The sequence below is a fragment of the Vibrio neptunius genome (genome assembly GCF_000967495.1).
In the GTDB taxonomy this organism is placed as follows: Bacteria; Pseudomonadota; Gammaproteobacteria; order Enterobacterales; family Vibrionaceae; genus Vibrio; species Vibrio neptunius.
This window is the reverse complement of sequence record NZ_JXXU01000027.1, coordinates 1-106,682: the sequence shown is the minus strand read 5'-3', so window position 1 is coordinate 106,682 and position 106,682 is coordinate 1. Positions and strand designations below refer to the sequence as shown.

The 106,682-nt window shown below is 45.3% G+C and carries 89 protein-coding genes and 3 pseudogenes; 37 read left to right on the top strand and 55 right to left on the bottom strand.

Annotated elements, in window-relative coordinates; translation table 11 throughout:
* Positions 1 to 91: 91 nt before the first annotated feature.
* From TW84_RS10410 to htpX, 9 genes are all read right to left on the bottom strand, one after another.
* Positions 92 to 625 (bottom strand): DUF3833 domain-containing protein, encoded by a 534-nt coding sequence (locus TW84_RS10410; RefSeq protein ID WP_045975572.1) that lies wholly within the window; start codon positions 623 to 625, stop codon positions 92 to 94.
* Between the two features lies 1 nt (position 626).
* Positions 627 to 1,175 (bottom strand): chalcone isomerase family protein, encoded by a 549-nt coding sequence (locus TW84_RS10405; protein WP_045975593.1) that lies wholly within the window; start codon positions 1,173 to 1,175, stop codon positions 627 to 629.
* The gene (locus TW84_RS10400) at positions 1,132 to 1,656 is read right to left on the bottom strand and encodes a DUF2878 domain-containing protein (protein WP_045975571.1); all 525 of its coding nucleotides are present in this window, start codon (positions 1,654 to 1,656) and stop codon (positions 1,132 to 1,134) included. The genes TW84_RS10405 and TW84_RS10400 overlap by 44 nt, the downstream gene beginning before the upstream one ends.
* 2 nt (positions 1,657 to 1,658) lie before the next feature.
* Positions 1,659 to 2,897 (bottom strand): SAM-dependent methyltransferase, encoded by a 1,239-nt coding sequence (locus TW84_RS10395; protein WP_045975570.1) that lies wholly within the window; start codon positions 2,895 to 2,897, stop codon positions 1,659 to 1,661.
* The gene (locus tag TW84_RS10390) at positions 2,894 to 3,691 is read right to left on the bottom strand and encodes a DUF1365 domain-containing protein (protein ID WP_045975569.1); all 798 of its coding nucleotides are present in this window, start codon (positions 3,689 to 3,691) and stop codon (positions 2,894 to 2,896) included. Before TW84_RS10390 ends, TW84_RS10395 begins: the two co-directional genes overlap by 4 nt.
* Positions 3,691 to 4,971, bottom strand: a complete 1,281-nt coding sequence (locus TW84_RS10385; RefSeq protein WP_045975568.1) for an NAD(P)/FAD-dependent oxidoreductase — start codon at positions 4,969 to 4,971, stop codon at positions 3,691 to 3,693. The genes TW84_RS10390 and TW84_RS10385 overlap by 1 nt, the downstream gene beginning before the upstream one ends.
* Positions 4,972 to 4,983: 12 nt before the next feature.
* Positions 4,984 to 5,709 (bottom strand): SDR family NAD(P)-dependent oxidoreductase, encoded by a 726-nt coding sequence (locus TW84_RS10380; protein ID WP_045975567.1) that lies wholly within the window; start codon positions 5,707 to 5,709, stop codon positions 4,984 to 4,986.
* Entirely contained in the window at positions 5,706 to 6,125 is a 420-nt protein-coding gene (locus TW84_RS10375) for a nuclear transport factor 2 family protein (protein WP_045975566.1), read from the bottom strand. The genes TW84_RS10380 and TW84_RS10375 overlap by 4 nt, the downstream gene beginning before the upstream one ends.
* Positions 6,126 to 6,311: 186 nt before the next feature.
* Positions 6,312 to 7,172: a protease HtpX gene (gene htpX / locus TW84_RS10370; protein WP_045975565.1), complete on the bottom strand. Its 861-nt coding sequence runs from the start codon at positions 7,170 to 7,172 to the stop codon at positions 6,312 to 6,314.
* A 308-nt stretch (positions 7,173 to 7,480) separates the two neighbouring features.
* On the opposite strand from htpX, the gene TW84_RS24860 reads away from it, so the two are divergent.
* Positions 7,481 to 7,648 carry a hypothetical protein gene (locus TW84_RS24860; protein WP_167336328.1) on the top strand — a complete coding sequence of 56 codons (168 nt, stop codon included), beginning with the start codon at positions 7,481 to 7,483 and terminating at the stop codon, positions 7,646 to 7,648.
* Positions 7,649 to 7,712: 64 nt separating this feature from the next.
* Here the strand turns inward: TW84_RS24860 and bioD are convergent, their stop codons facing one another.
* From bioD to bioB, 4 genes are read right to left on the bottom strand one after another with little or no spacing between them, the layout of a single operon-like run.
* Entirely contained in the window at positions 7,713 to 8,399 is a 687-nt protein-coding gene (bioD, locus tag TW84_RS10365) for a dethiobiotin synthase (protein ID WP_045975564.1), read from the bottom strand.
* Positions 8,396 to 9,199, bottom strand: coding sequence for a malonyl-ACP O-methyltransferase BioC (gene bioC / locus TW84_RS10360; RefSeq protein WP_045975563.1), 804 nt, complete (start codon positions 9,197 to 9,199; stop codon positions 8,396 to 8,398). Before bioC ends, bioD begins: the two co-directional genes overlap by 4 nt.
* The gene (gene bioF, locus TW84_RS10355) at positions 9,199 to 10,344 is read right to left on the bottom strand and encodes an 8-amino-7-oxononanoate synthase (RefSeq protein ID WP_045975562.1); all 1,146 of its coding nucleotides are present in this window, start codon (positions 10,342 to 10,344) and stop codon (positions 9,199 to 9,201) included. Before bioF ends, bioC begins: the two co-directional genes overlap by 1 nt.
* Positions 10,331 to 11,383 carry a biotin synthase BioB gene (gene bioB / locus TW84_RS10350; protein ID WP_045975561.1) on the bottom strand — a complete coding sequence of 351 codons (1,053 nt, stop codon included), beginning with the start codon at positions 11,381 to 11,383 and terminating at the stop codon, positions 10,331 to 10,333. Before bioB ends, bioF begins: the two co-directional genes overlap by 14 nt.
* A gap of 134 nt (positions 11,384 to 11,517) precedes the next feature.
* On the opposite strand from bioB, the gene bioA reads away from it, so the two are divergent.
* Positions 11,518 to 12,795, top strand: a complete 1,278-nt coding sequence (gene bioA, locus TW84_RS10345; protein ID WP_045975592.1) for an adenosylmethionine--8-amino-7-oxononanoate transaminase — start codon at positions 11,518 to 11,520, stop codon at positions 12,793 to 12,795.
* Positions 12,796 to 12,843: 48 nt separating this feature from the next.
* Here bioA and TW84_RS10340 read toward each other — a convergent pair whose 3' ends face one another.
* A complete protein-coding gene (locus TW84_RS10340) occupies positions 12,844 to 13,509 on the bottom strand; it encodes a DUF2057 family protein (RefSeq protein WP_052707913.1) in 666 nt (221 codons plus the stop codon).
* Between the two features lie 74 nt (positions 13,510 to 13,583).
* Positions 13,584 to 14,621, bottom strand: coding sequence for a porin (locus TW84_RS10335; protein ID WP_045975560.1), 1,038 nt, complete (start codon positions 14,619 to 14,621; stop codon positions 13,584 to 13,586).
* A gap of 518 nt (positions 14,622 to 15,139) precedes the next feature.
* On the opposite strand from TW84_RS10335, the gene dinG reads away from it, so the two are divergent.
* The 5 genes from dinG to TW84_RS10310 are packed head-to-tail and all read left to right on the top strand — an operon-like array spanning position 15,140 to position 19,854.
* On the top strand, positions 15,140 to 17,212 hold the full coding sequence (gene dinG, locus TW84_RS10330) for an ATP-dependent DNA helicase DinG (RefSeq protein WP_045975559.1): 2,073 nt from the start codon (positions 15,140 to 15,142) through the stop codon (positions 17,210 to 17,212).
* A gap of 18 nt (positions 17,213 to 17,230) precedes the next feature.
* Entirely contained in the window at positions 17,231 to 18,010 is a 780-nt protein-coding gene (locus tag TW84_RS10325) for a sulfite exporter TauE/SafE family protein (RefSeq protein ID WP_045975558.1), read from the top strand.
* On the top strand, positions 18,007 to 18,555 hold the full coding sequence (locus tag TW84_RS10320; RefSeq protein ID WP_045975557.1) for a primosomal replication protein: 549 nt from the start codon (positions 18,007 to 18,009) through the stop codon (positions 18,553 to 18,555). Before TW84_RS10325 ends, TW84_RS10320 begins: the two co-directional genes overlap by 4 nt.
* A gap of 1 nt (position 18,556) precedes the next feature.
* Positions 18,557 to 18,721, top strand: a complete 165-nt coding sequence (gene rsmS, locus TW84_RS10315) for a pleiotropic regulatory protein RsmS (RefSeq protein ID WP_045975556.1) — start codon at positions 18,557 to 18,559, stop codon at positions 18,719 to 18,721.
* 20 nt (positions 18,722 to 18,741) lie between these two features.
* Positions 18,742 to 19,854, top strand: coding sequence for a ribosomal protein uL16 3-hydroxylase (locus tag TW84_RS10310; protein ID WP_045975590.1), 1,113 nt, complete (start codon positions 18,742 to 18,744; stop codon positions 19,852 to 19,854).
* A gap of 34 nt (positions 19,855 to 19,888) precedes the next feature.
* Here TW84_RS10310 and TW84_RS10305 read toward each other — a convergent pair whose 3' ends face one another.
* Positions 19,889 to 22,006 (bottom strand): methyl-accepting chemotaxis protein, encoded by a 2,118-nt coding sequence (locus TW84_RS10305; protein ID WP_045975555.1) that lies wholly within the window; start codon positions 22,004 to 22,006, stop codon positions 19,889 to 19,891.
* A gap of 223 nt (positions 22,007 to 22,229) precedes the next feature.
* Here TW84_RS10305 and xthA point away from each other — a divergent pair, with 223 nt between their 5' ends.
* The gene (gene xthA / locus TW84_RS10300) at positions 22,230 to 23,036 is read left to right on the top strand and encodes an exodeoxyribonuclease III (RefSeq protein ID WP_045975554.1); all 807 of its coding nucleotides are present in this window, start codon (positions 22,230 to 22,232) and stop codon (positions 23,034 to 23,036) included.
* A 94-nt stretch (positions 23,037 to 23,130) separates the two neighbouring features.
* Here the strand turns inward: xthA and TW84_RS10295 are convergent, their stop codons facing one another.
* The gene (locus TW84_RS10295) at positions 23,131 to 24,648 is read right to left on the bottom strand and encodes a hypothetical protein (RefSeq protein WP_157634030.1); all 1,518 of its coding nucleotides are present in this window, start codon (positions 24,646 to 24,648) and stop codon (positions 23,131 to 23,133) included.
* A gap of 616 nt (positions 24,649 to 25,264) precedes the next feature.
* A complete protein-coding gene (locus TW84_RS10290) occupies positions 25,265 to 25,624 on the bottom strand; it encodes a hypothetical protein (protein ID WP_052707912.1) in 360 nt (119 codons plus the stop codon).
* A gap of 380 nt (positions 25,625 to 26,004) precedes the next feature.
* Between TW84_RS10290 and TW84_RS10285 the strand changes: the two genes are divergently transcribed.
* Together TW84_RS10285 and TW84_RS10280 are read left to right on the top strand one after the other, a co-directional pair.
* Entirely contained in the window at positions 26,005 to 27,075 is a 1,071-nt protein-coding gene (locus TW84_RS10285) for a formylglycine-generating enzyme family protein (protein ID WP_045975552.1), read from the top strand.
* Positions 27,076 to 27,230: 155 nt separating this feature from the next.
* Positions 27,231 to 28,286, top strand: coding sequence for a formylglycine-generating enzyme family protein (locus tag TW84_RS10280; protein WP_045975551.1), 1,056 nt, complete (start codon positions 27,231 to 27,233; stop codon positions 28,284 to 28,286).
* Between the two features lie 42 nt (positions 28,287 to 28,328).
* Here the strand turns inward: TW84_RS10280 and TW84_RS10275 are convergent, their stop codons facing one another.
* Together TW84_RS10275 and TW84_RS10270 are read right to left on the bottom strand one after the other, a co-directional pair.
* Positions 28,329 to 29,621, bottom strand: a complete 1,293-nt coding sequence (locus tag TW84_RS10275; RefSeq protein WP_052707911.1) for a hypothetical protein — start codon at positions 29,619 to 29,621, stop codon at positions 28,329 to 28,331.
* Positions 29,622 to 29,701: 80 nt separating this feature from the next.
* Positions 29,702 to 30,061: a hypothetical protein gene (locus TW84_RS10270; protein ID WP_052707910.1), complete on the bottom strand. Its 360-nt coding sequence runs from the start codon at positions 30,059 to 30,061 to the stop codon at positions 29,702 to 29,704.
* A 380-nt stretch (positions 30,062 to 30,441) separates the two neighbouring features.
* On the opposite strand from TW84_RS10270, the gene TW84_RS10265 reads away from it, so the two are divergent.
* A complete protein-coding gene (locus TW84_RS10265; RefSeq protein WP_045975550.1) occupies positions 30,442 to 31,512 on the top strand; it encodes a formylglycine-generating enzyme family protein in 1,071 nt (356 codons plus the stop codon).
* 24 nt (positions 31,513 to 31,536) lie between these two features.
* Here the strand turns inward: TW84_RS10265 and TW84_RS10260 are convergent, their stop codons facing one another.
* The 6 genes from TW84_RS10260 to psrA form a co-directional block, all read right to left on the bottom strand.
* Positions 31,537 to 34,098, bottom strand: coding sequence for a LysM peptidoglycan-binding domain-containing protein (locus tag TW84_RS10260; RefSeq protein WP_045975549.1), 2,562 nt, complete (start codon positions 34,096 to 34,098; stop codon positions 31,537 to 31,539).
* Complete coding sequence (locus TW84_RS10255) at positions 34,095 to 34,694, bottom strand: DUF4123 domain-containing protein (protein ID WP_045975548.1); 600 nt, start codon at positions 34,692 to 34,694, stop codon at positions 34,095 to 34,097. Before TW84_RS10255 ends, TW84_RS10260 begins: the two co-directional genes overlap by 4 nt.
* Positions 34,676 to 36,934, bottom strand: coding sequence for a type VI secretion system tip protein TssI/VgrG (tssI, locus tag TW84_RS10250; RefSeq protein WP_045975547.1), 2,259 nt, complete (start codon positions 36,932 to 36,934; stop codon positions 34,676 to 34,678). The genes TW84_RS10255 and tssI overlap by 19 nt, the downstream gene beginning before the upstream one ends.
* Positions 36,935 to 37,529: 595 nt before the next feature.
* Positions 37,530 to 38,732, bottom strand: a complete 1,203-nt coding sequence (gene fabV, locus TW84_RS10245) for an enoyl-ACP reductase FabV (RefSeq protein ID WP_045975546.1) — start codon at positions 38,730 to 38,732, stop codon at positions 37,530 to 37,532.
* A 178-nt stretch (positions 38,733 to 38,910) separates the two neighbouring features.
* On the bottom strand, positions 38,911 to 41,196 hold the full coding sequence (locus TW84_RS10240) for an acyl-CoA dehydrogenase (RefSeq protein WP_045975545.1): 2,286 nt from the start codon (positions 41,194 to 41,196) through the stop codon (positions 38,911 to 38,913).
* Between the two features lie 65 nt (positions 41,197 to 41,261).
* The gene (gene psrA, locus TW84_RS10235) at positions 41,262 to 41,888 is read right to left on the bottom strand and encodes a TetR family transcriptional repressor PsrA (RefSeq protein WP_045975544.1); all 627 of its coding nucleotides are present in this window, start codon (positions 41,886 to 41,888) and stop codon (positions 41,262 to 41,264) included.
* A gap of 506 nt (positions 41,889 to 42,394) precedes the next feature.
* On the opposite strand from psrA, the gene TW84_RS10230 reads away from it, so the two are divergent.
* Both TW84_RS10230 and TW84_RS10225 read left to right on the top strand, forming a co-directional pair.
* Positions 42,395 to 43,288: a 1-aminocyclopropane-1-carboxylate deaminase/D-cysteine desulfhydrase gene (locus TW84_RS10230; protein WP_045975543.1), complete on the top strand. Its 894-nt coding sequence runs from the start codon at positions 42,395 to 42,397 to the stop codon at positions 43,286 to 43,288.
* Positions 43,289 to 43,385: 97 nt separating this feature from the next.
* Entirely contained in the window at positions 43,386 to 43,691 is a 306-nt protein-coding gene (locus TW84_RS10225; protein ID WP_045975542.1) for a DUF1496 domain-containing protein, read from the top strand.
* A gap of 1 nt (position 43,692) precedes the next feature.
* Here TW84_RS10225 and TW84_RS10220 read toward each other — a convergent pair whose 3' ends face one another.
* Entirely contained in the window at positions 43,693 to 44,595 is a 903-nt protein-coding gene (locus TW84_RS10220) for an ROK family protein (protein WP_045975541.1), read from the bottom strand.
* 158 nt (positions 44,596 to 44,753) lie between these two features.
* Here TW84_RS10220 and manA point away from each other — a divergent pair, with 158 nt between their 5' ends.
* Both manA and TW84_RS10210 read left to right on the top strand, forming a co-directional pair.
* Complete coding sequence (gene manA / locus TW84_RS10215) at positions 44,754 to 45,938, top strand: mannose-6-phosphate isomerase, class I (RefSeq protein ID WP_045975540.1); 1,185 nt, start codon at positions 44,754 to 44,756, stop codon at positions 45,936 to 45,938.
* Positions 45,939 to 46,025: 87 nt separating this feature from the next.
* On the top strand, positions 46,026 to 46,424 hold the full coding sequence (locus TW84_RS10210) for a PPC domain-containing DNA-binding protein (protein ID WP_045975539.1): 399 nt from the start codon (positions 46,026 to 46,028) through the stop codon (positions 46,422 to 46,424).
* A gap of 87 nt (positions 46,425 to 46,511) precedes the next feature.
* On the opposite strand, the gene TW84_RS24380 is transcribed toward TW84_RS10210, so the two are convergent.
* The 10 genes from TW84_RS24380 to TW84_RS10165 form a co-directional block, all read right to left on the bottom strand.
* On the bottom strand, positions 46,512 to 46,682 hold the full coding sequence (locus tag TW84_RS24380) for a hypothetical protein (protein WP_157634029.1): 171 nt from the start codon (positions 46,680 to 46,682) through the stop codon (positions 46,512 to 46,514).
* 31 nt (positions 46,683 to 46,713) lie between these two features.
* On the bottom strand, positions 46,714 to 47,322 hold the full coding sequence (locus tag TW84_RS10205) for an imm11 family protein (protein WP_045975538.1): 609 nt from the start codon (positions 47,320 to 47,322) through the stop codon (positions 46,714 to 46,716).
* A gap of 79 nt (positions 47,323 to 47,401) precedes the next feature.
* Positions 47,402 to 48,013: an imm11 family protein gene (locus TW84_RS10200; RefSeq protein ID WP_045975537.1), complete on the bottom strand. Its 612-nt coding sequence runs from the start codon at positions 48,011 to 48,013 to the stop codon at positions 47,402 to 47,404.
* A complete protein-coding gene (locus TW84_RS10195; RefSeq protein ID WP_045975536.1) occupies positions 48,006 to 48,611 on the bottom strand; it encodes an imm11 family protein in 606 nt (201 codons plus the stop codon). Before TW84_RS10195 ends, TW84_RS10200 begins: the two co-directional genes overlap by 8 nt.
* Positions 48,612 to 48,790: 179 nt before the next feature.
* Positions 48,791 to 49,411, bottom strand: a complete 621-nt coding sequence (locus TW84_RS10190; RefSeq protein ID WP_045975535.1) for an imm11 family protein — start codon at positions 49,409 to 49,411, stop codon at positions 48,791 to 48,793.
* A gap of 185 nt (positions 49,412 to 49,596) precedes the next feature.
* Positions 49,597 to 50,232 (bottom strand): imm11 family protein, encoded by a 636-nt coding sequence (locus TW84_RS10185; RefSeq protein WP_240478161.1) that lies wholly within the window; start codon positions 50,230 to 50,232, stop codon positions 49,597 to 49,599.
* Between the two features lie 303 nt (positions 50,233 to 50,535).
* A complete protein-coding gene (locus TW84_RS10180; RefSeq protein WP_240478160.1) occupies positions 50,536 to 51,180 on the bottom strand; it encodes an imm11 family protein in 645 nt (214 codons plus the stop codon).
* Positions 51,181 to 51,182: 2 nt separating this feature from the next.
* Positions 51,183 to 51,797: an AHH domain-containing protein gene (locus TW84_RS10175; RefSeq protein WP_045975534.1), complete on the bottom strand. Its 615-nt coding sequence runs from the start codon at positions 51,795 to 51,797 to the stop codon at positions 51,183 to 51,185.
* 8 nt (positions 51,798 to 51,805) lie between these two features.
* A complete protein-coding gene (locus TW84_RS10170) occupies positions 51,806 to 54,580 on the bottom strand; it encodes a DUF4150 domain-containing protein (protein WP_045975533.1) in 2,775 nt (924 codons plus the stop codon).
* A 27-nt stretch (positions 54,581 to 54,607) separates the two neighbouring features.
* Positions 54,608 to 55,063 (bottom strand): hypothetical protein, encoded by a 456-nt coding sequence (locus tag TW84_RS10165; RefSeq protein ID WP_045975532.1) that lies wholly within the window; start codon positions 55,061 to 55,063, stop codon positions 54,608 to 54,610.
* Positions 55,064 to 55,430: 367 nt separating this feature from the next.
* Here TW84_RS10165 and TW84_RS10160 point away from each other — a divergent pair, with 367 nt between their 5' ends.
* Entirely contained in the window at positions 55,431 to 55,811 is a 381-nt protein-coding gene (locus tag TW84_RS10160) for a hypothetical protein (RefSeq protein ID WP_045975531.1), read from the top strand.
* 205 nt (positions 55,812 to 56,016) lie between these two features.
* Here TW84_RS10160 and TW84_RS10155 read toward each other — a convergent pair whose 3' ends face one another.
* The 5 genes from TW84_RS10155 to TW84_RS10135 form a co-directional block, all read right to left on the bottom strand.
* A complete protein-coding gene (locus tag TW84_RS10155; protein WP_045975530.1) occupies positions 56,017 to 59,376 on the bottom strand; it encodes a DEAD/DEAH box helicase in 3,360 nt (1,119 codons plus the stop codon).
* 187 nt (positions 59,377 to 59,563) lie between these two features.
* Complete coding sequence (locus TW84_RS10150) at positions 59,564 to 60,436, bottom strand: DUF7281 domain-containing protein (protein WP_052707909.1); 873 nt, start codon at positions 60,434 to 60,436, stop codon at positions 59,564 to 59,566.
* Complete coding sequence (locus TW84_RS10145) at positions 60,433 to 63,225, bottom strand: coiled-coil domain-containing protein (protein ID WP_045975529.1); 2,793 nt, start codon at positions 63,223 to 63,225, stop codon at positions 60,433 to 60,435. Before TW84_RS10145 ends, TW84_RS10150 begins: the two co-directional genes overlap by 4 nt.
* A complete protein-coding gene (locus TW84_RS10140) occupies positions 63,225 to 63,788 on the bottom strand; it encodes a condensin complex protein MksE (protein WP_045975528.1) in 564 nt (187 codons plus the stop codon). Before TW84_RS10140 ends, TW84_RS10145 begins: the two co-directional genes overlap by 1 nt.
* On the bottom strand, positions 63,778 to 65,055 hold the full coding sequence (locus TW84_RS10135; protein ID WP_045975527.1) for a hypothetical protein: 1,278 nt from the start codon (positions 65,053 to 65,055) through the stop codon (positions 63,778 to 63,780). Before TW84_RS10135 ends, TW84_RS10140 begins: the two co-directional genes overlap by 11 nt.
* 146 nt (positions 65,056 to 65,201) lie before the next feature.
* On the opposite strand from TW84_RS10135, the gene TW84_RS10130 reads away from it, so the two are divergent.
* Positions 65,202 to 66,062 (top strand): helix-turn-helix transcriptional regulator, encoded by an 861-nt coding sequence (locus TW84_RS10130; RefSeq protein ID WP_045975526.1) that lies wholly within the window; start codon positions 65,202 to 65,204, stop codon positions 66,060 to 66,062.
* Between the two features lie 62 nt (positions 66,063 to 66,124).
* Here TW84_RS10130 and TW84_RS10125 read toward each other — a convergent pair whose 3' ends face one another.
* Genes TW84_RS10125 through TW84_RS10115 form a run of 3 tightly spaced genes read right to left on the bottom strand, consistent with a single transcriptional unit; the run spans position 66,125 to position 69,111 of the window.
* Complete coding sequence (locus TW84_RS10125) at positions 66,125 to 66,526, bottom strand: (deoxy)nucleoside triphosphate pyrophosphohydrolase (RefSeq protein ID WP_045975525.1); 402 nt, start codon at positions 66,524 to 66,526, stop codon at positions 66,125 to 66,127.
* On the bottom strand, positions 66,523 to 67,359 hold the full coding sequence (locus TW84_RS10120) for an HNH endonuclease (RefSeq protein ID WP_045975524.1): 837 nt from the start codon (positions 67,357 to 67,359) through the stop codon (positions 66,523 to 66,525). Before TW84_RS10120 ends, TW84_RS10125 begins: the two co-directional genes overlap by 4 nt.
* A gap of 42 nt (positions 67,360 to 67,401) precedes the next feature.
* Positions 67,402 to 69,111 carry a class I SAM-dependent methyltransferase gene (locus tag TW84_RS10115; protein ID WP_045975523.1) on the bottom strand — a complete coding sequence of 570 codons (1,710 nt, stop codon included), beginning with the start codon at positions 69,109 to 69,111 and terminating at the stop codon, positions 67,402 to 67,404.
* A gap of 220 nt (positions 69,112 to 69,331) precedes the next feature.
* Here TW84_RS10115 and TW84_RS10110 point away from each other — a divergent pair, with 220 nt between their 5' ends.
* The 3 genes from TW84_RS10110 to TW84_RS10095 all read left to right on the top strand — a co-directional run bounded on the left by TW84_RS10110 (position 69,332) and on the right by TW84_RS10095 (position 75,752).
* A complete protein-coding gene (locus TW84_RS10110; RefSeq protein WP_045975522.1) occupies positions 69,332 to 70,276 on the top strand; it encodes a nuclease-related domain-containing protein in 945 nt (314 codons plus the stop codon).
* A 272-nt stretch (positions 70,277 to 70,548) separates the two neighbouring features.
* Positions 70,549 to 71,880, top strand: a complete 1,332-nt coding sequence (locus TW84_RS10105) for an MBL fold metallo-hydrolase RNA specificity domain-containing protein (RefSeq protein ID WP_045975521.1) — start codon at positions 70,549 to 70,551, stop codon at positions 71,878 to 71,880.
* Between the two features lie 311 nt (positions 71,881 to 72,191).
* The gene (locus TW84_RS10095) at positions 72,192 to 75,752 is read left to right on the top strand and encodes an Ig-like domain-containing protein (RefSeq protein WP_052707908.1); all 3,561 of its coding nucleotides are present in this window, start codon (positions 72,192 to 72,194) and stop codon (positions 75,750 to 75,752) included.
* Positions 75,753 to 75,933: 181 nt separating this feature from the next.
* Here TW84_RS10095 and TW84_RS10090 read toward each other — a convergent pair whose 3' ends face one another.
* A complete protein-coding gene (locus TW84_RS10090) occupies positions 75,934 to 79,458 on the bottom strand; it encodes an AAA domain-containing protein (RefSeq protein WP_045975520.1) in 3,525 nt (1,174 codons plus the stop codon).
* 233 nt (positions 79,459 to 79,691) lie between these two features.
* On the opposite strand from TW84_RS10090, the gene TW84_RS10085 reads away from it, so the two are divergent.
* From TW84_RS10085 to TW84_RS24065, 4 genes and pseudogenes are all read left to right on the top strand, one after another.
* Positions 79,692 to 79,961, top strand: a complete 270-nt coding sequence (locus tag TW84_RS10085) for a hypothetical protein (protein ID WP_045975519.1) — start codon at positions 79,692 to 79,694, stop codon at positions 79,959 to 79,961.
* Positions 79,962 to 79,998: 37 nt separating this feature from the next.
* Positions 79,999 to 80,112: pseudogene (locus TW84_RS25265) on the top strand (MBL fold metallo-hydrolase RNA specificity domain-containing protein); the annotation flags it as partial.
* 310 nt (positions 80,113 to 80,422) lie between these two features.
* Positions 80,423 to 84,712: an Ig-like domain-containing protein gene (locus tag TW84_RS25045; RefSeq protein WP_052707907.1), complete on the top strand. Its 4,290-nt coding sequence runs from the start codon at positions 80,423 to 80,425 to the stop codon at positions 84,710 to 84,712.
* 221 nt (positions 84,713 to 84,933) lie between these two features.
* Positions 84,934 to 85,128 carry an ogr/Delta-like zinc finger family protein gene (locus TW84_RS24065; RefSeq protein ID WP_084720211.1) on the top strand — a complete coding sequence of 65 codons (195 nt, stop codon included), beginning with the start codon at positions 84,934 to 84,936 and terminating at the stop codon, positions 85,126 to 85,128.
* On the opposite strand, the gene TW84_RS10075 is transcribed toward TW84_RS24065, so the two are convergent.
* Both TW84_RS10075 and TW84_RS10070 read right to left on the bottom strand, forming a co-directional pair.
* Complete coding sequence (locus tag TW84_RS10075) at positions 85,061 to 85,792, bottom strand: hypothetical protein (protein WP_045975518.1); 732 nt, start codon at positions 85,790 to 85,792, stop codon at positions 85,061 to 85,063. The genes TW84_RS24065 and TW84_RS10075 overlap by 68 nt on opposite strands.
* Positions 85,793 to 85,794: 2 nt before the next feature.
* Complete coding sequence (locus TW84_RS10070) at positions 85,795 to 86,097, bottom strand: hypothetical protein (protein WP_045975517.1); 303 nt, start codon at positions 86,095 to 86,097, stop codon at positions 85,795 to 85,797.
* A 319-nt stretch (positions 86,098 to 86,416) separates the two neighbouring features.
* Here TW84_RS10070 and TW84_RS10065 point away from each other — a divergent pair, with 319 nt between their 5' ends.
* The 9 genes from TW84_RS10065 (at position 86,417) to TW84_RS10025 (ending at position 95,224) form a co-directional block, all read left to right on the top strand.
* The gene (locus TW84_RS10065) at positions 86,417 to 86,617 is read left to right on the top strand and encodes a hypothetical protein (RefSeq protein WP_045975516.1); all 201 of its coding nucleotides are present in this window, start codon (positions 86,417 to 86,419) and stop codon (positions 86,615 to 86,617) included.
* Position 86,618: 1 nt separating this feature from the next.
* Complete coding sequence (locus tag TW84_RS23740; protein WP_052707906.1) at positions 86,619 to 87,428, top strand: hypothetical protein; 810 nt, start codon at positions 86,619 to 86,621, stop codon at positions 87,426 to 87,428.
* A gap of 470 nt (positions 87,429 to 87,898) precedes the next feature.
* Positions 87,899 to 89,671 (top strand): PI-PLC domain-containing protein, encoded by a 1,773-nt coding sequence (locus tag TW84_RS10055; protein WP_045975515.1) that lies wholly within the window; start codon positions 87,899 to 87,901, stop codon positions 89,669 to 89,671.
* 332 nt (positions 89,672 to 90,003) lie between these two features.
* A complete protein-coding gene (locus tag TW84_RS23855; RefSeq protein ID WP_071209557.1) occupies positions 90,004 to 92,292 on the top strand; it encodes a PAAR-like domain-containing protein in 2,289 nt (762 codons plus the stop codon).
* Positions 92,289 to 92,843, top strand: a complete 555-nt coding sequence (locus tag TW84_RS23735) for a hypothetical protein (RefSeq protein ID WP_052707905.1) — start codon at positions 92,289 to 92,291, stop codon at positions 92,841 to 92,843. The genes TW84_RS23855 and TW84_RS23735 overlap by 4 nt, the downstream gene beginning before the upstream one ends.
* A 9-nt stretch (positions 92,844 to 92,852) precedes the next feature.
* The gene (locus TW84_RS10040) at positions 92,853 to 93,266 is read left to right on the top strand and encodes a hypothetical protein (RefSeq protein WP_045975514.1); all 414 of its coding nucleotides are present in this window, start codon (positions 92,853 to 92,855) and stop codon (positions 93,264 to 93,266) included.
* Positions 93,267 to 93,425: 159 nt separating this feature from the next.
* Positions 93,426 to 93,977 carry a hypothetical protein gene (locus TW84_RS10035; RefSeq protein ID WP_045975513.1) on the top strand — a complete coding sequence of 184 codons (552 nt, stop codon included), beginning with the start codon at positions 93,426 to 93,428 and terminating at the stop codon, positions 93,975 to 93,977.
* A gap of 106 nt (positions 93,978 to 94,083) precedes the next feature.
* Positions 94,084 to 94,674, top strand: a complete 591-nt coding sequence (locus TW84_RS10030; RefSeq protein ID WP_045975512.1) for a hypothetical protein — start codon at positions 94,084 to 94,086, stop codon at positions 94,672 to 94,674.
* A 13-nt stretch (positions 94,675 to 94,687) separates the two neighbouring features.
* A complete protein-coding gene (locus TW84_RS10025; protein WP_045975511.1) occupies positions 94,688 to 95,224 on the top strand; it encodes a hypothetical protein in 537 nt (178 codons plus the stop codon).
* Positions 95,225 to 95,476: 252 nt separating this feature from the next.
* On the opposite strand, the gene TW84_RS10020 is transcribed toward TW84_RS10025, so the two are convergent.
* The 3 genes from TW84_RS10020 to TW84_RS25185 all read right to left on the bottom strand — a co-directional run bounded on the left by TW84_RS10020 (position 95,477) and on the right by TW84_RS25185 (position 96,489).
* Positions 95,477 to 95,899: a type II toxin-antitoxin system VapC family toxin gene (locus tag TW84_RS10020; RefSeq protein WP_240478159.1), complete on the bottom strand. Its 423-nt coding sequence runs from the start codon at positions 95,897 to 95,899 to the stop codon at positions 95,477 to 95,479.
* Positions 95,892 to 96,194: a type II toxin-antitoxin system VapB family antitoxin gene (vapB, locus tag TW84_RS10015; RefSeq protein ID WP_420806541.1), complete on the bottom strand. Its 303-nt coding sequence runs from the start codon at positions 96,192 to 96,194 to the stop codon at positions 95,892 to 95,894. Before vapB ends, TW84_RS10020 begins: the two co-directional genes overlap by 8 nt.
* 169 nt (positions 96,195 to 96,363) lie before the next feature.
* The gene (locus tag TW84_RS25185) at positions 96,364 to 96,489 is read right to left on the bottom strand and encodes a hypothetical protein (RefSeq protein ID WP_275041664.1); all 126 of its coding nucleotides are present in this window, start codon (positions 96,487 to 96,489) and stop codon (positions 96,364 to 96,366) included.
* A 207-nt stretch (positions 96,490 to 96,696) separates the two neighbouring features.
* Between TW84_RS25185 and TW84_RS10010 the strand changes: the two genes are divergently transcribed.
* From TW84_RS10010 to TW84_RS09995, 4 genes are all read left to right on the top strand, one after another.
* Positions 96,697 to 98,784, top strand: coding sequence for a ferritin-like domain-containing protein (locus TW84_RS10010; protein WP_052707904.1), 2,088 nt, complete (start codon positions 96,697 to 96,699; stop codon positions 98,782 to 98,784).
* Between the two features lie 65 nt (positions 98,785 to 98,849).
* Positions 98,850 to 99,878, top strand: a complete 1,029-nt coding sequence (gene bufB / locus TW84_RS10005) for an MNIO family bufferin maturase (protein ID WP_205622480.1) — start codon at positions 98,850 to 98,852, stop codon at positions 99,876 to 99,878.
* Entirely contained in the window at positions 99,875 to 100,762 is an 888-nt protein-coding gene (locus tag TW84_RS10000) for an HvfC/BufC N-terminal domain-containing protein (RefSeq protein WP_045975510.1), read from the top strand. Before bufB ends, TW84_RS10000 begins: the two co-directional genes overlap by 4 nt.
* A gap of 280 nt (positions 100,763 to 101,042) precedes the next feature.
* Entirely contained in the window at positions 101,043 to 101,366 is a 324-nt protein-coding gene (locus TW84_RS09995) for a hypothetical protein (RefSeq protein WP_045975509.1), read from the top strand.
* A 116-nt stretch (positions 101,367 to 101,482) separates the two neighbouring features.
* On the opposite strand, the gene TW84_RS09990 is transcribed toward TW84_RS09995, so the two are convergent.
* From TW84_RS09990 to TW84_RS09975, 4 genes and pseudogenes are all read right to left on the bottom strand, one after another.
* Positions 101,483 to 102,121 carry a DUF2628 domain-containing protein gene (locus tag TW84_RS09990; protein ID WP_045975508.1) on the bottom strand — a complete coding sequence of 213 codons (639 nt, stop codon included), beginning with the start codon at positions 102,119 to 102,121 and terminating at the stop codon, positions 101,483 to 101,485.
* A gap of 523 nt (positions 102,122 to 102,644) precedes the next feature.
* Positions 102,645 to 102,971 (bottom strand): hypothetical protein, encoded by a 327-nt coding sequence (locus TW84_RS09985; RefSeq protein WP_045975507.1) that lies wholly within the window; start codon positions 102,969 to 102,971, stop codon positions 102,645 to 102,647.
* Positions 102,972 to 103,305: 334 nt separating this feature from the next.
* Positions 103,306 to 104,547: pseudogene (locus TW84_RS09980) on the bottom strand (S8 family peptidase); the annotation flags it as partial.
* Positions 104,548 to 105,083: 536 nt separating this feature from the next.
* A pseudogene (locus tag TW84_RS09975) lies at positions 105,084 to 106,325 on the bottom strand (S8 family peptidase); the annotation flags it as partial.
* Positions 106,326 to 106,682 lie beyond the last annotated feature (357 nt).

The following is a 106,682-nucleotide window of genomic DNA, read 5'->3' as shown; positions in this document are numbered from 1 at the left end:
CACATTTCAGGACGAGACAATGTAAACATTTAGGGTTGACGTCAATGCGTCAACCCTTTTTTACATCGATTGGACACCACTATCGAATCGACTAAATGTCTACTTTTTGAAAGAATAGCGTAATTTTGCCTACCTCAATGCCGAACTTTCGTATGCTCGTGATATTGAATACATGCTTCTCGTCTTGTCTGAACAACCAATCATCAAACGCGACCGTTATTGTAGAACCGTCGACGACAAGCTCAAAGTCATAGACCCAGTGCAATGCGTTACCCTCTTCTTTGCCTCGTGCGACACCTAAGATGTCTCCAGCTTCTCCCGCGTAGGTATTATCGCTGAGTCTTTTGATCTTCCAAATCCTTTGGTCGAGCTCGCCATCATCGAACTCAAAGTCTTCGACAAGAGTTAGGGTATCACCATCGATACTGCCGACAATATCAACTTTAAAACGACGTTGCTGCTTGTTGGTATAATCCTGAACCATTCCCCAAGCTGTCACCTCTCCTTCAAAATACTCAAACAGATTGAAGGCAGGTGTACTGCCTTTGTATTCCGATATATCCGTAGAGCACCCGGTTAATAGCGTTAATAAGCCAACAACAATCAGCGTTTTAATCTTTCGCATTTTATCTCGCTCCAATGAGGTCTTGTCTTAACTTGGGGTACTGTGTTTGTGGGGATAGCCATATCGCTAGAAATGCGTCGTTCAGAAGTGGATCATTGATTGAACCAATCAACCGGTTTTGGTCATTTTGTGACGAAAAAAAGAATCGCCCAGTGTCACCATCAGAGACATAAGTCAGCTGTTGACCATCTTTAACGTCGGGGAATATCCTCTCGATCTGAGTCACCCAAGGGCCCGTATCAGAGTACCCTAACTTGTCCCATTGCTCTCTCGTCGCATCAACCAACTGTTTCTGGCTGATGTCTCGTTGATATTTAATAGATAAAGCAAGTGGGTGTGGTGAGATATCTTTGCCGAGAATATACTCACCAGACGGTGTGAAGAGCTGAGATTGGTAAACGTCGAAAAAGAGAAAAGTGAGCTGTGCGCTCCCGACTTTACGCCATTCCTGCCATTTATCGTCGCTAGCCATGGTGGCTTTTGCGCCTGTGCTGAACAACAAGACGCTAACGATCACCCCTACCAGCGTAGTCCATTTGATCCGATGCATTTCCATAAACCTTTATAATGGCTGCCACAATGAGCAGCCACTCCACCATTAATACAATCAACGTGGTTGTCGTTGGTAAAGGGAAATAGACCGCGCCAAGTTTTTCTCCCGCCAAATAGCTCAACGCCCCACCAACGCCTCCTACTATAGATACGAGTATTGTGGGAAATCGGCTCACTATCGGAGCGAGAAAATAGGCGTACCAAACAAATATAAACCAAAGTGCCATCAGCCAAATTGGGAAATCACTATCGGTGAAACGAAATACACCCAGCGTCATGTTGGCATAATCGACCATGACACCCAATACAGCCAATAAAAACACTCGTTCAAGCTTTATTGGTGCAACCAACTGGCTGTATACATAGGTACCGACGACCAGACCGACAGCGACCCACTGCAACTTCTCTTGGCCTAGTACAGCAACTACCCAAACAACTTGGAACCAGAGGGAATAACAAATCAGCTTTTTTGTCGTCATCATCACGCCTTTTGAAAGGTCATATGAACAGTGCTTATGCTCTTGGCACGAAATCCACCTTCACAGTAACAGAAATAATATTTCCACATACGCATAAAGGTGTCATCAAAACCTAGCTTCCTGACATTGCTTTCTGATGACACAAATCGTGTGTGCCACTCTTTCAATGTCTGCGCATAGTCCAAGCCAATATCGTATAGGTTGCGCAAAACTAAATCGCTATGCGATGTTGTTGCTTGGGTCAAAGCCGTAATCGAAGGTAGGAAACCACCTGGAAAAATATACTTCTGTATGAAGTCGACATTGTTACTGTAATAGTCGTATCTCTGATCGGCGATAGTAATGGCTTGTATGGCCATCAAGCCTTTTGGCCTTAAAAGAGACTGACACTTTTTAATGTACGAGCCTAAGTATTCTTTACCAACCGCTTCGATCATTTCAATGGACACCAACTTGTCGTAGTGCCCTTTTAATTTTCTGTAATCCTGCTTTAGCAAAGTTATTTTGTGATCAAGTCCCTTATCGGTTATCTTCTGCTTAGCGTACTGATACTGCTGTTCTGAGATCGTCGTGGTGGTTACGTGGCACCCATACTTTTCTGCCATATATATGGCCATGCCACCCCAACCTGTCCCTATCTCAATCACTTGGTCGTCAGAGGACAATTCAAGCTGCTGGCACAATCTTTCCATTTTGTTGCGCTGAGCCTGCTCCAAACTGTCTGATTCCGCATTAAAGATTGCAGCGGAGTACAACATCTCTTTATCAAGAAAAGTTTCGTAGAGTTCATTGCTCAAGTCATAGTGGGCACTAATATTCTTAGCGGCATTCTTCTCAGTGTTGCGGTTGAACCAGTGCCCAAGCTGGTATGATATTCGAGAGATAATACTACTTTGGCCTTCAATAGAATCGAGGGTTGCTAAATTCACGGCCATCAGTTCCATCAGCACCGTCAAATCTGGGCTGTCCCACCAGCCGTCCATGTAGGCTTCGCCTGCTGCAATACTCCCGCCTTTGAGCAGCCTAGCGTAAAAGTCTGGATTTTTGACCTCAATTGCCGCCTGCAAGCGTGATGCTCCTGTGTCACCAAACGTCACCCTATTTTCTGAAATGGGGAAAGATTCAATGACCGTTAGTGAACCCGATTTGATTTTCTTGAGGAGTGACATTGCCACGCTACGCGCTGTTTTTTGTGTCGTGCTTAGTGACGTTGAGTAATCTATCGTTTGGGAGTTAATCATGACTTATGCTCCTTGCCCTGCTCTCTCGATTTATAGTTTTTAGAAGGTATTTCTGGTTGTTTTTTATTATTAGGATGGGAGTAAAATGGAGCACCCTTACACCAGAGCTTAAAAGCCTGCCAGTAAATTCCAATCAACATTTTTACTGCCATTAGCGGCGTTTTAATCAAGTGTTTGAGAAGCACTCTCGACGTCAAAGCCTGCTTACCCATGCTAAGCGTGGCATCAAATTCCTTTTGATCCCGATGGCACTCTAGGTGAATCGAAAGCTTTCTCCCTAATGGCTTCAATCGCCAAACATAGTCTTGGTCTATAGGGTTAAACGGTGACACATGAAACGCTTTGCCGTGTCGCCACAATGTTTGGTCAAAAGCAGGAATCGCATAGTAGTGTCTTTGATTCCAAGGGGTATTACTCACTTCAGCCAACAAGTAACGCCATTCTCCTTCCTTGTTATAAACATAGTAGAAGTTTACCGGACTGAAATAGATACCAAGATAACGGAGATGGATGACGGCTTTGACGCTCCCCTCGACAGTCTCTCCCGTTAGCTCTTTAATCTTGTCAAATACCGCGTGTTTTAAATCTCCTTCCCCTAAATAATCAGAGCGTTTAAACCTCGCCCAATGCCACCACTTTCGTCCAAAGCCCCAAACAGATTTCTCCACAGCATGGACCTTATCCAAGTCGATACATGGCATAAAGATAGGGTAGCTTAACTGATGCTCTACTGGGCTAAAGCGCCGATGTCTTACATCACCCACAAATAAAGAGCCGCCATGCTCTGCGCTCATTATGCTGCTCCTCGTTGGCGATCAACGTTTTTCAGAAGTTTCAACTCACTGACGATATCTAGAGCGCTTCGAACTCCGTCTTCATGAAAACCGTTGTACCAGTAGGCACCGCAGAACCACACCTTGTCCTGCCCATTGATTTCCTTACGTCTATGCTGGGCCAGCATAGATTGCTCGCTAAACACAGGATGGTGATAGGTGAATGTTTTGAGCACTTTACTTGAGTCAATAAGATGACCGCTATTTAAAGAAACACAGAATGTCACAGGCGCTTGTATATGTTGTAGAATATTCATGTTGTAAGTCAGGGTTGGTGGGCGTTCACTTTCACCATGCTTGCCATCTAACCAATAATTCCAAGACGCCCAAGCCGACTTTCTTTTAGGCAGTAAACTTTCATCAGTATGCAGTGTCACTTCATTCGCTTGATATTCCAGCTGACCTAAAATTTCACTCTCAAGGTCACTGGCATCACTAAGCAGGGCAAGCGCTTGGTCGCTATGACAAGCAAAAATCACTTGGTCAAAGCGCTCAGTCCGATCGCCAAGATCAATTCGCACGCCCATTTGCTCCCTGCAAACCGATTTTACAGGTGTAGAAAGGTGAATGCGGTCAGCATACTCCTGAGTGAGTGGCTCGACATAGGCATTTGAACCGCCTTTTATCACGTACCACTGAGGCCTGTTCAACACATCGAGTAGTCCATGATTCAGAAAGAAACGTGCAAAGAATTGCAGCGGAAAAGCGCGCATATCGGCAAGTGTGGAAGACCAGATTGCAGCACCCATTGGTAAGATATAGTTGTTGCAAAAATAGTCGCTGAATTTCTCTTCCGATAAAAAGTCGCCGAGCGTTTTCTCACACTCACTGGATTGTTCGACTAAACCTTTAACCTGTTTATTGAAACGCAGTATCTCGAAAATAAAGGCATAAAACTTGGGATTGAACCAATTTCTTTTTTGTGCGAAAAGCGTCGACACTGTGTGTCCATTGTACTCCAATCTACACCCATCGTTTCGTACACTGAAGCTCATCTGTGTAGGTAAGCCCTCCACACCCACCTCATCCATCATGGCAATAAAGTTGGGATACGTTCTATCGTTGTACACAATAAAACCGGTGTCGACCGCATAGTTCTCGCCTTCAACTTCCACATTGACCGTCGCAGTGTGTCCACCGATGTAATCATTGGTTTCGAATAGAGTGACATCATGTTGTTTATTCAGATGATAGGCACATGTCAACCCAGAGATACCTGTCCCGATTATGGCTATTTTCATTTTGGAATCCTCTTACTCTGAGATCAATTTCGCGGTTAAATACTTTTGCCAGCGGTAAGGCAAAGCACCAATCAGGCGCAGTAGCGTTGTGAACCTTCGTGGGAAATATATGTACGGTTTACGTTTAGCAAGCCCTTTACGTATCGCTTGTGACGCCTGTTGTGTCGTCACAAGCATTGGCATTGGAAACGTGTTTTTATCGGTCAAAGGCGTTTTGACGAAGCCAGGGTATATCACTGACACACAAATCTCTTTTTTAACTAAATCAAGCTGGAGCGCTCTACCTAAATAGCTGACAGCGGCTTTAGATGCGCCATAAGCTTCAGCCCTTGGTAGGGCCAATTCGCTCGCAATAGAACCGACCAGAGCCACAATATGTCCAGGCTGAAAATGGTGCTGGCTTGCTTCTATCGCGTTAGCAAGCCCAACTACATTGATGTCGAATACACGCTTTATCAATTGTGCGTCAATGACACCATCATCAATGTACTCACAATCTCCAGCATTAAAAATCCAAACATCAGGGGTAATGACTAGGTTTTCTAACGCCTTTTTCGTGGCCGATAAATCGGTTAGATCAAATTGAAGCGAGGTAATATTAGTAGAGGTGGAAACAAGCGCTTCTAACGCTTGTGGGTTCCTTCCGCAAGCAACGACTTCATGTCCCGCATTTGCATAATCTTCTGCCAGTTGCTTACCGATGCCGGACGTGGCTCCGGTGATTAACACACAAGTCATTGCCCTAGCCTCTGTTTGATGGTCTTGATCACTGAACCTAGCAGTGGAAGGTTTTCATAAAGCATTTCACCGAGGTCGAAGTAATCTCTGTGATAGATAACCCTTCCATCTTTGAATTTGAGGTGGCTGACACCGTTGACGACCACGGTTTTACCTTTTTGCAGTTTGGGATGCTCCAGCGACATAGACCACGTTAGAAATCCACTGTCACCAGACTGCTGTTGCTCTTTTATGTCAAAGTCGCAGCGCCTGACGTTAGTGTAAAGACTGTCAAAATAGCTTTGTAACGCTTGCCAGCCTTGGAGACGATGCGCTGAATCTTCGAAGACAACATCTTTATGGTATACACCATTTAATAAGTGCAAATTGTCTTTGCTAAGTTGCTGATATATTTGACCAACTGATTCGACGTTCATATCCTCTCCAGATAATTATACAAAATAAAATAATGTACAACTCTAACGCAAGCTTAGGGTAATTTGTTGGGGTTGTACAAACATTAATTTTGTAAAAGTTTAGTTTGCAGCTTTGTACGGCGGTTAAATAATAAGGGATCAAAAAAGGCTTGATATAAAATCAAGCCTTTTCGTTAAATCATAAACTTATGAGTTTCGCAGCGCTGCGATGCGCTTATCTAATGGAGGGTGACTCATCAATAATTCTGTTACTGAACGCTTACCATTGATACCAAATGCCATCATTGAACCTTCTAGCTGAGATTCATGACTCACTTTTAAACGCTCCAAAGCAGCAATCATTTTGTGCTTACCGACCAACTGCGCTGCACCTGCATCAGCATGAAACTCACGATGGCGGCTATACCACATAGTAAGGAAGCTCGCTAGGAAGCCAAACACGAGTTCAAGAACAATGGATACACCAAAGTAAACCATCATGTTGCTGCCACCTTCTTCATCATCGTTAGATGAAACAATATTTGCAATAAAGCGTGATAGGAAAATCACAAAGGTATTCACCACACCTTGCATTAGCGTCATGGTGACCATGTCACCATTGGCAATATGACTTACTTCGTGAGCAAGTACAGCTTCAGCTTCATCACGAGTCATATTTTGCAAAAGACCAGTTGAAACTGCCACCAAAGAATCATTACGCTTAGCTCCTGTTGCAAACGCGTTGATATCAGGGGAATCATAGATGGCGACGGTTGGCATACCGATGCCCACTTGCTCAGACTGTCGGCGAACCGTTTCAAGTAACCAATGCTCTGTTTCATTACGCGGGCTTTCAATCACCATCCCCCCGACAGAGCGCAGCGCCATACCTTTTGACATCATTAATGAGATGAATGAACCACCAAAACCAAATACAGCGGCCATAATAAGTAGCCCAGACAAGCTACCAGGTTGCATGCCTGTGACCGCATATACAATATTTAAAACAACACTCAGAACCAGAATAACGGCCAAGTTAGTGGCCAAAAATAACATCACTCGCTTCATTACTTTTCTCCGAAACAGGAAGCTTAATTATCTGCCGTTGTAATACGAATATCACACTGAGGCTTTATGTCTAACTTATAGATATAGTCTATTCCTTTTAAACACAAGGGATAGACGTAAATTGAAACATTTGTTGTCTCAACGGAAAAAATTGTTAAAACACTCGACAATCATTCACATAAAAAATGATTCAATTTCAATATATTAATCAATAGCACCAGTATTAGACTTTAGTCTTATTGTACCTAGACGACAGCGTGCTAGATTGTACTCAGAATACAATACCCATGTGTGAAAAGGACAAAATCATGGTTGAAACTAACAACTATCAAATGGCTATTGACCTACTATGCTGCCACCTTGGTATTTCAGAGGAAGAAGCAAAGCAGCAACTTGGTATATCTTCAGAGCAACAAGCGCAACAACGCATCTCGGATACCCAGCAAGCATTGATGGGCTTGCACCAAGACAAGTAATCGTCAAAATTTAGATAAAGTAAAGGCTGCCATTGGCAGCCTTTCTATTTTGGTCAGATAAACACTACTCTTCGCCAACAAGAGTAGAAACATCAATATATCTGGCTAAGTCTTTTTGTTTGACACCTGGCACGTAAGGGATTTCCCCCAATTTGGGAGCGCCAATCTTCTGTTCCAACATTTGTATAATGTCAGCATAGTGTTCAGTACCAGGGTTAATTCGATTCGCAACCCAGCCTACCAAGGATAAACCGTCTGCTTTAATCGCATCCACTGTTAGCATCGCATGGCTAAGACATCCTAACTTGATGCCTACCACTAGTATGACAGGCAAACTTTCTTGCTGCACCCAGCTTGAAAGACAATCAGATTCTGACACTGGTACGCGCCATCCTCCTGCTCCTTCAACCAAAACCACATCCGCTTTCTGTTTATGACCTGCTAATTTTTCACTCAACACTGAATATTGAATGTCAATGCCGTCATGCTGAGCAGCAATATGCGGTGAAGCGGGCAAAGCCAAAGCGTATGGATTGACCTCATCATAAGCGACGTCAACGGTCGATGCTTTTTGCAAATACAAAGCATCCGAGTTGCGATAGCCTTGTTGCGTTTTTTCGCAACCGGCCGCAACAGGCTTATAGCCAATCGTTTTTAAGTCCTTTTGCGCTAAAGCGTTAAGAATTGCCTTTGAAGCGACTGTTTTACCAACATCGGTATCCGTACCAGCAATAAAAAATGCATCAATCATAGATGTATAACCCCTAAACAAACCTGATAAGTGGCAGGCAGAAGACCTTGATGGTTTTTGAACTGTCGATACGCTCGCTCGACTTTAAGTAGTGCACTACGGTGGGTTAGACCATCAGAACGACCATTAACATGGTTAGCGCCAATGCCCTTTAAGTCACGCATTAAGGCGAACGCAGTATCATACCAAACTATCATGGTAGGCAAGTCTAGATGATTGCGGTGATTGCCAGATTGCGCTAACGCAATTTTTACCTGATTGCTGCTGATAAAATCGTTGACGTGTTGATATGCATCCACTTCACCCCAAGCACTCTTTAACTCTTTCAGCGATCCGTCTAATAGGGTGGAAAAGTACGCTTTGCCGTGAGGCTTTAATACCCTACGTATTTCGCGTAAAGGGCGTGACAAATCATCACACCACTGCAATGCCAAGCTAGAAAACACATAATCGATTGAGCGGTCATCGAATGGTAAGAACTCAGCATCACCTTGGCGGTAAGCCATTCTCTCAAAGCCACACCGTTGTTGCGCTTTGTCCAACATTGACGGTGACAAATCACAACAAATGACCATAGCTCCTCGATTGCGGAGTTTCTCTGAAAAATACCCAGTGCCACAACCCAGATCGAGCACGGTTTTACCCCCCAGATCTTGGGGGAGTTTTGCTAATAAACGTTCTCCAACTTCTCTTTGAAAAGCAGCGTGATTATCGTAGGTGCATGCCGCTTTACCAAACGCTTCAGCGATGGCGGATTTGTCTTGCTGCCAACTATCATGCATCAAGGTCGCTTGTTCCATTAACATTCCTTTTCTATTGCACTCTCTAGGATGTTCGCCAATTTTCGTACGTGTTGCACAGAGTGATTTACAGAGAGCGTCACTCTTAGCCTTGCTGAGTTTTTGGCGACCGTTGGTGGCCTGATCGCAGTCAGCCAACAACCCGATTGCCTTACTGATTCGGCAACGTTAAGCGCAGGCTGACTGTCACCGATTAGCAGGGGTTTTATTGGTGTGGGTGTCTCTACGTAACCTTTAAACGAAGAAAAACACCGCTGGTACTCTTGTTGCAGTTCTTGAAGCTTCTCTCGTCGCCAATCTTGCTTTCGTGTCATATCAATCGCGTGTATTAATGCAAACGCTTGGGAAGGAGGAATTGCCGTCGAATAAACATGGTGACGAGCAAACTGGGTTAAATAGTCCCCGATTTCTTTGCTGCACATAATCGCGGCCCCTGAAACTCCTAACGCTTTACCAAAAGTCACAACAAGCAGATCTGAGCGGATTCCCGCCTTTTCACAGCTGCCTCTGCCTTGATCGCCCAACACACCGATACCATGGGCGTCATCAACCACTAACCATGACAAGCCTTGTGTCACTTTGTGTATGTCCTTTAGAGGCGCCAGATCACCATCCATACTGAATACGCCTTCGGTAACGACTAAAGCACTTCGCTGCATAAGCTCTTGCAAATGCGCAGAATCATTGTGTCGAAAACGTTTCATTGTCGCACAAGAGAGCATACCGGCTTCCATCAGCGAGGCATGATTCAGCTTGTCTTGAATCAGAAGGTCATCTTTGTCTAGCAGGCTAAAGAGCAATGCCTGGTTCGCTGAGAACCCCGAACTGAACAATATTGCACGTTCATAACCTAACCAGTCACAGAGAGAAGCTTCTAATTCTAGATGGGCTTTTGAGTATCCTGTAACAAGTGGAGAGGCACCGCTTCCACTGCCATATAAATCCAAACCACGCTGCCAAGCTGCCACTAGGCTTTTCTCGGCAGCTAAGCCCAAGTAGTCGTTGTTGGAAAAGTTCACATAGGGTTTGCCTTCAAACAGTAACTCAGCACTATTACCCGATTCAATAATACGAAGGCGGCGTTCCAATCCCTGCTGCTTCCTGAGATTCAGGGATTGGCGAACACGGTCGTTAAACACTGGCATCGTAGAAAAGATCATCCTTCTCTGGACGAGCAGCGATACGCTCAACGACACGATCAAGCAGATCATTTTCTTCAATCTCATCTGGCCGCTGAGAGACTTCTTGGCTGTTGATACCCAGCTTGGTAAATAACTGCATATCTTTGTCTTCCGAAGGGTTGGGCGTTGTCAACAGTTTACATCCATAGAACACCGAGTTGGCTCCAGCCATAAAGCACAGAGCCTGCATCTGTTCATTCATATTTTCGCGCCCCGCTGACAAGCGCACTGCTGATTTTGGCATCAAAATACGCGCAACAGCGATAAGACGAATAAAATCAAATGGCTCAACATCTTCAACCTCTTCAAGTGGTGTTCCTTTAACTTTGACCAACATGTTGATAGGGACGCTTTCGGGATGAGTAGGTAAGTTGGCTAACTCTACCAACAGTCCAGCACGATCGTTGGCACTTTCTCCCATACCTATGATCCCACCAGAGCAGATTTTCATACCGGCGTCACGCACGTGAGACAAGGTATCTAAACGATCTTGGTAGGTACGTGTCGTGATAATACTGCCGTAAAACTCAGGAGAGGTATCAAGATTATGGTTGTAATAATCCAAACCCGCATCTGCTAATTCCGTCGCTTGCTCCGGCGTGAGCATACCGAGAGTCATACAGGTCTCAAGACCCATACCTTTTACCCCCTGGATCATTTCGGTCAAATACGGCATGTCACGAGCCTTAGGGTTTTTCCAAGCCGCCCCCATACAAAAACGGGTCGAACCCGCATTTTTGGCTTTTTGTGCAGCATCTAGCACTCGCTCCACTTCCATCAAGCGTTCTTTTTCGATATCGGTTTGATAGCGAGCACTCTGCGGACAGTACTTACAATCTTCAGGACATGCACCTGTTTTAATGGAAAGTAACGTACTGACCTGTACGTAGTTGTGTTGTTGATGCTGGCGATGGACTAGCTGCGCTTCAAAAAGAAGATCCATAAACGGCTTTGCCATTAGCTCGCGTACTTCAGACACGGTCCAGTTATGACGTACTTCCACTTGTATTCCTTACTATTATTGTTAGTTTCTAGACTTGGCTAGTCTACCGACGCGAGGTAAACTGTCAACACAATTAAAATTCAAATGTTTACATGTGATTAATAATGAATCAACTCAATGTTAAACAAACATCGATGGATCTCGAGTTTGACCGTCGCCATATATGGCACCCCTATACTTCGACACTAACACCTCTGACCTGCTACCCCGTGGCCTCAGCCAATGGGGTCTATTTACAGCTCGAAGATGGTAGAGCACTCGTTGATGGCATGTCTTCTTGGTGGTCAGCTATTCACGGCTACAATCATCCTGCTCTCAACGAAGCGGCTCACCAACAAATAGGAAAAATGTCACACGTGATGTTTGGCGGCATCACTCACGAGCCTGCGATTAACCTGTGCAAAAAACTCCTATCACTGACTCCCAGTAGTCTTGAACATGTATTTTTGGCCGATTCAGGCTCCGTGGCCGTCGAAGTGAGCCTCAAAATGGCCCTTCAGTATTGGCATGCAAAAGGAAAAACACGTCCTAAGTTTTTGACCCTTAGAGACGGCTATCATGGTGATACCTTCGCCGCAATGTCAGTGACAGACCCAGATAACTCAATGCATTCGATTTATAAGGGCTTCCTTCCGGAGCACATCTTTGCCGACTCGCCGCGAACTGGCTTTCATCAGGAGTGGGATGAATCCGATCTGGATGATTTCACCGCTAAACTGGAAGCTCATCACAACGAAATCGCCGCCGTGATCCTTGAGCCCATTGTTCAAGGCGCCGGTGGGATGCGCATTTACCATCCCTACTTTCTAAAAGGCGTACGCCAGTTATGCGATAAGTATGGTGTGCTATTAATACTTGATGAGATCGCTACAGGGTTTGGGCGAACAGGTAAAATGTTCGCCTGTGAACATTCGCAAATCGAGCCCGATATTCTATGTGTTGGCAAAGCGCTGACAGGAGGATACATGACATTGTCAGCCACTCTCGCCTCAAAACACGTCGCCGACACTGTGTGTGGCGGTGAAGCGGGCTGCTTTATGCACGGACCAACTTTTATGGGTAACCCGCTCGCCTGCGCTGTGGCGGCAGCAAACTTAGAATTACTTGAAACGGGTCATTGGGAGCATCAAACACAGCAAATCGAATCGGCCTTTGGTGAGTTGCTGCCGAGGTTAAAACAATATGACTTAGTCGCTGATGTGAGATGGCTAGGCGCCATTGGCGTCGTTGAGGCAACACGGCCTGTGAATATGGAAAAAATCCAACAACAATTTGTTGAACAAGGGGTGTGGATCCGTCCCTTTGGCAAGCTTATCTATATGATGCCACCATTGATCAGCCAGCCTAAACACATCGAAACACTCGTGAATGCGATTGAGAGTACGTTACTAGAGCCTGACTGCTTTGATTGAATACTGAATATTAAAAAGGCTTCCAAATGGAAGCCTTTTTAATTCAAATTAGTCTTGATCGATCATCCAGCGCTTGAAGTTCTTGCGATCTTCATCGCTTGCGCGCAGATACCAGAGTTTTAGTTGTAAGGTATTTTCTGACTCAGTAACACCTGCAATCGTGGTAGTTTTTCTTTCGCCCGAAGCAAGAGGTTGGCTTTGCTCTAATTTGGCTAACTCTTCTTTTAGCTCAACGACTTTTCCAGAATCGAACACCAGTCCACGCTCTTTATTGTACGTATCCACTAACGCCGGAATATTTGAGTATGGGAAAGTGCCTTCAGCAGGTGGCAGCATTTCTTGGGTATCAGCGATGGTTTTACCATCAATCGTAAACTTAAAAATTGGTTGGCGATTATTAACCTTTCTTTCAATGGCACTGTACTTATTTGACACCAACTCTACTTTCAACATATCAGCACTCTCCAAGTCCAAAGTCACAATATATGGGCGTGAAGAATAATATTCTCGCTTGTGGCCATCTTTCAGTTTGCCACTAAATTCAAAGACAAACTGGTTGTCACCTTTGACCAGCTCGTAGTTTTCGTCTTTGACTGTTTTGCCATTCAGTACTTCTGCTGAAATACCACTGCCTAAATCCAAATCAAGCGCCATGGAAGGTAGAGAAATAGCAGTCGCCAGTACAGCCAGAAATAGAGGTTTTGTTTTGTTCACGTGGTATTTCCTTTTTAAATAACAAAAAGCCAACGCTTACGCGTTGGCTTTAGACTATTCTAAATGACTAGCAATTAGAATGTGTAGTATGCACCAAGAGTGAATGTGTCACCGTCTTGGTTAGCGCCTGCTGCGAAGTCATCAGAAGTATCTGCAGCTTCGTATTCACCAAAGATAGTAACGTTGTCTAGTAGAGCGTAGTCGACACCAACAACTAGGTTTGTCATGTCGCCTTTTGCGTCAACATTACCTGAACCAGCAACTTGTTTCTCATCTAGGTCCATTACGTCGTATGTAGTGTATAGACGAGTTTTGTTGATTGTGTAAGATGCAGCTACACCGTAAGCTGTACCGTCGAAGTAATCTGTAGTGTCATCGAATAGACCCCAAGAGTTAACACCTTCGAACTCAGCGACAGTTGCTGCAAAGTAGAAGCCGCTTACTTCAGCAGAAGCAGAGATACCGCCTACAGAGTAATCGATGTTTTCAGCTTGCTCGCCTGATAGGTAAGAAGCACCTACAGAGAACATGTCGTTGATAGCCCAATCTAGAGACACACCGTAAGTGTTGTCGATTTTATCGTTAATCTCAGTGTTTAGGTCTGCAACGAATACTAGGCCTTCAGTAAGCTCAGATTTGAAAACAATACCGTTACCGTCTGACTCAGCGCGGTGACCACCTGCAGAACCGAAGAAGTTACCTTCGTTAGTGATATCACCTTTTTCGATTGCGTCTAGAGACTCAGCTAGGTCGCCAACTTCACCAACTGCGATACCCCAAGTGTCAGTTTTAACACCGATGTATAGGTCGTCGAAGTACGCTTTAGAGTCAGCGTCTGCGTTCTTGTATACTTTGTTTTCAATTTCGAAAGAAGTGAAGCTAGTTAGAGTGTCGCTAACTTTGTGCTCAGCATCTACAACGATTTTACCGTAAACTGATACGTTTGGATCAGTTTCAGTTGTAGTAGTACCGTTGTTGATGTCAGTCGTAGTTACGAACGCATCTACTTCACCCTTTAGAGATACTTTAGAAGCATCTGTAGAGTAAATTTCAGCTGCATTTACGTTTGCTGCTGCCGCTAGAACTGAAAGAGCTACTAGAGTCTTTTTCATAATAATCCACTGCCTTTTCTATAGAAATAGGGAAATCCTTATCCGGTTCCCTTTATGTTTTTTGATGACAACTCTGAACTCTTACTGGTCAGATGTTGTCGCCACTAAATTTCGGGGTCTAGATTGCAAAAGAATCTCTTCACTGTCAAATGGTATAAATAAAACAAATAAAAAAACATTAAACCCAACAATTACAATAACTTAACCATATGCAAAACAGATTTTAGAACAAGTTGTAATCAAACTAACTAAATTATCATTAAAAAGAAAAAAACACTTTAGCGATATAATAAGCTAAAAACAGTTAATCAAGAGTTAACAGGCAGAGTTTTTATCTACACAAAAAACACTTATGAAGAGATATATTTTTAGATCAAAAAATATGAGCTAAGTTTATGAAGGTTCAGTTTTTTTTTGTGAACGAGATCTAGATTTTATATGAAAAGCTATCATTTCGTGAACTACTTACCGTTTTAAAAAATGTGATAACATCGCTTTCCCAAACTGAAGGCATCCGTATGACAACCAGTAAAATCCAGCAAATCATTCGTACCAGTTATCAAAATTTACAATCTCAGCTGGATAATTTCGTACCTCGTCGAGCTCAGAACTATCTCGTTGCAGAAATTACTAAAACTTTATGTGGTGAATATCACAAATCCACACGCATGATTGTCGCAGAAGCTGGAACAGGCATAGGAAAGTCACTCTCTTATCTTATGGCAGCGATCCCGGTAGCGTTGCTCAACAATCGTAAGGTGGTCATTTCAACCGCCACGGTGGCGTTACAAGAACAATTGATCAACAAAGACCTCCCTCTATATAGAAGATTGGTTGAGCGAGAGTTTTCTTTCATACTGGCTAAAGGAAGGCAACGTTATTGTTGCGCGGAGAAGCTCGCCTCGGCTTGTGGCGCGGATGGCGGGCAAATGGCGATGTTCGACAGCAAACCAAAGCGCAAAGACATCGAGCAACTCGAGCTGATGTACAACAGGCTGGCACAGAATAAATGGGATGGTGATCGAGACTCTTGGCCTAAACCCATCCCAGATGACATATGGCAGTCAATCGTCAGTGACAAACATAGCTGTAACAACAGTATGCCTGCTCATCGCGATTGTCCGTTCCAAAAAGCACGTTCAGAGTTAGACAAAACCGATGTCATTATTGCCAACCATAGCTTAGTGATGGCTGACGCCGACCTCGGCGGCGGCGTTATTCTTCCAGAACCCGAAAATACGATTTACGTATTTGATGAAGCCCATCACCTACCCCATGTGGCGCGAGATCACTCCTCGGCAGCCGCGAGTTTGAAAGGTGCCGCCAGTTGGCTTGAGCGTTTAAATCAGTCTGTAACCAAATTTGCTAACCTTGCAGATGAAAAGCGCGTCGGCCGCTTTCGCAACGATCTGCAAGATGCCGTTCAGCAGTTGATTCCCTCACTGACTCAACTTGCCAGCCGCTTTGATGCGGATCAGTTCGAAGATGGCTGTTATCGATTCGAAAATGGCGATTTGCCGACTTGGCTCGAGGAAGAGTCCAAACAGCTAAAAATCGTCACACAAAAAAGTGCACAAGCCGTCGCCAAAATTGCCGACCTGATCGCAGAGCGAGTCAAAGAAGGCGAACTGGCTAATCGACTAGCGGAACCAGCTCTGGCAGAACTGGGCTTCTACATACAGAGAATGGATAACCTGGCTCAGGTCTGGAATCTCATGGCAGAACCTGCGCGAGAAAAAGGTGCCCCCCTCGCAAGATGGTTAGAAGTGGCTCCGGAACGTGAAGGAGACTTCGTTGTCAATGTCTCCCCATTAGAAGTGGGTTGGCAATTGGATCAACAGCTATGGAGTCGATGCATTGGTGCTGTCCTTGTGTCAGCCACCATGAGAGCACTAAACTCCTTTAGTTTCTTCTGTCGACAAGCCGGTATCAGTGAAAAGCCCGAAGATGGTGTAAAATTCCTCGCACTGGCTTCCCCGTTTGACTACCAGAATCAAGCTGAGCTTCGTGTGCCTAAAATGAGTTACGAACCTCAAGCTCCTCAGTTCACGGAACACTTGGTCGATCGTTTACCAGAACTCATCGTTGAGAACAAAGCTAACCTAGTCTTATTTTCATCGTACTGGCAAATGAATCAGGTCACGGATGCCTTATCGTCATATTTTATAAAAAAAGGTTGGGAACTACAGGTACAAGGTAAGGAGTCTCGCTCCGAAATCCTAAAAAAACATAAAACCTTGGTTCAATGTCAGAAAACCAGCATTCTATTCGGCACGGGTAGCTTTTCCGAAGGGCTTGACCTCCCCGGAGAGTTGTTGGAAAACCTGATCATCACCAAAATACCTTTTGCAGTGCCGACGTCTCCAGTTGAGCAAGCCCATGCAGAATACATCGAAAGTAAAGGTGGTAATCCTTTTATGCAGATTACTGTACCTGAAGCGAGCAAAAAAATGATTCAATCCGTCGGGCGACTGCTGCGTAAAGAGCGCGATTCTGGTACAGTCATCATCCTTGACCGCCGTATTGTCACAAAGCGATATGGAAAGGCACTACTCGACTCATTACCGCCATTTAAACGTATCATCGAATAACTAGAATTAAGACACTGTATGGAATTTTTTGAACCGTCAATGTTGGTGGTGTTAGCCTTGGTTGCCTTTGTTGCAGGCTTTATCGACGCTGTCGCCGGTGGAGGTGGTATGCTCACAGTGCCCGCTCTACTCTCATTGGGCTTGCCCCCTCATATCGCCTTGGGGACCAACAAGCTCGCCGCCACTTTTGCTTCTTCAACAGCCGCGGTGACCTATTACAAAAAACGCCTATTCAAACCTCACTGTTGGGGACGGGCCTTTATCGCAACATTAGTCGGGGCCACGCTCGGTACACTGGTGGTTGATCTTATTAGTACCGAGTGGCTGGAAAAAATTCTGCCCATCATCATACTACTGGCGGCGATTTATACCATCTGGCATAAAACACCACACTCAAATAGCAACGAAATGCCACAACCTTGCCCTAAATTCAATAAGAAGCAATACATCCAAGGCTTCAGCATAGGTTTTTATGATGGGGTGGCAGGACCAGGGACAGGCGCGTTTTGGACCGTCAGTTCGATGGCCTTATATCGACTCAATATCTTGTTAGCATCTGGCTTATCGAAGGCGATGAACTTTACCAGTAATTTTACGTCGCTGGTCACCTTTGCCATCTTAGGTCACATTGATTGGGTGCTAGGGCTCACCATGGGTATATGCCTCATGGCTGGTGCCTTTGTTGGGGCCCATTCCGCCATTCGATTTGGCGCCAAGTTTATTCGCCCTGTCTTTGTTACGGTAGTCAGTATATTGGCCGTTAAACTTGCCTATGAAGCTTGGTTTGTCAACTTATGAATCCATTTAGCCAGCTATCGCCACTTTTAGAACAGTTAGAGCAAGATGCCGCCCAACTCGACGCCAATGGAGGTGAACACCATGACGATCGATTTGATAAAAAGCTATTTCGCTGCCAGTCCAAGCTATTGACCCCATGTGTGCATGAAGCACATGAGACGCTCGACAAGATCCTTTACGAACAGTCAACCGGAACATTAACGCCACAACAGGCCGAATTTCTCACTGATCGCCTGCTTTGCCAAGTCAGTGCTATTAAACGAGAGCTCGCGACTCAATCTCTGAGAGCAAACGAGCCGATCAGAAAATCGTTCAGCCAACAAAGCCTCAATGCTCTGTATCAAAGCCTTGCTCAACACCAAGAGTGGGAACAGCGTCTGAAAGCACTGGTTCAAGAGAAAGAATCGCAACACAAATGCGCCCCCCCCAAAGACAAGTCCTTCGCAGCCCAGACATTGCAATCGGCTCGTCGGCGTTTACAGAGATGCCAGCAGGCTAAAATCAAAATCGAAAAACAGATCACCTATAAAGAACGGAATCAGTAATATGTCATCGAACTCAACCGGTCTGGAGAGTGCTCCAGATGAAATTAAACTCGCCGTTGATCTGATTTATCTGATCGAAAGTAACGAGATCGATCCTCACGTTGCTCTCGCAGCAATAAAAATAGTCGAGTCTGATTTGAAGCAAAAAGTGGAGTCTAACTCGTGAGCTATTCATTGCGTTTCGACATGGCTGAGTTTCTGGCTCAATACTGGCACAAAAAACCCACGGTCATTAAAGCTGGTTTTAGTGATTTTGTTGATCCAATTTCTCCAGACGAGTTAGCCGGGCTTGCGATGGAAGAAGAGGTCGATTCACGCTACATTGCTAACGCCGACGGTCAGTGGTCAGCGCAACACGGCCCTTTTGACGATTCTCTGTTTGAAAACCTGCCAGAATCCCACTGGCAATTGGTCGTTCAAGCCTGCAACCATTGGCACCTTGGCGCCGCACAACTCATAGAGCCTTTTAAACAACTACCGAATTGGCTATTTGATGATCTCATGGTGTGCTTTTCAGCACCTCAAGGCGGCGTCGGCCCCCACATCGACCAATATGATGTATTCATCATTCAAGGCAGCGGGCAACGTCGCTGGCGCGTTGGCGCTCTCGATAAAGGACAATATAAAGAATCGATTCAGGCTGGTGCTTTACGTCAGATTGAAGGGTTTGATGCGATCATAGATCAAGTCCTAGAACCCGGCGACATTCTCTATATCCCACCAGGGTTCCCTCATGAAGGGGATACGCTAGAACCAAGCATGAGCTACTCGATGGGCTTTCGTTCACCAAAAGAACAAGAGCTGCTGAGCAACTTCGCTGACTATATACTCGCCAACGAAAAAGGCGATGTGCACCTGCACAACCCAGAGATGAAACCTCAGCATCAGTACGGTGAGATCCTCAGCACAGACTTAGACAAACTAACGTCGATGCTAAGATCGGCTCTGCAATCAGAGTCCGACATCCGTGAATTCATGGGGAGCATGCTCAGCCAATCTCGCCACCAGCTCGATATCGTTGAACCTGAAGCACCGCTCAACACCCAGGAAATCTATAACCACCTCGAATCGCTAGGCAGTGTGCGTAAAGTCTCGGGCCTACGTGCTCTGTACCATCAAAATCAACCTGCTCACGTGTACATAAACGGCGAAGCCTATTCCGTTGAGTCACCGCATCTTGCCGATCTGTTATGCAATCAAGAGTCAATCGAGTTGCAACACATCGACGGCCAGTTATCTGACCCACAACTGCAGCTTCTAACGACACTGGTTAATCTCGGATACTGGTATCTAGATTAGTCAGCAAAAGGGCCTCATTAAGAGGCCCTTTACGTTACACTTTAAATTGACTGACCAGTTGTTGCTGCCTTTGTGAAAGCGTACCGATTTGGGTGCTGACCGTTTCAGACTCTTCTGCTTGCGATAAGATTTGAGCACTCAGATCACGGATGTTACTGACACTCTGGTTGACTTCTCCTGAGACCGATTGCTGTTCTTCCGCGGCCTTCACTATTTGTGAATTCATATCATTAATAGAGGCAATCGCATCAAAGACCTGGTTCAGTTGTGAGACCGCTCTTTCCACTTGCTGCGCAGAATCGTTGGCAAGGTTATTGCCATCCTGAATAGCATTCACCACATCTTGCGTGCCTTGCTGAACATTCTCAATCACCTGACGAATCTCACCAACCGAAGACTGTGTGCGACTGGCTAGACCGCGAACCTCATCGGCGACGACAGCGAAACCACGCCCTTGTTCACCCGCTCGCGCCGCTTCAATCGCTGCGTTTAACGCCAGTAGATTCGTTTGTTCTGAAATGCCTTCAATGACCGTCAGGATCTCAGTGATATTGGCGTTGTTTCTCGCCAATTCTTCCACCACCGGGACCGCCGCCGTCATTCTCTCAACCAAACGAACCATCTCGGTTTGAGATTGCTCAATCACCTTCTTACCTGAGTCTGCCGCATGGTTAGCTTTTTCCGCTTCACTTACCGCAATTTCTGCGTTCTGAACCACAAGGCCTGCTGTTTGTGTCATCTCTTCAGAAGCCGTGGCAACCAAATCCACCTCTTTGAACTGAGCATCACTACTGGAACGGGTTTGTTGCGCGGCAACGTGGGATTGCTCAGTCGTGGTGCCAATTTGCAACGTCGTTTCGACAACGTCACTAATAATCGACTGTAGCTTATCTAAAAACTGGTTAAACCCGATCGCTAGATGACCAATCTCATCTTGAGATTTAACCTCCAAACGCTGCGTTAAATCCCCCTCACCAGAAGCAATGTCATCCAATCTTGCCACCACTTCACGGATCGGCTTAACCAAACGAGATGCCAGCAAAGCAATCGTCGCTAGCCCTAGAATGACCAATACCACACCGGCAAACAATTCTGTTTTTACGCTAGACTCCACTTGATGACTGATCGTCTGATCAAGCATTTCAGCATCGGCTAACACACTGCTTCTTGGCATATCGAACAGGACACCCCAAGTCTGATTGGCCACCATAATAGGCGCAAATACGCTCAACCACTGCCCATCAGTGCTCCACTGGGTTTGAACCTCTTGGCCGAAAAGAAGATCCGTCAGCTGATCACCCGACAAGGTACTGCTACTGAACGACTGCCCAATGGCAGCAGAAGGATCTTCACTGGCGATCAACGAGCCATCTAAGCTGATAATATTGACATGGCCGTTACCATTGAAGAGCTGATTGTTCGACTCGGCGACAATATTGGCCATCGCATCCAAGCGTAAATCAATACCAAAAAAACCAATCACAGTATCATCGATCATGACAGGAACCGATATCGACGTTGCGAGTACTTGCCCACCATCCTGATTGATCAAACGGGGTGTACTCACACAGGAGCCACCGCTCGACAGTGGACAGAAAAAACGCTCGCTATTTTGAGTCGCGTCTAGGTCAGCTTGGCTCAATACATTAGACACCACGTTCTCGCCATTTTGAGCAGTAACCCAATAAGGGGCAAACTGCCCTCTTTCGTTTGAGCCGACATACTCCGCATCGACATAGTTGCTGTCTTCGCCATCTAACATGTTTGGTCTAAACACCAGATAAGCGCCATGAATCGAATCAAAACTCAGTACCGACCTGCGTACCATCTCATCTAAAGCGGTACGTAACTCCTCACTGTCACCAAAATTTTCTTCCGTATTGGTTTTCAGAAACAGCGCATTAGAGGCCAACATTTCTGCTCGATACAAGGCCTCATTGAGATACTCAGCGACCTCAGTGGCATTGAGCTGAGCTCGTGTTTCAAGCAGTTGCTCAGACTTATTGATCACAGACTCAGCACTTTGTGCCTTAATCTGTTGTTGGTTAGTCACTGCGTTGTAGACAGAAAATCCGATCAGGGATAAAGAAGTGATAAGCAGGCAACAACCTGCAAGAAGGGTTATTTTCCATTGAACGGAAAGGGTTCGCATAGTACATCCTTATGAGCAAACTCATTCATATCGCATCAAAAACGAAGGCTAAATTCTACATTTCGAGACCAATTACAACATATTGCAATCATTTATCAATCGAAAGTTTACAAATATGTTAATGCCAATACACCAAGTGTTAACTTTAGGTAGTGACTCAAGAAAGTGGTAATATCTGGGGAAATTTCAATTGGTTGAATTATTTCAATAACAAGGAATAAAAATGAAAGTGATCAGCTTTAACATCAATGGTCTTCGCGCACGCTTGCATCAATTGCAAGCGGTCATCGACAAACACCAACCTGATGTGATCGGCCTTCAAGAAATCAAAGTGCACGATGAAGCCTTCCCGGTCGAAGACGTTGAAGCGATGGGCTACAAAGTCTACTTCCATGGTCAAAAAGCACACTACGGTGTCGCCATGCTATGTAAGAAAGCACCGCTTTCTGTTCAGAAAGGCTTTCCAACCGACAACGAAGATCATCAAAAACGTATGATCATGGCGACGTTTGAAGACGACAACGGCGAGAAAGTCACCGTGCTTAACGGCTACTTTCCTCAGGGCGACAACATCAGCCACGAGACCAAGTACCCATACAAGCGCCAGTTCTACCAAGACTTGATGACTTACCTAAATGATCATCATAACAATGACGAGCAGCTTATCGTGATGGGCGATATCAACATCAGCCCAATAGATGCTGATATCGGTATCGGCGAACCCAACCGCAAACGTTGGTTAAAAACAGGCAAATGCTCTTTCCAACCAGAAGAGCGCCAATGGTTGCAAACATTAATCGACTGGGGATTTGTCGATACTTTCCGCCAGCTTCACCCGCAGGTTGAGGATCGTTTCTCGTGGTTTGACTATCGCTCACGCGGTTTTGATGACAACCGTGGGCTACGTATCGACGTAGTACTGGCGACACCAAAGCTTGCTGAGAAATGTATCGAATCAGACATCGACTACGAACTGCGCGGTATCGAAAAGCCGTCGGACCACGCCCCGATTTGGGCGACGTTTAAATAACCAAAACACAACAAGCTCAAGGGGTGACGTCTTGTGTCGCCCCTTTGACTGTGCCCAAACCTAACCTATTAGATAGATGCACTTTCAGTGGTTTTTAGTCTTGCTCGGATTGCGTATCGACTAAATTCCAAAAGTCACTCCACGAGGTGTCTTTAATGGCGCGGTGTTTGATTTGATTGGCTCCCAACGTATACATGACGCGTCCTGCATTTTGCGCTTCAAGCCTATTTTTATGGATTGAAAGTGGCGACCCACTATCATGTCTCTCAAACAATTGCTCAAGGATGTCAGCCAACCATGCCCGCGTTTGTTCAGTGAATTGAGGCTGGTGTTTCAGCTTTCGGCGTACCAATAATTCTGCCGCCTCAATATAGGCCCTTTTGGCTTCCTTATCTTCCACCTTGTCCCAGAACTTGCTCTCATCTACCCCAGCACTGACAAAGATTCGATTGAGTAACCTTTTTACCGCCTGATCATCGGATATCTCTATGTCATCGATATAATAATACTTGTTGCAAAACACAACGTAAGGCTCTGACTTATCCAACTTCTTCTTTGGGATATGAGGCACCTCTGACTCCCAAGCATAGCGCCCTAAAACGTCATCCCATACCGTTTCAAGAGAAATATGATTGTCTTTGTGCATATCCAATTTGAGCTGGATTGCCGCTAGCACACCGTCAGAAGTCAGAAACTCACAGTTACGCAAACTGTAAAAATTGCCAAAAGCGCTGTATGCCCCGCCCATACCCAGTTCGTTTTGATACTCAGGATCCAGCTGAGACCGTGCTTCAACCCGACTAATGCCAATTTGCCCAAGGTGGAGATACTCACTTAAGCTGAGCACATTGGTTCTGGGCAGGATGTTCGCGTCTTCATTAACGCCAGATTGATGACCAAAATAGAGGGTACTTTTGTAGTTATCCGCTAACGCAACATGTACGCACCTTTGCTGAGTGCGATTCAAACCATGAGGCGCATCCATCACATCGGTCAGATCAATCAAATTGGTTCCCATATTATTGCAATATTCCCGCCATTCAGTGACCTCATCTGGCGTTAATTTGCTGCCCACGAAACCAATATCATGCATAGGTAACTGCTTTTTTGCATTCATTGCATTGATGATTTCGACAATGTCTTTAAAGGCTTGCATGTAAGTGCTGTGCCTTTCATTTCTCGGATCCCAAACCTCGCTTTTAGCTCGCCGGTTAATGTTAAATAGCACCAGGCACTTTTCTCTGTTCCTAACCGGCCCAATGTGTTTCGAGGCGAGATATTGTCCGACACTCGGATCATTGGCGATTTTGTCTTGATAGAATAGCAACGCTTGTCGGCGGATATCGCGATCATAAGTGTTGTTGTCATACTCTTGGTAATGATGGACTTTATCCGCGTGCTTTTTTACTTCGTTGACATCCTTGGTGGTCAACCAAACATAGTCCCGCCCCTCTTTGAGTAAGCCAAGATCTCTGATGTGCTGATTGATTGCCGGGATATTTCGATTAAATTCTTCCTGCTCAGACCCTTCTCGAGGAGAATCAAAATATTCAAATACCGTAATCGGTCGCGCCATTTCCTCTTTAAAGGCAACGTATTTATAGGCATTCATATCCCCTCTGGCACTGGGTGGGTAATGCACAAAAGGCCTTTTCGAATTCAAAAGTCTTAAGACCAGATTATTTTTGTACTGCGCTATATCTGGCTGTGAAACGATGTCAGTTAAGTATTTATTGCTCATTGATTTCTCACTTAGAAAATGAATATGATAAAAATCAAAACGCACCACCTAAAGATATCGACTTGATAAAGCAATATACGTCAAGCAATTAGCTTTACACCTGATGTAAATGATTCGCTAATCCTCAAAATTAGGTCGTCCTACCAGCGTTATATACAGGCCATCTTAATGACTTGGAAGACTCGATAATTGGGCTGTTGGGTGAGAAATTAGGGGTAAGCGACGGGATTGCAGCCTATCTCTAACAGGGTACTGATAGTCGTACCCTGAAACGCAGCCTGCATATGCGGAAAATAGGCGCATTAAACACAAGGAACAACAAATGAAAAACAGAGGGTTAGCTTTGGGGTGTATGCGTCGACGCCAAAATAAATTTTACCTTTGCTCGGCTCGAATGTGGTAGCCACACTTGCTTGAGGTCACAGCAACATTTCTGCGCGGTTTTACGTAGTGCCCCACTTAGCAAACATCCCAGCATAAACAGTCTCTAGTCGCTTATTTTTACCATAAACTCTCCATTTACTAGTCCGATACTCTCTCCTAGATATGAGGCAATATCACTAATTTCAACTTCTTGTAGTTCCGTGCCTGTATACCTGTAAGTACCTTGCTCACAAATATTATCAGGAGTATTACACACTATCTTAATCGTATAGTTCGGATGACTTGATGCGAGTATTCTGAAACCGACCCCTCCATCAGGAGCCGATAACCATAACATTTCACCAAGCAATTGGTGTTGAGTAGACGCTGTTTGTTCAAATCTAAACAAAGTGAAGAGAAGAATAACCAGCGCAAGTAGGGTCGCTATTGTAATTATTGAGAACCATTTGATTAGTTTTTGCATGTTACTCCGCAACGATTTACGTGTTAGTTGAGAAGTCATAGTCTAAATCGACCTCAGAAAGTTGAAACTATGCAATATAGGCATTAGATAATCGATTGTGATTTGCCTACACCGCTCGATAAGCGCCTCGATTGGTTCCCTAATGCTGAGTGCTTAAGCTAAACCAATAAGTACCTCGATGACAAGCACCATAATGCGATGAAATGCAATTTAAAACATCCAAGAGCATGGCCCTATAGAGACAAGGTTTTAGCCATAAGGGTAAGCGTAAAGCTTGATTACGAAATTCCTGCGTTATCACTGGGCTTATGGTGTTTTTGCAACTGTTTTCTCAGCATGTTTGTGCGTAAAATAGCGGCATTAAACACAAGGAGTATCGAATGAAAAATCGATGGTTAGGGTTAATCGGCACACTGCCTGTCTTGGTCGCCTGTAACACTGGCTCCAGTATTCAGCTCTCTAGTGAAACGGTTTCTCCGCAGCAAATCAAAACCATTGTCACCAACATCACTACCCGTTACCCGCAAGCAACAGCACAACAAAAACAACAAGCGGCTGAAGCTGTGGTCCGTGCGATTGAAAATATGGTGTTCGTCGACGGTGGCAGCTTTGATATGGGCGATTTTAAAATGGATTGTGATTTTCCTAGTAAAACCGAGAATCGCCTCGATTGGTCCCCTGATGCTGAGTGTTTTAACTTTGCTACTAACTTATCTGGTGCGCAACATTTACATAAAGTCACCTTGGATTCTTACTCGATCTCTAAATATGAAACCAGCTTTTTAGATATGGAGTGGATGCGGCAAATTAATCAGCTACCGCCAGCAATGACCTACTATGTCAGTATCATCCCGATGCAAGCTAGACCCATGAAACGTACGGATGACAAGTACCATAATGCGATGAAATATAATTTTAAGCATACCAGAGCGACTTATACTAAATCGTGGCAAGAAGCCAAAGACTACTGCCAATGGCTAGGCGACATCTCTGGCTTAGCGTTTGATTTACCGACCGAGGCGCAGTGGGAATACGCAGCAAGAAGTCGAGGCCAGCACTATTATTATGCCACCAATGACGGTTACCGCTCTCTTGCAGGAGGGTATTATTTTGACCCTCTCACTGACCAGTATGTCGATATTCTACCTTCAGAAGTCAACAGCGAAACCAGTGGCGAGGAATATATTGGCCGTTGGCCTGCCAACCCACTGGGTATTTATGGGATGAGCAATGGAATTCGAGAATGGGTAAATGATTGGTACGCAAAAGACTATTATCTCAATTCCCCCGAGCACAACCCTCAGGGGCCAAAACATGGCAACAAGAAAGTATCGCGAGATGGGGGAGCGGTAAAGACGTTTGGCCGCTATGGACAAGATCCTGTTTTGGAACACTACTCTATTTCAGACAGCTTTCGCTGCGCGGTACAAAGCACAACGCCGCTCCACTGAGGGTGGCCCAATAGGGCCAAGGTTTTAGCCATAAAGGTAAGCGTAAAGCTTGATTACGAAATTCCTGCGTTATCACTGGGCTTATGGTGTTTTTGCAACTGTTTTCTCAGCATATTTGTGCGTAAAATAGGCGCATTAAACTAAAGGAACAACAAATGAAAAACAGAGGGTTAGCTTTGGGGTGTATGCTGCCACTACTGGCAGCGTGCAATACCAATAGTTCCGTTATCCATGTAACCAGTGACACCGTTTCCCAGCAACAGTTGGATACAATCGTTAAGAACATTGAGCAACACTACCCCGATGCAACCAACGTGCAACGACAAAGAGCGGCGGACGTAGTGGTGCGCGCTATCGAAACACTGATATTTGTTGAGGGGGGCAGTTTTGACATGGGCGACTTTGGTGCCCCCTGCCTAGTACCCAGTGGTACTGTCAAGCGAATGGATTGGGCACCGGGTGTTGAGTGCTTAAGTTCCCCCTCCAGTACAGAAACAGGCGCTCATCAGCTGCATAAGGTGACATTGGATTCCTACTCAATCTCAAAGTTTGAAACTCGCTTTATTGATATGGAATGGATGCGTTTGATTAATAGTTTGCCAGTCGCTCGTGATTGGTCTAATGATGGGCGTCATATCGAGAGAAACTCTGAGCGCTACCAGATACTCACGACGAAACGTAAAGATAACCCAGCCTCCACAAAAGAATGGCAGGAAGCGAAAGACTATTGTCAGTGGCTTGGCTCTATGAGTGGGTTGCCGTTCGATTTACCAACAGAAGCCCAGTGGGAATATGCCGCCAGAAGCCGCGGACAAAAAACTTATTTCGCCACCAATAATGGCTATCGACAAGTTTCTGAAGATGTCTATATCGACCCTACGACAAACTCCTACGTCGAGTATAACCAGTCTCAGGCGAATGCCTCGACAGGCATAGAAGATGTAGATACATTCCCACCTAACCCTCTCGGCGTCTATGGCATGTCTAATCAGGTCAGTGAGTGGGTCAATGATTGGTACTCGCCCGATTATTACATTAACTCACCCGAGCATAATCCACAGGGACCAGAGACTGGCACAGAGAAAGTGTTAAGAGACGCTGCTGGCGTTACCATGACTTTTGCTCGCATCCATCATGTACCAATTCAAAAAAGATACTATGTCTCGGTCAGCTTTCGCTGCGCTTTACAACAACCATCTCCAGCTCAATAGAAACGATGCAGTCAAAATAGGCCCTAGCGGGCCTATTTGTGATTATCGGTAAGGTAAATACTCATCACTACGAGCCATTATCTGGGCACGTTTTCGGGACAATTGCTCACCAGAAACGGGAAGATAAGGGTCTGCGTTATCAGTCAGCCTGTTCTTGTGCGCCAATTGAGTCACCCAGCGGTTAAACATTCGTTGTTGGGCTTCATCCAAAATAGCATTTATACGGTCAAGGTTATCAAACATCACTTTATCACCCGTCTGTTTTTGCCCTGTACTGTTCATTCGCTGCAAAATCTCTTCAAACTTATGCCAGCTATAGGTGCTCTCTTTAAGCAGCTTACAGATCGCCCGCTCCTGCAGCTCATTAAAGCTCAGCAAAAACTCCTCCACTAAAGTGTCTAACATTACCCCTATCGCCTCTGGCAAAATCGAGTCAAATGACATACCTGACATAGTACTGCTATCTAAAATATGTTTGGCCAGCGCATTTGCCTTGATCTTACGATCACTAATGTCGTCAAGCCCTTGTTTCCAAGTCATGACCTGCTTCTCACCCGCTTGGACAACACTTTCCAATGTTTGAGCAGGCGAATCAATCAACTCTCTGGTGAACGCCACCAGTGTACAGTCCAAAAGATAGTCATAAGCTTCATTATTTAGGTTAGCGAGTACTCGATAGTCAACATATTGAAGCCCTCGGAAAATAACTTTGGCCAACTCCCACAACTGCACCATATCGATAAGGGCACCGAAACCGCCCCCACCGCCAGCCCCCCAAACCAACTGACCTGAACATTTTAAATAAAATTTCCCCTCCACGAGTGAGAGCTGGAAATCTGCACCGAATCCAGCCCCGGCTGCAATATTGCCCGAGGCACTCAGCTTTAAGAGCACTTTAAAAGTGGTAGGTTTGTCTTCTTCAGGCGCTTTCCATTCCATCGACCCTGCCAATTGCCCGCTCGCTTGAAGGCCAGCAAAGCCTTGTGCACGTAGGCCAATTTCCCCCTTCGGTCCTTTGGAAAGATCGACATGTGGTGTAAACATTACCCCAACACTGCTGCCATTTTCCTCTTCTGCCTGACCCACTTGAGCGCTGGCACCGACGGCCACCCCAGCAAAACACCCCACAGAAACGGTTCCTTTGAATCGAAAGCTACCGAACGAGTAAGTGGCATCTTTGCCCTTGGCGTCGCGGTAAGTCAGCTTAATCGGATAACCCGCTTCACAAGGTAAGAACAGATGGGCTTCCGCTTTGGCTTCGGCTAATGACACGCTGGCGTCTGCCCCGACGCCCAAATCAATTTTACCTTTGCTCGGCTCGAACGTGGTAGCCACACTTGCTTGGGGTCACAGCAACATTTCTGTGCGGTTTTACGTAGTGCCGCACGTAGCAAACATCCCAGTATAAAAAGCCTCTAGTCGCTTATTTTTACCATAAACTCTCCATTTACTAGTCCGATACTCTCTCCTAGATATGAGGCAATATCACTAATTTCAACTTGTTGTAGTTCCGTGCCTGTATACCTGTAGGTACCTTGTTCACAAAGATTATCAGGAGTATTACACACTATTTTAATCGTATAGTTCGGATGACTTGATGCGAGTATTCTGAAACCGACCCCTCCATCAGGGGCCGATAACCATAACATTTCACCAAGCAATTGGTGTTGAGTAGACGCTGTTTGTTCAAATCTAAACAAAGTGAAGAGAAGAATAACCAGCGCAAGTAGGGTCGCTATTGCAATTATTGAGAACCATTTGATTAGTTTTTGCATGTTACTCCGCAACGATTTACGTGTTAGTTGAGAAGTCATAGTCTAAATCGACCTCAGAAAATTGAAACTATGCAATATAGGCATTAGATAATCGATTGTGATTTGCCTACACCGATCGATAAGCGCCTCGATTGGTTCCCTACTGCTGAGTGCTTAAGCTAAACCAATAAGCACCTCGATGACAAGCACCATAATGCGATGAAATGCAATTTAAAACATCCAAGAGGGTGGCCCTATAGGGCCACGGTTTTAGCCATAAAGGTAAGCGTAAAGCTTGATTACGAAATTCCTGCGTTATCACTGGGCTTATAGTGTTTTTGCAACTGTTTTCTCAGCATATTTTTGCGTAAAATAGTGGCATTAAACACAAGGAGTATCGAATGAAAAACCGATGGTTAGGGTTAATCGGCACACTGCCTGTCTTGGTCGCCTGTAACACTGGATCCAGTATTCAGCTCTCTAGTGAAACGGTTTCTCCGCAGCAAATCAAAACCATTGTCACCAACATCACTAGCCGTTACCCGCAAGCAACAGCGCAACAAAAACAACAAGCCGCTGAAGCTGTGATCCGTGCGATTGAAAATATGGTGTTTGTCGACGGTGGCAGCTTTGATATGGGTGATTTTAAAATGGATTGTGATTTCCCCACCCAAACCGAGACTCGCCTCGATTGGTCCCCTGATGCTGAGTGTTTTAACTTTGCTACTAACTTATCTGGTGCGCAACATTTACATAAAGTCACCTTAGATTCTTACTCGATCTCCAAATATGAAACCAGCTTTTTAGATATGGAATGGATGCGGCAAATTAATCAGCTACCGCCCGCAATGAGCCAGTTTGTTAGTATTAACCCATTGAAAGCAAAGCAAATACAACGCACGGACGACAGATACCATAATGCGATGAAATATAATTTAAAGCATACTAGAGCGACGTATACTAAATCGTGGCAAGAAGCCAAAGACTACTGCCAATGGCTAGGCGACATCTCTGGCTTAGCGTTTGATTTACCGACCGAGGCGCAGTGGGAATACGCAGCAAGAAGTCGAGGCCAGCACTATTATTATGCCACCAATGATGGTTACTTATCCTATTCCGAAGGATGGTATGTCGACCCTATCACTGGTCAGCGCGTCGAGATTCTACCTTCAGAAGTCAACAGTGGTCTCAGTAAAGAGGAATATATTGGCCGTTGGCCTGCCAACCCACTGGGTATTTATGGGATGAGTAATGGCATCAGCGAATGGGTAAACGACTGGTATGAAAAGGACTATTATCTCAATTCCCCCGAGCACAACCCTCAGGGGCCCAAACATGGCAACAAGAAAGTATCGCGAGATGGGGGGGGGGTAAAGACTTTTGACCGATATGCAGAGGATCTTGTTTTGGAACATTACTCTGTCACAAACAGTTTTCGTTGTGCGGTGCAAAGTACAACGCCGATCCAGTGAGGGTGGCCCTATAGGGCCACGGTTTTAGACATAAGGATAAGAGGTACCACTGGCATATAAAGAAGCGTATTGCTGCTCAACTTGGGTTTGTTTTTGGGTAAACTCCCTTTGTTGATAAGCCGTAAAGGGCGCTTGTGCTACCTTATCAGCCAAGTTGACTTCCGTTAATGTCGCCACCCAGCGATTAAACATTGCTTGCTGCTTATTATCAAGAATGGCGTTGATACGCTCGATGCTGTTAAACAGGGCTTTCTCACCGCTCACCTTGCTACCTGTTGGATTCATTCTGGCCAAAATCTCTTCAAACTTATGCCAACTGTAGGTGCTCTCTTGCAGCAGTTTGCAAATCGCTTGTTCCTGTTTTTCTTCCCAGTTGAAGATAAAGGTGCGGGTTAGCGTATCAAGCATACGGCCAATGGCTTCTGGCGGAAGCTGGTTAAAAGGCACCCCACTGCGAGTCGAATCATCCAGCACTCGCTCGGCTAATACAATGGCTTCTTTTTCGAGATTTAATGTTTCGTTTCTTACATCTTTGAGCCCACCTATGAAGCTTTCACCAGCAGAAACGGCTAGCTCAAGCGCATTGGCAGGTGAAGCAATCCTTTCAACTACAGTAAACGCTAAATATGTAGCATCAACCAAATATTCATAGGCTCTAGGAGCGATATTACTGAGTTGACGGTAGTCGATGTATTGCAACCCTTGCCAAATCACTTTAGCCAGTTGCCAAATCGTTTGCCCATCAATGGCAATGGCAAACCCAGCCCCCCCACCGACGCCCCAAACCAATTTGGCTGATACTTTAAGGAAAAATTGACCACCTTGTAAGTGCAGAATAAAGTCGGCGTTATAACCGCCGCCGACAGAGACGTTACCTTCCAGCCTGACTTCCGCCAACGAGCGAAAATAAGTGGTGGTGTCTGTTGGCGGCTCTTTCCATTGAACGCCGCCAGAAAACTCACCGCTTAGCTGTCCACCGCCAAATATACCTGCTCGAAGCCCTATTTGACCATTAGTGTTGCCCATGGTGACACTGGGGTCGAATAGAATCCCCACATCATCACCGACTTCTGGACGCCCATTACCGGCGCTAAGCCGTGCTTGACCGTTCACACCAACAAAACAGCCAAGTTTGACTTTGGCATTAAACCTAAAGCTGCCGAACGAATGAGTGGCGTCTTTACCATTGGCATCTGTATAGCTAAGGCAAGGGGTGTAACCCGCATCACTAGGCAAGAACAGCTCAGCCCCCACTGCCGCTTCAAAGACCGAAAATGCTGCTTGGACACCGACCCCTAAGTCTACTTGAGCATTGGCGTTGCCATTTTCATCTTTATTAAATGGGTTGAGCTGAGCGTCTACCGCCGCTTGCATCCCCCAACGACAAAGCTGCGCTTCTGCACTAACGGCAAATATGGTGTTGCCTTCACTATTACGCAGTAGCGAGCTTGTGGTTTTCCACTCCGCCAATTTTCCGCCCGGAGCTTGCCATTTCCATAGGTTCGCTTTGAGGTCTGGGCTTACCAACTTTTTGCTCGCATCCTTAGCGATGTCATCAGCGATGGCTTTGCCTAAGGCGGCGGCATCGCCTCTGGTTAGCGCTTGGTGAGAGCGGGTGGTGCTGGATAACGTCATCCATGAGTTGCGAATCCGTGTTTCACGCTCAAAAAAGGCTTCTCTGATGTACAGATACACACCACGGTTAATCGAGTACAGCTCTCGCACCCCAGAACGGTTAACAATACCATCCAAGCGTGTTTCTTTGGTCTTGCCTGAACGAGCCAGATCAACCGACTTCACGTAAGGAGTTTGAGGTTTCACCGCTAGCTTAGCGAGAGGTTCCCACTTAGCCAGCTCACTTTCCAACTTAGGGATCACCGTATTGATCAAATGCGCTTTGAGTTTGTCGGTGGAATCCTGCGTTCCATACCAATGGTCATACGCTTTGATGTAGTGAATGCGGTTTTTTATCTCGGTGACTTTCGCGTTGGCGCGGCGTTGGTTTTCAAGCGCCTTCTCTTTTGCTTGTTTTTCTTTGCGACGTTGCTCTGCCCTTACAGAGGCTTGGTTGTTGGTTTTCGGCGCAGGCAGCACGCCTGCGTAAATGAGTTTTTCACATAAAGCTTGGCGTTGCTTGGCGTGTTTTTCTATCTCAGCCCAAGCTTGATCACCTTTAGGCGCACCACTGACTACCTCTTGGTAACACTCAAAAAGAGTTTGAGTTTGTTCAATTTCTTGATCTAGCTTTTCAATAGCTTCCGCGGTTAAACAGTAATAATGATTCGCAGGTTCACCTGTGGCAAAGACCACATCTTCAATCTCCTTGGCGGCACACAAGGGAGGCACCGTAAGACTGCCCTTTTCCTTGACGCACATCGCCGTGACTGGCTCGACGGGAAAGTCTGTTTCCGCAGGTTTCGTCTCTTGTGGCACAGGAAGTTGCAACGTTTCACCTGCTACAATGAGGTCAGGATTAGGTTGATACTGTGGGTTTAACGTCAACAAGGTCGTAAAGTCGACATTGTGCTCGATGCCGATACCGATCAAGGTATCGCCGGGTTTAATTAAATAAGGTTGGGTGCTCATGAGTTCATTACCATTGCGATGCGCTCCATCGCGCTGAGTTGTTCTTGCGAAAGTGCCCAAGGTACCAATGGCTGCACTGACTCTGAGGGGGCGTCAAATGATACGCTCAGCCATGCACCATTATGCCAATACAGGTGAGACAGCAGAGGAAAGGCGGTCTGTCGTTCCTCATCACTCAGCGCCGCCATTAACGGCAACAAGGTTCTGGGTTCGTAATAACGGAATAACGCTTGGCCCCTTTCTGTGGTGAGGAAAAGACGCTGGCGCAAAGACGCCACAAGTGCGTCTGTGGCTATCCTAATCGGGCTCCATACCAAGCATCCACAAGGCGATTCGCTCATTTTATCAACGCAGGCTTGAAGCGCCTCTTGAGCCTTGTTCAAAGGGATCAATAAAGGGCCTTTAGGCAAATAAGAGAGTCGCGTTTCCGCCATCAAAGCGTGGGCATCAAGCGGCGTGATATAAGCGTCGAGTGCTTCCTGCCAATCAGGCCAAAGCAGTGGTTCGATAATGGCATAAGCATTTTGTCCTTCTCGTAAGTGAGGGACGCTCTGGTTTTGAATGCGCCATTGAGTCGTTAGCTGTGTATTTGACATGTTTTTCCACTCCCACAATCACAAAGTTCTTGCATAAGACCGCCTTCTTCAACCAAACCTTGGTAAGTGGCTGGCGTCATAACGGGCAAGATTTTCCTCATAATGGCTAGCCCCCTCGGGCGCTGAGTTTGTACGCTGACGTTACCGTGTGCTGCGCTACTGTCGTTAATATTGACCTTGCCCCCCATGGCCTTAACATCGCTCGCCCCATCAATGGTGATCGCCGTTCCGTTAAGGTGGATCGCTCCGCTGCTTTTGAGCACTAAGCTTGATGCGCCCACTTGCACTTTGATTTCATCCGCCGCAACGATGGCGGTGCTGCCCTCAGAGCGCACCGAGGTATTGCCGTTGACTTCAACACTGAGGTGGTTGCCAACCGTTAATGAGTCATCGCCACCAATATCCTGAGCACGCGCATCCAAGATGACACTGGATTGGTCCTCCCCTACCTCTAGGGTGTCATTTTTGCCTATCTGAGTGCGGCGATTATCATCAACATACCAATCACGATTGTGCGCGAGTGAGACCGCTTCGTTGGCGTTGTAGGTCACCGTAACATCTTGTTCGACTCGCTCCATGAAAGTCTGCTTGGTCACCGAGGTTTTGTGACCATCAATCTCCTCTTTGCGATCACCGTGAACCACGTTTTCTTGCAGGTTGCCAACCACTAACTCTTCATCGTTACCAATATCTCGATAGCGATTGTTGAGTACCTTGGTTCTCATGTCCTTCTGAGCACGCAGATACACCCTTTCTTGGTTATTTTCGTCTTCGAAATAGAGCTCGTTATGGCCTTCTGCTTTGTGGCTTTGAGTGCGAAAAACGGTGCGCGTTTTGTGTTCTGGCAAGGAATAAGGCGGTAAGTGCAAACCGTTATAGACGGCGCCTGTCACCAGCGGCCTATCGGGGTCACCTTCTAAGAAGGTCACCACTACTTCGTGACCAATTCGCGGCAGGTATACCGCCCCCCAGCTTGGGGCAGCCATCGATTGACTGACGCGCAGCCAACATGAACTGCGTTCATCATTTTTTCCGTAACGGTCCCAGTGAAATTGGACTTTAATTCGCCCCAGTTCGTCGGTATAAATTTCTTCGCCCGCGGGGCCAACCACCACCGCGGTATGCGGCCCTTCAACCACCGGCGGAGCGATTTTCTTCACCCGATAAGTCACATCACGCGGCAAGCAGACGAATTGATTGCGGTATTGGGTAGGCGCGTCCGACCCTTCTTCTTCGTGGACGCGAGGGTTTTCTCCAAAGTGCATCACAGAGAGCATCAAATAATCACGATTGACCGCCGCACGAGGGTACTCACCTATCTCAAAGCCAGTCCCTGATGCTAAGCGCATAATATTGCTGGAGGCGTAAACTTGGTGGCTCTCTACGATGTATTGTGACATCCACTGGTTGCTGCGCAGAGCGCCAATCTCGGGCGCCGTGTAGCGTCCTGGGTAGTCGTAGAGTTGTAAGTCGCTGTTGGCAACGTCCCCCGACTCTTGGCCTTGAGGAACCTTTGGGGTCAGGTAGTTGTAGTCGTTGTAGCTCACATGCCCTGTCAAAGCACGGTGAACTTGCGCTAAATCGAAAATGTGTTCTCGGTCGGCAACACCGCCGCCTTGAGCGTGAAACATCAAAGGCCCAAGGTAAGAGCCGTTCTGATGCGTGCTCACCAGTTCTGGAATGGCATCATTGCTGTCTACAATCACCATGGTATGCGCGCTATCGCTGTGCTCAAAGTAGAACCACAAGCCATGTTCTGCCAGCAGGCGCTCGACAAACTTATGATCACTTTCACGGTATTGCAACACGTAGTCTTTTGCTTGGTACTGCCCCGTCAGTTCAAAGCGATAATCGCTCATTCCCGCGTCATCAAAGACATGGCGAATGATATCTGGCGCCGTTTGGTTTTGAAAAATTCGGCAGTCTTGGCGATAGGTCAAAAACCACAGCTGTGGGACTAGGGTTATCTGATAGCGAGAGTAACGCCGACCCGTGCCCAAATAGCTCAGCGCTGAAATGCAGCCGTTAAACTGCCGAGCTGTCGCGAGACCTTGACCAAACAAACTCAGCACGCCGTTTTTCCTGCTCAGCGTTTCAAAGGTAATGTCATTGGTCTCTGATAATACCGTTAGGCTGATTTCAAACGCGGTGGACAGGGCTTCCTTGACACAAAAACTTTCAACTTTGAACCTGGTTAAAACACCAGAAACTTCAAAGGCAAACTCAACATCATTAACCATACCGTTTCACTCTTATGACCATAAGCAATTACAGACAATAAACTCACATGCATACCAAACGGTAAAACCGTAACAAGTTGTGAGTGAGGTATCACTGGGCGAAAGTAAAGTGTTAACGCGAAGAAAAACCGACAAATTCACCAAATCATTAGTGTTTTTGTCTAAAAAGGTAACTAAGGAGAGCGCAGTAGTAGTGAAAAGCACGGTTTGCCGTGCGCAGATAACGGTGATTTTTCGAGCAAGTTCACACTATCGGATTAGGCGGACCTTTAATAAGGGTATAGAGGCTGTGCGCACCTTGCCTCTATTGCTACACAAACTTAACACAGAGTGCGTTTAAGTGAAGAAGAGCAATAATGGAGCTCTTTTTTATGCTAAATAATTATATTATTTAGAACAAGTGCAAGACCACAAAACATTGATAATAGTCATGGTTTAGCTGCTCCATGCTTAGGCATTCCCCTGTTGGGTTTAGCCTAGCCATTCGCTGGCGGCCGGAGTCGCAACCCATGATGACTACCCATAGCCACACATCGCGGCGCAAAAAAATCCGGAGCCAAGGCTCCGGATTACGGTACTCACTGAGTGCCATCAATTAGATAGCAATAAAGTCTGCTTTGTAGTCTGGGTTAACGTCCGCGTCATAATCGACACCTTCAGCACCAAAACCAAACAGCTTCAAGAACTCTTCTTTGTACTCAACATAGTCTGTCAGTTCTTTCAGGTTCTCAGATGTAATTTGTGGCCATAGCTCACGACAGTGCTGCTGGATATCATCACGCAGTTCCCAGTCGTCTAGGCGTAGGCGGTTTTTGTCATCCACTTCAGGTGCAGTGCCATCTTCTTTATACAAGCGCTGGCTGAACATGCGGAAGATTTGTTCCATACACCCTTCGTGTACACCTTGTTCGCGCATTTTCTTAAATACCATCGCGATGTAAAGCGGCATAACAGGAATCGCTGAACTGGCTTGAGTCACAACAGACTTCAATACCGCAACATTTGCTGTTCCGCCCGTTGCCGATAGCTTCTCGTTTAGCGCTGTTGCCGCACGGTCTAGGTCCATCTTAGCTTTACCTAGCGCACCATCCCAATAGATTGGCCACGTCAGCTCAGTACCGATGTAGCTGTAGGCCACTGTCTTACAGCCTTCAGCTAGAACGCCAGCTTCTGAAAGCGCGTTGATCCATAGTTCCCAATCTTCACCGCCCATTACCGTGACAGTGTCTTTGATCTCTTCTTCAGTAGCAGGCTCAACGCTAGCTTCGATAATCACATCTTTATTGGTGTCTACCGCTGTCGAAGTGTAAGTCTCACCAATTGGCTTAAGCGAAGAACGAATCACTTCACCTGTTTCCGGCATTTTACGTACTGGAGAAGCCAGTGAGTAAACCACCATATCGATTTGACCCAAGTCTTGTTTAATTAGGTCGATGGTTTTTTGCTTCGCTTCGTTAGAGAAAGCATCGCCATTAAGGCTCTTTGCGTAAAGGCCTTCTTCACGAGCAAGCTTTTCAAAGGCAACGGAGTTATAGAAACCTGCAGTGCCTGGCTTTTTCTCTGTGCCTTCTTTTTCGAAGAACACACCGATAGTTGAAGCGCCGCCACCAAATGCCGCAGCGATACGAGAAGATAGACCGTAGCCACTTGAAGCACCAACCACAAGAACACGCTTAGGCGCATTTTTAATTGGGCCTTGTGCTTTTGTGTAAGCAATTTGTTCTTTTACGTTAGCTTCACAACCCACAGGGTGCGTTGTCGTACAGATAAATCCGCGAATTCTAGGTTTGATGATCATATTCAACTTCCTTTACAAAACCCCGCTAGGATAAAAGGTTCAAGGCCAGTTCGCATCTAATTTCTGTAAAAATGTCGGCAAAATGCAAGTGGTTGGAGCTGTTTCATACCAGTTTTAGATTTCGAGCAAAAAGAAAGGCACCGTGAAGGTGCCTTTACTAAATACAGATTATTCCAACTTAAGCCACGCTATCGAGCTTCGGCTTTGAGCGATCGGTACCAGTTCTTACTTCGCTGAAATCATGGCTAAAGTCATCAACTTGAATCGCTTTGTAACGCAGCGCGTCTGCAGCTAGGATTTGGTCGACTTCATCCTGCGTTAGTACATCCGCTTCCAGCGCTTGAGCCAGACGATCTTTGAGCAGGCCTTTACGAGCCACTTTACCGTCTTTCGCCGCTCGCATCAGTTTACGTTCTAAACTCTGTACGCCATACATCGCAAGGAAAGCATTTTCCATCAGGCCAACGCTGTCGTCTTCGGCTTTGCCGATGTAGCAAAGGTGCGTTAGACGATCTCGATGAGCGCCCGGTGTCATTAGGCTTTCGGCCAACTTCACAGTGAGCGTGTCGCTTGGTTTAGCGAAATGATTCCCCAATGGGAAGATCAACACTTTCAGCAGGCCACCCACCGCTTTCTGCGGGTAGTTAGAAAACGCTTCTTGAAGCGCCTTGGCCGCGTTATGCAGACAGTGCTGAACCGAGTAGTGAACGTAATCAAGATCTTGCTGCTGACGTCCTTCGTCTTCGTATTTCTTCAGTGCCGCTGATCCCATGTAAAGGTAAGCCAACACATCACCTAGGCGCGCAGAGATCATTTCTTTTCGTTTCAGATCGCCACCAAGTGTTGCCATCGCGATATCTGCACTCACAGCTAACGCGCGGCTTAGACGAGTCAGATCTTTGTAGTAGTGCTGAGTTGGACCACTCATATCTGCTTTGATAAAGCGTGACCCTGTCAAAGCAGCACCGAACGCACCCAAGGTGTTTTTAGTCGCATGGCCAATATGCTTAAACAACAAGTCATCAAACTCTTTGGCACCTTGATTTTGATCTGGGTTAGCGGCGGCTTCCATCTCCTTGAGTACATAAGGGTGACAGCGAGTCGCACCTTGACCGAAGATCATCAGGTTACGGGTCAGAATGTTGGCCCCTTCCACTGTAATCGCAACAGGGATCCCTAAGTAAGGCGACGCCAAATAGTTCATTGGGCCATCTTGAATCGCGCGACCCGAATGGATGTCCATTGAGTCATTGAGGATAGTACGCGCCATTTCAGTCATATGATACTTGGCAATGGCTGTGACTATGCCCGGCTTCTCTTTCAGATCGAGTGACGTTGTCGTGAGCGTACGGGTCGCTTCCAGTAAGTAAGTTAGACCACCGATCCGGCCCATGGCTTCTGCCACCCCTTCGAACTTACCAATCGACATGCCAAATTGTTTACGAACATAGGCATAAGCGCCTGTGGTACGTGACGTTAGGTGGCCGATTGCCGTGCCTAATGCCGGTAGAGAAATACCCCGACCTGCAGACAGACATTCCACCAGCATACGCCAACCTTTACCAGCGTACTCTTGACCACCGATCAGCCATTCCATTGGGATGAACACATCTTTACCGCGTGTTGGACCGTTCATAAACGCAAGACCTAGTGGGTCATGACGCTCACCAATCTCAACACCTTCATGATCAGCAGGGATAAGCGCACAAGTAATGCCTAACTCTTTCTTATCACCGATCAAACCATCTGGGTCGTACATCTTAAAGGCAAGGCCAAGTACCGTAGCTACTGGTGCCAGCGTGATATAACGCTTGTTCCAGTTAAGACGAATACCTAGAACTTCTTTGCCTTCGTGCTCGCCATAACAAACCACACCATCATCTGGAATGCCGCCTGCATCAGAACCCGCTTCAGGGCCCGTCAAGGCAAAACACGGAATGTCTGTACCGTTCGCCAAGCGCGGCAACCAATAATCTTTTTGCTCCTGAGTACCATAGTGAGACAGCAGTTCACCTGGGCCCAAAGAGTTAGGCACCATAACCGAAACCGCCGCACTGATACTGCGAGTCGCAATACGAGTCACAATGGTAGAGTTGGCTAGCGCCGAAAATTCTCGACCACCGTACTCTTTGGAAATGATCAATGAGAAGAAGCGCTCTTTACGCAAGTATTGCCAAACTTCAGCTGGCAAGTCGCGGTCTTGTTTGACGATTTTTTGGTCGTCTAACATGCTAAGTAGCGTCTCCAACTCGTTGTCCACGAAGGACTGCTCTTCCGCGCTCAACGTAGGGGTTGGATATTTGTGCAGCTTGGTGAAGTCTGGGCGACCTGAAAACAGCTCCCCATCCCACCAAACACTGCCCGCTTCCATTGCTTCCTTCTCAGTGCTGGAAAGTGGTGGCAGTACTTTTTTAAACATTTTGAAAGCTGGGTCACTGACCCATTTTCTGCGTAGAGAGCCCATAATCAGATCCTTTTGTTCACTGTTGGTGGTCCAATTTATATTTGTTTTATGTTTCGTTTGTTCTATTACTCAGCCGCAACACCTGCGGCTAAATATGGGATAAGCTGATCGACAATAGACTTAGCGTCGACCGGCTGCCCGAATGAATTTTCTGCAATGTCCATCAGAGCTTGACTCGAGGCCATAGTGAATACACACGTACCTAACGTAAAATGAAGTCGCCAAAACAACTCTTCCTGAGTCAACTTAGGGTTGGCTTTGGTCACGGATTGGGTAAACAAAGTCAACGTCTCTTGATAACGAGTGGTAATAAACCAGCGCAAATGGCCTTGAACATCGGTGTATCCGCGGCCAATCAGCAACATAAAGCGACTGGTCCCATTTGGTCTAACATCATTCAGTGCGCGCAGCGGCCCTCTTAGCGATTCAAACACATCCGCCATTTGGTAACTTTCGTTGAGGTTGAGAGTGATCAAGGCATCTTGAACCGCTGGCATAAAGGCTTCGAGATAGCGGTTCAATACAGCACGTACCAGTGTTTTCTTATCACCAAAGTGATAGTTCACCGACGCGAGGTTAACGCCCGCTTTACTGGTAATCGTACGCAGTGAGGTGTCGTTGAAACCATGTTCTGCAAACAGAGCTTCCGCAACATCTAGGATTTTCTCTTTGGTCGTATTTCTCATCGACATTTCAATCGCTCGTATTAAACATCTGTTTGAAATATACATCCGAAACAAATAACCAACAAGTTTTTAACATCACATTTTTGAAGATTGGTCCGACCAGATTGCAAATTGTGCGAAATAAGCCTTTGAAGAAAAAATTAAAAAAAAATTAAAAAAATTTTGCCAACTATGGAACTGATTTGAATTCGGTGGGTCTCAATAAGTGTAGTTAGCAGAGCCTTCTTAAGTTTACAGGCCGTAACACTTGTTTTCTTGACTGACGCTACTAATTTACGCTGCTTTTTCTTCATTAACTCCTATGTTTTGTATCAGCCCAGAGCGCGATTGCTCTGGGCTTTTTTTATTCGTCACTGCTGTCGATGATCTTAGCCAGCGCTATGGCTGGTCATTTGAACTGGAAAATCACCCTAGCCGAGGCTGCGTCGCTCGCATCCGGTTTTGATCCATATTCAGGCTTTTGCGGCGAAATCAGGTAAGATAGGCCCCCATTTTACTGGCCAACGATTCAGATGAAACTTTGCGACACACCAATCACCCAGCACCAATTTAACGGCACCACGTTTTACCTCAAACGGGACGACCAGCTCCATAGCCATTTCAGTGGCAATAAAGCTCGCAAGTTCATGACGCTGTTAGAGGGAAGCTACCCAGAGGTGACCACCTTGATTAGCTATGGCAGTGCGCAAGCCAACTCACTTTACTCATTGGCCGCTCTGTGCGCCATCAAAGGCTGGACCCTTGAGTATTACGTTGACCGTATTCCGCCGTGGTTAGTCGACAGACCGATTGGTAACTATCGAGGCGCGCTCGAACTGGGCGCGCGTGTCATCCCTGTTAATGAATCCAACCTTCACCCAGCACAATTCATTGATACTGTTCGCCAGCCAGATGCACGCTGCCTCGTCATTGAAGAAGGCGGCCGCTCCACCGACGCTAGATTGGGCATTGAGCAGCTTGGCCGTGAGATCCTATCTTGGAGCCGCTTTCAAACAGGAAAAGAATTTGTTGTGGCGCTGCCATCCGGCACGGGCACCACAGCACTGTACTTGCACCGTTTTCTCCACGTGCACGGTATCCAAGTCCTGACCTGCCCTTGTGTGGGCGGCAAAGACTACTTAATCGAGCAATTTAAGCAGCTCGGTGAACGCGATTTTCCGCACATACTCGAACTGGAAAGCAAACATCATTTTGGCAAACTTTATCGTCAAGATTATGAAATCTGGCGTAAACTTCTCGAACAAACCAATGTGGAGTTTGACCTGCTTTACGACCCTATGATGTGGCAGTGTTTACAATCTTGGTCTGAGCAACACCGAGACAAAACCATTATCTATGTGCATCAGGGAGGCGTGTTGGGCAACGAAAGTATGTTGCCTCGATATCAGCGCAAATATGGCGATTAAAGAGGCATCGCCACCCGCGAATGTTTTTCTCGCGAGTCATTTAATCTTCACTCACTATCGGTCGCCCATAGTTGATGGGTTAATCTAAGGAGAGTTTATGCGCATCCATCTATTCACTTTGCTACTACTGGCATCGGCATCCACTTGTGCCAACGTGATCACCACACCCGGCAATGCCGTGATTGCCATCGATGGCAGCGAAGCCGCCAAGCGAGTCTGCTACTACCAAGATCAGGGCTACTCTCTCGGCGCCGTTATTCAGGTTGGTGACCACTATATGACGTGCACCCAAGCCAACGACTTTGAAACCAATGGTGCGTTAAAATGGGCGCCTCTCGATAGCCAAACTCAAGCTGAGCCAAAAGAGAGCCAACCCAATGTCAAACGTTACTCCGTTAAGTAACTCACTGGCCGAGGGAGTGCAAAAACGCCGCCCCTCGCACGCCAGATGAATCACCATGGACACTTTTGACAATGCGCGTTTGGGCAGATTTATTAAAGGTGTAGAGGTTAAGTTTGGCGTTCACCAACGGGTAAATAGCGTCAACATTGGACATACCGCCGCCAAGGACGATCACTTCAGGATCGACAAAGTTAACGATTGACGCACACACACGTGCCAGCTGATCACAGTATAGATCAAAGTGCTGCTGTGCTGCTGTATCGCCCTCGGCGCAAAGCGCCATGATTTGTTTGGCATCCGCAGGGCCGTGTTTTTCTGCAAACGAGCGGCTAAAACCCGTTCCTGATACAAAGGATTCTGTGCAGTTTAATGACCCGCAGTAACATTGTACTGGCGCGCCATCTTTGTCTTTATCGAAACCCGGTAAAGGGTTATGCCCCAGCTCTCCCCCCAGCTTGTTCAACCCCGTCACTAAGCCGTTGTTGATCACCACACCAGAGCCGCACCCAGTGCCAATAATGATAGCAACACACGAATGCTGGGCGTGTTTCGCCGCCCCATCTTTAAATTCAGACAGAGCGAGACAGTCTGCATCATTGGCTAAGGCAACCGGCACATCAATATAACGCGTTAAGTCACCAATAAAATCCTGACCGTTGAGAACCGTAACGTTCGCCCCTTGCATCAAACCATCATTGCCGACCGAACCACAGCACCCGATACCAATAGACTCGATCTCACCGTGTTGCGCCACCTCTTTTATGACCGCTAATACCGAATCAAGAAACTCCTGATAGCTGTGTGTATTGGTCGGCTCACGATGTTTGACTAAGGTTGCATAGCTCTCCTTATCAAGACCAACACCTTCTATTTTTGTCCCACCAATATCTAGCCCAACAAGCATTGTTTTTCTCTCCATTCACCACTAAACGTTTCACCACATCATGACACAGTCACACTCTTATCTCTTTTATCTTGCTCATGGTATTGGCAAGTTTGTAAACTAGGTGTGTTTAGGCCTGTTTGGGCTTTTTGCTAGCTGTATTTTTTTAAGGTATAAGAATGTCTAACCCTGCTCCATTTTTCCTGCTGGAAAATGTTATTCAACCCTACCCTTGGGGTAGCCGAGATTCGATCAACACTTTGTTTGGCATTGCCAACCCTGAGCAACAGCCTCAAGCTGAAATCTGGATGGGTGCCCACCCTAACGGATGCTCAAAAATTCAAATCGCGAATGAGACGGTTTTGCTGTCTGATTTTATCAACCACAACCCAGAGCAAACCCTTGGTGCCGAGACCCAACAGCGATTTGGTGAACTGCCCTTCCTTTTTAAAGTACTGGCCGCCGCTCAGGCGCTTTCCATTCAGGTTCACCCATCCAAAGCCCAAGCTGAAGAAGGGTTTGCCAGAGAAGACGCCGCTGGCATTGCGCGCAACGCGGCTAACCGCAACTACAAAGATCCAAACCACAAGCCCGAGCTGGTTTACGCGCTGACGCCTTACATGGCGATGAACGGCTTCCGTGACTTTGAAGAAACCATTGCCCTGTTTGATGCGTTGAATGCCCCCGCGCTAAAGCAAGATGTTGACGCTTTTCGTCATAACCTGACCTCACAAGGTTTACAGGCCTTCTTTAAAGCCATGTTAGAACTGGATGGCGATAAAAAGTCTCAGGCCCTAGACGCACTGCTTAGCTGGGCCAATAACAACCCAGATCCGTTGGCAGTGCTGGTGGTGGAGCTAAATAGCCAATACCCGAATGACGTTGGCCTGCTGGCCCCGCTGATGCTTAACGTGCTTGAGCTTCAGCCCGGTGAAGCCATGTTCTTGGATGCGGGCACCCCGCACGCCTACATCAAGGGCACAGGCCTTGAGATCATGGCCAATTCGGATAACGTATTGCGCGCGGGTCTAACGCCAAAATACATGGACGTTGAAGAGTTGGTCAGCAGCTGTAAATTTGCTGCGCTGGATAAAGATAAAATCCTCACGCAACCAGTCGAAAGCGACGGTGAGTTCAACTTCCCAGTGCCTGTGGAAGATTTTAAGTTTTCTGTGCTGAAGCAACCAAAAAACAAGCCGCTGACGCTGAACCGCGCTGAGATCTTATTTGCGGTGGATAGCGATGTTACACTGCAAGCTGGTGATGAGACACTTGTCTTGACCAAGGGGCAATCTGCTTTTGTACCACTATCGACTAAGGCGCTCACCGTCAGCTCGCAAGGCACAGTAGCAAGAGCGCATTAAGCCGCTGCTTGGCGAACCGACCCAACATTTGAAAGGAGCAAACCATTTGCTCCTTTTTTACACACCACATGGATACCGGAACCGACTATGATTCAGCCCATCGCCGTTCGACTCACCAAAGGCCAGGACTTAAAAAAGCAAATTCAGTCTCTGGTAACAAAGCATAAGATTCAAGCCGGCACTATCGCCTCGTGTGTCGGGTGTTTAGAGCAAGTTAGCCTTCGCCTTGCGGGCGCTGAGCAATCCATCACGCTGACGCAACCTTTTGAAATAGTGTCGGTGATGGGGACACTGACGCCAAACCACCAGCACATTCACATTTCTGTTGCTGATAGTAACGGCAAAGTCATTGGCGGCCACCTTCTCGACAACAGCCTTATCGATACCACTGCCGAACTGATCCTTCACACATACCCAAGCCTAAGCTTTTCTAGAGAGCAAGATGACACTACAGGGTATAGCGAGTTAGTGGTTGGGGGGTGTTGAGATAACGGTGATGGTTATGGCTCAATCAAGAGTCCCGTTCAGTAAAGGCCGAACGTTAGCTCACTCGGCCTTCTTGACACCTGCAACCTATTCAAACTCCATTCCTTTACGGTAGTCACTCAGCTTAAAGAACTGAAAAGCTTCAATATTAAATGTCGCTAGTGCGTTAACTATATTTTGATGGAACAATAAAGCGCCGCCTGTTACACCCGCTAGCTTTATCATTAGCCTATGTTCTTCAGGGATTGCATCTAGCACACTGTCGCCAAGTTGGTATTGTAAAACGGTGTTATAGGTATTTGTCGCCCAATCTATATTCACTCAGTTGAAAAAACCTAAAAGCATCAGGGTCTATGTAGCGACGAATCTGCGTCACTAGATTTTCATGAATGAGTAAACCACCGCCAGCGACTTTGCTTGGGCGTACGATCAGACGATTTTCCAATGGAATCGCATCTAACACGTCACTCTTTAATTGGTATCGGATGATTTCATGCCTACTGTCTTCTGGCGAATAATCAAGTATTTCACTGCGATCAAAGTCAATACAGTCGAGGCTGTTATAAGCATTAAAGAAGAAAAAATCTTCATGCCACTTCTCATCATCACCAATCAACACCGCTGGAAACAACTGAAAACCATTAATGGAGTAAGGCATTATTATTTCGGCAATTTTCTTAGAAACCACAGGGAAAAAACCATGGAGCAAAAAATCACTAACAATGAATGGCATCTCGCCTTTATCTGCATTGGTAAAGAATATGGGCCCATCGCCAACATCTAATTGAGTGAAGCTATAACGACGGCGCCCCGTATCCTGTGATGCCTTTAAATGCAGGTAAGTTTTCCGACATGGGACTTCAAACACTTTGTAGTATTGTTGTTCATAGTTTTGCATATTATTATCTCAGGTACTCAGTCACCTTACGTTTGTTGTCGCACCTGTGTTTGTAGCGTTTACCAACCACAGGCTCTCGTTAACCCATGCGATACTCCAAGCCCCGTCTGTATTCACTGAGTTTAAAAAACTGGAAAGCTTCAACGTCGAAGCGGGCTAATGCATCAACTATTTTTTGGTGGAAAATCAATGCGCCGCCTTGGACACGATCTAACTTAATGATTAAACGATTCTCTTCAGGAATTTTATCCAATAACTCATGATTCAATTTATACTTTAAAACTTCGTTGTACTTCGCATTAGGCTTATACCTTCTTACATCGCTTTTTTCAAAGTCGACACAGTCAAAAGGAGAGTAAAAGTTAAAAAAGTAAAATTCCTCATGCCACTTGCCATCATCACCAATAATCACCGCGGGAAAGAGCTGAAAACCATCAATATCGTACTCTCGAATAACAGACGCGATTTTCTCGGACACCACTGGGTAGATTCCATCAAATTGACCGTCTGTCAGGTAGAAAGGGACTTCGCCTTTAAAGCCATTTTCAAAAAAAACTGGACCGTCACCATAATCAAGTTTCTCAAATGTATGGTTGCGCCTTCCGGTATTTTTAGAAGCCTTTAACTCCAAGAATTTTTCTCGAAAAGGTACGCCTTTTAAAAGGTAATAGACATCGTTGTAGTTATTCAAACTCCATCCCTTTACGGTAGTCACTCAGCTTAAAGAACTGAAAAGCTTCAATATTAAACTTGGCTAATGCGTTAACTATCTTTTCATGAAACAATAAAGCGCCTCCTGTCACACCCGACAGCTTTATCATTAGCCTATTTTCTTCAGGGATCGCACTTAGCACACTTTCGTCAAGTTTGTATTGTAAAACGGTGTTGTTCCTTTTGGCTGGTGAGTAATTCCTTACAACACTGTTTTGAAAATCAACACAATCTATATCTCGATAAAAGTTGAAGAAATAAAACTCCTCATGCCACTTTCCATCATCACCTATAATGACTGCTGGAAACAACTGAAAACCATGTATGTCATATTGGTTCACTACTGAAGCAACATCCTCTGATACTACTGGATATATACTATCCATTTGAGCATTAGTAAGATAAAAAGGTATTTCGCCTTTATAACCATTCTCAAAAAAAACAGGACCATCACCGTAATCTAACCGCTCGTACGTATGATTTCTTCTTCCTGTATCTAACGTTGCTCGCAGTGACAGAAATTTTTCACGGTAAGGGACTCTTTTTAAAATAAAGTACTCTTGCTCGTAGTTTTTCATATTTTTCTCTTCAAAGCCCAGTTTTGTGGGAAATCTATAGCAGTACCTATGATTAACAGCAGCAATCGTTATCCGTTATCAGGACAGCCCCCTGACTTCAACTAACACTCCATAAACATTCAAAGCATTACCTTTTCTTAATCCTAAATAAATTAATTTATTTGAATTTGAGTTAAACTCTAAACAAATTCCATTCCAAAACGATATTGACTAACTTTGAAAAAGTTTACTCCTTTGATATTATTTTTTGAGAAAATATCAACAATTCGCTTATGAACAAATATATTTGTAACGTCAGTATTATCCATTACAAAAATCAGTCTGTCATTCTCAGGTATTTCATCTAGAACTTCATGAGAAAGATGAAATGATTTAATAGAAGGCAGAACATCTATTCCTTGTAAGGAATTGACCCCTCCAGGGTATACGGCAATTGATTTATTTCGGTTCCAACAATCCAAAGGTTTAAAGATATTTAGCGCCCATACATCCTCTCTGATTCCTTTATCTTCACCTTTTACAATGGCAGGATAAAATTTAGAACCGTATAAGCCTTCTTCCAACTCAACCTTTAACTTGTCCGTAACAACAATACTGCCTATTGGGAAAAATATCTCATAATCACCACTAGCAAAGCTCAAATCAGATGTTTCGGTTGTAAAAATTAAAGGTTTTTGTCCAAAATCAAGCTCTTCTGAATCATAGTTTCGCTTTGCTGAAGAGTCATCAGGTTCAATGTCATATTCTTCATAGTCTGGATTTGCAAACAATAAATAGTAATCTTCATTGTAATCTTTCATTTTATCTACCGACTTCAAAATCTATATAGTCTTAGCGCGATATTCATAATATTTCAATGGAACCCATCAACGAAAAAAGGTGGGAGCGATAACTCCCTTTCTCATTGGGTGAGACGTGTATCTAATACTCTGGAGCATCTCATATCAAGCTCAATAATATTAGTTGTCTTTTGGATTACGAATTTTTAATGTTGGTCCCCATACTCAAACTCACTAACTTTAAAGAATTTTATGCCTTCAACATCATATCTCTTAAAAATATCGATTACTTTTTGATGAAAAAAGATTTTTCCTCTTGATGTATTTCCGAGCTGAAAAATTAAACGTTCGTTTTCTGGAATAGCATCCAGCACATCTTCTCGAAGTCGGTAATTATCCATATCTGGTTTAATAGAAAACCCATCAATGTCCTTACTTCCATCACTTGGCATATAGAATTGACTTCTCTTTAGATCGATACAATCTAAGTCATCAAAAGTATTCAGAGCCCAGAGGCCTTCAACCGAATTATTGTTCTCATCTTGAATAATTGCTGGAAAAAACTGACTACCATAAAGTCCATCTTCAAGCAGCTCTTTAAGTTTGTTTGTGACGACAAAGTTCGGTACGCTAAATGCTATAGTGTAATCTTGCTGCAAAAAGTCCAAATTTTCATTATCGGCAACAAAGGTAAGTGGCTTTATACCAAAGTTAAGCTTTTCAAACTTCCAATGAGTATTTGCCGTATATGAGGTTGGTGTGAGGTCATTGTCATAGTCCTCAAATTCATAGTCTGGAAATATAATATAGTAAGATTCATCATAAATATTCAACGTACTCAAAATTATTTTCCTCGTTCTAGGTGATTTACTAATATTAATCGTTGCTTTTTGAATACAATATAGCATTGACTCATCGTACTACCTTAGTTATCCATATTATACTCTGGTATGGAATGGTTTTTTCCATCTTACTCCGCTGTGTCGTTCAAACTTACCAAAAGAATAAAACGCCCAACCCTTGATGCTAAAGTAAGTGGGTTACACCTTATTAAGCAAGTCAGACATACGCTAAGACTTATTAACACTCAATACAAAGGGGAGATCCCCCTCTGCTTTAGGAATTGAATTAAGCAAGCATACCGCTTAAAAAACGTTGAACTCATCACCGACATGATACTCACTCGCCTTAAAGAACCGAATACCTTTAACATCATACTTTTTAAAAATATCGACGACTTTTTGATGAAAGAAAAACTCTCCTGTTGTTGTATTTCCAACTTGGAATATTAAGCGTTCGTTTTCTGGAATGGCATCGAATACATCTTCTCGAAATCGGTAATTATCCATATCAGGGCTAATTGCAAAACCATCAATTTCTGTGGTTCCATCACTTGGCATAAAATATTGACTTCTTTTTAGATCAACACAGTCTAAGTCATCAAAAGTATTCAGAGCCCAGAGGCCTTCAACCGAATTATTGTTCTCATCTTGAATAATTGCTGGAAAAAACTGACTACCATAAAGTCCATCTTCCAGCAGTTCTTTAAGTTTTTTTGTGACTACAAAGTTATTTCCGTTAAATGCTATCGCGTAATCTTGCTGCAAAAAATCCAAATTTTCATTATCGGCAACAAAGGTAAGTGGCTTTATACCAAAGTTAAGCTTTTCAAAACTCCAATGAGTATTGGCGGTATATTGAGTTGGGGTGAGATCAATGTCATAGTCCTCTAATTCATAGTCTGGAAATATAATATAGTAAGATTCATCATAAATATTCAACGCACTCAAAATTATTTTCCTCGTTCTAGGTTATAGGGTATCTCTTTGAAAGAACTAAATTTATCATGTTTTCTTCCATTGCATGTACACTCTTTTGGGCTAGCCTTTAACTTTAAACTTAGCTCTGGCACTGTTGTGGCGCCTAAACACCCCACCCCGCCCCGCTTAAAGGCATTGGCAACACTGGTTAAGGGCAGTTCAAAGCTACGAATTTTACGTAATATCAACAAACTGTGGTAATCCATATAACGCTGAATACCAGGGTTATCCTGCTTTTCACAACGCTTACTTATGGTCTTATATGCTTTTTCTACTAGCTTGAATACTTTTATGTGGTAATCCTTAGGATGCTCCTTATCATTATCATTGGTATCAATAACAGCAGGGTGATCACCTCTATGTAGTTGAACTTGTAAATGACACGCGCCTTCCAAAGTGCAAGGTAAAGCGACTAAATTACCCGGCAAATTAATATCATAACCGTAAGACTTCAATTTGGGGCCGTTACCTGTTTTTTTAACACCAGCCTTTGATAAAAGGTGGTGTACCTGCATTTGAAAACCGTGATTTATTGGATGATTTGGATCTTCTATAGCCGGATCCAATACTGATTCTCTATATCCCATTTTGCACCTTAAATATACTCTAACTCACCAAATTTAAAACGCGGCGTTTTATGTTGGTTCGAATGACAAAGCCTACAGCTTGCATCTCGTTTCACCGCTTTCTTTTTCGCAGTCATGGTTGTAACGGGCTTGCCTTTAAATTTTCCAAGTGGGCGTTTAACCAGTTTTTTCGCTAGCTCCTGATAATCAGACAGTACATTGATCAAGCTTTCCACAGCCTTAATAAATGAATCCAATGCTTTGGCCGCATTTCTTATTCCCTTGACCTTCTTAGCCCCTCCCGCAAAACGTGCTACTAGTGTCGCGATACGAGCCGCTACTCCCGTGCCTAACGTACAAATAGCCAGCACAACGGTGAGAATCAGTTCAAGGATCAAATAGGTACCCGCTTTACCGCCGTAGTAGAAATAGAAATTAGGTGGAATAGCCTCAAGCATTAAAGAGAGATAAGTCACATAGGTCAGAATCGTGTCGTGGTCTTCTATGATTGCCATTGCATTAGGGAACTGCTCATGGCTCTTTATTTCCTGTGCCCAATCGGGGTCAAGCTCCATCAACACTGTGTCTACAAAGGTTTCGACTGCATCGACATCACCATTAGAGATTCTCTGTGGCAGTTCTAGAATCGCCTGTCGATGTTTAGCAATACACTCTAACTTTCGCACCACATCTTGGCTTTCCGCGTACAGCTTACTGACATCTTCTATCGCTTCATCAACAGATTCAAAAACACTGTCTTGGAATGATTCAAACTCTCTCCCTAATGTGTCCAATACCCAAGTCGGGTTTATAAGTTGCCCCTTCTCATTAAGTATTGCCTTGGTGATGGAGTTGAACTGATCGACTGAATAAATCGCCAATTTATCGACAGCAGAAGAAGATAAATCTGAGATAGTGGTCGCAGCGTCTCCCCAAAAACTAGGAGACAACATATCAACAATATCAGCGCCCCAAGCTTGGGCACCGTCAATCACACCATCACCTAAACTCCAATAGCTTTCTTCATCCCATTGTTGCTGGAACCCTTTCATGTCCTCAATAAGTGCGTTGTATGCACCATCAAGTGTTGCCTCAACGCTGTCTTGGATATTGACTATTTGTTCCTCAATACCAGGCTCACCTACGAACTCTGCTGTCACAATATCTGTGGTAGGTTTTAATGTGTCAAATACCGCTACGCCACCTTCAACTTGATTGGTTTCGACAGCCAAATCGATCGTTTCAGATTCCGTACTATTCAAGGGAAATGCATTGAGCGAGGCGTTCTCTTTATGCACCACCGAGTTAGTGGTTATTTTGAGGTTTTGCGCATAGATAGGTGTCTGCCAACGATCGGAATATATTGCACGAACCTTAATCCACTTCTGTTCCTCTAGATCTATTTTCTGTATCGCATTAACTACCACTTCAATCGTTCCTGCTTCCGCAGAGTAGACGTTGTCGGCAGCCTGTATCACTGACACTTCCGACACATCGTTCAGTAGATGGTCAGATTTTGATTTTAAGCGTTTAAAGGCGCTGGAAAGGTTATCATTGAGTTTTTTAGCATAGGTGTTAATCGTACTAATGTGCTTATCAAAAACGTCCGAAGTCAAATATACGTAGTTCAGTTTGCCAGCTTCTGCGCTGAGAGACTCAACTCTGCCTTTAATTTTCTTAAGTAAGGATTCTAGTTCTCCCCCGACGTTTTTTTGCGCGCCGTTCCAGTCGAGTTCCTTCAAATAGGTTTGCGGGTTACCTTTACCACGTGCTCGCATATAGGCCAACATGCGATTTACAGTTTCATGCTGAGGCAACCTGAATAAAACGGAAAGAATTTCGCCTGTTTCCATCATCATAGGCAAGCCAAACGAGATGACGCTGTCCATGCTCTCGTCAGACATACTTTCAATGCCTGCGATAATCGATTCCGCCAGGTCATCAAACTTAAATTCCGGATGATGCATTTTGAAATGGGTTTTAACTTCTAACTTCACAATATCGGCAAAGTATCGATCAGCCGTGAGACTTGGCCCCATAAACCCCCAACCTTCAACGGGTGGAGCAATACGCTTTGGCTGCCAGAAGGTTTGTTGACCTCCAGCCGACCTATCAAAAAAGTCAGCATCGCTGTAATCTGAGACATAATGAGAGTTGGTGATACGGACTGGCTTAGGGATAAACTCGTCGGTACTTTCTTTGACAAGGATTTTGATTTGACCGGGCTTTAAGCCAGACACTTTGCTTTTTCCAGATGCCGCAAAATGACCGGGCGCCAATACACCGCCAGAAACATCGGTAATATCAAAATCGGCATTTTTAAGCAGCACACCATCAGGGTATCTGGCCTTAACGTAGACGGTGTAAGTGCCTTCTTCATCTTCGCTAACCGTAACTGACGGGTTTTGAACTCCACCTAGGCACATGGTGTTGCCCTTGTTCATCGTCATTTGGTCAGACAGCCTAGCCACTCCCTTACCCTCAATAAAGACATTCGGTGAAGCGGAAATGAATTCGGCTTCGGACTCAATCGTACCCGATGCCACGCCTTTTTTGTCCCCACCAGCATCACCAGTACTCTTAGCGAACTTACTGGTCTTTAACGCAATACTGTTGCCGCCATCTGCTGTTACCGTTGTGGTGCCATCGATCAAATCTGCCGACTTGGCATTGTTGCCATAAGGGATAGGAACCACAGCAGGGCCGACGGTGGTCAGGCAAACGTCGGGCAATGTGGCATTCGCCTCACCGCCAGAGCCTTTATGAACGATGCTTAACCCGTTCGCATTAATGGTCACTGACATATCAACTCCTTGTTAAGTTCGGTCAGTTCAGTTCAGTTCGATTTTGGAACCTCTGATCCTGTTGACTTTCTCAGCTTGGCTCGTGATATGTGTCGCTTTGGTCGTAATGCGACCATCATTGTCACTGTATTTGGTTTCAGTCTCGCCAGATCTCATCGTCAATTCCTGTTTCCCTTCGAGAATCATCCGCTCGGCTTTGATGATGATCTCTTCTCGCCCAAGTAAGGAGAAATAAATATCGGTCAGACTCGGAATGCTCGGGTCATCGTCAACAAACTCTATTAGACAATCGAGCTGGTTATCTATCGCCAAATGAAGCTCTGAACAAGTGAAAAGCCGGCCCAACGCCGCCCAGACAGGTTGCTCGTGTGCCTTACCACGAAATTCAACTCTCACTCGATTGCCCTCTGAGTGAATTTCTTTTATCTTGGCAACGCAAGGGGGATGCTTTAGCGTTGAAGCATCATTAGAAGAACCACGCATAATCAAAACCCAATATCAACAAAAGTGCATATGACTATAACGGTGATAGTTAGGCTTATCTACTGTTAGAATGACAGCTCTTTACCGCATTCCGCCTAGTTAAAATAGAGCTTAGTTAACCATATACCCAGATTCACCCTTCACTTTGACGCTTTGGCCCGTTCATTTGCCCACTTGAGGCTTTGATCTTTAGTTTGGTTTTGTGAAACTCGCCGCAAACTATTTTCCAACGAGCGGTTGATTGACTCGACTGGCTCTCCTCAGCCTCTCATTGCTTCAGTACTGCAAAAGTTCACGAAAATATTGGCCGAGGTAATGAGCAATCCTTTATAAGTACCCAAGCTTAGGCTTTGTGAGAGAGCGGGATATGACTAAACCCCTTAAAATAACTTTTGGACTTGTAAGCATCATTCTATTAGTTATCGCGGCAGCGATAATAAACTTTCATCTTAAAACTCAATCAGCAGCGTATGTTGATGAACTAGGTGAAACTAGACTGAAAGGCTATCCAACCGCAAGGTTTCTAGGAGGCAAAGCTTTCGGATGGTTTATAGTGCAAGAGCCAACACAAGATGCCGTAATTATAACTGTGCTATCAGAGAGTGGTAACGTGCAAGGGCGCTATGAGCTGATGGTTCCAGAATCTAAACGTGATGATTTCACGACAACAGATATCGTGTTTTTCAATAATGAAGTTTTTACTCTCTCAGATGGTAGTGCGCTCAATGGCATACTGTTAGCAAAATAGTAATGAATTAGTACACATCATGGCTTCTGAACAGCGGTTTAGGCAGAGTAGTAGCGCAGCCCACTTGGCACTGCATGGTATAGCGAGTTGGGAGACTAGTTCCATTGGTAGTCTCCCATCGCTATCAATACAGTGTTAGCTATAACAGTAGCTTGTCATTGTGTTGATGGCCCAGTACCTAACAGGATATAAGGCAAAAACAATTCTACACAAACAGTGTCTCTTCACATGTCTTTACGCAATTGCCATGCGAAGAATCATCGTTACGAAGATGGGTCAGCTTTCTGTATGTTGTATCAAAATAGCGCTTGTCCGACCAAACCTGAATATCGCCGATAACAAACAAGTGTTTTTTGGCTCGGGTAACAGCCACGTTCAACAAATTTGGTTTTGAAGAAGCCCAAAATGCCCCGCCACTGTTTTTAGTGTCACAACCGAGAACCAAAATAACGGTATCATTCTCTTTCCCTTGAAAGGTGTGTACAGTCCCGACGTTGTATTTCAAAAAGTTGTTAAACTCCTTGTTACACCAACTAGAATTGTTAAGCAGTTCTGACTTGCTACGCCGAAGATCTTCTTTCAACTCTTTTCTTACCGCTTTAAATGGCGTTATAAGATAGATGCTGTTTAAGTCGCCATCATGCGCTGCTAATTCAAGTAAAAGAGTTTTAACATCCTCACCTAACTCACGCTTGTATTGTTTGAGTACACAGTCTCCTTGTGAATCATTCCAGCGATTATGCCCTAAAGTCTTGTGAATTCTTGGCTCAACATCTTTATCGTTGTCAGAGCCATGTATCATTCGATTGTTGTAAGCTATTTCATTCGAAATGCTAAACATTGGCTCGATACATCGGCGATGTACCCATAATGGTATGCCTATCCATTGATCTTCACCGTCCATATTTATCATACAGCCATATGGATTGACGCGATCGGCTAACGTCTGAACTGACCACATACAAGGGTCCCACTTCTCTGATTTCTCTCGCAACTTAGATTGCATTAAGTAGTCAATCAGCTCTGGAGGCGAAGTAAACACAGGTTCGATTTGCAGAGGGTCCCCAACTACCACAGCTCGCTTAGCACGAAGCAAACCACCCACTGCGGCTTGGGGTATTGCTTGCCCTGCCTCATCAATCATGAGCCAACCTAGAGATTCTGGCGGTAGCTTAGAAAACATATTTCCCAATGAAGCAAAAGTCGTCGAAACCACGGGGACAAACATAAATAGTATCTGCCAAATCGCTAGTGCATTCTCACGACTCTTCCCTAAAACAACATCATTCACTTTATGTATCTGAGACCGAAAACTATTCAGGTTGCTAGCCTCGATCAACCAAGCCTCATGAAGCAGTAACGCTGCAGCGTACACGTCAGACCTCAGTGCATTGATCTTTTCCTGCTGCCAGCACGCGTGTCTCTGTCTGTCATGCCCCTCAATGTCATCAGTAGTTTCTGGTAAGTGATACCCCTTAAACTCGTCTCTATAAGCATCTAACTCATCTAAAAGCTTTTGCTTTTTAAGCTCTTTAGATTGAATATCGACCTGCTGCTGTGAAATTTTCTTTGCACACCCTTTTCTCTCGGTTTCTTTGGCTTCAACATCACCAACAATCAACCGAATAGCTTTTTTGACATTTTCGTACTCACCGAGTTTTTGAGATAGTGAAGCCTTATATTGTTTATTTTTTTTAGTGTTAAAGAACCGACTAAACCAACCTGGTGAGTTAACCTTCAATAGCTCAAGGGAAATAGAAATTTCTTCTTCCCTTCTCACTTCAGCATTTCTTGTTGAACTAAGGACATCTAGCTCTACAGAGAGCGTATGGGCATAGTTTTCTAGCTCATTTAGAACTAGGTTCATTTGATGCAAATCAACATCAAATTGATGTTCATCGAAAGTCTTTTGCAGGCTATCAAAATAGGCTAACTTGTCATTCAACTCATGGAAACGAGATAGCTTCTCGTTAAAGGTCCTTTTGGCAATGTGAAAAGAGGGCCCTGTATAAGTTGAGCGATATTGCCAAAAATTCAAGAAGTCCAAAGAAGGTTCTCTAACCGCTGGCTCATTGCCTTTTTCATAATGATATTTAAAGAAAAAGCGTTCGAAAAACCTTTGCCTCTTTTTATAAGCTCCCATAGCGGCTGAGATATTTCCCCAGCTCTGCTTTTTATCGTCCAAAGGTTGTAAACGACCTTTCTTTTCATCAGCACTAACTTGATTTGCTACAGAACGAAAAAAACTGATATCAGCGTATCTGTCAGCTATCGACTTTGCTTGAGGAAGCTCTTTTGAGATATTTTCAACGGCGGCATTGTTCGATGACGCCACAACCATTTCAAAATCAGTAAGCTCTTCAATAAGAAATCCTTCTGAACTTAACCCATCGCTAACCTTCGAAAAAGAAGCTAATACCTTCGCTCTCTCAACAATGTTTTGCGCAATTATGTCCCGTAATAACGTCGTTTTACCGGTGCCAGGAGGACCATTAACTGAGATCATTCCACCTGTTTTCAGCTCCTTAAATACCGTATTGATGGCGAACTGCTGCATTAAAGACATGTTATGTGCAGGCTCTGTCAGCCACCTTCCTTCTGGTGTTTCTTTGGGGTTCAAGTGATTATGAATTAACGGTATCGAATCGTTGGTATACAGGTCGACATGCTTATAAGTGGCTTGTCCCAGGTAGGTTTGTAGAGGCTTGCTAGCCTTGCCAGTGGAAATCGCATTAATAGCTCGCTCTATGTCTCGAATATAAAAGCTATTTAGAATAGGTAACTGAGATTCGTCTTCTTTAGATTCATCTTCGTTCTCATCTTCAACTTTTCCTGGAGCCTTTTTGTTCTCCAAAAGATTGTCTGACTTCGCCTCATACTCATAAAAAGCCATCTGAAACGGGTAAACCTTTGAGTTCTCTGAAAGCAACAAATCTTGATTAGAAATACCAGCCCATTGGTAAAGCCCCTCAACCATGCTCATTAGGCTTTTCACACAAAGAGTATGCCTACCCTCTGAGCTAGGGTGGTTAGGCAAAGTGGTTTCCCAGCGCTCCAAAAATTCGTTAAGATCGTCACACCGACTATCAAATCGTTCTTGAGATATTGCTGTAGCTCTCCCCGCGAGTAACTCTGCTAGTGCCCAAGGTAACGTGCTTACCGAAAATGTGTCCAGACGAGGGGTGCCAAACTCATCCAACATCAACTTAGCAAAGCAAGATGCCCCTTCATTGTCTCTTCTTTGCTCTATTTCTTCAGAGACACATTCTTCCTGGTTGTTGGTGGAAAAATACTCTGCAACTTTTTTATCTATCGCCGATTTATTGAACAGCCCCAAATATAAGGTATAAACACACTTTTTACCTGGGGTAAGACCGAGTGAGTCACGAACCGCAGGATTTAACCAAGGAAGTAGATGATTACCTTGGGACTGCAATTCGTAACCGGACACGTTTACTGGTGCAATTTTACTGTCATCTTTGTCTGGTAACGAGTAGGCTTGAAAAAACTCCACTAAATGCCAGGATTTCAATATATTTATCGAGTCTTCTTTTCTACTATCCACGAATTAACGCCTATCAATACCTCAAAGATCATTAAGTTACGATAATATACAGCCTGATTGCATAAGGCGATGAAGAATGACAAAAGACTGATAGAGTGTGACGGCTACCTTAAAAACAAAGCGGTATTGAATTACCTTAAAGCTAGACACTCATCCATCCACTCATAAAGTTCATTTTCAAACCAAGCTACAGCCAGATAGCCTCTTGCTCCAAAGCTAAGCCTTGTCTCTTCATTTCGGTCACGAGCTCTCGCAGATATGTATATTGATCTAAAAGTCTTTGGCTGTTTCGCTCGAAAGCGTCAAATTCACGGGCAGTATCCACCCAAAGCTGATTTTGCCCATAGCGGTTCAAAAGTTCCTTCCAGTTAGGCATCACCCAAAACTCAGCTCTTTCTTTAAGCCTATCATTCAGGCGTCGGTAGTTGTTCAGCCCTACGCCGTCATAATCGGCAAAGAAATAGACCATCGACGCCCTTTCAGGTACGGATAGCCATTCGATCAGCTTGTTGTGTAGTTGCCCTCGATACCATATAACGGTCGTGGGTACGTTATTGGGTAGCCAATCTAGACGGTCAAACAATGCTTGGTTTTCCACCAGCCAAATAGAGTGACGAGTGTTAAGATCGCTATTTCTTTCTCCGCCCACCTCAAGGGAAAAAACACCAAACTCTTCTGTCGCTACATTTAAGTGCTCAGTGAGTGCTCCAGAAACCTCCCATAACGGATTTGCAACCGCTTTAGCCAGCACGTAGGTGACATCGTGACCTACTCTTCCTTGTTTGCTGCTGCGTGTGGAGGCTATGTTTACGGCTCTTTGCGGGGCTGATGGAGACACGTTTTGATTTGGTGCCAGCTGCTCCAGTGTGACTTTAACGACATCCATATCTAGAATGCGGTAGACCACTCCACGGCCTTTAGGAGTAACTTGTACACTCTGAGTTTTGCGGCTGAACTCTTCAAGCTGCTTCTTCTGAGATGGCGTCAATGTGCTTCCGGCAATGGAATCAGGGTACACCTCAATTAGTCGCGTTAGTGCTTTAGCCAATACCTGGCTCATAGTGATGGCTCCACTTGTGGTTGCGACAATTCTTGGCTCTCAATTGGTTCGAAAATCTGCCAACTATTTTTGCTGATGTGGTTCTTACCATTAGTCTGGTGGATTGGCACACAATAACGCGCCGTGGTTAACGGTGCTGGAGAAGCAAAAATCAGTGCGAAACCGAACTGTTCAGCAATTTCAATCAAATTAGCTTGGTTCTTGGTATCCAGTGCCAACGCCTCATCCAAATAACATACCGCTTTCATTTGGTGACGTTTATCTTGCATTAGATGGAGCATCGCAAGACCTGTCACAAGCTTGGCCATCAATACGGTTCCGTTAGAAGCCGCACTATCAATATCTTCAAATGACTCTTGTTGTTGCCCTTGCTTGGCAACGACAAACTCAAGTCTGAACAAGTCTGCCACCCTCAGCCCTTGGCGAGCATTACCTTCATCAATCAACAGGCTCTTCGCTCGATCTAACTCGGCGTCATCAAGGATACTGCCTTGATCAAACAGCTCAAAACTCTGGCCGCTTTCAGTTTGCTCTGCTTGCTGTATCAATACATTCATCGCATCTACAAGCTGGCTCTCCTCAACTGGTTCAATCTTGAATGTTTTGAGATCTGATAACTGCCTATGACTGATTAGCCGGTTGAATTCCTTCATCTTGCTTTGTAGTGCATAGAGTCCACTACGCAGCTCTCTTAGACTAGCGGTGACGTTTACCACTGCCGAGCGGGCTCGTCTTTCCAGTGCTTTCTTCTCATTATCCAAACAATGACTGAATTTAATGATGCCTTTTAACTCTTCATCCTGAGTTTGTGCCATCTGGAACTTAGTGAGGCCCTTTTGGCTTAACTCGTTTTTCATTTGACGCAATTCTTTGGACAACTTATCGAGGTCTTTACAATCCTCGATAAACTGTTCGAGGCGAACAGGTAGATACTCGAGAGACCACTCATCCATCACTATCCATGGGGTATGTGGTTGTTCCGAAAGCATGCTAAACAGCGATTGATCATCAATTCTTTGATTTTTTAGCTTTTCAACACTTTCACTATCCGTTTTAAGCTGAGCTAACTTACCTGCAATTTCATTGATTTGGGCCGTTATCGTTTTATGCCTTTGTTCTGCATTATCTAGCTCAGCAGTAATGGTTTTTAGCTCTTGCCCAAGCGTCTCTTTTTGCTCAGATCGCTGAGCCTGACTTTTTGTTAACTGTTGAAGCTTTTGGTAATCCTCAAGATCCTGTTCACACTGCCTTACTGCACGGTTTAATTCGCTCTTTTTGTTTTCAGCAATCTCACTTTCTTTGCTTGCTTCAAGCAAATCTTTAAGGTTCTCTATCTGCTCATTAACACTGTGTATTTCTTCAATAAGCTCTTGCTCTGTTTTTTGAACATGCTGAGGAATAAGCTCATTGAGCGATAACGTTAAGCCAGCCAGAGAGAGTTTATTGAATGATTCACCTTTCAGTACTTCTCGCAGCTGATTAATGTCGAGTGAATACTGCTCTGGTGGCAATTGCATCACTTGTGAGTTCAGCACTTTATTTAGCTTTTCTAACTCGGGAGTATCGAGCCGTTTAGATAGATGAAGATAAAGATTGTCTCCCAACGTTTTACGTTGTGACTCTAAAGTAACAAGTTGGGTCTTACGTTCGTTTAGCTGTTTCTCCAGTTCCTTTGAGGAGAATTTTTGAGATTGAACACACAGTGCTGCTTGAATATCGTATTCACGCTTAGCTGATAGCAGCTGTCTATTCATATATGACTCATCGGGGACCAGAGCGAAACGAATAGATAATGATTCCTGCTCTTCATCAGCCTTCTGGCATTCTTTTAAGCTAACTTTGAGTTGCTCCTCTTTTTTAACGTTTTCTCTATCTTCTTCTTGCAGGCCAGATTGCTTCTGTTCCAACTCTGTTTTCTGATAATTTAAGTTCTCTTTTTGAGTTTGAACATGACCGTGCCAATCTTGCAGTAGCTCATTAACTTTAGGCTGACATGCGGCGATCTTTCCTCGTAGCGACAACGTAAGCTCAAACTTTTGTTCAAGCTCATGAATCGTTTCCAGATTATTAACGGCTGCTAGGTACTGCTCACGTTCTAGATTGATATCTTGAAATGCTTTCTCCCACTCCTGCTTAAAATCGATGCTGGAATTAGGTAGCTCTCGACTAAATATCTTCAACAAGTAGTCTTTCACATCACTGGAGTTGAGCTTATCGAGCCTAAGCGTTTTAGTTAGTACTTGCTGGTAAGGGCTAGCATGACTGACACTCTCCAGTTTGAATACCGTAAAGTCGATGTCGCTTGCTTTCTTGCTTTTGGCACCACCATAAATAGAGTGTCGAAACTCTTTATCATTGAATTTATAGACTCGATGCTGCTTCGTCGCTAAGTGGTTGACTAACTTTGGTTGGGCAACGATATTGCCATCATCCATTCGGAAATCATCTAGGTTTAATTCACCTTTGTAAGCGAAGTATTCGTAGTCATAACCTACCCCTTTACCAACACAGCCAAACACCACGGTGCCAGTTTGTGGCAAGATGACCTCTAGCAGAATGTAAGCGCTATTGTTCGGGAAGTAAAAACGGCGAGCTTTCTCTAATGTATGAGAGCCAAAATCCATCCTTCTTTGGTCGATAATGAGCAGAAACTGGAGTGCGTTAATTAAGCTTGTTTTGCCATGGTTATTTGGTGCAATTAGTGACACAGAGTCATCAAGAGGAAGTTCTGCTCGCTGGTACCCAGCACTGCCAATTAACGCTAAACGTTGAAAGCCGTAACTTAACATTATTCATCTTCCTCATAAGCGACCACATCACTTTCGGATGTTTGTTCAGTGATAGCTTCGAAATGGTCTAGGTATCGATATACCGAAGGCAGCAAACGCCAGTGATTATTCTCTTGAGCGGCAAAGCCTTTTCGCACTGCGTTATCGAGTATCTTTGCTAGTGCATCTTGGTCGATCTCTTCTGCATCCAAAAGCTCTTGATGCCTTTCGTAGATCTCATCTAGCAAGGCATTATCAATCGTCCATTGGTAAAACTGACCGAGGGAGCGGCCGCTATCAGCTTGATGGTCAAATATCACCATCAGCAATAGTGCTAACTGGCGTGATTGTTTATTGATGTTCTGGTTACCATCTTCATCATGGAACCAAGCAAAACCCCGTCCATCAATGCGCAAGTCAAAACCCAAGTTAGCAAATAGGTACTGGTACTGCTCTGCTTGCTGTTCTAGCTCATGCCATAGAGCCGCATCTGTCGAGCGATTTAGGTGCCGGCCAGAATTAAAAAAGGTAAATAGCTCAGTCAGATGAGCCAGCTCATTTAAATCGATTTTGCTAGTTTGCATTATCAACATCCTTTGCATTTGTTGAGCCAGTCAACATCTTTATTTCGTGAGGGTGGTAGGTTACGGCTACTGTGTTCAGCGCTGTAGTACTTGAGCTCGCCCCTAATGTGCTTTGCCACTGAGGGTCGCGAACAAGCTCGTGATAGAGCCGCAACAGCTCGGCATCTGGTAGGTGCTGATAGTTTCCTCTGAGCCACGTCATTAGATTCGCGAGCGGTAGCGAGTCAGCAAGTTGTTCCCTCAAAAGCTCTTCATCAACCCAGTTGATCATTGGACTTTCAGTCGCTTCCTCTTCATCCGGGAACGGTATAGAGCCAGGTTCAAAGTCCAAGAATTCTGCCATCAACTCGCGAACCTCATTACCCAATTGAATTTTAGTCACCCGGCTACTTTTCCACATAGGCAAACCTTCGGCATTCAGTCCTCGCGCTAAACCCTTTTTACGAACTTGGCTTAGCTGCTTGCTGATCACCGTTGAAAGTTGATTGTGTTGCCTAGCTTCCTCTCTTAATGGCAACAAAGTATCGGCACATTGCTGAGCAATAACTCGCCCTTGATATCGAAGATCTTTGACTTGATAAGCTATCTGGCGCATTGCCAGCCTCTGTTGATACAAAGAACCACGTATGGAAAGTATGTCAACGGCACTATCAAGTGCTTCTTCCGCCTTTTCTAATAAGGGGTAGAAACTTCCTCCAAGACCGCTATCCATCATTTCGTTCATAGGCTCAACGTATTGATCGTATACTTCTAACACTTCACGGTAACGACGTTCAATTGGGACACTGGTGTCCGCAGACTTCGCCAATTCTGCTATCTCAAAGATCGCTTGTTTATCTTGAGTTAATTGCTGGGTAATTTTTCTAACCAGTTCCGACAACCTGTTTGCACCAGTACGAAGTAAATCATTGTCCGCCCCATCAAGCCCCTCTAAAACTTGGCCTGTAGCGTCTTTAATCGCATCAACACGCGCCTTAAGTACTGCTGAAAGACCTAACTCATGCTCCTGGGTTAAGCCTCTAACAAAGTCGACAACTAGCGTGTTTAGCTGATAGTCGCTGCTGCGATTGATAGGCTGCAATATGTCTGCATTAACAAGACTAGTGAGCACGCTATTAGTATCTGTATTTTTACTTTTGTACTGATTGATAACCTGTTTTAGTACGCTCATCTCAAACGCTGGAAACTCTCTCGAAAGCCGAGTTAACTGCTCAACCACCTCCCAACATTGGTGTAGCTGAAAGATGAGACTTTTAGGTGCAGCCATCTGTCATTACCTTATTTGTAAAATTAAATCCCAACAAGTCTTGCTCTATGTTGACTCTTAGATACCTCAAAAATAATATGACGCCATCAACGACAGGTAAATACTGATTACATACACACGTCGCATAAATAGACAGGAGTTACATGATGAGCAAATGGCCAATACGCTGGGATCTGCTGTTCCGCTACAGAATGATAGAAATCATTGCTCTGTGGGAAGGGCGACTTACGACTAACCATTTAATTCAAAGTTTTGGTATTGGCAGACAGCAAGCATCAAAAGACATCAACACCTACCTCACCGATATCGCGCCAGGTAACCTTGTCTATGATAAGCAGTTAAAAGGCTACAAACCCAGCAGTAGCTTTATCCCACAAGTAACAAAGGGTCATGCGGATGAATATTTGCACATTCTTTCAAGAAGTGAAGATATGACCATCACATTTAATGAACTTGATATGGGGTTTGAGAACACAGCTATGGTTCGCCCTGTTGCTCGCAATATATTGCCACAAGTATTACGTCCGTTGGCTCAGGCTATTCGCGAAAAAAAACGTGTCGACATAAGCTACACATCAGTCAAAGATGGTGTTGAAGTTGAGCGAATTATTTCTCCCCACACTCTTGTTTGTACCCCACTTCGTTGGCACGTTCGTGCCTATTGTGAGCATGGAAATGGTTATCGCGACTTTGTACTTAGCCGCATACACGGCGTGCCAATTCTTGAGGCGAAACAAGTCAAAGGGAAAAAGCATGATGAGTTATGGAATACTCCCCTAACCATTGATTTAATGCCTGAACCACGGCTGACAGAAGCTCAAGCTAAGGTCGTTGCTCATGATTATGGAATGGATAAAGGCGTCCTCAAAATACCGACCAATGCGGCATTAGTTCGCTATGTGCTCGACGCTTATAACATCGATATTAATGTATTGGATTCGAATCCTAAAGGTCAGCAGATTATTGTGGGTAATTTTGAGGAGCTAAAACCATACTTAAACTTTTAGGCAGAACAAGCACAATAGTTAAGGCGGGCTGTGCCCGCCTCTAAATCCATCTTCGCTAACCTCTAGAATGTCGCTTGGATCTTTTCAACGGCCGGTATATCGGCCGCAGCCCAATCCACATCCCAAAGTTTCTCTTTAGACAGCCAGCGAGAATCGATGTGTTCAGTGAGAACCAAATCTCTTGTGGGCACTTCGATAACAAAGCAATGCATGGTGATATCAAAGTCTGGGTAGCAATGTTCAATCGTTAACAAAAGCTGAGGTTCGGTAACGGTAACTCTGAGTTCTTCATCTAACTCTCTGATAATCGCGGCAACCAGCGTTTCACCTGCTTCTACCTTCCCCCCTGGAAGCTCCCATTTTTTGCTAACATAATCTAACTCCGATGGCCCTCTTTGTACGACTAGGAATTCGCCCTTGTTTCTCAACACAGCAGCGACAACTTCAATGTGCTTCTTAATCATTGATTATGCTCTTCCAATAATTTTTGGCTGCGGATTTTTAGTGCCTCAACATCCTTTTTATCATCGACGATGTGCATTTTCTTATGGCAGTTGGGGCACAAGGCAATGGTATTTTCACTCGTGTCATCGCCCTCTTTGGAGAGCCAAATAATATGGTGCGTTTCGAGGTATGGCTCCCCCTTTGCATTTTTAAAAGGCGCGGGTTGGAGGCATAACTGACAAGTCCCTTTCGCCAGCCTTTTAGCCAGCTCTGCTACCCAAATATTTCGCTCATAGCTGGTTGACTGTTGTAGATAACGAGTGGCTTTTTTGCCAGACTTGACCGCCAATGTCTTGAGCTGCCCAAGAGTTAACTTTTTCGCCTTGCGAGTACGGATGGTCTCTACATTATCTCGATCTTGCTTTTTAACCTGACGCACTCCCGAGACAAGTTTCAAAGGAAACACGTAAACCTTTCTTGGGTTGCCTTGTTGATCATCTTGCACTTCCGAATAAGGTTCGCCTTCAAGTTCGACCTGACCGATATAGGTATATTCTTTATCTCTAAACACCTCGAATAAGTGAACGGCGACACCGTTGGAACCCGACTCAGCCAAGGTTTTGTTTTGCTGAAACGTTAGGCTTTGGTCGCCCTTAGTTCCCATGCCGGTGTAATGCAGAACGCCACCAGACCAACGGTCATCATAGATTGATTCGACATGATTAGAGACAATAACCAAAGTATTGGTTTTGTGGGCGCGGCGCATGCCGCCTTGTGGGCTACAGCCAAATGTTTCGCGTAACTCGTTATTATTAAGTTTTGTGCCTGGGGCAGGTAGTGAAAAATCAACCATTATATCTATCTGTTTTACTTCGTTGTTGGGGTACTGCGGGTATTACCATTCCGAAACCAGCAAGCGGGCCTTCAGGCCTTTCACTTGCAATACCATCGCTTCAAACACTTGTTCAAAGTCATCGCATTGCGCTGTTACGTTAGGTAAAGAAAGGGCGGCTTGATTAAAAAAGCGTTGTTGCTGTAAGGGGTCGCTGCCCCACGCCATCTGCCACCACTGCAAGATGCGTTCACGGGATTCGGACAAACGCTGAGCCTTAGGCACACGATCACTCTTGCTTCGATTCTGTTTTGAGGTGGTCGGCAGGAGGTTCCACTTATCGTTATTAGGCCAATAGGTAAAAGGAAGGCAGTGGTCCACATCGTATTGGTTCGTTAGCTTGGTGTTACTCCAAACATTCGGCACCGCTTCGCCTTGGGCGCGTAACTCATCAACTCGTTTACGGACTTCACGCGTATCACGTGATGAATCAAGCCACACTAAGCATTCATGGTAAGTTTGCAGAGTAATGTTGCGCGCTCGATTCAGCTCAAAACGCTGCATTTCCGTTATCCATTGGTTCACCACCAATGGCTCTATCCAAGCACAATACAGCCGGAAGCAATCCCACAGCTTTTCATCCAAAACAAACTGACCAAAACTGGCAAAAAACTCGCCGTCCAATACAATCGCTTGCGAACGTTTTCCGCGCTTTGATGCTGATTCTATTTGGAACAGCTTGTTATGCTTATCTCCCTGATAGATATAGGTGACTGGGCCTTCCTTTATGGTCTTTAACGTCTGAGTAAACAGTGCCTGAATAGCCACCGCTTCTTCGCCAACAAAGAGTGAACCGATGGCAAGGTCATCAGCCGCAAGGTGCTTGAGCTTATTCCAGCCATCATCTTTGACAAACCCCAGCCCCTTGCGTGTGTTGGAGTTTTGTTGAATACCAGAGCCTTCAATATCAATGTCGATAAGACGCTTGAATTGCCTCACCCAATACAAGGCCACAAGGCCAGCAGAAATACTGACTTTGCCATCCGTCCTATCTAAAACGGCGCCGGGATGGGCGTCCGCAATACGGATCAACGTTCTTAGCAAGGCCAACTTATAGGTTGCCGACTTGTGGTCATGAACAATGATACGTCGAACCTTATTTAGGCTGCCGGCTCCATCATCAGACAAACTGAACACCACCGTCTGCCAAGAGACATCCGTCCTATTTAGGTTATCCTCACTATCGGAGACCAGTATCGTGTTGAGCGCATAGTCTTTTGAAAACTGTTCCAGTTCTGCCACCGAAACCGGATGGCCTACTCGACCGTCAGTAAACGACCCATGACGTAAACTGATCACTAGTTTTCCATTCGGAGACAATAAACCCGATAGTTTTCGAAAAGCTCTTTCACGCACTGAAGGCGCTAGATGCATCCAAACGGCGCTGATAAGAATAAGGTCAAAGCGCATTCCAAGGCTTTGGACGCTTTTTAAAGCGGGCAAGGAATCATTAAGCCAAGTCACTTGTGGTGTGGTGCCTGCTTGCCCTATTTGACGCAGTGCATCGCTAGGCTCAACGGCAATCACCTCACAGCCCTGTTCGCTCATCCATTGGGCATCTCGCCCAGAGCCTGCACCGATATCTAAAACGGCATCGCCAGATTTAGGCCAATAAGCAGACCAAGACTGATGGACAGATTCAAAGTCTAGGGCGTTGTATTGCTTAGCAAGCTGAAGGGCATTGTTATCGTAAAAAGAACTCGTTGCGGACATACATCAAACCACATATCACAATGCACACATGATATATCTCTCAGTGATATAAGGCGATAAAGTATTAGAAAAGAATGATTTATTGTGATGGCAGTCTTATCAGAGCCGAGACAGTTTGGAAGAGAAACATCGATCACAAATTGAGCATATACTCTACCCCCAATCACCCTACAACCAATAAGTGCGTGGTAGCATAAAAAGAAAAGCCATAGGTTCAATCATGATAGTCAAAGAAAAAGCCCTTTCTCCCACAAGTGACTACAAGCAAAAACTGGGTAATAAGGTAGAGAATAACGTCGCTTTCTATTTAAAAAGACAGTTTTCAGAACAGAGCAACGTCCTCATTTTTCACGACTTACGATTCGAACATAAAGGAGAAGCGGCCCAGATAGATCACTTAGTGGTGTACAAGAAAGGCTTTATTGTGATTGAGTCAAAGTCTATCAAAGGTACGGTCACAGTGAATGAGCAATTGGAATGGCAAAGAACGGTTCGAGGCCAATGGATCGGTATGCCCTCACCCATTACTCAGGCTTCTATTCAGGCAGAGCTACTCAAAAACTTGTTGAATGATCATGCCGATACCTTGTTGGTGAAAATACTCGGCCTACAAGGCTACTTTGGCGGGCGCTGCTGGGATACGCTTTGCGCGGCATCGAATGATGCCATCATTGACCGAGCTCATATCCCCTCTAAGCTCTCACAACAGATAGTCAAAGCAGAGGGTATTCCTTTGCGCGTCAAAGAGATCATTGCTCAACACAGCAATGTGTTAAAACCCAACCCCTCTTTTAATAGCAATGAATTAAATAACATTAAGTACTTTTTGCTTGCTGAACATAAGCCACTCAACAATCTAGATAGCGAGCCAGAACCGCTCGATAGCCCAGAACCGGAGGCTGTTACTCCGCTCACTGAAGAAATAAGCACCGCTCATTCAACCCACTTTGGTGTGGTCTGCAAGCAGTGCTCTAGCAGTAACACTGTGCCTAAATACGGTAAGTTCGGCTACTACGTTAATTGCACTGAATGCAACACCAACACGTCGATGAAACTGCCCTGCCGAGAGTGTGGCAACAAGAAAACGCGGGTGTCCAAACGCAAACAGGTTTACACCTTAAGCTGCTCGTGTGGTCATGAAACCCAATTTGAATACCGCGGCTAACAGACAACCACAATCAACCATTCTGGATACTAATCCCCATCATCAGCCTGTGCCTAAAATCAGGCGCTGGCTGGTGGCGGTGATTTTTCTCGCAGACTAAGCTTCAACTCTAGAAGTGATTTAGGAACAGGCACCAATGCCTTACAGATAAACCACTGAGTACTCTATAACTTACTGCCAAAAGTGTTCAATCCTCGCAAATTTGGCTGGGCTAGTTGTCGTAAAATAGCTTTGTCGGCACAGTCAGCTTGAAACGGTTGCGAGGATTTAACATGAAGATCATTCACCATGGCGGCAAACAAACGATTACTGGCTCTTGCCATGAGCTCAGATCAGAGGCCCAAGCCATTCTTATCGACTGCGGGCTATTTCAAGGCGCTGATGCTCGGCCGTTGGATATTGAATTTGAAACCTCTCACTTGACCGCGATTGTCATTACCCACGCCCATATTGACCACATAGGTCGATTGCCGTGGTTACTCGCAACTGGCTATAACCAACCTATTTACTGCACTACCGCAACAGCCGAACTGATCCCGTTAATGCTCGAAGATAGCCTAAAGCTGCAACTCGGTTTAGACCGCAAACAAACCGAGCGAGTGTTAAACAAGATACGTCGTCTGATTGAGCCATTGGACTACAATTGTTGGCATTGCCTAGACGAGATTCACTCCATAAGTTCGATGACGATACGTTTTCAATCCGCGGGGCATATACTCGGTTCGGCCTATGTGGAAGTGCGCTTGGCGAATCAAGAAGTGGTAGTCTTTTCTGGCGATCTCGGTCCAAGTAACACCCCACTCCTGCCTGATCCTAAATCTCCACAGCGTGCCGATTACCTGCTGATTGAAACAACCTATGGCGACAAACAACATGAAGATGTCGCCACGCGAGCGGAACGATTAAATGCCATCATAGATCGCTCTCTTGAAGATGGAGGAGCGATCTTGATCCCTGCGTTTAGTGTTGGACGTACTCAGGAATTGTTGTTCGATATTGAGCAGCTCATCCACCACCATCAAATTGATGTTTCTATCCCTATTATTCTCGATTCACCCATGGCCCAACGTGTCACTCGCTCCTATCGCCATTTCAAACAGTTATGGGGCAAGGAAGCGAAACAGCGTCTAGAGAGGCATCGCCACCCACTCGCGTTTGAGCAATGTATTACGGTCGAAGATCATCGCACCCATCAGCGCTTGGTTAATCGCCTCCAATCAACCCAAGAACCTGCGATAGTCGTCGCGGCCTCTGGAATGTGCCAAGGTGGTCGTATCATGGACTATCTGAAAGCGCTACTGCCTTTGGAAACAACCGATGTTCTTCTAGCAGGTTATCAAGCACAAGGGACTTTGGGCCGAGATATTCAAACTGGCGCGATGGATGTAGAAATTGACGGTGAAAAGCTCGAAGTCAAAGCGCAGGTTCATACAATGTCAGGCTACTCTGCCCATGCAGATAAACACGATCTACTGCGCTTTATTAATGGCATTGCTGACAAACCGAAGCAAATTCACTTGATTCATGGCGAACCCGACACGCAAGCGCAGTTTGCATCTGAACTTAAAGCACTCGGGTTCGAAGTGAAAAGCTACTCCGACTAACCAAAGCGAACAGCCTTAAGCTGTTCGCTATATACCCTTGATATTGGCTAAATGGCTGTTACCAGCTTGCCTCCTCAGCCTCTGCCTAAATCAGGCGGCGGCTGGTGGCAGTGACTTATCTCTCAAACTAAGCGAAAGCTCTACTATGAATTCTAACAACACAAGATTATGAAATTAAATAGATAATAAATATCGATCGATTAAATCAAACACATCACTCGTACATATCCAATAAATTACCCATTAATTAATCAAATTCCCCCTACGTTTCGTTTTTAATCTTTTTAATTAAACATAGGGAAAACTATCAAATGGACAACCAATTCAATGTAAAAGACCTTTTGTTCCTCATGGCCTTGACCCTGATAGCACTACTCCTGTCTGGCTGCGGGGGTTCAGAAGAAGAGGAAGGCAACGTCTCTTCATCACCCCCTCCTTCTTCAAGCTCGACAAGGCCAACACCAGACCAAGGCGAGACTACCGCGCAATTGGAGCGGCTGACTCTCACCGCCTACCCGATTAAAACTAAGGGAACGAGTGAGCTCACACTGATCACCGGTAGCGAGCAATCTTTTCTCGCTGTGGGTGAATACTCGAATGGCCAATCTAAAGTGTTAACCGAGGAATTAGCTGTCGAGGATTGGCAATCCAGTGACACGGAGTTAGGCGAATTTATTCAGTCGGGGGTATTGAAAGGGAAAGCGCCAGGGGCAGTAATGGTGTCTTTACGCAAAGATAGCCTCACCAGTAACTCACTGGAAGTGACGGTTACCGACGCCACCATTACCGATATCACCATCACCCCTTCTGCGGTGAATCTTGCCAAAGGGCATCACCAACCGCTCACTGCCACCGCGACATACAGTAATGGCCTGTCGATGAATATCAGTGACTCTGTCACTTGGGTATCGGACGATCCCTCTAAAGCCACCATTACATCACAAACCGATCACGGTTTACTTAACGGTGTTAGTATCGGCTCTACCACCGTCACTGCAATAAAAGAAGGCATAACCAGCCAATCAGTAAACGTCGATGTTTCTGATGCCGTGATCACAGGGATCACCGTGACACCTTCCATTGTAAATATTGCTAAAGGGCAACACCAAACGCTCGCCGCCAACGCCGTTTACAGTGATGGCACCTCATCAATTATCAGTAATTCCGTTACTTGGCGCCCTGTCGATAATAGCACCGCGACGGTCACCTCGAGCGGGGTTTTGTCTGGCAGCAAGGTCGGTAAGACGACCCTCACTGCGGTAAAAGACAATGTCACCAGCAACACGGTCGGCGTGGTGGTCAGTGATGCGGTAATAACCAGCATTAGCGTGACACCTTCTGCCGTCACTGTCGCCAGAGGGCAAACCCAATCGTTAACCGCCAACGCTATCCTCAGTGATAACACCTCATTGGATATCAGTGATTCAGTTAGTTGGCGCCCTGTCGATAACCACACCGCCACAGTCACTTCTGATGGTGTTCTGTCAGGCGGCAATGTCGGCACCACAATTCTTACCGCTGTCAAAGATGGGGTTGCCAGCAATACTGTTGACGTCGAGGTGAGTGACGCCGTGATCACCAGCATTAGCGTGACACCTTCTGTGGTCTCTATCGCCAAAGGGCAAAACCAAGCGATGACCGCCATCGCGATCTACAGTGATAACACCTCATCGGATATCAGTGACTCGGTCACTTGGAGCCCTGCCGATACTGGTACTGCCACCGTCACTTCTAGTGGATTGCTGACCGGCGGAAACGCAGGTAACACCACCCTCACTGCCTTTAAAGATGGGGTGACCAGCAACACCGTTAATGTTGATGTCTCTAACGCGGTGCTTACCGAGATCACCGTGAACCCTTCGATCATTAATGTTGCCAAAGGCCAAGAGCAACCGCTCACGGCTAGAGCACGCTACAGTGATGGCACTTCGTCAGATATCAGTCATTCCGTCAACTGGGACCCCATTGATACCAGCACAGTCACCGTCACCGCTAACGGCGTGTTAACTGGTAGCGCAGCCGGCCACACTACCCTGACTGCGATGAAAGATGGCATTACCAGTAATACCGTCGGCGTGGTGGTCAGTGACGCGGTGATCACCAGCATCAGCGTGACACCTTCTGCCGTGACTGTCGCCAAAGGGCAACACCAAACGCTCACCGCCAACGCCATATACAGTAATAACACCTCATCTGATATCAGTAATTCCGTCACTTGGCGCCCTATCGATACCAACACAGTCACGGTCACCTCTAACGGGGTGCTGTCTGGCAGCAGTGTCGGAGCGACTACCCTCACAGTGGTAAAAGATAATGTCACCAGCAACACGGTCGGCGTAGTGGTCAGTGATGCGGTGATCACCAGCATTAGCGTGACACCTTCTGTGGTCTCTATCGCCAAAGGGCAAAACCAAGCGATGACCGCTATCGCGACCTACAGTGATAACACTTCATCGGATATCAGTGATTCTATTACTTGGCGCCCAGTCGATAACAATACAGCCACGGTTACTTCGAATGGAGTTCTGTCAGGCAACAATGTTGGTACCACAACGCTCACCGCCGTCAAAGATGGGGTTGCCAGCAACACCGTCGACGTCGCAGTGAGTGACGCCGTGATAACCAACATTAGTGTGACTCCTTCCGTCATTACGATCGCTAAAGGGCAAAACCAAACGCTAACCGCGACCGCCACTTACAGCGATAACACCTTTTCAGATATTAGTAACTCCATCACTTGGATCCCTATCGATACCAGTATCGCCATCGTCACCGCTAACGGAGTACTGTCAGGCAGCAATATTGGTACCACTACCCTCACCGCAGTCAAAGATAACGTCACCAGTCATTCAGTGAGCGTTGAGGTCAACGACGCGGTGCTCACCGCTATTAACGTAACACCAACAGAACTCACTGTGGCCAAAGGGCATGGCCAACCTTTAATCGCCACAGCCACTTACAGTGATAACACTTCATCCGATATCAGTGATTCTGTCACTTGGGCCCCTATCGATACTGGTACTGCCACCGTCACCCCTCAAGGGCAAGTCACCGGGGTTGACGTTGGCACCACGACAGTGACCGCTGTCAAAGACAATATCACCAGCAACACGATTAATGTTGATGTTACCAACGCTATCATGACAGGGCTTACTTTGAGCCCCCCGTTAATCGGAGTGGTCAAAGGTCAAACGCAAGCGATAACAGTCACCGCTAACTACAGTGATGGCTCCTCCTCCGATGTCAGTCAATCTGTCGTTTGGTGGATACCTGTGGGTACAGCCGAGATGTCTGTCACTTCTGATGGTATGGTCACAGGGCTTACTTCAGGAAGTAGCACAATAACAGTATCGAAAAACGGCTTTACGAAGAGTATTGACGTCAACGTATGTAATTTAGACAGTAACGGTTTAGAAGGTAAGTGCATTGATCTCTTCGATACAGGTAATGGCAAGTGGTTTACCAATCCACCATCCGTTGCTTATCTTGGGAGCCTTGGTCTAGGAGGAAGCACTCATACGGACGGCATTGATAATGCAGGTACGTTTTACAAATTCACTTGGACAAAAGCGAATGCGCTGTGCCCTAAATACAATACAATCAAACTGGCAGGACGCTCAAATTGGCGTTTACCGACAGTGGACGAGTTAAGTGATGAGCTCTACGCCTATTACGGGGTTAGTCCTATTATACGCGGAAAGCTGTCTACCGAACGCGGTTGGACACTTGAAACCCATTACTGGGCCTCGACGACAGCTGGAAATAGTAGCAGCGGCAATCCAACGTACTGGAGCGTATACATGTATAACAACTGGCGGAGCTCTTACATCAACTCTTTTAAATTCTATGCCTCATGTGTTTCTGAGCCTTAGACTTCAATGTCTCAAATGGTTAAGTTGAGTGCAGCCCACTTATTGCTAAACAGCAGATGTAAGCACAGCCAAAACGAAAAAAGACGTCTTCGGACGTCTTTTTTATTTGTTAGTGAACACAAGAGCCGCTTAGGTGCTTAGTGGCAGGCCTTTTTGGTGTGTGCCCCGAATCTCTCACGCTTTATCTCAACGCCACGGGCTCCTTGTTTGTGTTGCAGCTTCGGCTATTTAAGAAATCGAGTTGAGTTTTGATCTCTTTTTCTAATTCACCGACATAGATTAATGATGTCTCGATATTGGCGTATTTTCCGCTTCTGCTTGCACTAAACCAATTAAATGACCCCACCGCCATATACCGATCATCCGCAAAAACGCTTTTACTATGAACACCATTGATCACATTGATAACGATACCAAGCTGTTCCAAGGTCGCACAGCAATGTTGAAACGCTTTTACTTTATTGGTATCCGGTTGGTTTGCGACCGTGGTATTGAAATGTCTGTCTGTGTGTATGGTTATCTGGACACCTTTGTCCAACGCTGCTTGTAGTCGTTCCAACTGCCCAGTTGATTGCAGTTTGTCTAGCAGCAACCAAGGCGAGACGATATCTATTTGTCGTTGAACTTCACTCAGCAACTTTGATAAGAACGCATCATGCTCTTCGGCATTGGTTAGCAGTTTCGGATGGCCGCATATTTGTAACAAATCAGGGCGTTGACCAATACTAAACTCAAGCTCATTTCGCTCATCAGTGAAAAGATACTTGGCGAGTAATCCTCGTGGAGAAGCTGAAGACGCAGCTTCAATGATATCCAAATCACCAAACACCAAGAATGCATCTTTGGCTCGTGAGACGGCGACATTGAGCATTGACGGGTCCATATCGATAAACCCGCCGTCGTTGTGTCTGGTGTACACCTGGGAGAAAATAATGATCTTGCGTTCAGCACCTTGAAGAGAGTGAACGGTGCCAACGGTCAGTTGGCCATCCTCCTTACCTGCTTTGATATCGTACTCACCACACGCGGTCTTGATCTGGTTCACTTGAGCTGAAAATGGAGTAATGATACCCACACATTTGGCCAGTGGCTCGCCGTAGTAATTCTCTATTTCAGCCTTATTCGCATGCAACCATGCAGCAATAGTTTCTGCTTCTAACTTATTGCGCCGACTGCCGCTAAATGATTCTGCGATACCGTCGACGTGCAAATGACTGAAAGGAGAGTAAAGGCTGTCTTCGGTCGCTTGTCCTCGCTTGGGGAGCAGAATACCCTGATAACACAGGTCATTGCAGTATGAGATTAATTCATCGTAGCAGCGTCTATGTTCTTGCAAAAACATTCCCGGCTCAGCTTCCGGCATATAATGAAATCGGCTTGCTTGTTGCGCTACATGCATCACACTGCCAGTCACGACACTTCTGCCCTCCTCTTGAATGACTGTGTATTCATCATCAGAGCTGATCACTTTATGCTGCTTTAAATTGCCTCGGTCAATTGATGAGCACACATTTCTGATGGGCGGAATTTGGTAAATATCACCAATCACCAGCGCTTTTTTGGCAAAAGAGAACGAAGCAGCAGCGACTTCTGGAGAAACTTGGCCTGCTTCGTCAACGATTAAAAGGTCGATTTCATTGAACAGATAGTCAGTTTCAAATTCATTATTCCCAACGTGAGACTGGTAAGTCATGTGAGAAGGCAGAGAATGGAACGTCGATACAATGCAAGGCGTGAGCATCATTCGACGTTGCCAGCGAGGACGTACCGTTTTCAAACCTGTTTTCCGGGCTTGCTTGTTCAGCTCTTGGCCTAAATCTCGACAACTCAGCAGCCAGCATGCTTCCCAGTAATGGACAGCTAAGCGGAACATTCGAAAACGGGTCGTGATATCTAAAACCGAATCGATATCGGCCAGTTGTGGAATAGCTTGATCTAGAGAGCCTTGAGCAAAGTCATGGATAGCATCAAGCCAATTCAGTTTTGATTGCTCAAACTTTTGATACTGATCTAACCAAGATTGATATTGATTTTCTTGCTCATCAAAATCGTCTTTTTTACTAGAAAATACTTGCTTGAGTAAGGTTTCAAACTGCTCTGATGATAGATTTTTAATTTGCTCTTCATCGTGCTCAATTAGGTTAAAAATGAAGTTCCTACGCTGAAGTTCAAGTTTATTCTTGATTGGCGGCAACCACTTAAACAGAGTTAACCATATCGATTCATCGCTGAGGTAAGTTCGCCACGCAGCTAACTGTTCTTTAGCGTTATCTTTCAATGCTTGTGCATTAGAAACGGCTTGTTGTTGATCTGCCAACGTTTGTTGGGGGTTGTCCCCCAGCAGAGAATGGATGTCACTCAGTTGGCGGTTGTAGTGATGCCAATTGTTTTGGATGTGATCTAACTGGTTTTGATGTTGGCGCAATTCGGCCAAGAGATACGCTTTAACTTGCGTTACATCGGCAAAATTCTGTTGTGGAAACGCCTGTTTTGCTCTATCCAAGTAATGAGCTTGGGCTTGATCAAGAAAATCCAACTGCTCGATTTTTTCATAAAAATGATTAGTTTGATAACTTTTGGCAGCTTCCGATGCTCCATACGCTGATGGTAGGTAGCCACCATAGCTAAAAATATCGGGTAACCAGCGGCCTGATAGTTCATCGTCGCCTTCATCGAAGTCTTTACCAAAAGCATCAATGATGTTGGTGACTGCTTGATTGTTAGTCGATGCCGCAATAATTAGCGGTGGCTGACTCTCTTTTAGCGCAGCTTCAATCCACAGTGACGCCACGACAGATAGAACAAACGTTGTTTTACCTGTGCCAGGAGGGCCATTTACCGCAAGAATATCGCCTTCTTGCATAGCTAAGGTATGAGCCAAGGCATCGCATTGCGCTTTAGCTAACGGAAATTGACTATTTGAGTGGCCAAAACGCGAATTCACTGTCTGGGAAACATCAATACATTCATCGTGGTTGGTGACTGTTTTTTCCGCATAACTATCAAGCAGAGGCACGGATGCGCTTGAATTACTCAGGCTATCGTACAGTTTTAGAATATGCCTTGAAGCTCCCAAGCAATCGCTGATTTTGTTGACTAATCCGCGATTTTCAATGTCTTCGTAGAACTGATCGATTCGGTTTCTATCGCAGTAATCGGCAAAGAGTTTTTGGGTGAGTACGTAGTAGTTGCTCCAATCTTTTTGATGCTTCTGATACTCTTCTTCTTGTTTGAATTTGGCTGGAATACTCTCATCAGACTGCGTTGGAAGTTCATTGACTGTCAAAAATTCATCGAGCTTTTCGACGTCAGCGATCGTAAAGGTGTCATTGCCTTGAGGAGCGAGCAAATCACGAGGTATGTATGGCGTGCCGTGGGGAAACAGTAGTCCTTCACGATTGACCCATAAAGAGCACACAATTGGTGCCAGTACGCCAGGCATATTGCCGCTGTAATCTTTGCCATGAACTTTCCGAAGGTAATAGGTAATCGGTCGATGATGAATTTGTACGGCGGTTAGGGTATCTGGTTCATTACGAAACAGATCCTCTAGCAATGCAGAATTAGGTTTAAGCTTACCTTCTTTGAACTCGTCGGTTGTCACTCGCACATAATTCTTCAGATCTTGCTTTTTTAGTCCACCTTTCGCGCTTTCGGCATCGGCAATAGAATTACGCCAATAGTGAATCCAGCCCTGGTTATTCATACTCGGTCCTTGAAATATTCGCGTTAAGTGTGTGATTTTAGTCGAATCTTCTATTGTTATTGGAGTGTTTTTTGTTAGAACTTTGAACCGTTTCTTACTCCGCGATCTTTGAACCATGCGGATGATGACTATTCGAGTTCGAGATCAACTCTATTGTTTGGCGTCAACCCTCAGACAAGGTGTAACCACCTGATCCATTGGGTTAATTAATAATCAAAGAAAAGGAAAAGACTATGTCTGATCAAAACAACGCAGTCGATGGCATCCAACCTTCATCATCCCCTGACCGAGTAGATACAAAAGTCGCGGACCAAACCATTAGCCCTTCAATGCAAAGCCTAAACCTAGAAGGCCTACGCGACCGTTCTGAACTGTCAAAAATGCAGGTACGTGAGTTCACCCATACGGGCGCGACACAGACGCAAGCGACCTCTAACGCTATGACACAAATGGCTGCAGCAGGCGCCAAAGCCGTAAACTACATCATGGATGGCGGCAAATAAGGCGACAGTAATTTAGGGACAGGCACCAAGATTCTGCATTACTGACAAACCGAAGCAAATTCACTTGATTCATGGCGAACCCGACACGCAAGCGCAGTTTGCATCTGAACTTAAAGCACTCGGGTTCGAAGTGAAAAACTACTCCGACTAACCAAAGCGAACAGCCTTAAGCTGTTCGCTATATACCCTTAATATTGGCTAAATGGCTGTTACCAGCTTGCCTCCTCAGCCCCTGACTAAATCAGGCGTTGGCTGGTGGTGGTGATTTGTCTCGCAAACTAAGCGAAAGCTCTATTATGAGTTCTAACAACGCAAGATTATGAAATTAAATTGATAGCAAATATCGATCGATTAAATCAAACACATCACCCATTCATATCCAATAAATTACCTATTAATTACTCAAATCCACCCTGCGTTTCGTTTTGAATATTTAAATTAAACACAGGGAAAACTAAAAAATGGACAAGCAATTTAACGTTAAGGATTTTTTGCTCCTCATGGTCTTGACCACAGTAGTACTACTCCTTCTTGGCTGTGGAGGTTCAGACGAAGGAGGCAGCACCTCTTCATCAAACCCACCTTCTTCAGGTTCTACTAGACCAGCACCAGACCAAGGCGAGGAGCCCGTCCAATTAGAGCGGCTGACTCTTACCGCCTACCCGATTAAAACTAAGGGAACAAGTGAGATCACACTGATCACGGGCAGTGAGCAATCGTTTCTCGCTGTGGGTGAATACTCGAATGGCCAATCTAAAGTGCTAACCGAGGAATTAACGGTTGGGGATTGGCAATCCAGTGACACAGAGTTGGGCGAATTTATTCAATCGGGAGTATTGAAAGGTAAAGCGTCAGGCGTAGTAACCGTGTCTTTTAGCCAAGGTAACCTCACCAGTAACTCACTGGAAGTGACGGTTACCGACGCCACCATTACCGATATCACCATCACCCCTTCAGCGGTGATTCTTGCCAAAGGTCATCACCAACCGCTCACTGCCACCGCAACATACAGTAACGGCCTGTCAATGAATATCAGTGACTCTGTAACTTGGGTGTCCGACGACCCCTCTAAAGCCACCATCACATCACAAACCGAACACGGTTTACTCAACGGTGTGAGTGTCGGTTCTACCACCGTCACTGCAATAAAAGAAGGCATAACCAGCCAATTAGTAGACGTTGAAGTCACCAACGCCGTGATCACAGGGATTAGTGTCACACCCTCTGTGGTTAATATCGCCAAGGGGCAACACCAAGCGTTAACCGCCAATGCCATCTACAGTGATGATACCTCGTCGGATATCAGTGAATCGGTCACTTGGGTGCCTGTCGATAATAGTACCGCGACGGTCACCTCAAACGGGGTGTTATCTGGCGGCAAGGTCGGTAAGACGACCCTCACTGCGGTAAAAGACAATGTCACCAGCAACACGGTCGGCGTGGTGGTCAGTGATGCCGTGATCACCAGCATTAGCGTAACACCTTCTGCCGTCACCGTCGCCAGAGGGCAAACCCAATCGTTAACCGCCAACGCTATCTTCAGTGATAACACCTCATCGGATATCAGTAGTTCCGTTAGTTGGCGCCCTGTCGATAATCACACCGCTACGGTCACATCTAATGGTGTTTTGTCCGGTGGCAATGTTGGCATCACGACTCTTACCGCTGTCAAAGATGGGGTTGCCAGCAATACTGTTGACGTCGAGGTGAGTGACGCCGTGATCACCAGCATTAGCGTCACGCCACCTATAGTGACGCTCGCCAAAGGGCAAAACCAAGCGCTAAAGGCCACCGCCACATACAGTGATAACACTTCATCGGATATCAGTGATTCTGTTAGTTGGCGCCCAGTCGATAACAGTACTGCCACTGTCACTTCTAATGGTGTTCTGTCAGGAGGCAATGTCGGCACCACGACCCTTACCGCTCTCAAAGATGGGGTTGACAGCAACACCGTTAATGTTGATGTCTCTAACGCGGTGCTTACCGAGATCACCGTGAACCCTTCGATCATTAATGTTGCCAAAGGCCAAGAGCAACCGCTCACGGCTAGAGCACGCTACAGTGATGGCACTTCGTCAGATATCAGTCATTCCGTCAACTGGGACCCCATTGATACCAGCACAGTCACCGTCACCGCTAACGGCGTGTTAACTGGTAGCGCAGCCGGCCACACTACCCTGACTGCGATGAAAGATGGCATTACCAGTAATACCGTCGGCGTGGTGGTCAGTGACGCGGTGATCACCAGCATCAGCGTGACACCTTCTGCCGTGACTGTCGCCAAAGGGCAACACCAAACGCTCACCGCCAACGCCATATACAGTAATAACACCTCATCCGATATCAGTAATTCCGTCACTTGGCGCCCAGCCGATAATCACACCGCTACGGTCACATCTAATGGTGTTCTGTCAGGTGGCAATGTTGGCATCACGACTCTTACCGCTGTCAAAGATGGGGTTGCCAGCAACACTGTTGACGTCGAGGTGAGTGACGCCGTGATCACCAGCATTAGCGTCACGCCACCTATAGTGACGCTCGCCAAAGGGCAAAACCAAGCGCTAAAGGCCATCGCCACTTACAGTGATAACACGTCATCGGATATCAGTGATTCTGTCACTTGGAGTCCTGTCGATAGCAATACCGCCATTGTCACTTCAAGCGGGGTGTTGTCTGGCAGCAATGCTGGGAAAACGACCCTCACCGCAGTAAAAGATGAAGTCACCAGCAACACCGTTGATGTCGAAGTCACCAACGCCGTAATCACAAGGATTAGTGTCACGCCCTCTGTGGTTAATATCGCCAAAGGGCAACATCAAGCGTTAACCGCCAACGCCATTTACAGCGATGGCACCTCATCAATTATCAGTGACTCCGTCGTTTGGCGGCTCGATACCAACACAGCCACCATCACCTCTAATGGCGTGTTGTCTGGTGACGATATCGGCACCACGACTCTTACAGCGACAAAAGATGGCATTACAAGCTTACCCGTCGGTGTGGTGGTCAGTGAAGCCGAGCTTGTCAGTATCAGCGTCACGCCACCAATGGTGACGGTCGCTAGAGGGCAACACCAAGCACTAACGGCCACGGCCATCTACAGTGATAACACCTCTTCGGATATCAGTAACTACGTCACTTGGAACACCATCGAACCCAGCACAGCAACTGTCGTACCTGGAGGAAAAGTAACTGGAGTGAACGTCGGAACCACCAGCCTCACTGCGGTTAAAAATGGTATTACCAGCAATAGGGTCAGCGTCGATGTCTCAAACGCGGTGGTCACAGGAATCAGCGTGACACCTTCAGTGATCTCTATTGCGAAAGGGCAAACCCAAACCTTAACTGCTAACGCTATATACAGTGATAACACCTCATCGGATATCAGCGACTCTGTTACTTGGATTCCTTCTGATACCAGTATCGCAGTCGTCACTGAAAACGGCGTATTATCAGGCAGCAATGCTGGAGCCACTAGCCTCACTGCACTCAAAGATGGTGTCACCAGTCACTCTGTGAGCGTCGAAGTCAGTGATGCGGTGCTCACCAGTATTGACGTCACGCCCTCGGTGGTTAATGTCGCCAAAGGGCAAAACCAAACGCTAACCGCGACCGCCACATACAGCGATAATACCTTTTCAGATGTCAGTGAGTCCGTCACTTGGATCCCTATCGATACCAGTATCGCAGCCGTCACCGCTAAAGGCGTATTGTCAGGCAGCAATATCGGCACCACTACCCTCACAGCGGTCAAAGGCAGCATCACCAGCCAACCCGTCGACGTGGCAGTCAGTGACGCCGTGCTCACCGCTATTAACGTAACACCAACAGAACTCACTGTGGCCAAAGGGCATAGCCAACCTTTAATCGCCACAGCCACTTACAGTGATAACACGTCAGCGGATATCAGTGATTCTGTCACTTGGATTCCAGTTGATACCACTACAGCCATCGTCACTCCTCAAGGGCAAGTCACGGGGGTGGGCGTTGGCACAACCTCTGTCACCGCTAGGAAAGGCAACATCACCAGCAACACCAGTGATGTTGTTATCACCGACGCGATAATGACAGAGCTAACGTTGACGCCTCCCGCTGTCGGATTAATGCTAAATGCTACCCAACAGATGAAAGCCTCGGCCATATACAGTGATGGCACTTCGTACGATGTCAGTGACTCTGTCACCTGGTGGGCACCAATCGGCGCCGATGAGATCTCATTAACTGACGATGGTTTGGTCACTGGGGTCAAAACAGGCAGTAGTGGTGTCACGGCCACATACAACGGTTTTAGCCATAGTGTTGAAGCTAACGTATGCAATATCAGCAATTTAACGGGTAAGTGTATTTACACATTGAATGTCGGCAATAAGGATTTGTTGACCAACACCCCATCCATTGCGTACTTAGATAGTCTCAGCCTAGGCGGAAGCGCTCATTCGAATGGAACCAATGGTGAGTTTTATGTGTTCAAATGGCGACAAGCGGATGCGATATGCGCCAAATACAACGAATTCAAACTCGCTGGGCGAACAAACTGGCGGTTACCGACACTTAATGAATTGATCGATAATAATGACAAAAATCGAATCGTTCGCAATTGGTACCACAAAAAGAATCACTGGACTTCATCAGGAGGAGGATCATGGTGGGATGGCTACAAAAACGAAGAAAATCAACACCGTTGGGCTAGCTATCATGGCGACTCTTTTTCGTTCTTCGCCCCGTGTTTTTCTGAATATACGCTGTAAACTCGGAGTGATGTAGGGACAAACACCAAAAGCTTATACGTGGCCCGCCCCCTTATCGCTAAACAGCAGATGTAAGCGCAGCCAAAACGAAAAAAGACGTCTTCGGACGTCTTTTTTATTTGTTAGTGAGCACAAGAGCCGCTTAGATGTTTAGTGGCATGCCTTTTTGGTGTGTGTCCTGAATCTCTTCCGTCCTGAATCTCTTCCAGAAATCAAACAGAATGAGCACCAAACATGCTGATTTGTACTGCTCGTGTAGTGACCCAGAATGTGGGCATACCTTTGTGATGAATTTGTCTTATAGCCACACGCTCAGCCCTAGTGCGAAAACCACTGACCAACTGGCCATTAACCTTGTGAGGGCAATGTCACCGGAGAAACGGGCGGCACTTCAGGAACAACTGACCATGCTGTAGATTGCTCCATGGTTTCACCCTCTTCTTTAATTAACTCGATAAGTTTTTTTGCGCGGCGATAGCCTAGTAAGGCTTGGACACCATTGTTTAAAATGTATCCATAAAAAACACAGGGTAGGAACAGGTATATGTTTTTCAGCCCGTTTCCTGTAATCGCAACAGTCGCTAAATACGCGAAAATAAGACAAAACACAAAACTGAATAACGTTGTCAACGAGAGAAATAACACCTCCGCTCTTCTGAGCAATTTGCCCGCAGGTGCCAGTTGGCCTCTTTCAACCTTTAACCATCTTACCGTGCTGCGAAAATGCTCCCTAGGAAAAGATTCTTTTACTTTGGGGAACACCGTTTCAAACTGAACAGCCATCATGTATGGACATTTAAACCCCCACCCTCGGTTAAATTTAATCTGTTCTAGTCTCACTTCCATACCACAAGAAATTGGCTGACCAAGCCCTTTGATTAGTTTGTAAAACCCAATGTAGCTATAGTCTCTGATAGTTATCAAAGAGATATACGCCACATATAGAGAGAACAAAACAGACGCGCCAACTAACACAAAAACGACATGTTGTGAGGTCTCCTTTGACAAATCTAATTTTTCCAACAACTCCAGCAAATCGATAAAAGATTGTGAATTTGGTAATTTTAATTCAGTTTGCATCGCTATACCTTAAATCTTGGGCTTGCGGCCTCATCAGCCATCCGGATTATCGACTGGATCGCGGTGATTTTTTCATCATCCAAAAGATGAGCAAATCGTGGCAGCAGGCCCTCAAGTAGCACTCGGCCCGCTTCCTCCCTTCCCTCTTGTGCAGCACTAACGGCCACGCCATCAATAATGACATCCAGAGCAGATTGAAATAGTTGCTGTTCGTTAGACATACGAACCCCCTCACCAGTGACACCGAAATAATACTGTTTATGTATACAGCTTTCTAGTAGAGTTGTTAGTTCTGCTTCACTCATACTGCCAGTCCCCTTCTTTACGAGCAGCTGCTTCCTTATTCAACTAGACAACCAAGACAATGCGTATCAACTCATCTTTATCCATACCTATGCCAAGCTATCACGGGTTTAAAATGTCCAAAGTAGGCTGTGATTAATGAACCTTCGATTGATCACGTCTCGCATCAAATTTGATGTGCTCTATAATAGTCAATGAGGATAGTGGATAGGTATTGAGCCATATTGGTTAAAGTTAACACAAAGCTCATTGCTCATTTTGCCTGTCTTTAGTAGCATGTTTGTATATAACTTAATGGCACTCACAGCAAAGGACACACGTATGCTTGGATTTTTTAGATCTAAAAAGGATGAGAAACCCGATCGCTTGCTGGCATTAATGTTACAAAACCATGAGCGAGTGACAATCAGTCACAACGGCGTTGTAAGAGTAAACCTCGAAAATGAGGATGTAAAAAGAGAGATTCAAAAGCACATTGATAAACTCAAAGAGCTTGATGAACTAGAAAAATACGCCGTATAGCATGGGAATAACTCTAGTCGTGGTAGTCCTAATTTCGGGCTACCTTTTTTCTTATCTGCACCTCTCTTCTCACTACAAACTGACGAGAACAGAAGGTTGGCATTCCTACTTCTTTGTCGCTGCACGTGGAATCTTCTTTGCCGTTTCCAGCATGGTTTTATGCTTCTTAATCGATTACTACGATTGCATAGCTAAGCTAATGCAAACTTATGGCTGGAAGCTGCAGGATTTTAGTAAACTAGCCATAAATGCGGACATGTTGAAACAGGGCTCTTGGGCCATTTTGACTGTCATACTCGCTTTTATTGCAGGACTTTTTACTCTCGCTACTTACAAAGTATTCCCAAAAAGAAAAGCACAAAAAATCAAAGATATTGTCAGTGAGAACCATCTTGAAAAGTTTATCGTTGAAGCGTCGTACACTCAGTTTCCGATCGCTATTAGTTTGAAATCACGCAAAACCTATATAGGGATTTGCCTAGGTGATGAGCTGATTAATAGCAAGATTGAACATATTGCCATCATCCCACTACTCAGTGGTCATCGAGATAAAAATGATTTATCTATCGACCTTACCAATAACTACCAAGCTCACTACATTGAAGAAGGTATCGAAGAAGGGGTTCATGAAGCACTGACAAAAGAACATTTTCGAGTCATCATTCCAACCGATCATATCGAAACATTTTCGTTCTTCGATTTAAGTACATACGTTAAATTTAAGAAGAAAGAACTCGATAAGAAACGTAAGGCTAATAGCATGCCATACCCTGATATTCACGTCACCTATAAATCCTCAATACGCCAGTAACCACTTTGCCTTTAACATGCATGTAAATGTTTAAGGCGTAGTAACCTAAGCCAAAGGCCAGTCGTCGCCATCAGGGAAAATCGACAGGTCAGGCTGTCAGTAATTTAGGGGCAGGCACCAATGGCTTATGTCTTCCCCGCCCCCTTGTCGCTAAAAAGCAGATGTGAGTGCAGTTCAAAACGAAAAAAGACGTCTTCGGACGTCTTTTTTATTTGTTAGGGCGAGAGCCCAACCCACTATGTCTGGTACGCAAAAGTCATTTAGGCACAGGCACCATAGGCTTAAATGTTAACAGGAGAAACTGTGGTCGCTACTTTTTGCGTGTTATCGGCATAAAGGGGGCAAACATAACATTGTGTGACGGCCCTTATAGTTTTCTCCTTATGCGCACTTAGTATCACATTAATTACTACGCTCAATAGGAACGTGCACCACTGTGTGCTTTGGCTAGTAAACTAAAAGGACTTCCTATGAGCCTTCCAAAATTATGCTCTTTGCAAAACGCTAACAATAAGAAATATCGTTGCAACCATGCCACTAAACTGGCGTCTGATTATAAACCCCCACAATGTCTGTTTGAGCTGTTGCCGTATGGCAATGAAACCTATGCGATTAAGAATGTGGACAATGGGGAATTCTACCAAAATCATATTCGTTCATTGGCCAGCAGTGTTAAGGGAGACGGTCAGCTTTGGACGATTGTGGCCGCTACTGAGGCTGAAGGAACGTTTACGATTCAAAATGTCGAAAATGGCGAGTACATGACAAGTCATGCAGGTCAGTTGCATAAGGGTACTCCGGGGGCGAGTGAGCATTGGGTGATTGAATCACGTGGTGAGGCAAAACCGGACTTTAAGGCGTCTTTCTACGGCTTCTTGAAGAACCAAAGTAATAATGAGTATCGATGCAATCACGCCTCGCAGTTGAAGGATGAGCCAGTTGTGCCCAACTGTTTGACCAAGTTTATCCCGTACGATGACGGTACAGTAGCGATTCAAAACCAAGATAATTACGAGTTTTTCCAAAGCTCGATTCTTACGATGGCTGACCGCGTAACGTCGGATGCGCAAAAGTGGCGTTTAATTGAGGTGGACTCTGAAGAAGGCAATACATTTTATGTGGAAAATGTCCAAAATGGCGAGTACATGACCCGTAAAGCGAGTCAGCTTCATTCAGGTACACCCGGTAAAGATGAAGTGTGGGTGATTGAACCGTTTGACTGCGCACAAACTTCGTCTTGGATGAGCAGTAATGCGACGCTTCTTGGCAATAAGCCGCTCAGTGAAATTTGTCTGCCAGCCTCTCATGATTCAGGGACGTACAAGCGCACCTACCACACTCGGTATGGTACTCAAGCAGTGACAAAAACTCAGATCTTTGATATCCAAATGCAACTGATGCAAGGGGCCCGTAAGCTCGATTTGCGCCCAGCACTTTGGAATGGTGATTTTTATACTGCTCATTACACGGACATTAGCAAAGATAGCGGTTTAGCAGCAACATTTAAGGTTGGCTTTCAAGGTGCTGCTGGAGTTGCGTTATCAGAGGCGTTAGAGCAGGTGGCGGCGTTTATTGACAACAATCAAGGTGAACTGGTGATTTTGAAGTTCAGTCACTTTATTGATTGGGCGAAGCGTGATGATCGTAAAGATAACGGTTTGTCTGCAGAGCAATCGAGGTTGTTTATCTCGATGGTTCGTGATGTTCTTGGCGCGCACCTTATCACAGGGGATGCAGCGAACCTATCGAGGTTAACGGTCAATGAGCTACTCAGTAAAGGCAATGTTATTGCGCTGATGCCGAATGGTTTTGAGGGCATTGATTCGAAGGCAGGGATTTGGGCCATCGATCAGTTACCTGGGGAGGGAGGTTATTCAAATACCAATGTGCTTGAGAAAATGGTGGCCAATCAAAAGGAGAAGTTGACTTCTCATTCCCATGATAACCAGTCTTTTATGATGAACATCTCTTGGCAATTAACGTTGGATACTAGCAACTCTATTTCTGGCGCGACTTTGGGAACGCCTACGATTTTGAGTTACGCCCAAAAGGCGAATGCGGCTTTGAGCCCAACGCTTTCTGAGTGGCTTGTCCATGGCGTGATTAATGGTACGTATTATCCGAATACGTTGCAGACGGATATCTGCTACGAGGCGCAGACTCAAGCAGTCGCCCTTTCTTTGGCGGTTACCCGTCAGGTAGAGAGGTTACTCCATGAGCGTCAGGAGACGCTGCCAGCCTAGCCTTTCTAGTGTGTGATAAACCAACCGATAGGTGAAGGCCTATCGGTTTTTTGTGTTTCAGGAAAATGATTTAGGCACAGGCACCAATGGCTTATGTCTTACCCGCCCCCTTGCTAGGCACCAATATCTAATGCCGTTGCACTGTCAGCAATAGTTTCACTCAAAGACAAGACACACCGAGTGTCATTCCATTTTGAGACATGCAGTCAATAACCATTAATTTGGTTAATTTAAAGGTTAAATAATGCATTATCACTGCTCTTTCAGTTAGATTAATGTGCACACAATTTAATATCATTACTCTCCTCTCTTTCAATGACTTAAGGTGCATCATGGCTGTAACAGTTAACGCAAATGGACTTAGCGTAGTTCATAAGGGCTCCGGCGGTGAAGCCAATGCCACATTGCCTGACGTTTGTCTAACCACTGTCGGTAATGCCGTTGTCCCTATCCCCTATGGTAACAATGCGAAATCTGCTGATCTGGTCGATGGAACGACCACCGTCACTATGGATGGTGGTAACAGTATCGCGATTAAGGGCAGTAAATTCTCTGCAAGTACCGGAGATGCAGGCGGCGATAAAAAAGGGGTTGCTTCAGGCACCATCGAAGCCGCAGCCAAATTTATCTCTGCTTCCCCCACGGTTTCAATAGAAGGTAAAGGTGTATGTCGTTTGTCTGACCAAATGACCATGAACAACGCCAACACCATGTGCCTTGGTGGTGCACAAAACCCTTCTGTGATCATCACCGAAGATGACGAAGGGACATATACTGTTGACCTAGAGCTACTATATTTAGATGGCGAGCCAGTGCAAGGTGCTCCCTACACGGTTATTGATAGCAAAAACACCAAGTTTGAAGGACAACTCGACACTAAAGGCAAAGCTACGGTCAGTGGCCTCGCACCTGGCGAGTTTTCGGTAGAATATGGGGAAGATAGCCGAGAATTTACCCCAAATGAGCCCACATTGGCCAACCCAGCCTTTAACCCTGACGTGACCGCTGAGGACATCATCAATGCAGCCAAACAAGGCAAACCCGGATTTTGGGAATCGACAAAGTCGGCTACATTGGGTGCTTTCGAATGGGTATGGGGAGTGGTGCTAGGGGACTTCAACGAAGACCCAACCGTTGCTCAAATCATCGCGAATACTGGCATTACGATGATTCCGTTTATTGACCAAGCTGCCGACGTACGCGATATTACCGCCAATATCATCAAGTTAAGTAGCGAAGAAGGAAGAGCAGAGTCAGAGAACTGGAGCGCCTTGGGGCTGACTGTAATTGGCTGTATTCCTACACTCGGAAGTCTACTTAAAGGCGTTGGGAAAATCATCATCGAAGTCGGTAAGGACATCAAGTTGGATGACCTACTGGCTTTCATACGCCAACTTGGTAAAGGCAACCCAGCCAAGTTCTTGCGCGAATTAAAGTTCACACAATACACCCAAGATTGTGCCAAAATCTTGTCCGATATCCTGAAACCTTCGATTCAAGCTTTTGAAGAAATGGCAGGGTATGCAAATCGGTTAGGCTATACCGTATTGGGCGATAACTTAATATCTGTCGGTGCCGAGTTAAAAATAATTGATAATGTCGCACCCGATATGTTCAACCATGTTCTAAAAGAGATGGACGATAACATTGCTCGAATCACTGCCAAGTCCGACAAGGTGTACCCTGCTCGCTCGACCTATGATGCCAAACCTACCGCTCAGCATGGTAATCGGCGTGATGTCGCGAATCAGAAAAAAAAGAAGAAGAAGAACCGTTGTCCACTGTGTAATAGAAGGATAAAAAAGGGCGCTAAAAAGAATGATCCGACATTTTGTAAAGGCGCCAAAGCACCCACCATCGGAAAATATGCAAAAGAAGGCAATAGCGCCTTTTTAGCCAAGAATTTGTTAAATGCGGGCTGGAAGGCTGGGATCACAGCGAAAAGACCAGCAAGCAAAGATTACAAATTGCACCCTTGGTGTGATGTTCGTAATCCCCGTTCCGGTAATCTGCAAGCTCACCATGTGATCACGTCTGAAACCGTGATGAACGAGCAGTGGAAGAAATACCGTAGCCATTTTAAGTATGATATTGACGAAACCAAAAATGGCGTGTTTTTGCCCTCGGCCACTGATGTGGCCTGCCAATTGGGGGTCGCGGTTCATAAAGGGCCACATGCCAAAGGAGTCGACTACACCAGTATGCTGGCCTTAATTGAAGCAGGTCAGGACATTCCTGACTCGGAAGACGAGCGATTACGCGTTTCAAACGCCACCTATATAAAAGCGATAGAAAAACAATTAGAACAAATAGAGCAGATGATCAAAAAAGGGACATTTTGTCACGATGAAAAGCAGGATACGGAATTCTTCAAGGAAATGCGTAGCTTAAGTAGACGTGGGGTAGAACATATTGATAATTTCACTTGGACCATTACAGGGTTTGGTAAAGACTACCGCAAAGGTGCGAGTATCGGCTGCGCCAATGCCAAGAAAGAAAACAAAGATAAACCACGTACCCCTTGTAAACACAGAAAAAATGGCTCGTCAGTTAATCACGAATTAGTCAACACTGACGGCGAATTAATGACGAAAAAAGGCAACTTGGAGATAGGAACATGAGTGAGTATTATTTAATTGCCAGCGCGGGCCCTTGCGCGTCAACCGAGGTCAGCGTTCGAAATCTAGATTATATTGATTATAAAGCGTGCGCTCGCCCGCCTATTGAACCGATTCGGATTTACGAAACCTTTAAGCCGGAAGGCGATTACGAGACTCCGGAATTTATACACACCAAAGTTGACGCTTTATCTAAGCGAGTGGTAATGGAAGCAGGTCTACAATATATCTACGGTATCCACTGGGTACCGGCGTTCATCAAAAACAATAAAGGGCATAGAGACTATTTATTCATCAACTACCTACAGGAGCTCAAATGCCTCGATTTTGAAAAGTCAGAGTACTCACATGTCAATGTAATCGGCGGAGCATCGGGATTAACAAAAATAGTTATTGATGAAAACTTCCTTGCTGAAACGCCACTCAATCAGCGACTGATCTTTAAGATGGAAGAGGCAACTTACATTCTGTTCCACCGTACCATCGTCGAACGTATCATGGCGACCAATCCGATTAACACCACATTTATACCTTGCGAACAGTCTATTGTATAAGGACATAGCATGACATTTATTCCTTTTGATAAAGCCACTATCGCCACCATTTTGCCTGAAAAGCGCGCAAAGTTTGTTTTCACGCAACCAGACGTTTACATGAATTTTGGTGAGATCAAAACCCTCTATATTTACGAAGATATCTTAGAAGAACTGGATGAAAAGTGGCTCGACCAACTCACACAGTGGTGGGCAGAGTTAGATTTTAACGTGCCCAATACCGAGCATGACTTGGATAAAACGTGTGACGAGTATGCCTTTATTGATTTTGCTATCTTACCGGAACTATCGTCACTTGATGACCATGTCGCAAAGCAAACACCACTCGTTTGGGATAACAAAGAGCTGAAGATCAACACCGACTTCCTGATTGGGTTGCAACAAGCAGGCGCAGTTGATGTGTGGTTTGATAGATTGTACTAACCCCTTATGATTGGATGCTTACAAGGGGAATTTGCCCCAGCTTCGTCTATTCGAGCCCAGTAGCATCAACAGCGTTAGACAAAAAAGCCCGCCACTCACTTGGCGGGCTTTCACCAAAGGCGAATGGATGACGAAAAAAGGTAACTTGGAAATAGGAAAATGAGCGAATATTATTTAATTGCCAGCGCGGGCCCCTGCGCGGTGGCCGAGGTCAGCGATTTTAATGAACATTATATTGGTTTTAAAGCGTGTGCCCGCCCGCCTATTGAACCGATTCGGATTTACGAAACCTTTAAGCCGGAAGGCGATTACGAGACTCCGGAATTTGTGCGCACTGGAGTCATAGCTTTATCTAAGCGAGTGGTAATAGAAGCTGGGCTACAATACCTCTACGGTATCCACTGGGTGCCGGCGTTCATCAAAAACAGCAAAGGACACAGAGACTATTTATTCATCAACTATATGCAAAAGCTTAAATGCCTCGATCTTGATAAGTCAGAGTACTCTCGTGTCAACGCATTCGGCGGAGTATCGGGATTAAAAAAAATAGTCATTGATGAAAAGTTCCTTGCTGAAACGCCACTCAATCAGCGACTGATCTTTAAGATGGAAGAGGCAGCTTACATTCTGTTCCACCGTACCATTGTCGAACGTATCATGGCGACCAATCCGATCAATACCACCTTTATACCCTGTGAACAATGTACTTAAATCAACAGCCCCAATAATGACTACCCCGCTATTGAGCTACTCACTGTGATGGATTTGTTTATTACCTGAGATAGACAAACTATGACCTACAAATTGGACAATAATAATGTCAGATATTAACGAAGAATATTACGTGCTTGTATGTGGCTCTGGTGAAGTTCCTTCCCCTTACGTTTCTTGTAGTAAAAGCCACTACCTAGTTTTCCAATATCCTGTGTCACTCAAGGTTCCTATCCAGATTGAATCCGCTGCAGAAGCGCAAAAAAGTGTGCCACTTATCGAAGCGATGGCCGCCCCGAGTGACCCTGTACTGTCGGAGAGAATAACAAAAGTACTAGAATATTATGATCTTTATAGGGTTCAACTACTTCCTGCTGTGTACACCCATAATGATGATAATGAGTACCCGTACTCAGTACTAGTCGTCGATAATAATGTCGATGCTTACGATTTTGATAACGGTCAATACTCTGATCGTTTAGATGACGGTGAAGTTGGAAACCCTAGAAACTGTCGATTAGACCCCACTAAACTCGCTTCCATTCCTCTGGATAAGCGTCGTATTTTTTCAATCAGAGGCATGATGGATTATTTGGTCCATAGCAGCATCGCAGAGCCATTAATTGCCTTGAATGCAAGTGGGCTTCACCTGGTGCCATTATTGCAATGGGATGATCGCTTCGGCATGACAATTTAAAAGGAAAATAGTGATGAATGAGTATCAGATTTTTCATCGTAGTGTTCACTATCAGAAAAATAATCGCCTTATACAGGCTAACAAAGTAAGAATGATGGAAATCCAACCGGATTTAGTGGTGGATTTTTGTCAATGCCCGCGGCTATTTTTTGCGGAAAAGTACGCGGATATTCTGTCCGCGATGGAGCCAGCAGGCGTCGAACGCCTGAAAAACCCTTATCGCCCAGCTTTAGATGAAGAAGCTCAAATTGATATCGGAACCGTGCAAGAGTTGGAAACGATTGATGATATCGACTATGTCTTTTTCCATGTCTTTAATCGCTATGATGTACTGGACAAAGACGCAACACAATGGCACTGCGATACGCCTTCCATCGGTGCCGTGACTGTCCCTGTTTTGGACGACAACAAACTCAATGCCATTCCCCTACAACAACGCCTGTTGTTTAAGCTTGATCAAGACCCATCATTTCTGTTCGTACATGATAGTGTCGTAGATGCGATGTTGAACGCCAAAATGCAAGATATCTGGGTGCGTTGGGCTGATTAATTTGTAAGACACATATCGGCGATAAAAGGCAGTTGTAAAGCCAAATCGAGCTCATATTGTGATGTAGTGGTCAAATGAACTTGGCTACTACATTTTTTACATCCCAGAAGACACAAAATTGGAGTAAAAGTCGTTAAATGTTAAAAGCATACCTTTAATGGATGATTTAGGGACAGGTGATTTAGGGACAGGCACCATAAGATCTACCATAAAATCTAGAAATCAGCGTTCAACCTATTTTAATTTCCCTTTCTAGCGAACCCAATCTTCAAGCTCTAGCCCTTCGACACGCTGAAACTCTCTCATGTTATTCGTGACAAGCACACAGCCAGCCGACATGGCGTGACCTGCAATAGCAGTGTCGTTGTTGCCAATCGGTGTACCTTTCGACATTAGATCGCGTTTAACTTCAGTAGTTGCATCAACAGCCGCTTTATCCCAAGGTAAAATCTCATCAACTCGCTTTAAAAATTCGTCAACAAGCACAGCATGTTTAGGTGAAGCTTTTTTCCCCAATAACCCGTACTGCATTTCTTGATAGGTAATGGCTGAAATAACGATTCGATGCTGTTCACCAACCACTGTTTGAAGCTTTTGAAGCACCGCAATTGGTTGCTCTCTCATAATGAACGCGCAAGTACATGTATCGAGCATATAGTTGATTTTTTTACTCAAAATTGAATCGTCCTTCGTCCTTCATCACATCTTCACGGTTTACCATAAAATCACTATCAGCTTTTTCTTGCTCACCAAATGAAAGCCAATCTGGACGAACTGGGCGCAGGGTGATGACATCACCCTCTTTGTGGATTTCAAGCTCATTGACGCCGTCAAACTCAAAATCTTTTGGCAAGCGCACTGCTTGATTCTTGCCATTTTTAAAAATAGATACTGTTCTCATCACACCCTCTTTTTGAGCATATGCCAAACCTATGTTAAGTGTAAAATATACGCTATCTCTGTCAAGCATAGGCATGCGTTTTACAGCGCAATTTCTGCGGCTTATGAATTCATTAAAGTCATTTAGAAAGTCATTTAGGGACAGGCACCATAAGTTTACGTCGTTGGAGTGGATGACATCCAACACCCACCTCAGTGAGCGCTGGATGTTATCAAAGCGTCAAACACTGAGTTGAGGCTTAATCCTGATTCTCCTCTTTTTCCCGCATAAAGAAATCATACGCTTCACTGGCCGTCAGCGTTTTGTCGTTGAACATTTCATCTATGGTGGAGGCTTTATCACCTAATTTGGTGTCTAGGCTCATTCAATTAATCCACAAATCGTCTAGCAGAAATAACAGGGAGGTGATGAATTCTACCTATACCCTCTGCGCCCGAATCGAGTTAAGTGCATTTCTGGCGGAATAGAAAATCCACCATATACTTTATGTGTCTTAATGCATATAGGTATCAATAAGCCTTTGTTGTGTTGGACACCAATTATAAAAGTATAGAAAGCAAAGGAAGCAATTATGGATTTTCAACGTTTGGCCGGGTTACAGTTAGAACGTAACGCGCAGTTAACGAACAGAGACATTAGCCATTTGTTGGCCGATGTAAACGCCGTGCGTTGCCTGACTCAGGCGGCGATCAATGTCGAGCTGTTCACCATACCGCTATACATGACCACTATGTATTCAATACATGGTATGCACTCAATCACAGGAGAGGGTAATGCGCTCTATCTCGGTCGCCGTTGGCCGGGTATTTCGCCCACGCCTAATCCACAAACCGCCAATGAGCAAGCATGCAACTTGATCTTCAGTGTTTTTATTCAAGAGATGCTGCACTTGCAAATGGCCGCTAATATTCACAATGCTTTAAGCAACACTGTAGCAGGTAGCGAAGCAAAGCCAGCAGATTTTAACTCGCCATTGTTGATGAACGCTGACTACAGCTGGATTTGTTACGGTGATGATAAAACCACCATTCCGCATATTTTAGACCTTACCGATTTGTCCGAAGCGCCGTACAACACGGTGAAGGTGGCGCTGGAAGAGTTAAATGATAACAGCATTGATCTGTTTCTTTTGATTGAGGAGCCATCGGATGTTCTCGCCAGTCGTATCTGCCCCAAAAAACGGGATAAGTACATTGCAACCAACGATCAGGGCGTTGATGGTAGTGTGCCTTTTGCTGGTTGGAGCGCAAGCTCAACCGAAGCAGAGCTGCCGCTATTTGGTACGATTGCAACAATGTATGAATGTCTAGCTGCGTATCTAAACATCACTTATAGCGATGGTAATAGCCTATTTAGTAAACTTTTCGATCCGAACTCTATTCAACAGGACTTATTCAATACCGAAGAAGCTGGCCATCCACTCGCCGAGTTCCCACGCATGAAAACCGTGGTAGATTCAAAAGATCTCAACCAAGCGAAAAGGCAAATTTTTCAATTGATGAACGCGATCACGGATCAGGGTGAAGGAGCGACCATGAAAACTGAGCCAGCTCACGACTTGCCCGCCGGTTTGGTTGGCGCTCCGGTCGAGCCGAACTACCAGCCTAACTTCCATGCGTTGCAAACCGATTATAAGCAGTATGATGAACACGGTGACGAACTGCCGATGTCTGGTGCTGCCCATGCTCGATTTTTTGGTGGTGTCGTCGATCACTATGATCGTTTTCAGCAGGTGAAAGGCTTGTTGGAATCGGGCGAAATCACCACTTGGGTAGACTGGCACGGGAAAGATGCCAATCAATGGCAGGCTGACGATTTGCAGACAGCAGAGTATAAAGATAACCAATATGCTGCGGCATTGCCCTCTGCTGAAGCGGTCTCAACTGCGCTCAATAATCTTAAAGCCGGAGGCGATGATCAATGGGAAGAAATGAGTCATGTCGCAATTGGAGCAATAGCTGGCATTACTACGGTACTTAACAAGTATTGGACAAACAAAAACGTCGACTTCCCTTTCCCATCCATGTCTGGCTCGGGTGATCGTGTCTCTATTTGCTGGGCGGTGTTTGGTCGAGCTCCCGATTTGTCGCTAACCAAAGATGATGCAGACTACCAACGTATTCCGGAACGCGAGCGCGATTATCTTTATCATGCGTGTCAAGGTATGGCACTACAACCCGGCCCAGATGAACCGAAGAATGGCTGCGCATCGAAACAGATATTTCACACCTGTCGCGGCTCGAATAGCTGTAAAGCGGAAGGCGGTTGTGGATTCGTGCAGAAAACCTCCGGAGGTGGCGCTGGTTGTCGAAGCCTCAGCGCTACGCCGAGCAATAAGAACGCAGTCCAAGCAGGCTGTGGTGCGCCAGAGTTATACTCACCTCCGGCCGACAATGCCTGTGGTGGTCTAGGCGGTTGTGCGGTACCGATTTCTGCGTCACAACTCTATCCCGACAGTGGATTAATGCCGATCTATCAACTTCGAGCCGGAAACGCTCCAGAGCAGATCCCCAACGATGGGGTACAGTTTGCCAAAGGCGATGCCGTGTATGACGTTGCTTGGCAAGCATACAGTAAAGCGTTAGCCGTGGATGGAAAAACCGCCGTTGATAAACCAGAGCCTTCTGATTTACGTTTGGCGTTTCCACCCTCTACCTAATGGCGAATCCTAATTTGCAGATTGATTAAGCGTTTGGCCCTACCTACCTTGTGGGAGGTAGGGCCATGATGACCATAGATTCAGTTGGAAGGATGCCAATGCGCGACATCTCAGATACCTCCAGTTCTTCAACCGCAACGATCTCTAAATCTCATCAAGAACTAAGTACTTCAATGGGATTTGGTGTCGGCCTCCGCTCATGTCATTTTGCTTGGCTTGAGCAACACCTATTACCAGAGCAAAGTGGTGTTGATTGGTTTGAAGCCATCAGTGAGAACTATCTCGATCACCACGGTTATGCTCGTCACCTACTCTTTAAGCTTCGAGAACACTACCCGATAGCCCTTCATGGTGTCTCGATGTCAATTGGTTCGAGCGAACCTTTGAATGAACACTACCTCAGTAAACTGCGACAATTATGCCAAGACCTTGAGCCAACATTGGTTTCCGACCACCTCTGTTGGACAGGAATTCAGGGTATTAATAGTCACGAGTTGCTGCCGATCCCATTTACCCAAGAGAGTCTTAACCATGTGTGTGCAAGAGTGCAACAGGTTCAAGACTATCTGCAAAGGCCACTTGTTATAGAAAACCCCAGCACCTATTTTGCTTTTCAAGAAAATGATCTCCAAGAGTGGGAGTTTCTTGCTCAGTTGGTACAGCGTAGCGGTTGCCGCTTGTTATTGGATGTCAATAATGTGTATGTGAGCGCGAAGAACCTGGGCTTTTCAGTGAACGACTACATGGCTGGTATTCCTATGGATGCAGTGGTGCAATGTCATTTAGCGGGTCCGACCGATTGTGGTACTCATTTGATTGACACTCATGACAAACCAGTACCGACAGCAGTGTGGCAGCTCTATCAACAAATGCTTGAACAAGCAGGCAGGCCAATATCAACATTGCTTGAATGGGATGCCAATATTCCTGAATTTCCAAAGTTGGTCGACGAGTTGAACATTGCCAAATCTGTATTACAAGGGCACATCCCACAACGCGAACTAATGAAAGTAAACCAAGATACGGTGCTATCGACCCCCATTTCCGATGCGCTTGGCCGAAAACAGTTTCATTCTGTGCAGGAGGTCGAATGAGCTCAACCAGTGAGTTAGCAGCACGCCAGCAGTGGTTGTTAGAGTCGATTCTACAAGGCCCCAAGGCCAATCAAATGGCAAGTCACTACATCATGGGAACAGCAGAGTTATCGTCGTCGGCACGTTTGGCTATTTACCAAGATGGTTATCGTTTACGTTTGTTAGAGTGCATGGAGGCAGAGTTTCCGGCATTGCAGCACTACCTAGGCGAGGCGCTGTTCCGCCTGTTTAGTTTAGGGTATCTGCAACAGCGTCCGTCACGTCACTATAGTTTGTATCAATTGGGTGAAGACTTCGCCAACTTTCTTGCCGCAACACGCCCTCGTCAACATAGTGGTCAACCCTATGCAGTAGAACTTAAGATCCCGGAGCAATTGGCAAGGTTGGAGAGGGCGCAGGCAAACGCGATCCGCGCTCCTGGAGTTCAATATGACCAAGCGCCGGACTTGGGGGGCTTGCTTCAGCTCCCAGCGCTAGCATTGCCTGACAGCAGTGAATTAGTAGAGCACGATTTTGCCTTGCGTGACTATGTACTGGCCGCAGATCGCCATACGACCGCACTTGAACAAGGTTTGTGGGCTGAAAAGCCGACTATGCCCACGCTTGGGGCCGAGTCTTTGCTCGTTTATCGTCATCACTTTCAGGTAAAGATGGCTCAACTTGAACCTTGGCAGGCTGATGTTGTACGGTCCCTCAGTCTGTTTGGTCAGAAGGAAACAAACCGCTCGCCCACCCCCGTTGCTTGGCAGACATTGGTTGAACACAATCAGTTGCCGGAGAGCGAATTACTGATGAAACTCAGCTTATGGTTGCCTCAAGCCCTGAAAGAGAATCAGCTTATGGTTGCCTCAAGCCCTGAAAGAGAATCAGCTTATGTTGGTTAACTCACTCTAGGAAGCAACTGTATCAAGACCATGTTTTAGGGACGAATGTTTTAGGGACAGGCACCAATGCCTTCCACGCCCTCTTGCCACTAAACTGTCGCGGTAAGTGCCGTTGAAAACGAAAACATAGTGCAACCTAGGTATTAATTTGTCGGATTAAACCTGTATATTGAACAAGCCGCAAGTCACACTGGGCAATGTATTGCTGATGGTATTGAAACGTGTATAAGTAAAAACATTTTAATGGCTTCAGTATGAGCTCGACTTTCTAGGGGGACAGATGTCAGACATAAAACCACTATTAGGATTGCTATTTTTCGTGTGGGGAGGGGTCTATTTTTATCATCTTGTCGTTTACTCTTTGGGTGATAAAAAGCATATCAATCAATTGGTCGACAACTTGGCTAAAGAGCCTCAACGTTTTAAGAGCATCAATTACATTGCTATGAATAGCGTTGGCGCTGGGGGGCTATTTTCCTATTTCTGCCTGGTTTATCCTTTTATCAGGCATCGAAGAAGAGAAAAGAAACGTTCTTTTGACGTTTTTATGGGCTTAAATTGGGTATTTTTTATGACCATTGTTTACGTCTCTGTTTTTGTCTAAAAATAGCGAGCGCGGTCAGAAATGACAAAAGACGTCCTAAGACGTCTTTATGGAAGAATGAAGCGGAGAGTGAAGAATTCGAACCTTCAACACGTCACGCGACGCTTTAAAAGCGATTACTCGATGGCGCAAATCACTTCTTGACCATGAGAGTCGATCTCTTCCTGGGTCACTAACATCACGTACGAACCGCAAGGCACTCTAACGGCATTGGGATCATCAAAGCCGGCATAGGTCGAGTAGGTGTGAGTCACTTCGTAGTAAAGGGTGCCTCCCCAAATCGTTACACTTAATGCTAGGAACCCAAGCACACTGGATTTGTTACACCACTTTGCTGGCATCCAGTCCCACAGCTGCTCATTGTGAAACGTTTTTCGATACAGGTCATAGTTAGCCCACTGAGCGCATAGCGCAGAAGAGGGTCCCCAATACACCACATTGGGAATGACAACCCCGGTGAAAAATTCAATCATCGCTAGGGCTGCTACCCATAACAACGTAAAACAAAGGATCACTGCGCCTTTCAGGTGCATACGTTTATAGAAGTAGTACATGAAACCAAAAATAAACGCCGCGATGTTGAACATAATCGAATAAGACCATCGTTCTTTAAACGATAACTGGCGAAAAGCGTCGCTTTTTAACATCATTGCGTGGCTAAGTTCATCGGCACCAAATTGTCTTAGTAAATGAAAACGACGCTTCCACTTATCACTCATGTCTAATTCATCGATATCAGACGTATTGTTTTCCAAATTACTCCCCTTGTGGATGTTTGTTTATACCGTCACCATTCACCACACGAACCATCTAAAATGAATAACAATGACAAATGCGGTTACCAATCCGAGCCAGCCAATGGCTTGGGTAATAACGTTAGGAAAACTCTCGTTGAAGTGCGGAAACAATATCGAAGTAGCCAGTCACAAGTGCAACAAACACGGCAACCTCGATCAACTTGACGTTCTTTTACCGCTTTGTCATTGCGTGATAACTCAAACCCGGTGTCGGTGAGTCGATTCTTTATTGGCGTCGAGACTAACGAACTTTACTTAAATGATCAATACACAATGAATTTTAGCTAAACCATTGAGTTAAAGAGAAAAGCTTAACAAGAAATAGCTATTCTTCTTGCCGTTAAACTGCCGCGGTAAGAGCAGTCAAAAACGAAAAAAGACGGCTTTTAAATGTGCTAGTCAGTAAGAGCACCGCCTCTCAACGGCATTTTGAATCATTTGAGGATTTGGTGATGTCGGATGATTTTGGGGCATTAACCCTTTATACAATAATTAGGACAGAGAGCACTGTCATAAAAAACAACCAATTTAAACACATAAAAATGTCAGAAGAATACTTCTTTTCTCTTCTTCGATGCCTTACCAGAGGGTAAACTAAACAGAAGTATGAGAATAGACCACCCGCCCCGATACTATTCATAGCAATGTAGTTTTTATCCTTAAAACTTTCTGGCTCTTTCGCTAAGTTGTCTATCAATTGATTAATATGCTTTTTGTCGCCTAAAGAATAAACGACAAGATGATAAAAATAGACACACATCCACACCAGAGAAAACATTGCTGCGCTAGAAGCTATTGTATCTGTCATATTTAAAAACCTTTGATTAACTGCTCTACAGATAAATTATTGAATCTTGCATTCAATATGAACTCACTCACCCTATCTTATACTTATTCAGTCAACTAGAAACAGTCACCAAAAGCGCTAATACTTACAAAGCCACGATTTGAGAAGCAAAGGTTTAGTATAAAATTGGCGATATTCAGTATTCATTGACTGCCAATTTTTAGAAAAATGCCAGTCAGCAGAATACTGACTGGCATGATTATTTAAGGTTACGGGGGTAATAAGTAGCATCGCTGCCGCCAGTGACTGGTTGGCCGTTAGTCACTCACACTCTCAGGAGTCAATGTGCCAAGCCACTGTCGGTTAGGCTATATAGCAGCTTGTTGACAGTACCTTTAGTATCACTAACTTTGTTTGTGCTCGCACGTTGGCTGATCAGCGTTGATACTTGAGCTGGTGACAGAGTGTTGTTTTCTTGCAGATACAGAGCCGCTACGCCCGCTACATGAGGTGCCGCCATCGATGTCCCACTCATGGTGCGGTAGCCACCTTGGTACCAAGCCGATTTGATATTCGAACCGGGCGCAAACACGTCAACACAGCGTCCCCAATTAGAGAAGCTTGAGCGACTATCTCTGCTGGTTGTCGAACCAACAGTCACACCGCTCGCTTCGCGAGCTGGTGAGGTGTTACAAGCGTCAGCGTTGTCGTTACCTGCTGCAAGCGTAAAGCTTATACCTGACTGAACCGCGCTTGCTACCGCTTGATCTAACGCGGTTGAAACACCCGCACGTAAACTCATGTTGGCCACCGATGGGCCAGAGGCGTTGGCCGCTACCCAATTCACACCGCTAATAGCACCTGAAATGGTACCGAAGCCGCTACAGCTTAGTACACGTACACCGACGATATCGACGTTTTTCGCCACACCGTATTGAACACCACCAATGGTGCCTGCTACATGAGTACCGTGACCGTTACAGTCAGTCGCGTCACTATCGTTGTCGATAAAGTCATAGCCTGATCTTGCACGGCCACCGAACTCAACGTGAGTGTTTGTCACACCAGTATCGATAACATAAGCTGTCACACCTGAACCGTCGTAGTTGTAGGTGTAGCTGTTGCTGAGTGGTAAATCACGCTGATCGATGCGGTCTAATCCCCAAACAGGATTGCTTTGAGTGGCGTTCGCCGAGATAACAGGATCGAGCGAGATGATTTGGTCTTGTTCAATAAAGTCGACTTGTTGATCAGCACGCAGGGCTTTCAATTGTTCATCAGAAAGGGTAGCGACAAAACCACTTAACGAGCGGTCATAAACTTTATCGATTTTAAATGCATGTTGGCTAGCGAGACCAGACACAGTTTGTTGGGTAAACTGCTGAAGGGCTTGTTGATCATTACTCATTGTCAGTGGTTGTTTTAGCACAACGATGTATTGATTTGTGATCGCAGATTTTGCCGACGCTGTCATTAAAGGCGCAAGCATTGGGTCCTCAGATGCAATAGCTCCTACTTCGTTTTGTTGCGCAAGCCCCGAGGTTGAGACGACTGAAAGAGTCGAGGCGATACAACAACTTAATAATTTCTTAAACATACTGTCTTCCTTTGAATATTTGAATAGTAAAAGAGATTGTTGAACATGGCCTACTACAAACATCAAGCATGTTTACTGGGTTCTCGTTGTGCCAAAGAGAACCTGATTACAAATTTCACACTATGCATTTACTACCTGTGTTGCATATTGTTATTTTGGTTAATCTATGGATATGCACACGGTTTATAAAATTATTGAAATAGAGTTTTTACTATTACTTGATTGATGGGATAAGAATCAAAGATGAGAGCTTTGTCTATATAAGGTGAAATCTAAATGTGATTTAGGGACTGTGATTTAGTGACAGGCACCAAAATCGCTAATACTTACAAAGCCACGATTTGAGAAGCAAATGTTAAGTGTAAAATTGGCGATATTCAGTATTCATTGACTGCTAATTGTTAGGAAAAATGCCAGTCAGCAGATACTGACTGGCATGATTATTTAAGGTTATGGGGGCAATGAGTTGCACCGCTGCCACCAGTGACTGGTTGGCCGTTAGTCACTCACACTCTCAGGAGTCAATGTGCCAAGCCACTGTCGGTTAGGCTATATAGCAGCTTGTTGACGGTACCTTTAGTATCACTAACTTTGTTTGTGCTCGCACGTTGGCTGATCAGTGTTGATACTTGAGCTGGTGACAGGGTGTTATTTTCTTGCAGATACAGAGCCGCAACGCCCGCTACGTGAGGTGTTGCCATCGATGTACCACTAATGGTGCGGTAGCCACCATCGTACCAAGCCGATTTGATATTCGCACCGGGCGCAAACACGTCAACACAGCTACCCCAGTTAGAGGAGCTTGCGCGTCTATCGCTGCTGGTTGTCGAACCAACAGTCACACCGCTCGCTTCGCGAGCCGGTGAGGAGTTACAAGCGTCAGCGTTGGAGTTACCAGCTGCAAGCATAAAGCTGATACCTGACTGAACCGCGCTTGCTACCGCGCGATCTAACGCGGTTGAAACGCCCCCACCTAAACTCATGTTGGCCACTGATGGGCCAGAGGCGTTGGCAGCGACCCAATTCACACCGCCAATGACACCTGAAATGGTACCAGAGCCACGACAGCTTAGTACACGTACACCGACGATATTGACGTTTTTCGCCACACCGTATTGAGCACCACCAATAGTTCCCGCTACATGAGTACCGTGACCGTTACAGTCAGTCGCGTCACTATCGTTGTCGACGAAGTCATAGCCTGATCTTGCACGGCCACCGAATTCAACGTGAGTGTTTGTCACACCAGTATCGATAACATATGCTGTCACACCTGAACCATCGTAGTTGTAGGTGTAGCTGTTGCTGAGTGGTAAATCACGCTGATCGATGCGGTCTAATCCCCAAACAGGATTGCTTTGATTAGCGTTCGCCGAGATAACAGGATCGAGCGAGATGATTTGGTCTTGTTCAATAAAGTCGACTTGTTGATCAGCACGAAGGGCTTTCAATTGTTCATCAGAAAGGGTAGCGACAAAACCACTTAACGAGCGGTCATAAACTTTATCGATTTTAACTGCATGTTGGCTAGCGAGACCAGACACCGTTTGCTGGGTAAACTGCTTAAGGGCTTGTTGATCATTACTCATTGTCAGTGGTTGTTTTAGCACAACGATGTATTGATTCTTAATCGCAGATTTTGCCGACGCTGTCATTAAAGGCGCAAGCATTTGGTCCTCAGATGCAATAGCTCCTACTTCGTTTTGTTGCGCAAGCCCCGAGGTTGAGACGACTGAAAGAGTCGAGGCAATACAACAAGTTAATAATTTCTTAAACATACTGTCTTCCTTTGAATAGTAAAAGAGATTGTTGAACATGGCCTACTAAATACATCAAGCATGTCTAGTGGGCTCTCTCGTTGTGCCAAAGAGAACCTGATAACAAAATCCACACTATGCACTTATTCATAGTGTTGCATATTGTTGTTTTAGTTAATGTATGAATATGCGCGCGGTTTATAAAATTATTGAAATTGAGTTTTTACTATTTCTAGATTGGTGGGATAACAATCAAAGATGAGAGCTTTTGCTCTATGAGGTGAAATCTACGTGCTAAGGCAATAGTGTTTTGTTTTGCATGAGTCAATGATTTAGGAACAGGCACCAATGGCTTTAGCCTATTATACTTTCCATAAT

Coding starts and splice junctions, on each gene's coding strand:
- bioA (WP_045975592.1), top strand. CDS start 11,518: ATGGATCTCGAGTTTGACCGTCGCCATATATGGCACCCCTATACTTCG.
- TW84_RS10115 (WP_045975523.1), bottom strand. CDS start 69,111: ATGTCCGCAACGAGTTCTTTTTACGATAACAATGCCCTTCAGCTTGCT.
- TW84_RS10265 (WP_045975550.1), top strand. CDS start 30,442: ATGAAAAACCGATGGTTAGGGTTAATCGGCACACTGCCTGTCTTGGTC.
- TW84_RS10255 (WP_045975548.1), bottom strand. CDS start 34,694: ATGTCAAATACACAGCTAACGACTCAATGGCGCATTCAAAACCAGAGC.
- htpX (WP_045975565.1), bottom strand. CDS start 7,172: ATGAAGCGAGTGATGTTATTTTTGGCCACTAACTTGGCCGTTATTCTG.
- TW84_RS10175 (WP_045975534.1), bottom strand. CDS start 51,797: ATGGGATATAGAGAATCAGTATTGGATCCGGCTATAGAAGATCCAAAT.
- TW84_RS10150 (WP_052707909.1), bottom strand. CDS start 60,436: ATGAGCCAGGTATTGGCTAAAGCACTAACGCGACTAATTGAGGTGTAC.
- manA (WP_045975540.1), top strand. CDS start 44,754: ATGTCTAACCCTGCTCCATTTTTCCTGCTGGAAAATGTTATTCAACCC.
- TW84_RS23855 (WP_071209557.1), top strand. CDS start 90,004: ATGGCTGTAACAGTTAACGCAAATGGACTTAGCGTAGTTCATAAGGGC.
- TW84_RS25185 (WP_275041664.1), bottom strand. CDS start 96,489: ATGAGCCTAGACACCAAATTAGGTGATAAAGCCTCCACCATAGATGAA.
- xthA (WP_045975554.1), top strand. CDS start 22,230: ATGAAAGTGATCAGCTTTAACATCAATGGTCTTCGCGCACGCTTGCAT.
- TW84_RS10025 (WP_045975511.1), top strand. CDS start 94,688: ATGAATGAGTATCAGATTTTTCATCGTAGTGTTCACTATCAGAAAAAT.
- TW84_RS23740 (WP_052707906.1), top strand. CDS start 86,619: ATGGGAATAACTCTAGTCGTGGTAGTCCTAATTTCGGGCTACCTTTTT.
- TW84_RS10270 (WP_052707910.1), bottom strand. CDS start 30,061: ATGCAAAAACTAATCAAATGGTTCTCAATAATTGCAATAGCGACCCTA.
- TW84_RS10240 (WP_045975545.1), bottom strand. CDS start 41,196: ATGGGCTCTCTACGCAGAAAATGGGTCAGTGACCCAGCTTTCAAAATG.
- TW84_RS10285 (WP_045975552.1), top strand. CDS start 26,005: ATGAAAAATCGATGGTTAGGGTTAATCGGCACACTGCCTGTCTTGGTC.
- TW84_RS10280 (WP_045975551.1), top strand. CDS start 27,231: ATGAAAAACAGAGGGTTAGCTTTGGGGTGTATGCTGCCACTACTGGCA.
- TW84_RS10145 (WP_045975529.1), bottom strand. CDS start 63,225: ATGTTAAGTTACGGCTTTCAACGTTTAGCGTTAATTGGCAGTGCTGGG.
- TW84_RS10035 (WP_045975513.1), top strand. CDS start 93,426: ATGAGCGAATATTATTTAATTGCCAGCGCGGGCCCCTGCGCGGTGGCC.
- dinG (WP_045975559.1), top strand. CDS start 15,140: ATGACAACCAGTAAAATCCAGCAAATCATTCGTACCAGTTATCAAAAT.
- TW84_RS10410 (WP_045975572.1), bottom strand. CDS start 625: ATGCGAAAGATTAAAACGCTGATTGTTGTTGGCTTATTAACGCTATTA.
- TW84_RS10090 (WP_045975520.1), bottom strand. CDS start 79,458: ATGAATAACCAGGGCTGGATTCACTATTGGCGTAATTCTATTGCCGAT.
- TW84_RS10065 (WP_045975516.1), top strand. CDS start 86,417: ATGCTTGGATTTTTTAGATCTAAAAAGGATGAGAAACCCGATCGCTTG.
- TW84_RS10135 (WP_045975527.1), bottom strand. CDS start 65,055: ATGGCTGCACCTAAAAGTCTCATCTTTCAGCTACACCAATGTTGGGAG.
- TW84_RS10110 (WP_045975522.1), top strand. CDS start 69,332: ATGATAGTCAAAGAAAAAGCCCTTTCTCCCACAAGTGACTACAAGCAA.
- TW84_RS24065 (WP_084720211.1), top strand. CDS start 84,934: ATGAGCACCAAACATGCTGATTTGTACTGCTCGTGTAGTGACCCAGAA.
- TW84_RS10400 (WP_045975571.1), bottom strand. CDS start 1,656: ATGACGACAAAAAAGCTGATTTGTTATTCCCTCTGGTTCCAAGTTGTT.
- TW84_RS10055 (WP_045975515.1), top strand. CDS start 87,899: ATGAGCCTTCCAAAATTATGCTCTTTGCAAAACGCTAACAATAAGAAA.
- bioD (WP_045975564.1), bottom strand. CDS start 8,399: ATGATTGATGCATTTTTTATTGCTGGTACGGATACCGATGTTGGTAAA.
- TW84_RS10320 (WP_045975557.1), top strand. CDS start 18,007: ATGAATCCATTTAGCCAGCTATCGCCACTTTTAGAACAGTTAGAGCAA.
- rsmS (WP_045975556.1), top strand. CDS start 18,557: ATGTCATCGAACTCAACCGGTCTGGAGAGTGCTCCAGATGAAATTAAA.
- bioF (WP_045975562.1), bottom strand. CDS start 10,344: ATGCCAGTGTTTAACGACCGTGTTCGCCAATCCCTGAATCTCAGGAAG.
- TW84_RS10085 (WP_045975519.1), top strand. CDS start 79,692: ATGTCTGATCAAAACAACGCAGTCGATGGCATCCAACCTTCATCATCC.
- TW84_RS10295 (WP_157634030.1), bottom strand. CDS start 24,648: ATGAATGCCTATAAATACGTTGCCTTTAAAGAGGAAATGGCGCGACCG.
- bufB (WP_205622480.1), top strand. CDS start 98,850: ATGATGACCATAGATTCAGTTGGAAGGATGCCAATGCGCGACATCTCA.
- TW84_RS10260 (WP_045975549.1), bottom strand. CDS start 34,098: ATGAGCACCCAACCTTATTTAATTAAACCCGGCGATACCTTGATCGGT.
- TW84_RS10205 (WP_045975538.1), bottom strand. CDS start 47,322: ATGCAAAACTATGAACAACAATACTACAAAGTGTTTGAAGTCCCATGT.
- tssI (WP_045975547.1), bottom strand. CDS start 36,934: ATGGTTAATGATGTTGAGTTTGCCTTTGAAGTTTCTGGTGTTTTAACC.
- psrA (WP_045975544.1), bottom strand. CDS start 41,888: ATGTCGATGAGAAATACGACCAAAGAGAAAATCCTAGATGTTGCGGAA.
- TW84_RS10170 (WP_045975533.1), bottom strand. CDS start 54,580: ATGTCAGTGACCATTAATGCGAACGGGTTAAGCATCGTTCATAAAGGC.
- TW84_RS09995 (WP_045975509.1), top strand. CDS start 101,043: ATGTCAGACATAAAACCACTATTAGGATTGCTATTTTTCGTGTGGGGA.
- TW84_RS10230 (WP_045975543.1), top strand. CDS start 42,395: ATGAAACTTTGCGACACACCAATCACCCAGCACCAATTTAACGGCACC.
- TW84_RS10395 (WP_045975570.1), bottom strand. CDS start 2,897: ATGATTAACTCCCAAACGATAGATTACTCAACGTCACTAAGCACGACA.
- TW84_RS10070 (WP_045975517.1), bottom strand. CDS start 86,097: ATGAGTGAAGCAGAACTAACAACTCTACTAGAAAGCTGTATACATAAA.
- TW84_RS10105 (WP_045975521.1), top strand. CDS start 70,549: ATGAAGATCATTCACCATGGCGGCAAACAAACGATTACTGGCTCTTGC.
- TW84_RS24860 (WP_167336328.1), top strand. CDS start 7,481: ATGGTTGAAACTAACAACTATCAAATGGCTATTGACCTACTATGCTGC.
- TW84_RS10030 (WP_045975512.1), top strand. CDS start 94,084: ATGTCAGATATTAACGAAGAATATTACGTGCTTGTATGTGGCTCTGGT.
- TW84_RS10130 (WP_045975526.1), top strand. CDS start 65,202: ATGAGCAAATGGCCAATACGCTGGGATCTGCTGTTCCGCTACAGAATG.
- TW84_RS10195 (WP_045975536.1), bottom strand. CDS start 48,611: ATGAAAAACTACGAGCAAGAGTACTTTATTTTAAAAAGAGTCCCTTAC.
- TW84_RS10335 (WP_045975560.1), bottom strand. CDS start 14,621: ATGAAAAAGACTCTAGTAGCTCTTTCAGTTCTAGCGGCAGCAGCAAAC.
- TW84_RS25045 (WP_052707907.1), top strand. CDS start 80,423: ATGGACAAGCAATTTAACGTTAAGGATTTTTTGCTCCTCATGGTCTTG.
- TW84_RS10220 (WP_045975541.1), bottom strand. CDS start 44,595: ATGCTTGTTGGGCTAGATATTGGTGGGACAAAAATAGAAGGTGTTGGT.
- TW84_RS10325 (WP_045975558.1), top strand. CDS start 17,231: ATGGAATTTTTTGAACCGTCAATGTTGGTGGTGTTAGCCTTGGTTGCC.
- TW84_RS10290 (WP_052707912.1), bottom strand. CDS start 25,624: ATGCAAAAACTAATCAAATGGTTCTCAATAATTACAATAGCGACCCTA.
- fabV (WP_045975546.1), bottom strand. CDS start 38,732: ATGATCATCAAACCTAGAATTCGCGGATTTATCTGTACGACAACGCAC.
- TW84_RS10040 (WP_045975514.1), top strand. CDS start 92,853: ATGACATTTATTCCTTTTGATAAAGCCACTATCGCCACCATTTTGCCT.
- TW84_RS23735 (WP_052707905.1), top strand. CDS start 92,289: ATGAGTGAGTATTATTTAATTGCCAGCGCGGGCCCTTGCGCGTCAACC.
- TW84_RS10165 (WP_045975532.1), bottom strand. CDS start 55,063: ATGCGTGGTTCTTCTAATGATGCTTCAACGCTAAAGCATCCCCCTTGC.
- TW84_RS10095 (WP_052707908.1), top strand. CDS start 72,192: ATGGACAACCAATTCAATGTAAAAGACCTTTTGTTCCTCATGGCCTTG.
- TW84_RS10120 (WP_045975524.1), bottom strand. CDS start 67,359: ATGGTTGATTTTTCACTACCTGCCCCAGGCACAAAACTTAATAATAAC.
- vapB (WP_420806541.1), bottom strand. CDS start 96,194: ATGCTTGACAGAGATAGCGTATATTTTACACTTAACATAGGTTTGGCA.
- TW84_RS10375 (WP_045975566.1), bottom strand. CDS start 6,125: ATGAACGTCGAATCAGTTGGTCAAATATATCAGCAACTTAGCAAAGAC.
- TW84_RS09985 (WP_045975507.1), bottom strand. CDS start 102,971: ATGACAGATACAATAGCTTCTAGCGCAGCAATGTTTTCTCTGGTGTGG.
- TW84_RS10305 (WP_045975555.1), bottom strand. CDS start 22,006: ATGCGAACCCTTTCCGTTCAATGGAAAATAACCCTTCTTGCAGGTTGT.
- TW84_RS10190 (WP_045975535.1), bottom strand. CDS start 49,411: ATGAAAGATTACAATGAAGATTACTATTTATTGTTTGCAAATCCAGAC.
- TW84_RS10000 (WP_045975510.1), top strand. CDS start 99,875: ATGAGCTCAACCAGTGAGTTAGCAGCACGCCAGCAGTGGTTGTTAGAG.
- TW84_RS10125 (WP_045975525.1), bottom strand. CDS start 66,526: ATGATTAAGAAGCACATTGAAGTTGTCGCTGCTGTGTTGAGAAACAAG.
- TW84_RS10140 (WP_045975528.1), bottom strand. CDS start 63,788: ATGCAAACTAGCAAAATCGATTTAAATGAGCTGGCTCATCTGACTGAG.
- TW84_RS10405 (WP_045975593.1), bottom strand. CDS start 1,175: ATGCATCGGATCAAATGGACTACGCTGGTAGGGGTGATCGTTAGCGTC.
- TW84_RS10225 (WP_045975542.1), top strand. CDS start 43,386: ATGCGCATCCATCTATTCACTTTGCTACTACTGGCATCGGCATCCACT.
- TW84_RS10210 (WP_045975539.1), top strand. CDS start 46,026: ATGATTCAGCCCATCGCCGTTCGACTCACCAAAGGCCAGGACTTAAAA.
- TW84_RS10010 (WP_052707904.1), top strand. CDS start 96,697: ATGGATTTTCAACGTTTGGCCGGGTTACAGTTAGAACGTAACGCGCAG.
- TW84_RS10075 (WP_045975518.1), bottom strand. CDS start 85,792: ATGCAAACTGAATTAAAATTACCAAATTCACAATCTTTTATCGATTTG.
- TW84_RS10160 (WP_045975531.1), top strand. CDS start 55,431: ATGACTAAACCCCTTAAAATAACTTTTGGACTTGTAAGCATCATTCTA.
- TW84_RS10385 (WP_045975568.1), bottom strand. CDS start 4,971: ATGAAAATAGCCATAATCGGGACAGGTATCTCTGGGTTGACATGTGCC.
- TW84_RS10310 (WP_045975590.1), top strand. CDS start 18,742: ATGGCTGAGTTTCTGGCTCAATACTGGCACAAAAAACCCACGGTCATT.
- bioC (WP_045975563.1), bottom strand. CDS start 9,199: ATGGAACAAGCGACCTTGATGCATGATAGTTGGCAGCAAGACAAATCC.
- TW84_RS10380 (WP_045975567.1), bottom strand. CDS start 5,709: ATGACTTGTGTGTTAATCACCGGAGCCACGTCCGGCATCGGTAAGCAA.
- TW84_RS10390 (WP_045975569.1), bottom strand. CDS start 3,691: ATGAGCGCAGAGCATGGCGGCTCTTTATTTGTGGGTGATGTAAGACAT.